Here is a 112,412-nt window from a genome sequence, read left to right as displayed (position 1 = left end):
AGGGATAGGCGTCTGCCAGGCAGCTGGCCAGCGCATAATGGCTCAGCATCCGGCGGGCATGCGCCACGTCGTCCGTGGACGCGGTACAGGCCGTCAAGACCGATGCCGTCACCAGTGAAAGGACCTTCAGCACTCCCGTTCTGAGCGCGGTCAACATGCGTGCGCCCTGCTCAGCCGCCGATATGAATGGTGCCGTCCGGCAGCAGGGTATTCGAGCCGGCGGGGCAACCGCAGGCGACGTAGTCACCGGCGCGGGCGGCGGGTCCGGCGGGCAGCATGACGGTGCGCGGACCAACCGCGACTATGGGCCCGACGCCCTTCTTGCATTTCGGGCAGGTCGCCTTGTGCCCGACCGAGCTGGCTACCAGGCCATCAAACTGGATGCCCGGGTTGCCTTCGATCACTGCGCCGCCGGTGGAGGTCCTGGAACCTATACCTATCTTGATCATTGCCGCTTCAATTCCTGAAACCGGTGAGCTGAAGCGGCCATGATCCCGGTGAATCCGCAGTGGGGCAAAACCTTTGTCCTGCCATTGGGATCTGGTTCACAGGGCACAAAAAAGCCGCCCCGGTTTCCCGGGGCGGCTTTTTGGATCACCTGTCGCTGGCTATCAGTAGCCCAGCGAGAAGTTTTCCTCGTCCATGGCCATCAGGTTGTCGGAACCGGACAGCATGGCTTCAACGTGGGCGCGGGTGCGCGGCAGGATGCGCTGATAGTAGAACTGCGCAGTCTGCAGCTTGGCCTTGTAGAAGCCTTCCTCGCTGGTGCCGGCGGCCAGCTTCTCGGCAGCGACACGGGCCATGTCGGCCCAGAAGTACGCCAGGCAGACGTAGCCGGAATACATCAGGTAGTCCACGGAGGCGGCACCGACCATTTCGCGGTCCTTCATCGCGGCCATGCCGATCTTCATGGTGATGTCAGTCCATTCCTTGTTCAGGTTGGCCAGCGGGCCTACCAGGTGCTTGATGGCTTCGTTACCTTCCTGGGCCTTGCAGAACTTGTGCACGATCTTGGTGAAGTTCTGCAGGGTGGCGCCCTGGGTCATCAGTACCTTGCGGCCCAGCAGGTCCAGTGCCTGGATGCCGGTGGTGCCTTCGTACAGCATGGAGATACGGGCGTCACGCACGTTCTGTTCCATGCCCCACTCGGAGATGAAGCCATGACCGCCGTAGATTTGCACGCCGTGGTTGGCAGCTTCGAAACCGACTTCGGTCATGAACGCCTTGGCGATCGGAGTCAGGAAGGCCAGCAGGGAGTCAGCCAGTTTCTTCTGTTCTTCGTCCTTGCTGCGCTTGATGATGTCGACCTGCTTGGCAGCGAAGTACACCATGGCGCGGTTGCCTTCGGCAAAGGCCTTCATGGTCAGCAGCATGCGGCGCACGTCAGGGTGCACGATGATCGGGTCAGCGGGCTTCTCGGGCGCCTTCGGACCGCTCAGGGCACGCATCTGCAGACGCTCGCGGGCGTAGGTGATACCACCCTGGAAGGCTACCTCGGCATGGGCCAGCCCCTGCAGAGCGGTACCCAGACGGGCAGTGTTCATGAAGGTGAACATGCAGTTCAGGCCTTTATTCGGCGGCCCGATCAGGAAACCGGTGGCGTTGTCGAAGTTCATCACACAGGTAGCGTTACCGTGGATGCCCATCTTGTGCTCCAGGGAGCCGCAGTTCACACCGTTGCGCTCGCCCTTTTCGCCGTTGGCGTCGGGCAGGAACTTGGGCACGATGAACAGGGAAATCCCCTTGGTGCCGGCCGGTGCATCGGGCAGGCGGGCCAGGACGATATGAACGATGTTCTCGGCCATGTCGTGCTCGCCAGAGGAGATGAAGATCTTGGTACCGGAAATGCGGTAGCTGCCGTCTTCAGCCGGCTCAGCCTTGGTGCGCAGCATGCCCAGGTCGGTGCCGCAGTGGGGTTCGGTCAGACACATGGTGCCGGTCCACAGGCCGGAAACCAGCTTGGTCAGATAAACCTGCTTCTGCTCTTCGGTACCGTGGGCTTCGATGGTGTTCATCGCGCCATGGGACAGGCCGGGGTACATGCCCCAGGACCAGTTGGCCTGACCGACCATCTCGCTGATGGCCAGACCCAGGGAGTCGGGCAGCCCCTGACCACCGTATTCGGGATCCAGGGACAGGCTCGGCCAGCCGCCTTCAACGAACTGCTGATAGGCTTCCTTGAAACCGGTGGGGGTCTTCACACCTTCCGGAGTCCATGTGCAGCCTTCGATATCGCCCACGCGGTTCAGCGGCGCGATAACCTGCTCGCAGAACTTGGCACCCTCTTCCAGGATGGCATTGACCATGTCAGGAGTTGCGTCTTCGCAACCCGGCACGCTCTGATAATGTTCTTCATAACCCAGTACTTCGTCGCGTACGAAACGAATGTCGCGCAGGGGAGCCTTGTATTCGGGCATGTGTACTGACCTCAACGATGAATTTTGGAATAGGGACGGCGACGAGCCGGACGGCCCATTCAAACACGTGTTTGAAACTTACGTTTTAGCCTGGATATTGTCAACCCCTTTTACGGGTGATGGATTCATAGCATTCCCGATCACTTCCTTCAAACCGCGCAGGCCGGAGCGCACCGAACCGCGCGGCGACGCGAGCAGTGGAAGGACTCATGGAACGGGATCAACGGCGCACCCGGACAGGTGCGCCGACAGGCGGCAGGTCAGGCGTGAATGTCGATCAGGGTGCCGAGGATCTCGTCGGCGGTATCGATGATGGAGGCACCGGCTTCGACTTCCTGCCGGGCCTGTTCGAGGGCAACGAGGGCGCTGACCATGTCCACCGGGCGGTTGCTTTCCACTGCGGTGCTGGCCACCGGCTGCGCCGTGGCAGCCTGCAGCGGCACGGACCCGGCCGCCGCCGGGTTGACCAGTGCCCCGGCCCGGGCAATCTCCGCCGCCGCTGTGTTGGCGCGGTACTGGCCCTGGCGGACGGCGTCGAAGCCGGAGGAAATCAGATCAAGGGACGCCATGGCATACCCCCTTCAACAATAGTGGCAATGTGCCTATTCAAGCATAATCAGCGCAGGCCGGATAGTCCGCCGGTCGCCCCGAGCAGACTGTCCAGCTCCAGATGATCCGCCACGCCGGCGGCGCTCAGCGGGTCCAGGCGCGGTACCACGCCCAGCAGCGGCGCCTTCATCAATGCCCGCAGGCTGTCCAGATTGGATTGCTGGCGCTCCATGTGCGGATCGACCTGATTGGCCACCCACCCCGCCAGGCGCAGACCATCGGCGGCAATGGCCTCGGCGGTCAGCAGAGCATGGTTGATGCAGCCCAGACGCAATCCCACCACCAGAATCACCGGCAGCTTCAGCTCGATGGCCAGGGCCGCCAGAGTCTGCTCGCCGTTCAGCGGCACCCGCCAGCCACCGGCTCCCTCGACCAGTGTCAGATCGGCGCCACGGGCGAACACCCGCCGACAATCATCCGCCAGCTGGGCTGCGGTCAGCTGCAGTCCGGCTTCCCGGGCTGCTATATGGGGGGCAATCGGCGGCTCCAGCGCCACCGGGTTGAGCAGATCATAGTCCAGGCTCGGCGCGCATTCGGCCTGCAGGGTCAGGGCGTCATCGTTTCGCAGTCCTTCGGCACTGCGCAAGCACCCCGCCGCTATCGGCTTGACTGCGGCGGTGCTCAGCCCGCGCCGCCGGGCGGCATGCAGCAGACCGGCGGCGATGGTGGTCTTGCCGATCTCGGTATCGGTACCGGTAACAAAATAGCGGTGACTCATGCGGATACTCCTGTGCGCCCCGGCTGCTTGAACATCACCACCTGGGCCACCTGCCAGCTCGCCGGCAGCCCATGCTCGGTGCGGAATTGCTCGTAGGCGGCAGTCAACCGGCGCGCGCGTGCCTTGCCGGTCAGACCGGAAGGTCGCCCGGCGTTCAGATTCACCGCTCCCAGCGCCTTCAGCTCCTGGGTCAATTCCCCGAGTCGCGGGTAGAACAGCACGTGGCGCTCCACGTCGCACTGCCAGTCACCGAAACCGGCGTCGTCGAGCAGTATGGTCAGCTCGGTGAGCGACATGAAACTGTTCACGTGCACCAGATTGTCCACGGCCTTCCATGACTGGCGCAGCTCTTCCAGACTGCCCTCCAGCAGGGTATTGAAGGCCAGACAGCCGCCCGGCCGCAGCACCCGCCAGGCTTCGGCCAGCGCCTGATCCAGTCGGGGACACCATTGCATGGCGAGGCTGGAGAAGATCAGGTCACGGGACTCGCTGCGCAGCGGCAGCCGTTCGGCGTCGGCGGTTATCCAGTGATCCAGCCCGGGACTGTGCTCATTGGCGTGACGGAGCATGCCCTCGGCCAGATCCAGACCGATGACAGGCGTGTCGAAACAGGCCGCCAGGGCCCGGGTGAAGTGGCCGGTACCGCAGCCAAGATCAAGGATATCCCCCGGCACGAAGTCCCGCGGCAGACGTCCCAGCAGGTTGCTGCCGACGGTGCGCTGCAGCGCAGCCGCCTTGTCGTAGGTGGGCGCCGCCCGACTGAAGGACTCGGCGATCAGCCGCTTGTCGAGCGTAGCCTCATTCATGGGTACCCTCCAGCCAGTCGACGATCTGCTGGGCCAGCCAGCCGGGCTGCTCCAACGGCAGTACATGGCTGGCCTGGTAATGGGTGACCACCCGTGAGGCCGGATGCAGCTCCCCCATCGCGCTGGCGGTCACGCTCGGCACCAGCGCATCCTGGGCGCCGAAGCAGTGCAGCATCGGCTGGGAGGGATTGCGCAGGGCCACGCGGTTGTCCAGCATGCCCAGCACCGCCAGACCGTGCAGGCGCTGCTCATCATTCAGCTCATCCCACTGCAGATGACGGATCCAGTGCCGGGCCTGGGTACTGCCCTGACTGACCAGCAGGGCAAAGCGCCGCAGGGTTTTCTCCGGGTCCTCGCGGTAACCCTGATAGAAGCTGCGGAAGGTGTCGGTCGTCATCGCGGTGGGCCAGTCACGACGCTCGACGAAGCAGGCATTGCTGGCCAGGGTGGCTACCGCAGGGAAATGTTCGGGGAAGCGCCGGTTCAGCTGCACTGCCAGCATCCCGCCCAGCGACCAGCCAACCAGAACGCCCGGCTCGATACGCTGGGCCAGGGAGCTCAGGTCGGTTTCCAGACTGGACAGCTGGATGGCCGGCAGCGGTTCTATGGCCACCCGCACCTCCGGCAGCAACGCCTGCAGCGCTTCGCGCAGGGGCTCCATGGTATCGGTGGCCATTGCCCAACCGGGCAACAGGGTGATCGGCTTCATGACTGAAACTCCGGTAATTCGGCAAGGGTCTGCTGCAGGGCCTCCAGCAGACGATCCACATCGGTCTCGGCATGGGCCGCGGACAGGGTAACACGCAATCGGGCTGTCCCCTGGGGCACCGTCGGCGGTCGTATGGCGGTGACCAGAATCCCCCGCTGGCGCAGCCCCTCGGACAACCGCAGCGCCCGGGCACTGTCGCCCACCAGGATCGGCTGGATCGGAGTGGGGCTGTCCATCAGTTGCAGGCCAAGCTGCGCGGCACCGGCGCGCAAGCGCTCGATCAGCCGCGCCAGGTGTTCACGGCGCCAGCTCTCCTCGCGCGCCAGGCGCAGGCTCGTCAGCGTCGCCCAGGCCACGGCCGGTGGCTGGCTGGTGGTATAGATGTAGGAGCGGGCAAACTGAATCAGGGTTTCGATCAATTCCTCGCTGCCGGCAATGAAGGCACCGGCCGTGCCGAACGCCTTGCCCAGGGTGCCGACCAGCACCGGTACCTCCTCCAGACTCAGCCCCTGCTGCTGGACTATGCCACCCCCGGTGGCCCCCAGACAGCCGAAGCCGTGGGCATCATCGACCATCACCCAGGCACCGTGACGGCGTGCCTCGGCGCACAGCTCCGGCAGCCGCGCCAGATCGCCGTCCATGCTGAACACCCCGTCGGTCACCACCAGGGTATTGCCCTCGGCCTTCTCCAGCCGCTGGCTCAGGCTTTGGGGATCATTGTGCAGATAGCGGGAGAAACGGGCGCCACTGAGCAGTCCCGCATCCAGCAGGGAAGCATGGTTGAGCCGGTCCTGCAGCACGGTATCGCCCTTGCCGACCAGCGCCGTGATGGCACCCATGTTGGCCATGTAGCCGCTGGACATCAGCAACGCCCGGGGCCGGCCGGTGAGTTCGGCCAGCGCTTCCTCGAGCGCATGGTGGGCACCACTGTGCCCCACCACCAGATGCGAGGCGCCGCCGCCAACGCCCCAGCGACGCACACCCTCGACCATGGCCTCGGCCACCTCGGGGTGGTCGGCCAGTCCAAGATAATCGTTGCTGCAGAAGGCCAGGAACGACTGGCCATCTACCTTGACCCGCACGCTCTGCGGGGACTCCAGCAGCGGACGCTGGCGGTACAGATGGGCGGCACGGCGCTCGGCCAGCCGCCCGGATAGATCGAAGGACATGATGAACCCCGGCAACAGGCCAGACGCATTCGGCCTGCGGTGCAAATGTAAAAAGCGCGGACCGCCCATCGGACGACCCGCGCACTGCAAAGATCTGCGCTGCAGCGGGCCGCTGCCGGTCAGCCTGCCGCGGCGTTGGTGAACAGGGCGCTGTCGCGCTGCTCGATCAGGGCCTGCTCGATGGCCGCCTGATGCACCTCATCGTCATGCTCCTCGCGCTCCTCGGGCTTGATGCCCAGACGCTCGAACAGCCGCATGTCCTTGTCGGCCTGGGGGTTGCCGGTGGTGAGCAGACGGTCACCGTAGAAGATCGAGTTGGCGCCGGCGAAGAACGCCAGCGCCTGGGTCTGATCGTTCATCTGCTCGCGACCGGCGGACAGCCGCACGTGGGACCTGGGCATCATGATCCGGGCGACCGCCAGGGTACGGATGAAGTCGAAGGGATCCACGTCCTCGGCATTCTCCAGCGGCGTACCTGCAACCTTGACCAGCATATTGATCGGCACGCTCTCGGGATGTTCCGGCAGATTGGCCAGCTGGATCAGCAGACCGGCACGATCCTCCAGGGACTCGCCCATGCCGAGGATGCCGCCGGAGCAGATCTTCATGCCCGCATCACGCACATAGGACAGGGTCTGCAGGCGTTCACTGTAGGTGCGGGTGGTGATGATGTTGCCGTAGAACTCCGGGGAGGTATCCAGGTTGTGGTTGTAGTAGTCGAGACCGGCCTCGGCCAGGGCCTGGGTCTGCTCCCGGGTCAGCTTGCCCAGGGTCATGCAGGTTTCGAGACCCAGCTCACGGACACCACGCACCATTTGCAGTACATAGGGCATGTCCTTGTCGGAGGGGTGCTTCCAGGCGGCGCCCATGCAGAAGCGGGTGGCGCCAATGGCCTTGGCGGCGGCGGCCTCGTCCAGCACCTTCTGCACCTGCATCAGCTTTTCCTTGTCCAGGCCGGTGTTGTAGTGGCCGGACTGGGGGCAGTACTTGCAATCCTCGGGGCAGGCTCCGGTCTTGATCGACAGCAGGGTGGATACCTGCACCCGGTTGGCATCGAAATGCTGGCGATGCACCGTCTGGGCCTGGAACAGCAGATCATTGAAGGGTTGGCGCAACAGGGCCAGCACTTCGGCCGGGGTCCAGTCATGGCGGGTAGCGGGCGCAGTCATCGAAATATCCTTGGTAGCAGAGGTCGGAACAATTCCACGCATGATAATCGCCGCCCGGAGACTGTCAACCTGAAATGAGACAACTGGTTTACAAGTGGATAAATATTAATCAGATCAACCGCTGCCTGCTGTGCCTCGGCAGTGCCGCCGGTTCCCCCGACTGCATCTGCCCGCCCTGCCTCGACGATCTGCCCTGGCTGGGACCGGCCTGTCGTCAGTGCGCCCTGCCGCTGAGCGCCGAGGGTCTGCTGTGCGGAAAGTGCCAGCAGCGACCACCGGCGTTCAGTCAGGTGATAGCACCGCTGCGTTACCGCTTTCCGATCGACAGCCTGATACCCGCCTTCAAGCATCAGCACCGCCTGACCTGGGGTCGCCTGCTGGCCCGGCTGCTGCAACAGGCGGTAATCCACCACTACCAGGACCGGCAACTGCAGCTGCCAGATGCGGTGATTCCGCTGCCGCTGCACCGCAGCCGCCAGGCCCGCCGTGGTTTCAACCAGGCCATGGAGCTGGCCCGGCCCATCGCCCGCGCCCTGGATATTCCGCTGGACTATCGCAATCTGCGGCGCCGGCGCGCTACCACTGCCCAGCAGGGTCTGGATGCCCGCGCCCGGCAGCGCAACCTGCGCGACGCTTTCATCTGCCGTCACCCGACGCGTCTCGCCGGTCGTCACCTCGCCCTGGTCGATGACGTGATGACCACCGGCACCACCGTCAACGAGGCCAGCCGCACCCTGCTGCAGGCCGGCGCTGCCAGCGTCACCGTCTGGTGCGTGGCACGGGTGGACGCCCCGGACAACCCGACCGTGACCGAGACAGACGGCCCCGCCGAGCGGCAATTGGGGTAAGCTGGACGCAACGCAACATCACCCGTTGACGCGGCCTGCCCAGGGCGGCCGCTGACAGCCTGGAACAGACTACATGAGCCACCCCTTTGCCCAACTGACTCCCGATACCGTACTGGATGCGGTGGAATCCCTGGGCTTTGCCAGCGATGCACGCACGCTGACCCTCAACAGTTACGAGAACCGGGTTTTCCAGATCGGCATCGAGGACGGCGTACCGCTGATCGCCAAGTTCTATCGCCCCGGTCGCTGGTCCGACGAGGCCATCCTCGAGGAGCACCAGTTCTCCCTGGAGCTGGTCGAACGGGACATCCCGGTCATACCGCCGATGGTGATAGACGGACGCACCCTGTTCGAGTTTGCCGGGTTCCGCTTCAGCCTGTTTCGCCGTTTCGGCGGCCGCGCACCGGAGCTGGACGACCCCGACCACCTGCTGATGCTCGGCCGCCTGGTAGGCCGTCTGCATGCGGTGGGCGCCATGCGGCCCTTCGAGCATCGTCCCGAACTCAGCGTTCAGGCCTTCGGCCATGACAGTCTGGCCTGGCTGCGTGAACACGATTGCGTGCCCGAAAGCCTGCGCCCGGCCTACTTCTCGGTGGCCGATGACCTGCTGGCCCGGGTGGAGGAGATCTGTCAGGCCCATCCCCATACCAGCATCCGCCTGCACGGCGATCTGCATGTGGGCAACCTGCTGTGGCGCGACGACAGCCTGTACATGGTGGACATGGACGACTGCCGCCAGGGCCCGGCGATCCAGGATCTGTGGATGATGCTGTCCGGGGAACGGGACCAGCGTCAGGGCCAGCTGGCAGAACTGGTCGAGGGCTACAACGAGTTCCATGATTTCGACCCGCGCCAGCTGCCGCTGATCGAATCCCTGCGCAGCCTGCGCCTGATCCACTACAGTGCCTGGCTCGCCCGGCGCTGGGACGACCCGGCCTTTCCCATGCACTTCCCCTGGTTCGCCAGCGAGCGCTACTGGGCCGAGCAGATCCTGACCCTGCGCGAACAGCGCGCGGCGCTGGATGAGCCGCCCCTGCGACTGTTCTGATTCCGCTTCATCAATTCCGTCAATGGCTGTTCCAGCCGACCCATGTGCCGCATACACTGCGGCACATCCTTATACCCGCCGCCTACAGCGGCAGTGCCTCAGCATCAGGAATGCCGTCATGACAGATACTCTGCTCGATTCACGCAACCTGGCTTTTGAGCTGTACGAAGTACTCAATGCCGAAGAACTGACCCAGCGCGAACGCTTCGCCGACCACAATCGGGAAACCTTCGATGCCGCCCTGGCCACCGCACGCCAGATCGCCGAGAAGTACTTTGCACCGCACAACCGCAAGAATGACGAGAACGAGCCCGAGTTCGTCGATGGCAGCGCCGTGCTCATCCCCGAGGTCAAGCCGGCGGTGGATGCCTTCATCGAGGCCGGTTTCCAGAACGCCGGACGCAGCTACGAACAGGGCGGTATGCAACTGCCCAACCTGATCTCACGCGCCTGCTTCGCCCACTTCCAGTCGGCCAACATCGCCACTTCCTCGTACCCGATGCTGACCATGGGCGCCAGCAACCTGATCGGCACCTTCGGTACCGAAGACCAGAAAAAGCGCTTCTTCGAGCCCATGCTCGAAGGCCGCTTCTTCGGCACCATGGCCCTGACCGAGCCCCATGCCGGCTCCTCGCTGTCGGACCTGCGCACCCGCGCCGAGCCGGCCGGTGACGGTACCTACCGCATCAAGGGCAACAAGATCTTCATCTCCGGCGGAGATCATCCGCTGTCGGAAAACATCGTGCACATGGTCCTGGCCAAGCTGCCCGACGCCCCGCCCGGCGTGAAGGGCATCTCGCTGTTCATCGTGCCCAAGTTCCTGGTCAACGACGACGGTAGCCTGGGCGCACGCAACGACGTGACCCTGGCCGGCCTGTTCCACAAGATGGGCTGGCGCGGCACCACCTCCACCGCGCTCAACTTCGGTGACAACGACAACTGCGTGGGCTATCTGGTCGGCGAGCCGCACAAGGGCCTGTCGTACATGTTCCAGATGATGAACGAAGCCCGCATTGGTGTCGGCATGGGTGCCATCATGCTCGGCTACGCCGGCTACCTGTACTCGCTGAACTACGCCCGGGAGCGTCCGCAGGGTCGCCACCCCGATGGCAAGGATCCGACCAGCCCGCAGGTGCCGATCGTCGAGCACGCCGACGTGCGCCGCATGCTGCTGACGCAGAAGGCCTATGTGGAAGGTGCCTTCGACCTGGGCCTGTTCTGCGCCCGTCTGGTCGACGATGGCAAGACCGGCTCCACCGACGAACAGCGTGAGCTGGCCCACGAGCTGCTCGACCTGCTGACCCCCATCGTCAAGTCCTGGCCCTCCGAGTTCTGCCTCAAGGCCAACGAGCTGGCCATCCAGATCCTCGGCGGCCATGGCTATACCCGCGAGTACCCGGTAGAACAGTACTACCGTGACAACCGCCTGAACCCGATCCACGAAGGTACCCACGGCATCCAGTCGCTGGACCTGCTGGCTCGCAAGCTGACCCAGAACAAGGGCGCTGGTCTGCGCCAGCTCAATGGTCTGATCCAGGACAGCATCCAGCGCGCCGCCGAGTACCCCGGCCTGCAGGAACTGCGCAGCGCCCTGGAGCAGCTGACCCAGCGTCTGCAGAGCGTCACCGCGGCCCTGCTCGGCGACCTGGGCGCCGGCAAGGTCAACGAGACCCTGGCCAACTCCGCACTGTACATGAAGGTGTTCGGTCATGCAGTGGTCGGCTGGCGCTGGCTGGAGCAGGCGATCCGCGCCGAAGAGGGCCTGGCCCGCGGCAACGCTGCGGATGAAGCCTTCTATCGCGGCAAGCTGCAGGCCGCCCGCTACTTCCTGACCTGGGAAGTGCCCGCCTGCAACCACGAGCTGAACCTGCTCGAAGCCCGCGACCAGACCTGCATGGAAATGCAGGACAGCTGGTTCTGACGCCCCCTTCGCACCGAGGGCGGTGCTCCTACAGCGAAACCACGATCCTGTAGCAGCACCACCCCCGGCGCGAACCTCCCCCACAAATCCGCCCCCGCTGCGAACCCGCATTCCCCCCACCACCCGGCACCTGCCGCTCCACCTGTAGGAGCACCGCCCCGGTGCGAACCCGCACGCCCCGTTCTCCGAACCAACCCGCCCCCCACCCGGTCACGCCCTGCCTGTAGGAGCACCGCCCCCGGTGCGAAGGGCTTCGCCCCTATCCGCAAGCCCCCACCCGCCCCTGTCTTTCCTTCCCCCGCCACGACGTCTAACCTAGCCATCAGCACATTGCGGATTGCTTTCCATGTTTCGCCTCTATTTCACCGTCCTGACCCTGTTCACCTGCCTGTGCCTTGCTCCCCTGAGCCAGGCACAGGAGGCCGACAAGGCCGAACTCAGCCCCATCGAGAAGCTGCAGGCCGATATCGCCGCGCTGCCCGACAGCGGCCGATCCGCCGCCGAGCAGGAGCAGTTTCTCGAAGTCTGGCAGCAGACGCTGGCAGCCCTGCAGCAGACCGAGTCCCTGCGCGAGCAGCAGGAAGCACTGCAGACCACCCTGGACCAGGCGCCGGAAGAACTGCGCCGGCTGCGCCAGCAGCTCGAGGCCCTGCGTCCGGCCGACGAGGAGCAGCTGCACCAGCGTTATGCCAGCCGCACCCTGCAGGATCTGGATGTGACCCTGGGCGAGCAGGTCTCGCGCATGTATGACTGGCAGAACGAACTGACCGCCATCAACAGCGAGCTGATCGCCGCCGAAACCCGCCCGGAGAAAACCCAGAGCCGCATTTCCGCCAATCAGACCCGGGCCAATGAACTCAATGAACAGCTGCGCCAGCTGCAGCGCCAGGCCGGCAGCCAGTTGAATCGGGCGCGGGAGCGGGCGATCCAGGCGGAGCTGGAGCAACTCGAACTGGCCAATGCACTGCTGCGCCAGCAGCTGTCGGCCAACAACACCCTGCTGGAGCTGGCCAACGTCCGGCGCCGCCTGCTGCTGGCGGAGCTGAACCGGATCGAGCAGGAGATCAACGCGCTGCAGGACGTCATCGACGACAAGCGCCGCAGCCTGTCCGAGCAGGTGATCAGCGATACCGCCGCCGAATCCATCGAGATCAGCAATCACCAGCTGCTGCACAAGCAGAGTCTGACCAACCAGCGGCTCAGCGAGGAGCTGCTCGCCACCTCCAACCGCATCAGCGCCCTGTCCCGGCGCAATATCCAGACTACCCAGCAGCTGGATTATCTGACCCAGCAGGAAAGCGCCCTGGATCAGCAGATCAGCGTGCTTGAAGGCAGCCTGCTGCTGTCACGCATCCTGCACCAGGAGAAGCAGGCACTGCCGCTGGTACGCATCGACAGTTCGCTGACCGACTCCATCGCCGACATGCGCCTGCGCCAGTTCGAGCTCAACCAGCAGCGCGAGGAACTGCGCAACCAGGAGGCCTATCTCAACCGGCTGCTGAGCCAGTTGCCGGAGGAACAGCGCGAGCCCCTGCGCGAGGATCTGCAGCAGCTGATCCGCAGTCGGGTGGTGCTGGTCGAACAGCTCAGCACCCATATCAACACCCTGCTCGGCGAGGCCGTGGCGCTGCAGATCAATCAGGACCAGTTGCTGCAGCTGAGCACCAAACTGCGTCAGACCATTGATGACCAGCTGTTCTGGGTGGCCAGCAACCCGCCGATCAACCGCAACTGGCTGCTCAACCTGCCGGCCCAGGCCCTGTCCCAGCTGCAGGTTCTGCAGCCGCTCCGGCAGACCCTGCGCCTGCTGCTGACGCTGAAGGACAATATCGGCTGGCTGGCCCTGATCCTGGCGCTGACCGCCATCCCGGTGCTGCTGCGCAAGCGGCTGGCGGCGCGGCTGCAGCTGCTGCACGATGAGGTCGGTCACTACCTGCGCGACAGCCAGCGCACCACGCCACTGGCCCTGCTGCTGACCGCGATCTGGGTGTTGCCGCTACCCATCTTCCTCGGTGCCACCGGCTTCGGCCTGCGCTATGGCGACACCCCCGCCATGCCGACCCTCGGTCAGGCGCTGCAGCATCTGGCGATGACCTGGTTCGTGCTGCACCTGCTGTACCGGCTGTTCGACCCCCAGGGCATCACCCGCCGGCATTTCCGCTGGTCGGCGGACAAGGTCGCCCGGCTGCGCCGGCTGACCCGTCAGCTGGCGTGGATACTGCTGCCCATGGTGCTGATCATCAGCCTGGGTACCAGCAACCCCGAGCATCTGGACAAGGACGTGATCGGTCGCGCGGTGATGATTGTCACCCTGTGCCTGTTCAGTCTGCTGGTATGGCGCTTCATGCGCCGCAGCGAGCCGTTGAACAACTCGCGGGTGTTCCATTACAGCGCCCTGCTGATCCTGGTACTGACGCCGCTGGTGCTGGCCGGCATGACCTTCTGGGGCTACCACTACACCGCCATCCGCCTGGCCGACCGCATGATCGACACCCTGTACCTGATCACCGCCTGGATGCTGCTGCAGGGCATAGTGGTGCGCAACCTGCGGGTTGCCGGGCGGCACCTGGCCTACCAGCGCGCCCTGAGCAAGCGCCAGGCGGAGGAACACGCCAACGGCAACGGCTCGCACAGCGAGGCGGTGCTGGAAATCCCCGAACTCAAGCTGGAGCAGATCAACCAGCAGTCCCTGCGCCTGGGGCGCCTCGCGCTGCTGGTGCTGTTCAGCGTACTGGTCTATCTGGTCTGGTCCGACCTGATCAGTGCGGCCTCCTATCTGGAATCCATCACCCTGTGGGAGTACAACAGCGGCACCGCCGACAACCCGCTGATGAAGCCATTGAGCGCCGGCGACCTGCTCAGCGCCATCATCATAGTGCTGCTGACCATCGCCCTGGCGCGCAACCTGCCGGGATTGCTGGAGATCCTGGTGCTGTCACGCATGGATCTGCGCCAGGGCAGCAGCTATGCGATCACCACCCTGCTGTCCTACCTGATCGTCAGTGTCGGCATCGTCGGCTTTCTCGCCAGCCTGGGTGTGAGCTGGAACAAGCTGCAATGGCTGATCGCCGCCCTCGGCGTGGGTCTGGGCTTCGGCTTGCAGGAAATCTTCGCCAACTTCGTTTCCGGCCTGATCATCCTGTTCGAGCGCCCGGTACGCATCGGCGACGTGGTCACCATCGGCAACCTGTCAGGTACGGTGAACCGGATCCGCATCCGCGCCACCACCATCACCGACTTCGACCGCAAGGAGATCATCGTGCCGAACAAGACCTTCGTCACCGAGCACCTGATCAACTGGTCGCTGTCCGATACGGTTACCCGGGTGACGGTCAAGGTGGCGGTGGCCAACGGTTCTGATGTGACCCTGGTGCGCGAGCTGCTGCTGAAGATCGCCCGGGACAATCCCCGGGTACTGGATGACCCCGAACCGCTGGTGTTCTTCCTCGAATTCAACGACCACCGCCTGGAACACGAGCTGCGCATGCATGTGCGCAAGCTGGACGACCGCAACCCGGCGATCGACGAAACCAACCGGGAAATCGACCGCCTGTTCGCCGAGCACAATATCGAGATCGCCGCCCGCCAGGTCGACGTCAACCTGGTCAGCAAAGCGGGCCTGGAGAAGCTGATCGACAGCCGTCAGGAGTGATACGGCGGCGCTTGCGCGGCATCGGGGTGCCGCGCAAAATAGCGCCTTTCTTCCCACCACCGAGCCCGTACCATGCCAAAAGCCGCCGAACTGAAGAAAGGTCAGATCGTCCAGATCAACAACCAGCCCTATATCGTCTCCCAGATCGATATCAAGAGCCCCTCTTCCCGCAGCGGAACCACCCTGTACAAGGTCCGTTTCAACCATGTGCAGACCGGGCAGAAGCTGGAGCAGAGCCTCACCGGCGATGACGTCCTCACCCCCATCGACTTCCAGAAGCGCGCCATCCAGTTCCTCTATCAGGATGCCGACGGCTACACCTTCATGGATAACGAGGACTTCACCCAGTTCACCCTCAGCCCCGATGCGCTGGAAGATCAGATCCCCTATCTGTACGACGGCATCCAGGGCCTGTATGGTCTGGTGGTCGAGGGCAATCTGATCGGCGTGGAGCTGCCGGCGGTGGTGGAAATGCCGATTGCCGAAACCCCACCGGCGATCAAGGGTTCCTCGGCCAGCGCCCGTACCAAGACCGCACGCTTTGCCAGCGGTCTGGAAATCCAGATTCCCGAATATCTCGAGACCGGTGAGGTGGTACGCATCAACACCGAAACCGGCAAATACATGTCCCGAGCCTGAGGTAGATTGATGTCCAGCGAAGCCCTGATTATCGAGTCCCCCGCCCCAGCCGACGCCTGCGTGATCTGGCTGCACGGTCTGGGTGCCGACCGTTACGATTTCGTGCCCGTGGTCAGGGCGCTGGAGCTGCCCGCCGATCACCGCGTGCGTTTCATCTTTCCCCAGGCGCCGACCCGGCCGGTGACCATCAACAACGGCTTCCCCATGCCCTGCTGGTTCGACATCCTGGCCATCAGCCCGCAGCGGGTGATGAATACCCAGCAACTGGATGAGTCCGTGGCCATGGTGCGGGAACTGGTAGCACAGCAGATGGCCCAGGGCATTGCCGCCGAGCGCATCGTGCTGGCCGGCTTCTCCCAGGGCGGCGCCATCGTCCTGCGTGCGGCGGTCGACAGCGAGCTGCCGCTGGCCGGTGTCATGGCCCTGTCCACCTATGCCCCGACACTGGCCGAGGCGCTGGAACGGCACAAGGGCCCGGCCCTGGAGGTGTTCGTCGCCCACGGCGAGTATGACGACATTCTCCACGCCAACCTGGGCCGCGAGGTGCATGACCTCATGGCCGCGGCCGGTCACCGCTGCCAGTGGCACGCCTATGCCATGGGTCACGAGGTCTGCCCGCAGGAGATCGGCGACATCCGCCAGTGGCTCAGCGGGCGTCTGGGACTTCGCTAACCGGTTGGGTTGCTTTACACTCGGTGGTTCACATACCACATCGAGAGACCATTGTGCTCAAGGCACTGAAAAAATTATTCAAGCCGGGCAAGACACCGGCTCCTCACCACGAGACGCATATCGAGCCGGTGGCGGCGCCGATTGCGCCGGCAACGCCCGGCCCGGCCACCTCTGCACCGGCCGCGGCGTGCGACGACCGGCCGGCGAAGAAGGAAGGCCGTCAACGCCAGCGCCGGCAGAAGACCCAGGCACCCAAGGCCCCCGCCAAGCCCTGGTCGATCAATGATTTCGTAGTGGAACCGGCCGAAGGCAAGACCCGCTTCCACGACTTCCCCCTGCCGGACAGCCTGATGCGCGGTATTCAGGATCAGGGCTTCAAGTACTGCACCCCGATCCAGGCCCAGGTACTGGGCAGCACCCTGCTCGGTCACGACGCCATCGGCCGCGCCCAGACCGGTACCGGCAAGACCGCCGCCTTCCTCATTTCGACCATCACCCAGCTGCTGGAAACCCCGCCGCCGGACGAGCGCTACATGGGCGAGCCGCGGGCGCTGATCATTGCCCCGACCCGGGAACTGGTCATGCAGATCGCCAGCGATGCCGAAGGCCTGACCAGACACTGCGGGCTGAACGTCATGGCCTTCGTCGGCGGCATGGATTACGACAAGCAGCTCAAGCAACTGGAGCGCAAGTACTGCGACATCCTGGTAGCCACCCCGGGACGCCTGCTGGACTTCTGCAACCGTGGCGAAGTGCATCTGGATCTGGTCGAGGTACTGATCCTCGACGAGGCCGACCGCATGCTCGACATGGGCTTCATTCCCCAGGTGCGGCAGATCATCCGCCAGACCCCGCGCAAGGGCGACCGGCAGACCCTGCTGTTCTCCGCCACCTTCAGCGATGACGTGATGAACCTGGCCCAGCAGTGGACAGTGGATCCGGCCATCGTCGAGATCGAACCCGAGCGCCCCGCCTCGGAGAACATCACCCAGAAGGTCTACGCGGTCAGCAGCAGTGACAAGTACAAGCTGCTGTACAACCTGATCACCCAGCTGGAGCTGGACCGGGTCATGGTGTTCGCCAACCGCAAGGACGAGGTGCGCCGCATCCAGGAGCGCCTGATGCGCGATGGCATCGACGCCGCCCAGCTGTCCGGCGACGTGCCGCAGAACAAGCGGGTACGCACCCTGGAGAACTTCCGCGAAGGCAAGCTGCGGGTACTGGTCGCCACCGATGTCGCCGGCCGTGGTATTCACATCGACGGCATCAGCCACGTGATCAACTACACCCTGCCGGATGATCCGGAGGATTACGTGCACCGTATCGGCCGGACCGGCCGCGCCGGCGCCAAGGGCACCTCGATCAGCTTCGCCGGCGAGGACGACGCCTTCCAGCTGCCGCCGATCGAGGAGCTGCTGGGTGGCAAGCTGGAGTGCGTGCCGCCGGAGGAAGAACTGCTCAAGCCGGTACCCAAGCGCCACCGCAGCGCCGAGGAAAAGGCCGCCAACGATGCCATGGAAGCCGAACAGGCCGACGCCGCAGCCGCCAACCGCAAACGCTCCGGCGACCGCCGGGACGGCCGCCGCGACAACCGCCGCCCGCGCCGCTGACCGCGGCTCGGGCGCAGCGCGGATGGTGTAGCGCAGGTGCGCTACACCCCGGGCTGGCGGCCCGCCCGGGAACGCCACCCCCTGGGAACGTCGTACCCCTGGGAACGTCGAGCCCACGGGCCGCGATCGGACTCGATGAAATAGCCCCCGGCAACTCCGCGGACGAGCCGGTGCTCGTCCCTCCCAGGCAATGCCCCCACACTCCTGCCCACCCGTTCAGAACCGCCCCCCCCCAGGAACGTCGGGCCTCTGGGAACGTCGAGCCCACGGGCCGCGATCGGACTCGATGAAAGAGCCCTCTGGCAACTCCCCGGACGAGCCGGTGCTCGTCCCTCCCAGGCAATGCCCCCCACTCCCGTTCGCCCGGAAACACCGCCCTTCTGGGAACGCCGCCCCCTGGAAACGTCGAGCCCACGGGCCGCGATCGGACTCGATGAAAGAGCCCCCGACAAACTCCGCGGACCAGCCAGTGCTCGTCCCCCCCAGGGAAGCCGCGCCATGAGAAATTCAGGCAGTTTGTCTCAGCGCGCTTGAAGCCGTAACACTCTTTGCGCTATACCTCAATCAACCGACCGATGCCTGTCAGTGATCCATTGATACTGTCAGGCAATGTGAGTCGGCCCCGCAGACTGCCAGGAGCAGGTCAGCGCCTGATGCAGTCGTGCATATGGCCATTGCGAGGTAACAGCCCATGGAAGCGTGCGGAGCGACCCGACACACCTTCTACGTTCTCGACACCAACGTCCTCATCCACGACCCCAATGCCCTGCTCAACTTCGAAGAGCACCACGTCATCATCCCGATGACCGTCCTTGAAGAACTCGACAAGCTCAAATCCGGCAAGACCAGCACCGCCGCCGACTGCCGCCAGGCGATCCGACTGATAGACCATACCCTCGCCGATGCACCGCCCGACCTGGTGGAATCCGGGGTCCCCATCCAGCGCGGCAAGGCCGGCCCCAACGGCACCCTTGCCATCCTCATGGACCGCACCCCTACCCCCGCGCACTGCCTGCCCAACGACCTCAACGACAACAAGATCATCAACCAGCTCTGCCAACTCCAGCACCGCCACCCCGAAGACCGCATCGTACTGGTGTCCAAGGACATCAACATGCGCCTGAAGGCACGCGCCTGCGGTATCGATGCCGAGGATTACCACACCGACCAGCTGCTGGATGACATCAACCTGCTCGCCCGGGGTTACCACCAGATCGAGGGCTCCTTCTGGGACCGTGCCAGCCGGGTGGAAACCCGCCAGCTGACCGGGCAGACCCTGCACGACGTGCAGCTGGTCGACAACCTCCCGGCTCTGCACATCAACGACTTCATCCTCGACGAACAGGGCTTCGTCGGCCAGATCAAGGCGGTGGACGGGGTCAATCTGCAGGTGCTGGACATGCACCGCGAGCCGCTGCTGCACCAGGAGGCCTGGGGCCTGCGCCCGCGTGACATCTTCCAGGCACTTGCCATGCATGCTCTGCTCGACCCGGATATCCATCTGGTCAACCTGACCGGCGCTGCGGGCTCGGGCAAGACCATTCTGGCGCTGGCTGCGGCCATCGAGCAGACCATGGTGACCAAGACCTACCGGCGCATCATCGCCACCCGCAGCACCCAGGGGCTGGACGAGGACATCGGTTTTCTGCCGGGCACCGAGAAGGAGAAGATGGAGCCCTGGCTCGGCGCCATCACCGACAACCTGGAAGCCCTGCACATGGATGACGAATGCACCCACAGTAGCGTCGAGTACATCCTCGACCGGGTGCCGCTGCAGTTCAAATCGCTGAACTACATCCGCGGGCGCAGTTTCCAGCAGAGCTTCATCCTGATCGACGAGAGCCAGAACCTCACCCCGCACCAGATCAAGACCATCATCACCCGCGCCGGCAACGGCTCCAAGGTGGTCTGTCTGGGCAACCTGGCACAGATCGACACCCCCTACCTGAACGCCACCAGCTCGGGGCTGACCTACCTGACCGAGTGCTTCAAGGACTTCCCCCACGGCGTCCACATCCACCTGCAGGGAGTCCCCCGCTCGATCCTCGCCGAGTACGCGGAAACCCACCTGTAACCCGACACCCTCTCTCCCCTTGCGGGAGAGGGGGCAGGTTTCCCCATCCCCCATGAATTCCCTGTATCACCCCCATTGGGAGCCATACCCGGTTCGGTGCGGCATAATAGACGCAACGAATCAAAGGAGCCCCTGTCATGCTGATGGTGATATCCCCTGCCAAGACCCTGGACTATGAAACCGCGCCGGTGACCGCGCGCCATACCCTGCCCCGCTACCTCGACCACAGCCACGAGCTGATCAAGGTGCTGCGGGACAAGTCGCCCCAGGAAATCGGCAAGCTGATGTCCATCTCCGACAAGCTGGCCGCACTGAACGTGGCCCGCTACGGCAGCTGGAGCGAGGAGTTCACCACCGCCAACAGCAAACAGGCACTGCTGGCCTTCAAGGGTGATGTGTATACCGGATTGCACGCCGAGGATTTCAGTGAAGAGGATTTCGATTTCGCCCAGCAGCATCTGCGCATGCTGTCGGGACTGTACGGCATCCTGCGCCCGCTGGACCTGATGCAACCCTACCGGCTGGAGATGGGTACCAAGCTGGCCAACCCCCGGGGCAAGGACCTGTACAGTTTCTGGGGCGAGGAGCTCACCGAGTGGCTGAACGGGGATCTGGCCGAGCAGGGGGATGACATCCTGCTCAACCTCGCCTCCCAGGAATACTTCGGCGCGGTCAAGCCGAAGGCCCTCAAGGGCCGGCTGATCGAGGCGGTATTCAAGGACCAGAAGAACGGTCAGTACAAGATCATCAGCTTCCACGCCAAGAAAGCCCGCGGCCTGATGGCGCGCTACGTGATCAAGGAGCGCCTGCGCGATCCCGAAGGCCTGAAGGACTTCAATCTGGAGGGCTATTACTACGACCCGGCCAGCTCCAGCGAGAACACCCTGGTGTTCCTGCGCGACGAGCAGCGCTGAGTCCGCGACTGCCCGGCGTCAGAGGCGGTCGCGGAAGTCGAGGTAGTGCCTGAGCACCTGCTCCGGCGCCTCGACCTGCGGGTAATGGCCGATACCCTCCAGCAGTACGGTATCGGCATTGGCGATCAGCTGGTGATAGCGCTCGACCATGTGCGCACCGGAGATGGGGTCCGCCGCCCCGTCGATCACCCGCAGCGGCACAGCGGTCTGCTGCATGGCGCTGACCCAGCGATCCCGGTGTACCGGGCGCTCGGCCATGTAACGGATCAACCGGTGCATCACCGCCGGGCCGTTGTGGGTGATGATCAGGGTCCAGAAGGCGTCCAGCTCCTGCTCGCTGGGCTGGGTCTGCGGGCCGAAGATGCGGCTGAAGGTGCCGGCCATCCGCTCCCGGGAGAAGCGCCGGCCGATCAGAAAACCGATCGGGCTCATCAGCAGCTTCTGCAGCAATACCGGGTGGTGGGTCTCCGGAAACAGCCCGCCGTTGAGAAAACACATGCTCAGCAGCCGGGACTCGCCCTCATGATCCCGGGCCAGCAGCTCCTGGGCGACACTGTCGCCGTAGTCATGGGCCAGCACATGGTATTGCTCCACGCCGAGATGGCTGAGCAGCGCCTGCTGGATATCCGCCTGCTCGAGCAGGCTGTAGGCATGGCCCCGCGGCTTGGCGGAGAAGCCAAAGCCGAGCATATCGCAGGCGATCACCCGGTAACGTTGGGTCAGCGGCTCCCACAGATAGTGCCAGTCCCAGGCGCCACTGGGAAAACCATGGATCAGCAGCAAGGGGGCACCACTTCCGGCCTCCCAATAGCGCAGCCGGTGCTCGCCGAACATGAAGTCCCGGCCCGCCGCCGCCCACTGCTCGATCGGAATGCCCGCCATCTTTACCATCATCCACACCCCCAGCCTTGTTAACGGTCCCGCCAACCGGTGCCAGCAGCAGCCGGATACGGCATACTGGCCAATCCAGTTCAGGAGAGTCTAAGGCGTGACTGACGACAGCACTGTCAATCAGCTTACAGTGTCCGCCGGCGTGACCGAGCGGCATGTGGAGTTGCTGCACAGGAATCACTGGTTCCGCGGCCTTCCGGCGGATGCCATCAGCGAGATGGTCGGCATGGCCCGGCTGCGGCGGCTGGAAGACGGCCAGCGTCTGCATGCCCAGGGTGACCTGCCGGATGGCCTGTATGGCGTCAGCACCGGGGCGATGCGGATCAGCAGCACCGGTGCCGACGGCCGCGAGGCGCTGCTGACCATTCTCAGTCCCGGCAACTGGTTCGGCGAGATATCGCTGTTCGATGGCCTGCCCCGCACCCACGATGCCCACGCCATGGGTCCCACCGAGGTGCTGGTGATCCCGCGCCGGGAGTTCCACCAGCTGCTGGAACGCCGCCCCGAACTGTACCCGCACTTCATGCGCCTGCTGTGCCTGCGCCTGCGCCACTCCTTCAGCATGCTCGAGGACAGCGCCCTGCTGCCCCTGCCCGCACGCCTGGCCAAGCGCCTGCTGATGCATGCCCAGCAGTACAGCGAGCCGGGGCCGGGTGGAGATCGCCTGTCTATCCAGCTGTCCCAGGAAACCCTGGGGCTGATGCTCAACAGCTCACGCCAGAGCATCAACCGCCTGCTGAAACAGTTCGAACAGGCCGGCTGGGTGCAGATCCACTACAGCCAGATCAGCATCCTCGACGAAGCCGCCCTGACCCGGGTCGCCACCGGCAGCCTGTAGGAGCACACGCCCGGGTGCGAATCACTGCCTGCCCGCTTCGCACCGGGGGCGGTGCTCCTACAAAAAAACCTCACCCAGCCCCCGCCCCCGTAGGAGCACCCGCCCCGGGTGCGAATGACTGTCTGCCCGGTTCGCACCGGAGCGGTGCTCCTACAAAAAAACTTCACCCAGCCTCCGCCCCCGTAGGAGCACCCGCCCCGGGTGCGAATGACTGCGTGCCCGGTTCGCACCGGGGCGGTGCTCCTACAAAAAACCTCACGCCGCCTCCGCCCCCGTAGGAGCACCCGCCCCGGGTGCGAATGACTGCTCGCCCGGTTCGCACCGGGGCGGTGCTCCTACAAGAACCTCACCCGGCCCCGTCCCCTGTAGGAGCACCCGCCCCGGGTGCGAAGGGGGCCCGCGTGACTTCTACCCCTTCAACGCCGCCACAAACTCATCCAGCCAGGGCTTGGCATCTTCTTCGGGGGTTACCGTCTCGCTGGCGTCCAGGCGCAGCATGGGCAGCAGCTCCCTGGCCTGCACTTCCAGCAGCAGTTCACGCAGCTGCTCGCCGCCCTGGCAGAAGGTATCGCCGTAGCCGGAGTCGCCCAGCGCGATGACCCCGAAGGGCTTTTCGGTCAGTAGGGGAAAGCGCGATTGCAGCTCGTAGTAGAAGTCCTGGATGCTCGCCGGCAGTTCACCCATGCCGGTGGTCGAGCAGCACGCCAGCAGCGCTTCGGCATCGGCGGCGAGCAGCGCGTCTACCGTCACCGGCTTGAGGCGGGTCACCTGCAGGCCCGCCGCGCGGCACCGCTCGGCCGCCATGTCCGCCACTTCGTCGGCGGTACCGAAAACCGATCCACTGAAAATCGCCAGATGCATTGTCACTCCCGTCAGTTCACATGGTGGCCGGCCATTATGCCCGGAAGCGCCGCGGCTGTCCGACCCGGCAGGGCCCCAGCCCGCAGTCGGCATGGTAAGATAGCCGGTCCATGCACCTGACCCTGCCCGGCCAATGACAGAGAAACCGACCATTCTGATTACCGGTGGCGCCCAGCGCATCGGACTGCACTGCGCCCAGCGCCTGGTGGAGGATGGTTACCGGGTGATCATCACCTGCCGGCAGGCTCGCCCGGAGTGGCAGGACAATCCGCTGCAGGGCATCGAGGTGTTGCTGGCTGACTTCTCCAGCGTTGAGGGCATCCGCCGGCTCATCGACACCCTGATCGAACGCCGTGTGCGCCTGCGGGCGCTGATTCACAACGCCTCGATCTGGGACAACGATGACCAGGGCGCCGACGCGCTGCAGCAAATGTTCATGGTGCACATGCAGGCGCCCTACCTGCTGAACCTGGCCAGCGACCAGCTGTTCGACCCCGTGCAGGTCGGCGACATCATCCATATCAGCGATCATGTGGCTCAGCGCGGCAGCGCCCGGCACATTGCCTACAGTGCCAGCAAGGCCGGGCTGGAAGGTCTGAGCCGCTCCTTCGCGGCCAGACTGGCGCCGCGCATCAAGGTCAACACCATCGCCCCGGCGCTGATCATGTTCAACGAAGGCGATACACCCGAATACCGCGAGAAGGCGCTGGCCAAATCCGCGCTGGGCATCGAGCCCGGCCCCGAGGTTGTCTATCAGTCCATCCGCTATCTCATGGACAACCCCTACGTCACAGGCACCTGCCTCGACCTCAACGGTGGCAGGAACCTCAAATGAACCGACACGAGAATGCCAATGAGCCTTGAAAAGCTGACCAGCAATTACCACGACATCCTCACCAACCTGGGTGAGAATCCCGAACGCGAAGGGCTCAAGGGCACCCCCCAGCGTGCCGCCAAGGCCATGCAGTTTCTCTGTCGCGGCTACCAGCAATCGCTGGAGGAAATCGTCAACGGCGCGCTGTTCGAGTCCTCCAGTGACGAGATGGTGATCGTCAAGAACATCGAGCTCTACTCCCTGTGCGAGCACCACATGCTGCCCTTCATCGGCAAGGCCCATGTGGCCTATCTGCCGGCGGGCAAGGTGATCGGCCTGTCCAAGGTCGCCCGCATCGTCGACATGTTCGCCCGCCGTCTGCAGATTCAGGAGAGCCTGACCCGGCAGATCGCCGAGGCCGTGCAGACGGTCACCGATGCCCGGGGCGTGGCCGTGGTGATCGAGGCCCGACACATGTGCATGATGATGCGCGGCGTGGAGAAGCAGAACTCGTCAATGATGACCTCGGTGATGCTCGGCGCCTTCCGCGAATCCTTCAACACCCGCCAGGAATTTCTGCAACTGATCGGACGGGACAACTGAGATGCAGCAGCTGCAACCCGGCATGGCGCGGATCAGGATCAAGGACCTGCGCCTGCGCACCTACATCGGCATCAAGGAAGAAGAGATCAACAACCGGCAGGATGTGGTGATCAACGCCACCATCCTCTATCCGGCGGACAACGCGGTGGAGATCAACCAGATCGAGCACGCGCTCAACTACCGGACCATCACCAAGGCGATCATCAGTCATGTGGAAAGCAACCGCTTTGCCCTGCTGGAGCGCCTGACCCAGGAAGTGCTGGATATCGTCATGGACAACGAACAGGTGCGTTACGCCGAGGTGGAAGTGGACAAGCCCCATGCCCTGCGTTTTTCCGAATCGGTATCCATCACCCTGAGCGCAGCACGCTGAGAGGCCACCCATGACGCTGACTGCCGAGCAATTCAAGTCGCGCCTGGGCACTCCCCAGCATCGCTTCGCCGACACCCTGGCGTTCATCGAGCAGCATTACCACTACCAGCCCAGCGGCTTTCACAACGGGCCGCTGTACAACAGCGCGGAGCAGAACCAGGGCTCCTGCCGCCTGCTGGCGATGGCTCAGGATCTCGGGCTGGATACCCAGCAGGCCCTGCATTGCTTTGCCGAGCATTATCAGGGGGTGCTGGATGATCCGACCGGCAGCGAACACGCCAATATCCGTACCCTGATGCAACACGGCCTGGAAGCGGTGCGCTTCGACCGGCCGCCCTTGACCCGACGTTAACGGAGCAGACATGGCCGTCAAGCAACTCCACCCCCAGGGCGACTTTCCCGCCCCCGGCATTTTCCGCCGGGTCGCCAGCGCCTTCTACGACATGATGCTGTGCCTGGCGATGCTCATGGTGCTGACCCTGGTCTACCAGCAGGTCGTGCTGCGGATGATCTATGGTGCGGAGACGCTGGAGGCCATGTCCAACGCCGGTCAGCTGGACCGCGACCCGCTGCTGACGGTGCTGATGGTCCTGGCCATCTACGGCTTCTTCATGCTGTTCTGGACCCTGCGCGGACAGACCCTGGGCATGCAGGCCTGGCGCTTGCGCGTGCAGCAGCCCGACGGCACCTCCATCACCCGCCGTCAGGCGATCAACCGGGTAAGCGTCTCGCTGGTCAGCTGGCTGTGTGGCGGGCTGGGCATCTGGTGGGCGCTGTGGGACAAGCAGTCCCGCACCTGGGCGGATATCGCCTCCGGCACCCGCACCGTGGTACTGCCCAAGACCTGAGCTTGGGGAGAGATTGCTGGACGAGCTGGTGCTCGTCCCTCCCAGGGTCCCGACACTCCTGCCCGCCCGGAAACGCCACCCCCCCTGGGAACGTCGAGCACTAGCTCGATGATGGAGTTCCCGGCAGAATGTGCTCCTCCCTCCCGGGTCCTTTCAGCTCATCCCGCCCGGCGGATCAGCCACATGCCCATCACTACCAGGATGAGGATAGGTGCCACTACCGCGATCAGTGGGGAGAAGCCGAATACCAGACTCGACGGACCCAGCAGGTCCTGGAGGATGCGGAAACTGAAGCCCACCAGCACCCCGGTGAATACCCGCTGGCCGAGCGTTACCGAGCGCAGCGGGCCGAAAATGAAGGAGATGGCGACAAACACCAGCGCCGCCGTGGTCACCGGTTGCAGCAGCTTCTTCCAGAAGGCCAGCCAGTACTGGCTGTTGTTCAGTCCCTGATTGGCCAGATAGCTCTGGTAATGCCATATGCCTCGCAGCGGCAGCACGTCCGGATCCAGCAGCACCACGCGCAGCAGGCTGGGTGACAGGCCGACATCCCAGCGCTGCTGTTCATGTTGTTCGACGCGGCTGGTGCCGTCGTCCTCGAACAGGGTCGCGGCGACCTCCTGCAGCAGCCAGTGTTCCTCTTCCACACTGGCCCGGGTGGCGAAGCTGGCCTCGATCAGCCGGCGCTCGTCGTCGAAGCGGTAGCGGGTGATGCCATGCAGGGTGCCGTTGGGGTGCACCGCGTTGATGTGGATGAAGTCGTTTCCTTCCCGGTGCCACAGGCCCTTGGACTTGACCGCAGAGCCACTGCCTACCGCCAGCGCCCGGCGGCTGTCGGCCAGATTCTCGGTATAGGGCACCACGTATTCGCCCAGCAGCACCCCGGCGATCATCAGCGCCAGCAGCGGCTTGAGCACGGAGCCCATGATGCGCCCGATGGAAACCCCGGAGGCGCGCATGACCGTCAGTTCGGAATTGCTGGCCAGGGTCCCCAGTCCGATCAGGCAGCCGACCAGCGCCGCCATCGGCAGCAGGTCATACAGCCTGCGCGGCAGGGTCAGGAAAACATAGAGCAGCGCCTGCAGCGCGCCATAGTCCCCTTCCAGGTCCTCCAGCTCACCGATATAGGCGAACAACAGATCCAGCCCGACGATGATCAGCGCCACGGTCAGGACGCTGAGCAGCACAGTAGTGCCGATGTGCCGATCAAGCAGCCGCATGGGCACCCCCTTTCGGACCGGAGGGCGCAGTCAGGGCGCGGAAATTCAGCATCACCCCGATCGCCAGAAACACCAGATGCACCCACCACAGACCGATGGCCGCCGGGGTCTTGCCGGCTTCCATCCAGCCCCGGGCGCTGACCAGCAGCGCCAGGTAGGCCATGTAGAGAATGATCGCCGGAATCAGCTTGAGAAAGCGGCCCTGACGCGGATTGACCCGCGCCAGCGGTACGGCAAAGAAGGCGACGATGGGCACCAGCAGCGGCACCGCCAGGCGCCACTGCAGCTCGGCGCGGTTTTTCAGGTCATCACTGCCCAGCAGCTGGCGGGTCGGCATGGCTTCCCTGTCGGTGATTTCCTGGATCACCTCCGGCTTGGGCAGCAGCACGCCGTAGCGGTCGTACTGGATGGTGCGGAAATCCGCCGAGCCCGGCCGACCGTCATAGCGGTAGCCGTTGTGCAGCACCAGGTAGCGGCTGCCATCGGCAGTCAGTTCCTGACGCCCGCCCTCGGCCACGAGCACGCCGACCGAGGCGTCCTCACCGGACCCGGTGCGCTCTGCGATGAACACGGTTTCCAGCTCGGTGCGGTCCTCGGACAGGCCAGCGGCGTAGGTCACCCGCTGGCCGCTGCCCAGGGTCTGGAAGCGTCCTGCGGCCAGGGTATCGAACTCGGTCATGGCGTCCTGTTCGTTGAACAGCTGCTGGGTCTTGAGCACGCCAGCCGGCGCCACCCAGAGGCTCAACCAGGCCACCAGCAGCGCCACCAGCAGCGCTGGGCCCTGGGTATACCCGAGGATCCTGCGGTCGCTGACGCCGGTCGCCGAGAGCACGGCCATTTCGCTGTCCAGGTACATGCGTCCGTAGGCGAGCAGGATGCCCAGGAACATGGCCAGGGGCACGATCAGTACCAGAAAGCCGGGCACCCGAAAGGCCATGATGGTGAACAGCACGCCCGGGTCCAGCTGCCCTGCTGCAGCCTGTGCCAGATACTTGATGAAGCGGCCGCTCATGATGATGATCAGCAGCACACCGCTGACCGCAGCCAGCGTGGTCAACACCTCGCGGCTGAGGTATCGGAATACGATCACACTTTTTTTCCTTGAGTCCGGGGCTTTATGGGCCAGCGGGAATAGGCCAGAATGCTGCACAGCACTTCTATGTAGAAATGACTGCTCTCCGCCGCCACAAGCCGGTCGTGATGGGCAGCATTATCGGTCAATCCACCTGATTTGTCTTGGGGAGTACCATGGAGTTCAACGTCAAACACGGCGCACTGGCAACCATCAAAACCGGCTGCCTGGTGGTCGGCATCAGCGAAGCCAAAACCCTCACCGGCCCTGCCGCCGAACTGGATGCCACCAGCGGCGGCCAGATCAGCGCCGCCATCAAGCGCGGCGACATCACCGGTAAATCTGGCCAGAGCCTGATGCTGTTTGCCCTGCCGGGCATCAGTGCCCAGCGGGTACTGCTGGTGGGTACCGGCAAGGACGAGCTGAACGACCGCAGCTTCCGCAAGCTGGTTGCCGGCGTCATCGGCGGCCTGAAGAGCGGCGGCGCCACGGACGCCCTGCTGGCCCTCGCCGCCCTGCCGGTCAAGGACCGCGACCTCTACGCCCGTACCCGCCTGCTGGTGCAGACCACCCGCGAGAGCCTGTATCAGTTCGACCAGTTCAAGAGCAAGAAGGCCGACAAGCCGCGGCTGAAGAAATGCACCCTGTGGACGGCGGACAAGGCCGATGCCGAAATCCTGAAGCGGGCCATCGCCCACGGTCAGGCGATCAGCGACGGCGCCAGCCTGACCCGCGATCTCGGCAACCTGCCGGGCAATGTCTGCACCCCCTCCTATCTGGCCACTCAGGCCAGGGAACTGGCCGAGCAGCACGGGCTGGAAGTGGAAGTGCTGGAGGAGAAGGACATGCAGGCCCTGGGCATGGGCTCGCTGCTGTCGGTCAGCGCCGGCAGCGCTGAACCGGCCAAGCTGATCCGCCTCAGCTACCAGGGCGCCGGCAAGGCCCAGCCCCATGTGCTGGTCGGCAAGGGCATCACCTTCGATACCGGTGGCATCAGCCTCAAGCCCGGTGCCGGCATGGACGAGATGAAGTACGACATGTGCGGTGCCGCCACCGTACTGGGCGTGCTCAAGGCCGTGGCCAGCCTGCAGCTGCCAATCAACCTGACCGGCATCATTGCCGCCGCGGAGAACATGCCGAGCGGCACCGCCACCAAGCCCGGTGACATCGTCACCAGCATGTCCGGCCAGACCATCGAGATCCTCAACACCGACGCCGAAGGCCGTCTGGTGCTGTGCGACGCCCTGACCTACGCCGAGCGCTTCAACCCCGCCAGCGTGGTCGATATCGCCACCCTCACCGGTGCCTGCGTGGTCGCCCTGGGTGCGCATACCACCGGCATCATGGGCAATGACGACACGCTGGTGGCGCAACTGCTGGACGCCGGCCGCCAGGCCGATGACCGTGGCTGGCAGCTGCCGCTGTTCGACGAGTACCAGGAGCAGCTGGACAGCCCCTTCGCCGACATCGCCAACATCGGCGGGCCCAAGGCCGGCACCATCACCGCCGCCTGCTTCCTGTCGCGTTTCACCAAGGCCTATCGCTGGGCGCATATGGATATCGCCGGAACCGCCTGGACCAGCGGCGGCAAGGACAAGGGTGCGACCGGCCGTCCGGTCCCCCTGCTGACCCAGTACCTGCTCAACCAGGCTGGCTGAAGCCCCGCACTCTGACTGCGGGCCAGTACAAGGGCCCGGCACCCCGCCGGACCTTGTGCTCCCGGCCCGCAGCCTGTAGCGTGCAGCTCAAATTCCGTATCCCCGACCTGTCATGACCCGAATCGATTTCTACGTTCTCAACAGCTACAGCAGCAACGCCCGACTGCAGTTTGCCTGCCGGCTGGCGTACAAGGCCTGGCAGCATAACCGCCGGGTCTACCTGCACTGCGGCAGCGAGCAGGAAGCCGAAGAGCTGGACGAACTGCTGTGGTCATTCCGCCCCGATACCTTCCTGCCCCACGCCCTGTACGAATGCCATGGGGACGAGCCGGTGGTCTGTGGCTGGGGTCGCGAACCAGACCCCTACAATGACCTGCTGATCAATCTGAGCAACGAGACGCCCGAGTTCTTCAGCCGCTTCAACCGTCTGGCGGAAATCCTCGTCAATCATGAACCGATCATCGTTCCGGCCCGCGAACGCTTTCGCTTTTACCGCGATCGGGGCTATCCTCTGGACACTCATCAGATACGGATAGCAGGATGAAGCATGAAGCAACGCGAGCCAAAGGACCGGAAAGGCTTGCTGCAGGATCTGGAGTCCATCCGCACTCTGCTGGATGAAGAGCAGCCTGCGCAGACCCTGGACATTCCCCTGCTGGAGGACATCATCACCTCCGGCACCGATCGGCCGGAGCCGGAACCGACTCCACCCCCTACCGCCTCAGCCGAGAAGGCGCCCAATCCCTTTCTTCCCTATGAATCCCTGGCCAAGCTGGCGGGCGAGCGCGTGCAGCTCGAACGCCTGCTGCAACAGAGCCTGAGCCCGACCACGCCCAGCCCGCACACCGGCGCCCGGGAGGTGAGGATGGAGGAGCGCCTGCATGCCGATGCGCAGCTGATCATGCAGGACGTGATCGACGAGATACTGCCCCTGATCGAGGCGGAGCTGCGCAAGCGACTGAACGGCCGCTTGCAGCAACTGGTGGAGGAACAACTGGACCGGGAGGGGAGCGCCGGTCTCTGATTCCGGGCACTCCCCTGCCCCGCGGGTCAGTCCTCGTGGGGCGGCTCGCCCAGCAACTCGAGCGCCTCACCCAGTACCGCAACGGACTCCGCATGGCGTCCGGCCTCATGCAGATCAGATGCTCTCCTTCGGCGCGCAGCTCCGGGCCGACCGTCCACGACCCAGTCGGTAACAACTGCGGGCAAGAACCCGCGCCAGAGCCGCGCAGGGCTCGGAGCTCGCGGAAAAATGAGAAGCGGAGCACATCCTTTCACTCTTCCGACGCAGAAGCCCGCCCTTCGCGGATGATCTCGATCAGCGCATTGAGCGCGTCAGTGGCGGTGAAGATGCCCAGCAGGGCGCCCTCCTCATCCTTGACGATGACACTGCCCACCTTGCGTTCGGACATCAGGAAGGCGACCTCGTCCAGGGGTGTCGAAGCGGTCACACTCAGCGGGTTCTCGGCCATGATATCCGAGGCCTGCACCTGGAACTTCTCCGCCGCACTGAGGCCGGCGAACAGCCGCACATCCCTGTCACTGACGATACCTACCACGGCGCCATCCTGAACTATGGGCAGGTGGCGGATACCATGGCGTTCCATCAGCAAGCGCAGATCATCGACCATTGTGCTGGCATCCGCCCTGACGGGATCGGGAGTGGTGAACTCTTCCACCGGAACTTGAATGGGCAGCATGGCAACTCTCCTGTTAACCACCGCGAGATGCGGATACGTCTCACAGCATGGTTCACCATATCTGCCGGAATATCAATTGACCCAGGGCAAGCTCAGCGGGGTTCGGCGATTTCGGTCCGTTTGGGTAGCCCGGGCACGACCGGCCCGGCCGTGACTCATCATCCATGCTCATGGCCCATGAACAAGCTTCCTGATGCAGCGTGCCATCCGCCGTCGCGTTGATATTCTTGAGCGACGGACAGGCGGCGGTATGGGACCGCCGCCATCGCTCAGGAGAACACACCATGGGTTCAGCGTTTTCGGGCAAGGTCGTACTGATCACAGGGGCCGCTGCCGGCATCGGCAAGGCCACCGCCCAGGCCTTTGCCGCTGAAGGGGCGCGGCTGATTCTGGCGGATATCGACACCAGCAATGGCGAGGCGACAGTGGCAGCCATCCGCGAGCAGGGCGGTGATGCGGTCTTCTGCCAGTGCAACGTGGCCGATGCCGCCCAGGTCCAGTCCATGCTGGAGATGATCGAACGCGACTACGGCCGGCTGGACTGCGCCTTCAACAACGCCGGGGTCGAGTTCGAGCAGGACAAGCTGGCCGACGGCGACGAAACCGTGTTCGACCGCATCATGGACGTCAACGTCAAGGGCGTCTGGCAGTGCATGCGCTTCGAGATTCCGCTGATGCTCAAGAGCGGTGGCGGCGCCATCGTCAACACCGCCTCGATCGCCGCCCTGGGCGCAGCACCGAAGATGAGCATCTACGCCGCCAGCAAGCACGCGGTGCTGGGACTGACCCGCTCGGCGGCAGTGGAATATGGCTTCAGGGGAGTACGCATCAATGCCGTGTGCCCGGCGGTGATCGACACCGACATGTACCGCCGCGCGGTGGAAGCCGAGCCGCGCAAGGCCGAATCCGTCGCCAGGCTGCACCCCATAGGTCGTATCGGCCGGGCCGAGGAAGTGGCCGCGGCGGTGCTCTACCTGTGTTCCGATGCCGCCAGTTTCACCACCGGCATCGCCCTGCCGGTCGACGGTGGCAGCACCTGCATCTGAGCTGAAGTCAGCGGAGCCCCTGCCCGTGGGCGCCGGGGCCCCGCAGCCTGGACTCATCCGTCCCTCACATCCTCATTTCTGGTCAAGCGCAGCGGCAGCTTCTACGCTGCAATGGCGTATGTAAAAAGCCGGCGCAATACCGCGATGACTATCCGTCATTACCGGGAAAAGCGTATGACAGGCAAATTCGAGGTGTATCAGGACAAGGCGGGCGAGTACCGCTTCCGGCTCAAGGCGGCCAATGGGCAGAACATTCTTGCAAGTGAAGGATACAAAGCCAAGGCGAGCTGCTTGAGCGGCATCGAATCAGTAAAGAGCAACGCACCGGATGACAGCCGCTACGCCAAAGCAGACCAGGACGATACAAGCCCCTGTGGTACAGTAGCCACAAATCCATCGGACAATTCGCATGCTCATATACCTTCTGATCGCCTGTGACCGCCTTGAGGACAAGCAGGAGAAGAAACTCCGGCAGAATCTGCCCGAACTGCAGGTCGCCTTGCAGGCCTACGTCGAGTCCAACGCCGCGCACGACGTTACCTTGATCAATGAATGCGAGAGCGATGATTGCGAAGACTGGCAGCTGGGCATCAGCCAGCCGGTGAGCAAGAAGATTCACCTCAACCCGCCGGTGGATCTGTTCAACCGCCTGGCCGAGCAACATGGCATTGATTGCGAGGTGGGCTATATCGAGGATGGTGTCCGGGAGCCGGTCAGTTATTTCGGCAAGTATGAGGGCAAGGGTGAAGCCTTCCTGATAGCCGAGTACCTGGCCTTATAGCTCAGCCGCCGATGTGAAGCAATGCAGTGGGTCTCAGCGGCCGGCGCCCAATCCAAGCGGATACAGCTCACCCTCAACAATGAGGATCGCCCCGTCCCCCGCCTGCAGCTCAATTTCCCAGCCGCCGGTCAACACGCCGAAGGACGGCAGCACGGCCACGCCGTCGCGGCACCATAACACCGGTGCCCGTAACCGATCACTCGCCGCCGACAGGCTGTAGACCGGGCGCAAATGCCCGTCCAACACATGCCTGCAGGGTACGCCCTGCGGCTCATGGCATAGGTGAAAAAGGCCAATATCCAGCGCGGCGTACCAGGCAGTGCCGATATCAACGCCTTCCGCATGCCGGTCATGGTTACCGCTCACCGCCTCCACCTGAACACGCCCATGGCGCGGCAGCCTGCGCCACAGCGCGATGACATGCTCCTCCAGATCGCGCAGGCTGAGAATGCTCTGCTCCACCCATTCAGCGAAACTGCCCTGCACCGCCGGACGCTCGCGCAGCCGCCTTGGGCCGACCAAACGCTTCATGCGCCGGCCGGTCAGTACGTACACCGCCCAGGCGCCGTCATGAGGGTCGACGCCGTCAAAGCAGGCCGTCAGTTCATCCAGCTTGGCCTGGGTCCGGGTGGTCGAGTCCAGCGCGGTGTAGAGTTCGGCGAAGGCCTGCATCAGTCGTCCTCGTCAACACGACAGCAGCTGTCTTCATCGCTCGGAATGATGATCGAATCATGCATACGCCACGGCATCCCACTCTGTCGTCGAAGATCGACACCCTTAACGTGGGACAATCGAGGCGTGGGGATGTTGCGAGGACTTCCTCTGTCAACCTGTTCACAGATACCAGGGCAAGATCTTTAACACAGTGGCAGCTGCCGTATGATCGCAGGCATGATCACTACGCGTGGGACACAGCATGCTCGGAATAGGGATAGGCTCGAAAACTTCCACAGGCGGAACGGTTGTCGAAGGCAATGCCGGAATTGTCTTTGACGGTCTGGTTGCCAGCTCTATTGGGCACAAGGCTACCTGTCCCGCTTGTAAGAAAGGCAGCGGCCCTATCGTCGCGGTGGGCAGCCGTGAAATCCATTTGCCTGCCGGTCCGGCAGCACGTGCTGGTGACTACATTGACTGCGGTTGCCCGCCAGGATCCAACGTTCTGCTAGCGCAAGGCACAATCACAGTAGGATCTGAAGCGATGAGCGGACGTGGCTCTGGGATACTCACTTCTGGTTCCAACCCAGCGAACGATTCCATATCCGCAGATCCAGGAGCCCCAGTCCGACCGGCCAGCATCCAGGCTGATCATATGGACCTCCGTTCCGAACTCTTGCGTTCAACACCCACGAACATGCCGTCCCAGCCACAAGCTAAGCCCCGCTATAAGTGGCAAATCGGAACGAACCAATACACCATCAGGCAAGCAGCATATCTGCCTGTAGAAGGCGTCGGAGTAAATGGCACCTATTTCATCAAAGGATCACTGGCGCTGAATGACGGCAGATTATTCATATCCGCCATGGGGTTCACTGCAGCAACGCGTGTAGGTCGCACTCATTTCAATGCAGCGATTACCGTCTCCCTGAACGGACGGGAGATACACAATGCTGCGTTGGAGATTGGCCGCGACCCGGGATTATGGCCGGCAGACGGTTATGCGCCTATTGGCTCGGTATCGATTGATCTCCCCGAACCCGAGTCAACTGATCAGGCATCCATCACGATTCGGGGAGGTTACATCTACAGCGCTCCCGAGGGCCGCGCTGTTCCACTTCCCCCTACCGGCTCCATCACATTGCCACTGGAAACAGTTGAGGAACAATGAAAGCTTTACCCACGCTCCTTCTGATCAGCTTTCTGTGCCTTGGTTGCAACCAGGAATCTCCATCTGGAAGCTCACTACAGGACTCCTCACCGGCGGCATCAATCGTCGACAATGCCACGAGTCACATCCAGAAGCGGGACTATCACGCTGCGCTGTCAGACATGGAAGCCGCTGTGAAACTCGCTCCGCAAAACACCGAGTATCAGTTTCTTTACTGCATGCTCAAGGAGCGCACAGGCGAGCCGAGCAATGAAGCGAAGGCGTGCTATGCGGAGGTGGTAGAAAATCTGGCGAGCGACCCAGGCTTGCCCTGTGAGAACAACATGAACTGCGTCATAGCCGAACTGATGGCAGAAAGCGACCTAGCAGAAACACACATGCAGCAGTTCCTGTCGCTGCCCGCTGCGGAGCCAGAGTCTGAAATGCGTAGATATGTGCTGGAAGGCTTCGATCGCAACGCGTACCTGAGGACCATACTGCCCTAACGGCGGATGATTGTGCCGGGCCGGTCAGAACTCGCCCCCCAGCCGCTCGTCGGAAGCTCGACACCTCCAACTTGGGACAATCGAGGCGTGGGGATGTAACAGCGGTCGCCGCAGTGGCGCAGTAGAGCCTCAGACGGCTCCAAGTACGGCACGGCCGAGCAAAGGTGCCATCCTGCGCAGCCGCCGTTTATGTTTCTTGGACAATATAAACGTTGACATGGCCCGTATATGCTGTAGGGTACATCGGGTTAGGAAGTTTTGATCTTATTGAAAAAGCCTGTTCGATCCCTGCCAGTAGCTAGCAACTCTCCAGCATGTAATCGTCCCGTATTTTGGTAATAGATTCTTTCCGGCAACACCGGTCCGCTTGGGCCATCAATATCTTATTTGCAGGTACGATTATGTCAGTAGTTACTGGTACAGTTAAGTGGTTCAACGAAGCTAAAGGTTTCGGTTTTATTGAACAAGCATCAGGTGCAGATGTGTTTGCTCACTTCAGCGCCATCACCGGTTCAGGCTTCAAAACCCTGACCGAAGGCCAAAGCGTCAGCTTCAACGTGACTCAAGGCCCGAAAGGCCTTCAGGCAGAGAACATTCAAGCTATCTGAGATAGCTTGATTCGGCGCCGCGGCGCTGATGTTCTAGAAAAGGCGACTCCCTGACGGGAGCTGTAATGACCCAGTATTTTGGCAACTATACCAACAATGCCTTTTTCATTGCGTTGCGCATTAGCCCCAAAGAAGTGGTTACGGACGGCGAAAAATGCACCCACAAACAAGCACGCGTGCCCGATCCAGCTGGTAAGCCGAATAATGCGGCCATACCGCGCCTCGACGATGGGATAGAAGCGGCTGCCCTCTTGTGCGGCAAGCTGCCCTTCGAGGTAGCCGCCTAAACCAACATATATCGCTAAGTACCCCATGAGGCCGACTAATAAGGCACCCCACCAGGGGAGACGGGACGCGATGCGAACGATGTCGACCACTACCGATCCGAGGCTATTTCTCCTTCGATATCTGCGACCCATCGTGGTCCTCGATTGAGATTTAACGCAAAGCTTAGCGGCGCCACGACAGTGGCGTCCGGTGGACGGCCCTCGGGCCGGGAACGCACTACAGCGACTTGTTAAAAGATTTGCGGCCACATGTTCACAATTGCTTGGCGAACAGTTGATGTAACAGCCGTTCAGATTCTTTAAGCCCTTTGTCAGTGAACACCACTGATTTTGCTTTACTAACTGGGCTTTGAATGAGCCCTTTCTCGTGAAGTCTATTCAGGGTTTCCCAGTCAAAAGATTTCCAAGCGCGCCCTTCGTCATGCAGGGTCAGGTGCAGCAACGCCAAAACAGCTTCATCGACTTTTTCCTTATCAATCTCCATGACGAAAGCCTCTGGTGATTTACCTTTTAACGCCCGCAGCACGCGCGGCTTTGTAATGGAGGCGCAGCCGCAATGAAAAAGCCGTCGCCGTGCCTGCGATTGTTATGCCTAGAACTGGACATTGTTTTCTTTGTAATAGTTGATCATTCCGTACATGTCTTCGATGTATTTTACAAATTGCCCCATGTTTGCAAGCAGAACCCCTTTGTCCAGATTTGGTGGCAAATGCGGATGACCTGACTCATTCCTGCAAATCCGGCAAAACTGAAATATTTGCTCTATTTTCACCTCGATATCGTTTGTCCACCCGTAACCGTGGGGTTTATTGATTGAGCTTTTCCATGAGGCTTTGAATTCTTCAAAGACTTTTGAAATAAACTTCTTTGATGTTTTCGATATAAACCTATCTCGCATGGCTTGATCAGGGATGGCCTGGGTGTAAGCATCTATCAGTAAGTATATGGCCTTTTCAGAAGCGCCGCCCAATAGGAAGGCGCACCCTAAGTTCGACCCAGCCTTGATGGTGACAATGGCCTCTTCGATGAAACGAACGATAATTGGGTCTACATCAGGGATATTTTCCCTGAGAACCTCTGGAAATCGCTCGATTTCAAATGGAAGCATTTCGCCGATGTTCTCTTCGTTTTCTACAGCCTCCTTGGCCTGCGACAATGCCGCTTTTAACTTTGATTCTGCCCCTTGAATTTGAATGGTGCCTGTAGAATAAACCTTAACTACGCACTTCGCTTTACCATTCTGGACATCCAGGCGCTTGCAGCCTTGTTCATCCTTCTCTTGGAAAGAAAATTTATTTCGCTCAACGTATGACTTCATTTGAGCATAATTTGATTCCATTATTTCAGACACTTAGTCCTCCTTCGATTCTTGGAAAGGCATAACAGTGATTAGACCGCATGCGGCACTAATACATAACAATGACTGCGGTATAACTCCGGTTAAGCCAGAACTCTGCCCACCATAAAATCTATAAAAATCAACAGATTACGAACGCAACGCTAACTGTACCCGTATTCGCTTGACTGCGCCTTTTCCCGATTCCATTACTACTGGATAAAACCAGCTGATCGGGGGCACGCTACCGCCCGGCCTTAAATGGCAGGCGAGCCGGTACGCTCTGAATTTTTAAATGAATGGATTGCGAGCTGTCCTTGCCGCTTGGCGGGAGTGGCTGCAATCCCTTGCCTGGCTGTGAACATAGCGCAGTCGATGGCGCTTGGCCACAGTCTGCACGCGTCGAATGTTTGGTCTTGATTTAGGCGCGCTGGCAGCTGTGCCAGTGTAGCGCTGGACTGCGCGTGAACTAAGGATGCCTCCACCGCCCCACCTCGGTATAATGGCTCCTTTTGCGACCCTGTCTCACGGCGCGCGGAGCCTGCCTGTCTTTCCAGCCCCACCGATCAGCGGGCCGGGCGGGACTCCTGTTCGGCGCCGTGGCACCCTGTTTCCGTCGCCAGCCTATACCGGATAGCCAGAACACCCATGGATAAAACCTACCAGCCCCACGCCATCGAAACTTCCTGGTACCAGACCTGGGAGCAGAACAACTACTTTGCTCCGCAGGGATCTGGCGAGCCCTACACCATTGCCCTGCCGCCGCCGAACGTGACCGGCAGCCTGCACATGGGCCATGGTTTCAACAACTCGGTGATGGATGCACTGATCCGCTTCCGCCGCATGCAGGGTCGCAACACCCTGTGGCAGCCGGGTACCGACCACGCGGGTATCGCCACCCAGATGGTGGTCGAGCGGCAGCTGGCGGCTCAGGGTGTGAGCCGCCACGACCTGGGTCGGGAGAAGTTTCTGGAGAAGGTGTGGGAGTGGAAGGAGCAGTCCGGCGGCACCATCACCAGCCAGATCCGTCGTCTGGGCAGCTCGGTGGATTGGACCCGCGAGCGCTTCACCATGGACGAGGGTCTGTCCGAGGCGGTGAAGGAGGCCTTTGTTCGTCTGTATGAGGACGGGCTGATCTATCGCGGCAAGCGCCTGGTGAACTGGGACCCGAAACTGCACACGGCCATTTCCGATCTGGAAGTGGAGAACCACGACGAGACCGGTTCGCTGTGGCACCTGCGTTATCCGCTGGCCGATGGCGCGACCACCGCTGACGGCAAGAACTATCTGATCGTTGCCACTACCCGCCCCGAGACCATGCTCGGCGATACCGCTGTGGCGGTGAACCCGGAGGATGAGCGTTACAAGGCTCTGATCGGCAAGTTCGTCGAGCTGCCGCTGGTTGGCCGGCGCATTCCGATTGTCGGTGACGACTACTGCGATCCGGAGTTCGGTACCGGCTGCGTGAAGATCACCCCCGCCCATGACTTCAATGACTATGAAGTGGGCAAGCGCCACAACCTGCCGCTGATCAACGTGCTGGACAAGAACGCGGCGGTTCTGGCCACCGCCCAGGTGTTCAATGTCGATGGCAGCGTCAACACCGAGGTGGACGCCACCCTGCCCGCCGCCTATGCCGGGCTGGACCGCTTCGAGGCGCGCAAGCGCATTGTCGAGGACTTCGACGCCGCCGGCCTGCTGGAGAAGATCGAGCCGCACAGCCTGAAGACGCCCAAGGGCGACCGCTCCGGCGTGGTGATCGAGCCCTGGCTGACCGACCAGTGGTACGTGTCCACCAAGCCGCTGGCCGAGCCGGCCATTGCCGCCGTGGAAGACGGCCGCATCCAGTTCGTGCCCAAGCAGTACGAAAACATGTATTTCTCCTGGATGCGTGACATCCAGGACTGGTGTATTTCCCGCCAGCTGTGGTGGGGCCACCGTATTCCGGCGTGGTATGACGAGGCGGGCAACGTCTATGTCGGCCGCGACGAGGCCGAAGTGCGCGCCAAGTACGATCTGGCCGATGCGGTACTGCGCCAGGACGACGACGTGCTGGACACCTGGTTCAGCTCGGGCCTGTGGACCTTCTCCACCCTGGGCTGGCCGGAACAGACCGAGGCGTTGAAGACCTTCCACCCGACCGATGTGCTGGTGACCGGCTTCGACATCATCTTCTTCTGGGTAGCGCGCATGATCATGCTGACCATGCACCTGATGAAGCATGAGGACGGCAGCCCGCAGATTCCGTTCAAGACCGTCTATGTGCATGGTCTGGTGCGCGACGGCCAGGGCCAGAAGATGTCCAAGTCCAAGGGCAACGTGCTGGACCCGCTGGATATCATCGACGGTATCGATCTGGAGACGCTGGTGAAGAAGCGCACCAGCGGCATGATGCAGCCCAAGCTGGCTGCGGCCATCGAGAAGCAGACCCGCGCCGAGTTCCCCGAGGGCATTGCCGCCTACGGTACCGACGCCCTGCGCTTTACCAACCTGTCGCTGGCCTCCACCGGGCGTGACATCAAGTTCGACATGGGCCGGGTCGAGGGTTACCGCAACTTCTGCAACAAGATCTGGAACGCCGCGCGTTATGTGATGATGCAGTGCGAGGACAAGGATACCGGCGTCAACGGGGAGTCCGTGGAGCTGACCCTGGCCGACCGCTGGATCATCTCCCAGCTGCAGCGCACCGAAGCCGAGGTCACCCGTCACCTGGATCAGTTCCGCTTCGACATGGCGGCCAACGCCCTGTACGAGTTCATCTGGAACCAGTACTGCGACTGGTACCTGGAGCTGTCCAAACCGGTGCTGTGGGACGAAAACGCACCGGCCGAGCGTCAGCGCGGCACCCGCCGTACCCTGGTACGCGTGCTGGAAACCGCCCTGCGCCTGGCCCACCCGTTCATGCCCTTCATTACCGAAGAGATCTGGCAGCGCATTGCGCCGCTGGCGGGCAAGACCGGCGCCACCATCATGCTGCAACCCTGGCCGGAGGCGGCTGATGACCGCATCGACGCCGCCGCCGAGGGTGATATCGAATGGCTCAAGGGCCTGATTCTGGGCGTGCGCAACATCCGCGGCGAGATGAACATCGCCCCCGGCAAGGCGCTGGATGTACTGCTGCGCAAGGCCAGTGCCGAGGATCAGCGTCGCCTGGGCGAGAACGAGGCCTTCCTCAAGAAGCTGGCGAAACTGGAGTCCATCCGTGTACTGTCGGATGCCGACGAAGCGCCGCTGGCCGCCACCGCCCTGGTGGGTGAGCTGGAGGTTCTGGTACCCATGGCCGGGCTGATCGACAAGGATGCGGAACTGGCCCGCCTGGACAAGGAGATCACCCGCCTGCAGGGTGAGGTCAAGCGGATCGGCGGCAAACTCGCCAACGAAGGTTTCGTCGCCAAGGCTCCGGCTGTGGTGATCGACAAGGAACGCGCAAAGCTGGAAGAGGCCGAGAAGGCCCTGACCCAGTTGAGCGAACAGCGGGCACATATCGCCAATTTGTAACGAACGGGGAATAATGCACCTGTTGAACCCGTGACACGGAAACAAAAACCAGAACAGGGCCTCCTGCCGGCCCACAAGGAAATAAGATGAAGTCACCTATGAGCAAGTGGTTATCCCTGGGCGCCCTCGCCATGGCCTTGGCGTCCCCGTTCTCCAGTGCTGTAGCCGACACCAAATCCGTGGCGGCCACCGCAATCGTGGAACACCCGGCACTGGACTCGGTGCGTGATGGCGTCCGTGCCGCGCTGGAAGAAGCCGGTTACACCGTTGGCGACAACCTGAAGTGGCAGTACCAGACTGCCCAGGGCAACACCGCCACCGCCGGCCAGATCGCCCGCAAGTTCGTGGGTGACAAGCCCGACGTGATCGTCGCCATCGCCACCCCCTCGGCCCAGGCCGTGGTGGCCAGCACCAAGTCCATTCCGGTGGTCTTTGCTGCGGTAACCGATCCGCTGGCAGCGCAGCTGGTCAGCAGCTGGGAAGCCTCCGGCACCAACGTTACCGGTGTGTCCGACGAGCTGGAACTGGATCGCCAGATGGAGCTGGTCAAGCAGGTAGTGCCCAACGCCACCCGCGTGGGCATGGTCTACAACCCGGGTGAAGCCAACTCTGTGGTGGTGGTCGAGCGTCTGCGCGAGCTGCTGCCGACCATGGGCATGACCCTGGTGGAAGCCGCCGCTCCGCGTACCGTTGACGTGGGCGCCGCTGCCCGCAGCCTGGTCGGCAAGGTGGACGTGATCTACACCAGCACCGACAACAACGTGGTCTCCGCCTACGAGTCGCTGGTCAAGGTCGGCAACGACACCAAGACCCCGCTGGTGGCCTCCGATACCGACTCGGTCAAGCGCGGCGCCATTGCTGCCCTGGGTATCGACTACTACCAGCACGGCGTTCAGGCCGGCAAGGTCGCCGTACGGGTACTGCAGGGTGAAGCCCCCGGCAGCATCGCTCCGCAGAAAAGCGGTGAGCTGAGCCTGTACCTCAACCGCTCCGCCGCTGCGGCTCAGGGTGTCACCCTGTCCCAGCAGCTGATCGACTCGGCCGCCGAGATCATCGACTGATCCGACCTGCGCCGGTGCACCCGCACCGGCGCAGCCTTCACCCAAAGGCTTAACATCCCATGTCATTGTTTTCCCTGTTTGGCGCCCTTGAAGTCGGCCTGATCTTCAGTCTGGTGGCGCTTGGTGTATTCATTTCCTTCCGTCTGCTGCGCTTTCCCGACCTGACCGTGGACGGCAGTTTTCCGCTGGGCGGCGCCGTCTGCGCCGTGCTGATTGCCAATGGCATGGATCCCTTCCTGGCCACGCTGATCGCCACCCTCGCCGGTGCGCTGGCCGGCATGGTCACTGCGGTGCTCAACGTGCACCTGAAGATCATGGATCTGCTGGCCAGCATCCTGATGATGATTGCCCTGTATTCGATCAACCTGCGCATCATGGGCCGTCCCAATATTCCGCTGATCATGGAACCGACCATGTTCAGCATCCTGCAGCCCGAGTGGCTGGCCGACTACATCGCCCGCCCGCTGATCCTGCTGGTGATAGTCCTGCTGGCCAAGTTCCTGCTGGACGCCTACTTCTCCACCCGCCAGGGTCTGGCCATCCGCGCCACCGGCTCCAACCCGCGCATGAGCCGCGCCCAGGGCGTGAACACCGGCGCCATGGTCATCCTCGGCATGGCCATCTCCAACGCCCTGGTCGGCCTGGCCGGTGCGCTCTTCGTGCAGACCCAGGGCGGTGCCGACATCTCCATGGGTATCGGTACCATCGTTATCGGTCTGGCGGCGGTGATCATCGGCGAGAGCATCATTCCCGCCCGCCGCATCGTCTACCTGACCCTGGCCGTGGTGATCGGTGCGGTGATCTACCGCTTCTTCATCGCCCTGGCCCTGAACAGTGACTTCATCGGGCTGCAGGCCCAGGACCTGAACCTGATTACCGCGGTGCTGGTAGTGATTGCGCTGGTCATCCCGCTGCTCAAGCAACGCCTGACCCGCAGGAGACAAATCTGATGCTCAGCGCCCAGAATCTGAAAATCACCTTCAACCCCGGCACGCCGATCGAGACCAAGGCGCTGCAGGGGCTGTCGCTGGAGATTCCCACCGGCCAGTTCGTTACCGTGATCGGCACCAACGGCGCGGGCAAGTCGACCTTCCTCAATGCGGTGTCCGGCGACCTGCCGGTGGACAGCGGCAAGATCCTGATCGATGGCGATGACGTCACCCGCCTGCCGGTATGGAGCCGCGCCAACCGCGTGGCCCGGGTATTCCAGGACCCCATGGCGGGTACCTGCGAGGACCTGACCATCGAGGAAAACCTCGCCCTGGCCCAGCAGCGCGGTCAGCGCCGCGGTCTGCGCCGGGCGGTGCAGCGGGAGATGCGCGACGAGTTCCGTGATCGGCTGTCGACCCTGGGTCTGGGTCTGGAGAACCGCCTGACCGACCGCATCGGTCTGCTCTCCGGCGGTCAGCGCCAGGCGGTCAGCCTGCTGATGGCGGCGCTGCAGCCTTCACGCATCCTGCTGCTCGACGAACACACCGCCGCCCTCGACCCGCGCACCGCTGACTTCGTTCTGCAACTGACGGCCCGTATCGTTGAGGAAAAAAAGCTCACCACCATGATGGTCACCCACAGCATGCGCCAGGCGCTGGATGTGGGCGACCGTACCGTGATGCTGCACCAGGGTCAGGTGGTGCTGGACGTGGCCGGCGACGAGCGCAGGGGTCTGGATGTGCCGGACCTACTGCAGATGTTCGAGAAGGTCCGTGGTGAGAAGCTGGCGGACGACGCGCTGCTGCTGAGCTGAACATCTCCAGGTGCAGCACACCAGCGCCGCGGCCCTGAACTGGGTAGACTTCCCAGATGAGGAGGCATGAATCCATGGATCACCATGAACTTGTGGCCCTGCGCCAGCATCATCCGGCCTGGCGCTTGCTGCGGGCTGACAATGCGCCGCTGATCATCAGCTTTCTACAGCACGTCTTCGTTATTCCCAACCAGCGCAGTCTGAATCAGGCCAGCCTGGCGTCAAAGCTGGACGACATGCTTTATTCCCTGCAGCAGAGTCTGGGAGAACACCACTACCCGCGCTCGTCCGGAGCCTATCTGGATGACTGGGCCGACAACAGCAACGGCTGGCTGCGCAAGTTCTACCCCCCCGGCAGTGACGAGCCCCATTATGAACTGACGGCCGCAACCGAGAAAGCCATCGAGTGGCTGACCAGTCTCGGCAAGCGTCAGTTTGTTGGTACCGAGTCTCGACTGCTGGCGATCTTCGACCTGCTGCGTCAGGTGGTGGAGGGCAGCGAGAGCGACCCCGACACGCGGATTGCCGAACTGGAAAAGCGCAAGGCTGCGCTGGATGCCGAAATCAGCCGGATCAGAGCCGGCCAGGTCGAACTGATGGACGAAACCCGCGTCCGCGAGCGGTTTCTTGAAGTCAGTGCCAGCGCCCGCAGCCTGCTGGCTGATTTCCGTGAAGTGGAGCAGAACTTCCGTGATCTGGACCGGGAGGTGCGTGAACGCATTGCCACCTGGGAAGGCGGCAAGGGCGAGCTGCTGGGTGAAATCTTCGGCGAGCGCGATGCCATTGCAGACTCCGACCAAGGTCGCAGTTTCCGTGCCTTCTGGGAGTTTCTCATGTCGCCATCACGACAGGAGGAGCTGTCCGAGCTGCTGCACAAGGTCTTTTCCCTGCCTCCAGTAAAGAGTCTGGAGCCGGATCGGCGGCTGCTGCGCATGCACTACGACTGGCTGGAAGCCGGTGAGGCGGCACAACGTACCGTCGCCCGACTGTCTGAACAGTTGCGCCGCTATCTCGACGATCAGGCCTGGCTGGAGAACAAGCGCATCATGCACCTGCTACGCAGTATCGAGAGCCGCGCGCTGACCCTGCGCGAACAGCCGCCAGACAACGACATCACCACCCTGGACGAGGCCCGGGTCGAGCTTCACCTGCCGCTGGATCGACCTCTGTACAGTCCGCCGTTGAAGCCGCGCATAGCGGAACAGGCATTGCTTGAAGGCACCGCCGATACCGATGCCGATGCCCTGTTCAACCAGATACATGTCGACAAGACCCGCCTGCTGGCGAACCTGCGACTGGCACTGCGCCACCAACCACGGATCAGCTTGGGTGAACTGCTCCAGACCTACCCGCTGGAACAGGGGTTGGCCGAACTGGTCACCTGGCTGGAGCTGGCCACCGCCGACCGCCACAGTGCCATCGATGAAAACCAGACCCAACTGGTCAGCTGGCATGATGAGCGGGGCCACCCGCGCCGCGCCAGCGTGCCACTGATCATATTCAGCCAATGAGCTCACCGATGTCCGATACCCTCGCCAATGACCTGTCTCCCCTGCTGATCAGCCTGCTCAAGGGTGTGCTCTATCGCGAAGATGACCCGCCGCTATGGCAGTCGCTGACCGACCAGCAGGTCGCGGTACGCGACTATATCCAGGTGCTGGGGCTGGAGCTGATCCTTGACGAGGCCGAAGGCTACGCCTACCTGCGCCAGCGCCAGGAGGACGGAGACAACGACAGGGGCAGTCTTCCCCGGCTGATCCCGCGGCGCCAATTGAGCTACCCGGTGAGTCTGCTGCTGGCTCTGCTGCGCAAGCGACTCGCCGAGTTCGACGCCAGCAGCGGTGACGCACGTCTTATTCTGTCCCGCGATCAACTAGTGGAACTGCTGCGTCTGTTCCTGCCCGAAGGCACTAATGAGGCCAGGCTGATCGACCGCATAGACAGCCATATCAGCCGAGTGGTGGAGCTGGGATTTCTGCGCAGACTGCGCGGCCAGCAGGAGCCCCTCTACGAGGTGAGGCGCATCCTCAAGGCCTTTATCGACGCCCAATGGCTGAATGAGTTCGATCAGCGACTGGCAGAATATGCCAGCCAGCTCGGAGATGGAGGAGAAGCCCGATGAATGCTTCCGGCATGACGAACATGCTCGATTTTGCCAGCAGCGACGAACGCGCCGGGTTCCGCTTGCACGATATCGAAGTCTACAACTGGGGCACCTTCCACCAACGGGTCTGGCGCTTCCCCACCGGTGGCGACAACACCCTGTTGACCGGTGATATCGGCTCCGGCAAATCGACCCTGGTGGATGCCATTACCACCTTGCTGGTGCCCGCGCAGAAGATCGCCTACAACAAAGCCGCCGGGGCCGAGGCCAGGGAACGCACCCTGCGCTCCTATGTACTGGGTTACTACAAGTCCGAGCGCAGCGAATCGGGCGCCAGTGCCAGACCGGTGGCTCTGCGTGATCACAACAGCTATTCGGTGATCCTCGGCCACTTCTACAACGAGGGCTACGACCAGCATGTGACTCTGGCACAGGTGTTCTATATCACCGACAGCCGTGGCCAGCCGGAGCGTTTCTATGTGGTCGCCGATCGCCCACTGAACATCACCGAACACTTCGCTCATTTCGGCAGCGACCTGAGCAACCTGCGCAAGCGCCTGCGCGAGCTTCCCGGGGTCACTCTGGAAACCAGTTTCGCCGCCTACAGCGCCGCGTTCCGTCGACGCTTCGGCATCGACAACGATCAGGCGCTGGAGTTGTTCAGCCAGACCGTGTCGATGAAGTCAGTAGGCAATCTCACCGACTTCGTGCGTGACCACATGCTTGAAGAGTTCCCGGTGGAGGAGCGCATTCAGGCACTGGTCCAGCATTTTGACGACCTGAGCCGAGCCCACGAAGCCGTGCTCAAGGCCAAGCAACAGATCGCCCGGTTGCAGCCACTGGTGCAGGACTGTGAACGCTACGGCCACGAGTCGGCTGAGCGGGCCACTCTGGTTGCCAACCGCGACGCTCTGACGCCCTGGTTCGCCGGGCTCAAGGCGGAACTGCTGAACAAACGCCTGGCCAACCTGGCCCAGGATCTGGCACGCCAGCAGGAACAGCACCGCAGCCTGCAGGAGCGCCAGCAACAGGGACTGTCCCGGCGGGATGAGCTCAACCGGGCCATTGCCCAGAATGGTGGAGACCGGCTGGCAGCGATCCGGCAGGAAATCTCACGGCTGGAGGCCGACCGCCGGCGCCGCCAGCATGCCGCCGAACGCTATGACAGCCTGGCCGGAAAACTGGAGCTGCCCCTGGCCAGCAGCGTCGACGTCTTTCTGGCCAACCGACAGAGCCTGGCGGAGCTCAACGACAGTTACCGCGAACAGCGCGACGCCGCACAGAACAACCAGACCGAAACTGCAGTTGAGCTACGCAACCTGCGCCAGCAGCACGACCTGATCGACACGGAGCTTGCCTCTCTGCGCCAGCGCCGTTCCAATCTGCCGGCGCGGGTGCTGGATATTCGCACCCGCCTCTGCGCGGAACTGGGCCTGGTTGACAACCAGCTGCCCTTTGTCGGAGAGCTGCTCCAGGTGCGCGAGGAGGAGAAGGACTGGGAGGGCGTCGCCGAGCGTCTGCTGCATAACTTCGGCCTGTCGCTGCTGGTCCCCGATGAGCTCTATGCCCCGGTCGCCCAGTGGGTCGAACAGACCCATCTGGGGGGGCGTCTGGTGTATTTCAGGGTGCGCCCGCGGCGCAGCCAGACCATCCCGGACATCCATCCTGATTCGCTGGTGCGCAAACTGCAGATCAAACCCGACACCTCCTTCTATGACTGGCTGGAAGAGGAGTTGGTGCGGCGTTTCGACTACGCCTGCTGCGTCTCGCTGGAACAGTTCCGCCGGGAAGATAAGGCAGTGACCCGTGGCGGGCAGGTAAAATCCGGACAGGAACGTCACGAGAAGGATGACCGCCGTCGGCTGAACGACCGCACTCACTACATTCTCGGCTGGAGCAACGAGCAGAAGATCGCTGCACTGGAAAAGCAGACCGCTGACCTGCAGGTACGTATCCAGCAGTACGCCCTGCAGCTGGCCGAGCTGCAGCAACGCCAGCGGGACTTCGACGAACGCCTGGGGCTGCTCGCACAACTGTCGGTGTTCGACAGCTTCCAGGACCTGGACTGGAAGCCCCTGCAGGTGCAGATCCATGGTCTGGAGCAGGAACACCAGCAACTGGAAGCCGAGTCCGACACCCTGCGTGCCCTGCAGGAGCAACTGCGACAACTGGAAAGCGATCTGGCCAGCCTGCACCACGCTCTGGACGAGAAGAACCGGGAACTGGCCAGAACCGAACAGAAACAGGAAGATGCCCAGCGGGCCGCCGACGAAGCCCGCGCCCTGTATCAGGCGGCTACAGCCGATCAACAGGCTCAGTTCCCCCGGCTCGAGGCGCTGCGCGAAGAGGCGCTGGGGGAGCACACACTGACCGTGGAATCCTGCTCCAACCGCGAGCAGGAGCTGCGCAACTGGCTGCAGGCGGCCATCAATGCCGCCGACAAACGCCTGGATCGCTTGCGCGAGAAGGTCGTCAATACCATGAGCGATTACCGCAACGCCTACCCGATGGACACCCGCGACGTGGATGCCAGCGTCGAGGCAGCCGCTGACTATCGCGCCATGCTCGCCAGCCTGGAGCAGGATGGCCTGCCTCAGTTCGAACAACGCTTCAAGTCCATGCTCAACGAGAACATCATCAACGAGATCGCCAACTTCCAGAGCCACCTGCGCCGGGAAGAGCTGGATATCCGCGAACGCATCGAGGAAATCAATCGCTCGCTGCACGAGATCGACTACAACCCCGGCCGCCTTATCCAGCTGGAGGCCCAGTCCAGCGGCGATGGCGAGATCAATGCATTCCGCAGCGACCTCAAGGCTTGCACCGAGGGCAGCCTGTCCGGCAGCCAGAATGACCAGTACGCCGAGAGCAAGTTTCTACAGGTGCGCCAGATCATCGAACGCTTCCGCGGGCGCGATGGCAGCAGCGAGGCCGACCGGCGCTGGACCCGCAAGGTCTGCGACGTACGCAACTGGTTTGTCTTCTCGGCCTCCGAGCGCTGGCGCGAGGACAACAGCGAGCACGAGCATTACAGCGACTCGGGCGGCAAGTCCGGTGGGCAGAAAGAAAAGCTCGCCTACACGGTACTGGCCGCCAGCCTGGCCTATCGGTTCGGACTGGAATGGGGTGCTACCCGTTCCCGCTCATTCCGCTTCGTGGTGATTGACGAGGCCTTCGGCCGCGGCTCCGACGAGTCGGCCCGCTACGGTCTGGAGCTGTTCCGCAAGCTCAACCTGCAACTGCTGATCGTCACCCCGTTGCAGAAAATCCATATCATCGAGCCCTATGTTGCCAGTGTCGGCTTCGTGCACAATGAGCAAGGTCGCGAATCCATGCTGCGCTGCCTGAGCATCGAGGAGTACCGAGAACAGAAAGTCGTACGGGAAGGAACACAGTGAGCCAGCTGGACTGGACCACCCCTGCCGATCTGCGAGCCCAGCTGCAGCGCCTGTGGGAGCAGGGTGCTCTGTTGCGCGCCCGCCTGCCCCGGGCCGCTCCTCTGTACCCCTTGCAACTTCGACTGAAAAAGCCCGGCAACCAGGAGCTGGGCCGCCGTTTCGAAGAAGTACGCCAATGGATCAGCCTGCTGCAGCAGGCCGACGACCGCTACCGACTCGAGTGGAAAGAGATCAATCACCGCCAGCTGGGCCGTAACCTGATCCCCGACAGTGTCTGGATCGACCAGCCGGATCACGCTCTGCAGCTGATCGGCCAACAACGTGCCGCGCAACGCTTCGACCAACTGCTGTCCCGCAGCCTGGCGGACTTCCCACAGCTGCTGCCATGGCTGGAAAAGCACCCCATGCGCGCCCTGGAGCAGGCAGCCGACTGGCATAAGGTACTAGCCGTGCTGCGCTGGTTCCAAACCCACCCGCACAGCAATCTGTACCTGCGCCAACTGGATATTGCCGGTGTGGATACCAAGTTCATCGAGCAACGCCGGGGACTGCTCGGTGACTTGCTCGACCTGACCCTGCCCGCCGCCCATATCAACCCCGAGTACCGTGGCATCCGCGGCTTCAGCCAACGCTACGGCTTGCGCGACAAGCCCCTGCGGGTACGCCTGCGGATACTCGACAACCACCTGGCGATTGCCGGTCTCACCGATCTTGAGATGCCGATCGAGCAACTCGCCGCCCTCGAACTGCCGGTGGAGCGGGTCTTCGTGACCGAGAACGAGGTCAACGCGCTGACCTTCCCCAACCATCCCCGCTCGGCCCTATTGTTCGGTCAGGGCTATGCCCTCGACCTGCTGGGCCAGATTCCCTGGCTGGTCCGGCAACCACTGTATTACTGGGGCGATATCGACACCCACGGTTTCGCCATCCTCCACCGCCTGCGAGCTCATTTGCCCCATGCCAGCTCGCTGCTGATGGATGTCGCCACCCTGCTGCATCACCAGGAGCTATGGGGGCAGGAGCCGGCGGACACGCGCTGCACTCACGATCTGACCAATCTGACCGATAGCGAGCAAGCCCTGTATCAGGCGTTGCGAGACAATCAATTCTGTCGTCCGGACGGCAAACCGGTGGAACATCTGCGCTTTGAACAGGAACATGTACGCTTCAGCTGGCTGCAGCGCCATCTGCAGCAGCTCTGAACCTGACCACTACCCAAAGCCCACATGGGCAAAGTGTCTGTTCTCTTCCAGCGCTGTCATACCCAGCGCCCCCTCCATTACCACCCATTGCGGCCCCGCGCCAAGATCCATCAGCAGGCATTCCTCACGCTGCTCGTTGTATCCCGTATCCAGCGGTATACCTTCGACCCGCCGGCCGTCCGGCCAGTTCAGGGCAATGGGGATGCGATACAGGCAGGCGATTTCCAGATAGTCGGACTGGTCGCAGGTAATCATGGGGACCTCCCGCTGATGAAAGATGACCACGCCGGGCGCGCAGTCTTCCTATAGAGTAGCGATATTCCGGGAGTGGTGAGTTTCATTGAAGGAGATGGGTAGGGATGCTGTTCAAGGAAAAACTCCTGCTGTCCAATTGCGACTCGGTGCGGGCGCTGGATGGCAATGAGCTGCGCAAGCGTTTTCTCACCGGGCTGGCCTTTGCCGACGGTGTGGTGCTGTCACCCAATGCGCTGATCGACAACGCCGGCATTGCCGCGGTGATCAGCCAGTCCAACGTGACCAAGTACCTGAACGAGGAAGGCCAGGGCAAGCTGGTGATCCGCGGCTTCGGCATGGATGGCTATACCGATGTGCGGGACTACTACCACGCGCTGCCGGACAGTTTCATCCTCTCCAGCCTGCCGGGTGCACCCTGCAAGGGTCAGCTGGATCGTTATTCGCAGCGCCAGGTGCTGGACCGGCTGGCCGAACTGCAGGCGGCGCTGAGCGCCGTCCGGCCCACCCTGCAGGGTCTGTCGCTGGAACAGGACAGCCTGCGCAGGGAGGTGCTGGCCCGGCTCACGGCGGCCGGATCGGCACAACAGTACTTCGAGAACGACGGCGACCATCAGCTGTTTCTGCTGGGCACCAGTCAACTCGTTTCCCGCTCCCAGTGGTACACCTATGCGCAGAACTTCTTCGGCGCACGGGGGCTCGGCACCTTCCCGCAGATGCGTGCGGAAATCATTGATCCTGCCTACAATTCGCTGTTCGCGGTGACCAACGAGGGCTTTCTGCAGGATGACATCCGCTACCTGACCGGCATTCCGGAGGTGATACTGGACGCCGGCGTCGCCATCAAGTCGCTGCGCCGCGAAATCGAGCTGATCCAGTACCCGCTCAAGGTGTTCGAAATCATCTCCAGCCTGGGTGCCGGGGAGCTGGTGCGTTACCTGACCGATGAAGCCATAGGCTATATCGAGGACAAGATGGTCGACAGCGGCAAGAGCTGGATGACCCGCAAGAACTGGTTCGGCATGTACCCTCGCATGCGCCGCTTCATGGGCCTGGAGATCAAATGAAGACCCTTTATGAAAACCCCTGGTTTCGTGTGGTGCAGGACGGTCGCTACCACTGGATAGTCGAGGACAATGCGGTCAACGGTGCCGCTGTGCTGGCACAGATCGGTGACGACTTTCTGCTGCTGCGGGTCAAGCGCCGACCGCATTCCGGCGTGCAGCTGGAGATACCCAGGGGCTACGGCAATCCCGGGGAAAGCAGTCGCGCCTGCGCCCGGCGGGAACTGGAGGAGGAAACCGGCTACCGGATCAGCGAGGAGCAGCTCAGCCTGCTCGGCCGGCTCAAGCCCAACTCGGCGATCCTGGCCTCGGCGGTGGACATCTATCTGGCGCGCATCGACCCCGACACCCAGCCCGGCCCCCGGGATAACGAGGCCCAGGAAGTGGAGCGCATCAGCCTGCCGCGCCTGCGCCAGCTGCTGGCCGACGGCGCCATCGAGGACAGCTTCACCCTGGCCGCCCTGGCCTTTCTGTTCAACCGTGGGGAGCAGACGACAAGCGCACCATGAACACCCAGCTCGCCATCACCCTTGCCCTGCTGTTGACCAGCATGGTGCTCTTTATCCGCAACAAGCCGCGCATGGATGTGGTGGCGCTGCTGGTGATCGTTGCGCTGCCGTTGAGTGGCGTGCTGACGGTTCAGGAGGCGGTGGCGGGGTTCAGTGATCCCAGTGTGCTGCTGATTGCTGCGCTGTTTGTGATCGGCGATGGGCTGGTGCGCACCGGCATTGCCTACAAACTGGGCGACTGGATGGCGCACAAGGCCGGCAGCAGCGAGACCCGGCTGATCGTGCTGCTGATGCTGACGGTGGCCGCGCTGGGTTCGGTGATGAGCTCCACCGGGGTGGTGGCGATCTTCATCCCCGTGGTGATGAGCGTGGCGATGCGGATGAATATTCCCGCTTCCCGGCTGATGATGCCGCTGAGCTTTGCCGGGCTGATCAGTGGCATGCTGACGCTGGTGGCGACACCGCCCAACCTGGTGGTGCACAGCGAGCTGGTGCGCAACGGTCTGGAGGGCTTCTCCTTCTTCAGTTTCACACCGATAGGCCTGGTGATACTGCTGCTGGGTATCGGCTACATGCTGGTAGCACGCCGCTGGCTGGGCCGCGGTGCAAGCGACCGCAAGGAGCCAGAGCGACAGAGCATGCAGGATCTGGCCGCGCTGTATCGGCTGCCCGAGCGGGAACGGCGCCTGCGGCTGAACGACAACTCGCCGCTGATCGGCCGGCCGTTGAATGAACTGGAGCTGCGCAGTGAATACGGCATCAACGTGATTGCCGTGGAGCGCCAGCGCCGCTTCCGCAACCTGCTGCAGGTGGCTACCGGCAATACCGTGCCCCAGCCGGACGATATCCTGCTGGTGGATCTGGCCAGCCCGGCCATTGCCCTGCTCGGCGCCTATCAGGAAATCGGTGTTACCCAGGTGCCACTGGAGGACTCCTACTACAGCGTGCATTCCCATCAGCTGGGGCTGGCCGAGGTGGCGTTGCCGCCGGAGTCGCGATTGGCCGGCAAGAGCATTCAGGAAGTAGCCTTCCGCAGCCGTCACCGACTCAACGTGGTGGGGCTGCGGCGCAACGGTCAGGCCCTGCCCGGCGTGCTGGTCGACGAGAAGCTGCGGGCCGGGGATACCCTGCTGGTGGCCGGCAGCTGGAAGGACATCGACCGCCTGCACCTGCTGACCCGGGATTTTGTGCTGCTGAGTCTGCCCAGCGAGATCAGGGAAGTGGTCCCGGCCGCCCGCAAGGCGCCCTATGCCCTGTTGAGCCTGGCGGTGATGATCGGCCTGATGGTCAGTGGCGTGGTGTCCAACCTGATGGCGGCGCTGATTGGCTGCCTGCTGATGGGCTCCTTCAAGTGCATCACCATGGACTCCGCCTACAGGTCTATCCACTGGCCGAGTCTGATCCTGATCGTGGGCATGCTGCCCTTTGCCCTGGCGCTACAGAAGACCGGCGGCATAGACCTGGCCGTGGGCGGCCTGCTGGAGCTGTTTGGCGATGCCGGGCCAAGGGTGCTGCTGGCGACCCTGTTCATCGCCACGGCGGTGACCGGTCTGTTCATCTCCAATACCGCTACGGCGGTACTCATGGCGCCGGTGGCGCTGGCCACCGCCCAGGCCATGGGCGTGTCGCCCTATCCCTTCGTCATGGCAGTGGCCCTGGCTGCCTCGGCGGCCTTCATGACCCCGGTGTCGTCCCCGGTCAATACCCTGGTGCTGGATCCGGGCGGCTATCGGTTTGCCGATTTTCTCAAGGTGGGCGTGCCCTTCACCCTGCTGGTGCTGCTGGTCACAGTAGTGCTGGTACCTTTGGTGTTTCCCTTCTAGCCCGCTTTCGCACCGGGGCGGTGCTCCTACAGGGAAGGGGTGCACTGCGCTGGCTGATGCTTCATTCCTGTAGGAGCAGCGCCCCCGCTGCGAAGCGGGCCACGGCTTACTCCGACTGCCACTGCGCACAGTGGTCCTGCTCCGGTGCGGCGGGGGTGAGCCAGAGGTAGTCGGCCTGCTCGGGGCCGGGCATGGGTTTGCCGGCCTCGTGCAGCATGATCACCACCGGGGCCTCGCCTTCGACGTGCACGGGCACACCCAAATCCCGGCGCACATGGAAGTTGCCCGCCAGCAGCAGACTGGGGGCCGGGGCGGCGGCCAGCGCTTCGGCCATGCGCATATCCCGCTGCTGCTGGATGCCGAGCATGCCGCCGAGCTGGGGCTCGTCGATCCGGCCACAGTGGGACCGGGCTATGGTCTCCCTCAGCTCCGCTACCGCCACCTCGCTGTAGCGCGGCGACAGCGGCGGCGGATGGCGGTACAGCTCGCTGATCTCGCTGCGGTCCAGGTTGGCGGCATACAGCGGCACCTGCTTGTCCAAGGCCCAGCGCACCACGGGGCCATACAGCTCCCAGGGCCAGCCGGGGTTCCATTGCAGCTGCTCCTTCAATGCCGCAGAGGAGGAGCCGGTGGCGTAGGCCTGATCCACCAGCGGTTGCTGGGCCGGAGTGAGCATTTCCAGCAGCAGACCGGCCTGGGGCCGTTCGCTGTGCAACCGCTGCAACAGCCACAACTGCAGGCGATGGTGATCGTCGTTGTCATGCTGCTCGCCGAGCAGTACCCGGTCGGCATTGCGGATGCGCTCGACCAGCTCGTCTGGCTCCAGCCATTCGCCGCTGCGGGTATCCAGCGCCTGGCCCAGGTGCATTTGCGCCGGCGGTACGCTGTTGACCCACTCGGGCAGCGGCGTCGCGGCCGCCAATCCGGTCCACAGCGCCATCAGGCCTGTCAGTAGCATGCGTTTCATATCGCCCCCGGTTGTCCTGTGACGGGCTCAGTATCCCCGGTTTGCGACGCGGCGTGAACTGGAGTAACGTTCTGCCATCTCTCGGCCCGGCCGACTTTCCCCTTTTCGTTTTACCGTTGCGGATTACCGATGCCCATCGACAACAGCATTGTTCATCAGATTCACAAGAAGCCGGACGGCCAGCCCGCCAGCCTGACCCTGCGCGAGCAGGAGCTGGCCAACAGCGAGGCGCTGGAACAGCTGCTTGCCGGCCTGATCGAAACCTACAACAGCAAGCCGAACAAGGCCTGGGGCTACTTCCACGAGGAAAGCGGCGCCTACCCCTTCAGCGGCTGGCTGCAGCAGCTGATCGACGAGGAACTGGACTTCGTCGGCTTCTCCAAGCAGGCCACCGAACACCTGAAGACCCTGATGGAGGGCTCCAACCTGGCCCTCGGCGGGCATGTGCTGTTCATCCGCTACCGCCAGGGCATGACCGCCTTCCTGATCATCGCTCTGCTGCATCACACCGAGGGCGTGACCGTGACCGAGGAGCTGGAAGTGGCCGCCGCGCGGCATCTGGATCTGTCGGCACTGAACATGGCGGCGCGCATCAACCTGACCGAGTGGAAACAGAACGCCACCTCCAAACAGTACATCTCCTTCATCCGCGGCCGCAGCGGCAAGCGTGTGTCCGATTACTTCCGCGACTTCATAGGCTGCCAGGAAGGGGCCGACCCGGAGGCGGAGACCACGACCCTGCTGCAGGCCTTCCAGGACTACGTGGGCGAAGCGGACCTGCCGGCGGAAGAGCTCAAGGGCAAGGCCAAGGCCATGACCAGCTACGTCAACAGCCAGTCCCGCCAGGGCGAGCAGGTGGCGCTGGAAGAGCTGTCCGGGGTGCTGGATGAGGAGAATCCCCGGGCGTTCTACGACTACATCCGCCACAAGGACTACGGCCTGGCGCCGGAGATTCCGGCGGACAAGCGCACCCTCAACAACTTCTTCAAGTTCTATGGCAAGGCCGACGGGCTGTCGATCAGCTTCGAGGCTCACCTGCTCGGCGAGCGGGTGGAGTACGACGAGGGCGAGGATGCCCTGGTCATCCGCCATCCCCCCAAGGGGCTGGTCCAGCAGCTGCGCAATCGCAAGCGCTAGGTCCCGACCGACACATTTTGTTGGACTCCACGGCTGCGTTTTGCTGAACGCGGCCGCCGCTGGCGTGGTCATCTGATTATTCCGACCAGCCTGTGGAGATCCTCCATGTCCGAGCTTGCCAACAAGATAGTCGTCGTCACCGGCGCCTCGGCCGGGGTGGGCCGCGCCACCGCCGTCGAGTTCGCCCGCCAGGGTGCCACTGTCGCCCTGCTTGCCCGGGGCAAAGCCGGCCTTGAAGGGGCGCGGGCCGAGGTGGAGGCCGCCGGGGGCAAGGCCTGGGTGCAGACCTTGGACGTGGCCGACGCCGACGCGGTGGACGCCGCCGCCGAGCGCATTGAAGCCGAACTGGGTCCCATCGATATCTGGGTCAACAACGCCATGGTGACCGTGCTGTCACCCATCAGCCAGATGACTGCCGGAGCGCTGGCGTGAGATCCGGGGCCAGATCCATGCGCAGATCTGCGAACGGGGACTGGATCCGGCCAGAGGCGCCTTCAAGCGCAGTTACGAGGATGCCGAGCCGGACGCCAGCGTGCTGATGATTCCCCTGCTGGGCTTTCTGCCGACGGAGGACCCCAGAGTCAGGGCGACCCTGCGCTGGATCGAGCAGGACCTGCTGCGCGACGGACTGGTCTACCGCTTCCCGCCGCACCTGGGTGCCGCCGGCTGGGAGGGCGCCTTCCTCGCCTGCTCGTTCTGGATGGTGGATAACCTGATCATGTCCGGCCAGCAGCAGAAGGCCGAAACCCTGTTCCACCGCCTGCTGGCCCTGCGTAACGATGTCGGCCTTCTGGCCGAGGAATACCATCCGGACCATGGCCTGCTGGGCAACTTCCCCCAGGCCCTGTCACACCTGGCCCTGGTCAAGACCGCCTACCTGCTGCAGGCCTGCGAACAGGCCCATCATGGCGGTCAACCCGAGCGGCATTCCTACCGCCCGGTGGACTGATCACAGTCCGCTGGGCCAGGTGGCGCCCAGCTCGCCGCTGGCCGGGGTGCGCTCGATCAGCGGCTCGATGCCATGGGTACGCTGGAAGTGCAGCAGGAAATCGAATTGCTGCGGCAGGCGGCTGGAAAGGTAATGGCTCTCGCGCTCGCTCTCCGGGCGATACACCACGCCGACGGAGCGCTGGACGCGGGGCTCGCCAAGTTGCTCCGCCAGCGTCCCGTTGCGCAGATCCAGCAGGAAGGCCTCCTGCGGCACCTGCTGGAACAGGGCTTCATGGCTGCCCGGCAGTGGCGGATTGAGCGCCATGGTCTCGGCCGGGCCATCCCAGTGCGCCGCCGCCGTGACCTCACCGGTGGTGGTACTGAAGCCGACCAGCAGTGCCTTGTCCCCGTAGACCTGCCGGGCCATCTGGCCGAGACTGGCCTCGCGGCGCTCGACCATGCCGGTCGCCTCCGCGTTGCCGACATGGGAATTGTGCGCCCATACCACCAGAGCCGCGGGCTCGCCGAGCTGATGGGACAGATGATCACGCAGGGCCTGCAGAGTCTCGAACATGTGGTTCTCCCGCAGGTTCCAGGAGCCGGGGCGACCGCGAACCATGGCCCGGTAGTATTCTCCGGCGTTGCGTACCAGACGGGCGTTCTGCTCCACATGAAAGCGGTGTTCGTCGGCCAGCAGACCGAGCCCTTCCAGCCGCTGCAGGGCGCGGGTCTGCATGTCCTGCAGCTGTTCGGCCAGGGCCTGTTCGCAGGACCGGCTGAACCCCGCGTCCGCCTTCTGCCCATACAGCTGCGGATCCTGCAGGAAGTGATCCATGCACGAGTAGCGCTCCCGCGCGCGCACCGCTGCCGGCGGGTCGACCCGCTCCAGATAGGTGATCACTGCGCGGATGGAGCTGCGCAGGCTGTACAGATCCAGCCCGTAGAAGCCGACCGGTCGCAGACCCGCATCAGCCCGAGCCGGGGTGCGGTTGAACCGCGCCAGCCAGCGGACGAACTCCAGCACCTCGCGGTTGGCCCACAGCCAGGCGGGAAAGCGTTCGAAGGCGGCCAGCACCTGCTGTTCCGGCTGGTCGGGTTGCAGATTCCAGACATGACGATTGATCGCAAAGGCGTCCGGCCAATCGGCCTCCACCGCCACACCGGCAAATCCCAGTTCACTGATCAGGCGGCGGGTCAGACGCTCCCGCGCCCGGTAGAACTCGCTGGTGCCGTGGGTGGATTCGCCAATCAGCACCAGTGACTTGCCCCGGGCCGCTTCGATGATGACATCGAAGTCCCGGTCGGTGCCGTTCAGAGGGAGAGCCTGCTCGGTAATGGTCGCTACCAGTGCACTGTCGTCGCTGTTCATGGATTCCCCGTGGTATTCACTCTGTTGTAAAGAGTGACCCACGGAGAAAGCGGCTGTTCAATCCTTTTCGGCGGCGCCGACGACGTCCACGCGGTAGCCAACCCGCGGAAAATGCACATGAACCAGCCCGGCGCGCTCGTCCTCCCGGGCGATGACGATTTCATCCAGCTCCTCGTGGACCAGGCGTCCGGCCACCGGGTCGCTGCCGTAGTCCACCGCGCGCACTGTGACCTCCTGCCCCAGATTCAGGCCCCGGGTGCTGACAAAGCCGTCCTCGGGCAGCGGCTCGGGTTCGCTGTCCCGGGCAATGCGGATAGCCTCCTCCGCCTCCATGCGCACCGATGCGCCGGAACCGAAGTCATGGATACGTGCCATCCAGGCCCGCACGGCGGGGTAATCTTCCAGCATCACCGAGACCGCCGAGTTGGCCGCCATGAACCACAGCGGGTGGTACCAGGCCAGGTCGGCAATGCTCGGCTCCTCGCCCAGCAGGTACTCGCCGTTGCGCTCCAGCTGGGTTTCCAGACGGCTCATCAGTACCGGCCACTGGGCCAGCGCCACGTCGGTCTCCAGACGGCTGGCGGTGCCACTGGAGAACATGGCCTGACGGTCCTTGAGAAAGCCCTTGATCACCTCCGGCGGCATGCCGGCAAAGCGCGCCTCCAGGGCGTGGGGCTGGAAATTGATGGCAATGGAATGCTGGAACAGGGTCTGATCACCGAACTGGGCCAGGGCGGCGGCTACGGCCTCCTGCCCTTCGGGAAACAGCGCGGGGATGGCCTTTTCCCGCTCCAGACGTTGCGCGATCAGCGCCGTGTCACAGTAGATATCCGCACCTATCTGCAACACCGGGGTACGCCGATAGCCCCCGGTCAGCGCGGTCAGATCGGGCTTGGGCATCACCGGCGGAATCATCACCGAATGCCAGGACAATCCCTTGAGCCCGAGCATCAGCCGGGCCTTCTCGGCGAAGGGTGATTGCGGATAATGATGCAGAATCAGCTGGTTCATGGTCACCTCGGTTCTATGCTCTGAGGACACATCTTAGTCGCTGACCGTGGCTTCTGCCGTGGGGCCGGTACCGCCGCCAGCTCAGTCTTGCAGACTCCGCGCCCCACTGATCAGGGCTTCCTTGGCCGGTTTCGCCAGTTTCTTCACCGCGATCTCGCGGCGCAGGGCATCGGAGCGATCGACACAGCGATGCTGCCAGACCAGAGCCTGGGCCGGACTGCGATTGAAGAACCGGGCTCCGCCCTTGCCGCTGGCATGCTGGCGGAAGCGCCGCTCGGGATCGGTGCTGACCCCGGTGTACAGGTGCCCGTTCTGCGCCCGGACCATGTATACCCACCAGGTCTGTACCGCCGGTGCATTCCCGGGGCTGTGTTCATCGCTTTCTGGCGGCATACTGGTGACAGTCATTCAGGAGGCAGTCATGTTCATACAGATCTTCAGTACCGGCGGCACCATCGACAAGGTGTACTTCGACGCGCTGAGCGAATTCCAGATCGGCGAGCCCATCATCGGCGAGCTGCTGAAGGACGCGCGGGTCGGGTTCGATTATGCCATCGAATCCCTGACAAGGAAGGACAGTCTGGAGCTGGACGACAATGACCGCGAGCTGATCCGCTCCAGAGTCGCGGCCTGCCCCGCCGACCACATCCTGATCACCCATGGTACCGACACCATGACAGTGACCGCAGCAGCGCTGGCGGATATCGAGAACAAGGTGATAGTGTTGACCGGCGCCATGCAGCCGGCCCGCTTCCGCGACTCGGACGCCCCCTTCAACGTAGGCCTGGCCATAGGCGCGCTGAACAGCTGCCAGCCCGGCGTCTATATCGCCATGAGCGGTCGGGTGTTTGCCGCCGATGGCGTCAGAAAGAACCGCCTGGCAGGGAAGTTTGAAGGGGTTTGAAGGTATTGGTGCGGGAGTATCTGGTGGTCTGTGCGGGCCTCTGCGCCGATACGCCCCCGCTACGACACGCCGTGAACCCATCCCTGGGGGCTCGTTGATGTCATCCATGACATCAAACGGTCGTATCGGGGGCATACCGGCGCAACGGCGGAAACTTCCGGGTTGCTGATGGTTTTCTGAAAGCAGCTCGGAATAATCAGCGGGCTGGGGTGCAGGGTTGTGCCGACCGTCGGTTTTCAGGGATGAAAACCGCGAGCCTACAGGGAAGTATTCACGGCGTGTCGGCACGGCCCTGCACCCCAGCGCAGCCCTGCATGAATAGCAGCTCGTACACGAGTCATCAGGCCCCGGTCCCACCCACGGTAATCTGATCGATCTTCAGGGTGGGCTGGCCCACACCTACGGGCACCGACTGCCCATCCTTGCCACAGGTACCGACACCGCTGTCCAGCTGCAGGTCGTGGCCGACCATGGATACACGGTTCATCACCTCGGGGCCGTTGCCGATCAGGGTCGCGCCCTTGACCGGGGCGGTGATGCGTCCATCCTCGATCAGGTAGGCCTCGCTGGTGGAAAACACGAACTTGCCGCTGGTGATGTCCACCTGGCCGCCGCCGAGGTTGGCGCAGTAGATACCCTTCTTCACCGAGCGGACGATCTCCTCCGGATCGCTCTGCCCGGCCAGCATGTAGGTGTTGGTCATGCGCGGCATCGGCAGGTGCGCGTAGGACTCGCGGCGACCGTTACCGGTGGGCGCCACGCCCATCAGGCGGGCGTTGAGCTTGTCCTGGATATAGCCCTTGAGGATGCCGTTCTCGATCAGCACAGTGCAGTTGGTGCTGCTGCCCTCGTCGTCCACGCTGAGCGAGCCCCGACGCCCCTGCAGGGTGCCGTCGTCGACTATGGTGCACAGCTCGGAGGCGACCTTCTGCCCGACCCGTCCGCTGTAGGCGGAGCTGCCCTTGCGGTTGAAGTCGCCCTCCAGACCGTGGCCGACCGCCTCGTGCAGCAGTACCCCGGACCAGCCCGGGCCCATGACCACCGGCATGCTGCCGGCGGGAGCAGCGATCGCATCCAGGTTCACCACCGCCTGGCGCACCGCCTCCCGCGCGTAGGCCATGGCCCGCTCTTCAGCCTCGAAGAAGCGGTAGTCGGTGCGTCCGCCACCGCCGAAGCTGCCGCGCTCGCGGCGGCCGTTGTGTTCGATGATGACGCTGATGTTGAGTCGTACCAGCGGGCGCACATCGCCGGCCCAGGTGCCATCACTGGCGGCCACCAGCACGGTGTCATGTACCCCGCCGAGGCTGATGGAGACCTGGGTCACGCGCGGGTCGAGGCTGCGGGTGTAGGCATCCAGCCGCTGCAGGAAGGCCACCTTGTCGGTCTGGGCCATGCTGTCCAGCGGGTTGTCTGCGGGATACAGGGGCACGGCGCTGTTGCGCTGCCAGGCCTGCACGCTGCCCTGCTGACCGCTGCGGGCGATGGAGCGTGCCGCGCCGGCGGCCTGGGTCAGGGCCTGCAGGTGCAGGTCGTTGCTGTAGGCGAAACCGGTCTTCTCTCCAGCCTGGGCCCGTACACCGACGCCCTGGTCAACATTGAAGCTGCCGTCCTTGACGATGCCATCCTCCAGCACCCAGGACTCGCTCACCTGGTGCTGGAAATACAGATCGGCCGCATCCACGCCCGGTGCGGAGACCAGCTGGCCGAGGACGCTGGCAATGCCGTCCGGGGTCAGTTCGGCGGGCTGCAGCAGACGGCTTTCCGCCTGGGCTAACAGGTTACTCATAGGTTCATTGCTCCTTGGCCGGGAGAATCTGCTCGACCGGCATGAAACGGCGATGCTCCTGAACCGGCATGCGCGCGCGTGTGTTCTTCAGCAACTGCGAATCCATTTCCCCGCAGACCACGCCCTCACCCTGGGGCAGGCAGGCCTTGATCTCGCCCCAGGGATCTATCAGACAGCTGTGGCCCCAGGTTTCCCGCCCGTTGGCGTGGGTCCCACCCTGGTTGGCGGCGAGAATGTAACACTGGCTTTCGATGGCCCGGGCCCGCAACAGCACCTCCCAGTGGGCGGCGCCGGTGACGGCGGTGAATGCCGAGGGTACCACTATAAGCTCGGCACCCTGGTTGCGCAGCGCCAGGTAGAGCTCGGCAAAGCGCACATCGTAACAGATGGTCAGGCCCAGCCGCCCGACCGGTGTATCCACGCAGACCACCCGGTCGCCGTAGCCGTAGTCGCGGGACTCGCGGTAGCTGCGCTGGTTGTCCGCCACCTCCACATCGAACAGGTGCAGCTTGTCGTAGCGCGCCACTTCGCGGCCCTGGTCATCCACCACCAGGCAGCAGGCCATGGCCTTGCCGCCAGCCGTTGCCGGGAGAGGGATACTGCCACCCACCAGCCAGAGGCCGTGCTGCCGGGCCTGGGCGGCGAGGAAGGGGCGGATCGGGCCGCTGCCCGCCCATTCCGCTGCGGCTATTTCCTGCAGGCTGCGATTGCCGAAGGCGGCGAAGCACTCCGGCAGCAGCACCAGCTCGGCGCCCTGGTGCGCGGCCTCGGCAATCAGAACGGCGGCGGCATCCAGGTTGGCCTGGACATCGGCACCACTGATCATCTGTATGGCGGCAACGCGTGACATTTCAATCCTCCAGGGCCGCCTTGTCGTCGAAGGCCCGGTCAAATTCCACGGTGGGCTGCATCCAGCTGCCGCTGATGCGGTAGCGCACGGAAGCGAAGCGGGCGACCTTGTCGCCCAGGATGCGATCGACCAGAAACAGTACCCCGCCGATCTGCGGTGCCCCGGCAATGATCGCCGCCAGTGGCAGGTTGTTGGTGACCGGCAGGGTGACCAGCAGCCCCATGTCCACCCGGTCGGAGGCCAGATCCAGGGTGCCGTCCAGCTGCAGCTTGGCGCTCGGCCCGTCCATGGCCAGCGGCGACATGGTCTGCAGCAGGCCATCGGTCAGGGCCGCCTCTCCGCTGAAGGTATCATAGGCCACACCCTTGCCGAACAGGTCGGAGAAGTCCAGACGCAGGCGCCGGGTCAGGGCATTGAAGTTGAGCAGACCGAATACCCGCAGGGCGTCGGCGGAGCTTTCACCGCTCTGCAGGGCGCCATCCTCGGCCTTGACCGCCAGCGAGCCGGAGCTGCGCGACAGGGCGAACCAGGCGGGCGAGCCGGGCCAGTCCAGGCCCACCTGGGCATTGAAGCGGGAACTGCTGAGCGTCGGTGCGTAATTCCAGGCACTGAGCACGCGTGCGATATCCCCGGCGGAGAGGGTGCCGTCGAAGCGACTGCGCGACTCGTCCCAGCGCATGTTGCCCTGCAGACGGAGACCGCCGCGCAGGTCCATGTCGATGTCGCTGATGCGCAGGGCGCCGGCTTCGGGCGTCATGTTGAAGGCCACCGCCCCCACCGGGTCCGGGCCCCAGACCAGTTGATCGATGCTGACCTGCATGGCCGGCACCTGACCCGGTCGCACCCCACGCAGGGGGTCTTCGGGCACCAGTGGCTTGATCAGGCCCTGGGTATCGGCGATCTGCTGTTCCCGGCGCGGCAGGGTCAGGCGCTGCAGGTCGAGGATGATAGGTTCACCCTCGGCCGAGGGCAGGCGCACCAGGCCGCTGAGCTGCGGGTGATCGGTGCTCATAACCCAGTCGCCTGACTGGGGCATCGCCAGCACTTCGATATCCTGCAGATCCAGCCCGAAGCCGCTCAGGTGGTCGGTCTGGACATGCACGCTGTTGATCAGTCCGGTGCGCGGCGCCGACTTGCCTTCGGCCGCGCCCCCCGTTGCAGCGGTACCGCCGAGGCCGGAGTGCTCCCACCATTCCCGCCACTGCTCCAGCTCGATGCGATCGAAGCGGGCGTGAACCATGATGCCCTCGACCGCCGGCCGCTCGGGAAGGCCACGACGGTAGCGGATATCCCCGGCGAGCATGTCCTCGCGGCTGTTCAACACCCCGCGCAGCGTATCGCCGAGCTGGAACTGCCAGTTCAGCGTCGGGCCGATGTCCAGCTGCAGGCGGCTTGGCATCAGACTCTCTGCGGGCTTTTCCAGTTCTCCCGGCAACTTCAGGGCCAGCCCCTGCAGGTCGCTCTCCACTGTCAGACGCGGGGTGCGTCCACCGATGCTCAGTTCCGCATTCCAGGCCGCGCGTCCGGTGGCCAGCCCCTTGGGCACAGGCGCCAGCAGTGCCCAGCCGTACAGATTGTCCATGCTGTGGATACCGTTCATGCGCAGTCGGTGTCGACCATCCAGGGCCTCCAGGCTGCCCTTGACCGTCTGGCCGAGAAACTGCGCGGAGATGGCCTCGCTGCTCAGACCCTGACCATGCTGGTAGCGGAATCGGCCGCTGGCATTGCGCAGCGGGGCCTTCAGCTGGGGAATGTTCAGCTCCTCGGCCTCGGTCTGCAGGTCCAGCTGCACATCCAGTCTGCGCGGCTGGCCTTCGGGCAGGCCGATGGGAATACCCAGCTCCAGGCCACCCTGCAGGCGCCCGCGCCCGCTCCAGTCGGCCAGCGGGTCGCCGGTGTACTCGGCCAGGGGCGTCTGCTGCATGATATGCAACCCGTCTTCCAGCGGCCCATCGAGCTGCCCGGCGATGGACAGGCGATAGCCTGCATCCTTGTCCTCCCCGGCGCGATCCAGCTCGACCCGAACATCGTCCAGCCGGGTCTGGCGCAATTGTCCCGTGGCACCCGAGATCTGCATGTCGTGGTTACGCTGCCACAGGCGGGCATCGACCTGTTCCAGTGCCGGCCAGCCGGGCTGGAAATTGAACCGGCCCTGCTCCAGCTGTGCATAGAGCTCGATGGTGCGCTCCTGCTCGGTCGCCTCGCGGCGCAGGGAGCCGTCCCAGGCAAAGATCGCCAGCGGCACCTGGCCGGAGAAGTCCGCCGCCTCCAGCCACTGCTCCAGTTCGTCGCCCAGTGCGGCGGTACGACTGGGCAGGTAGCGGCGGTAGATATCCGCCAGCCCGTCGCGCAGGGCTACCCGCAGGGTCATGCTCGGGGTCCGGCCTTGCAGCGGCAGGTGCAAGTGCATCAGGGCATTGACCCGGCCATCCTCGCCCCGGGCCTCGGCGCCGGGAATGTCGATCCGCACCCCCTGCTCGTCATCCCAGCGCCAGCGCACCGCACCCTGCAGGCTCTGGTAATGCCAGGGCTCGGGGAACAGATTGGGCAGGTGCATGCTCCAGTCGGCGCTGTTGACCCAGAGCTCGCCCATGGCCGGAGAGCCGGCCACCACACCACTGATGCCGCTCATGGCCGGGGTCACGGTGCGCGCTGCGACCCGGCCTTCGTGCAACGCCGCCTGCAGCGTCCAGTCGCGGAAACGGTCCAGTCCCGCGCCGCTGACCAGCACATTGCGCAGCTCGCCGCCGGGCTCCAGACTGCGGATGATCTCTGCGGTACGCTCGTGGGTGATGACGGAGGGCAACCACTGCCCCAGCAGATCCAGCTGGAGGCGATCGATCCGTGCCTGCCAAGTGTGCCAGCGCGGGTGTCGGGTCAGTTGCAGGCGGGTTTCCGGCCAGCGCTGTTCGCCCAGACGCAGACCGAGGTTCTGGATATCCAGTCGCTGTTCATCGTCGCCGAGGGTCATCTCGAACTGCAGCTGCACATCCTCGAGCGGCGGCACCTCACCGGGCAGGTCCAGGGCCACCACAGGCGCCTGCAGCTGCCCGCTGAAGCTGCCCAGACGGCGCTGGTGGAAGCGGCCCCAGAACTGGCCACCGGCCTCCACCCGGGCGACATGCAGCTGCCTGAGCTGTTCTTCCGGAATCCAGCGCTGCCAGTCGCTGGGCGGCAGGTCGACGAAGAAGCGCAGGTCCGCCCGGCGCCAGTCGCGCCCCGGCAGTTTGCCTTCCAGCTGCAGGCTGACAACCTGCTGGTCCGGCAGGCTCAGGCGGGCATCCAGCCGGTGCCGGCTGCCGCGGTTGATCAGGGTCAGGTCGCCGTTGGTGAACTCCCAGTCGGGCTGCTCCCAGGGGCTGATGCGGATGCTGCTGTCGAGCAGGGTGATGCGGCGCTGATCGAACAGGCGCTCCAGTGCCTTGTCCAGCCCGTCGCCGCCGGACTGGGTCTGGCCCAGACCACTGAGCTGCCAGCGGCCCTCGGCATCCTCGATGAATTCCAGCTCCAGCCCCTCCAGCTGGAGAGCGTCCATGACCGGCTTGCGCTGCCAGAGACTGGCGAACACGTCGATTCGCGCGGTCACGTGCTGCAGGTCGAGCAGCACAGGGCTGTCCCGGTCGGCTTTCTCGTAGACCCGCAGTCCGCGCAGCTGGAGTACCGGCTGCGAACCCTGCATCTCGGCGCTGAGGCTGTCCAGATCGATGGCCCGACCGGTTTCCTGCTCGATCCGCTGCACCAGCTCGTCCTGGTAATCGCCCAGCGCCGGGACGAACTGACGCCCCAGGCTGACATAGGCGGCAGCCAGCAGCAGCCAGCTGACCAGCAACAGGATCAGGCCATCAAGAAAACGCCGAAGCCAGCGCGACCAGCTCATGGACAGAAAGTATTCCCCATTGCAGGAGCAGTGCTACATCAGCACCACGTCATATTGTTCCTGGGTGTACATGGTTTCCACCTGGAAGCGGATCGGCCGCTCGATGAACATCTCCAGGTCCGCCACGTTGCCCGATTCCTCATCGAGCAGCCGGTCTATCACTGCCTGAGAGGCCAGCACCATGTAGCCTCCGGCCTGATAGGCGCGTGCTTCGCGCAGGATTTCCCGGAAGATTTCATAGCACACGCTCTCGGCCGTCTTCTGGATACCACGCCCGGCACAGCTTGGACAGGGTTCGCACAGCACCTGTTCCAGACTTTCGCGGGTACGCTTGCGGGTCATCTGCACCAACCCCAGTTCGGTGATGCCGATTATGTTGGTCTTGGCGTGATCACGCTCGAGCTGACGTTCCAGGGTACGCAGGACCTGGCGGCGGTGCTCCTCGTCCTCCATGTCGATGAAGTCGATGATGATGATGCCGCCCAGATTGCGCAGCCGCAGCTGGCGGGCAATGGAGGTGGCCGCCTCCAGGTTGGTCTTGAAGATGGTCTCTTCCAGGTTGCGATGGCCGACGAAGGCACCGGTGTTGACGTCGATGGTGGTCATCGCCTCGGTCTGGTCGATGACCAGATAGCCCCCCGACTTGAGCATCACCTTGCGCTCCAGGGCCTTGTGGATCTCGTCCTCGACGCCGTAGAGGTCGAACACCGGGCGTTCACCCGGATAGTGCTCCAGCACACCTTCCACCCCCGGCATCAGTTCCTGGACAAACTGCTCGACCTTCTGGAAGGTCTCCCGGGAATCGATGCGGATCTTCTCGATGCGCGGATTGACCAGATCGCGCAGGGTGCGCAGCGCCAGCGGCAGATCTTCATAGAGAACGGAGGGCGCCGGCGCGCTGTTGATCTGCTGGGAGATCTGCTGCCAGAGGCGGCGCAGGTAGCGGATATCGACCAGGATGTCCTCCTCCCGGGCGCCCTCCGCTGCGGTGCGCAGAATGAAGCCGCCCTGCTCCTCGATGCCTTCCTGTTCGATGCAGCGCGCCACTATGTCACGCAGGCGATCGCGCTCGGCCTCGTCCTCGATCTTCAGGGATATACCCACATGGGGCGTGCGTGGCATGTACACCAGATAGCGTGACGGCACCGACAGATGAGTAGTCAGGCGGGCGCCCTTGGTGCCTATGGGGTCCTTGGTGACCTGCACCACCAGCGCCTTGCCCTCGTGCACCAGGGCGCTGATCGGTTCGACGGCCGCGCCTTCGCGCTGGGAGATTTCCGAGGCATGGATGAAGGCGGCCCGCTCCAGGCCGATGTCGACGAAGGCCGCCTGCATGCCCGGCAGCACCCGTACCACCTTGCCCTTGTAGATATTGCCGACAATGCCGCGGCGCAGGGTGCGTTCGATGTGCACTTCCTGCAGCACACCGTTTTCCACCAGTGCTACCCGGGCTTCCATTGGCGTAATGTTGATCAGTATTTCTTCGCTCATGGAGCCCTCTCGCACCTGTTGTCAGCCCATCAGGATACCTGCAGCTTCCTGCCCTGTCAGCGCGACTGCCAGCAGGGAACGCCAAAACCGGCCAGCAGACGGGCAGTTTCCATCAATGGCAGGCCCACCACCGCACTGTAACTGCCGGCCAGGTGCTCGACAAACACCGCGCCCAGCCCCTGGATCCCATAGCCTCCGGCCTTGTCCGCGGGCTCGCCGGTGTCCCAGTAGGCCTTGATCTCGGCTTCCTGCAGCGGGCGAAAGCGCACCCGGGTGCTGACCAGCTCCAGTCGGATATCCTCCCCCTGCGCTACCGCCACGGCGGTCATGACCTGGTGCTCCCGGCCGGACAGTGCCCGCAGCATGGCCAGCCCCTGCTGCCGATCTCCGGGCTTGCCGAGAATCCGATCGCCCAATACCACCGCGGTATCCGCGGCCAGCACCACGGCGCCCGCCGGCGCAGCCGCCACGCCGGCCACCACCTTGTCCCGGGTCACCCGCTGCACGTAATCGGCCGGGGCTTCCCCGGGCAACGCCTGCTCATCGACGGCACAACGAACCAGGGTCACCGGCACGCCGATCTGCTCCAGCAGTTCACGCCGCCGGGGCGAAGCCGAGGCCAGATGGACCAGGCGCTCAGAGCACATGGAAACGCCGCCTCAGCAAGCGCAGCACGGTGAATACCCAGGGCCAGAGCACGGTACTGACCAGCGCCGGCAGCAGATACAGCAGGGTCGGCGGTCGGTTGCCGACCAGGCTGCTCAGCCACAGGGAGACCATCTGGGCTATGCCCAGCACCGGCAGCATGACCAGACTCTGCTGCCACAGGGGAAAACGGCGGATGCGCTGATACAGCAGCAGCACCAGCCAGGCGACCATGACCAGCACCAGGGCGTTCTGCCCGAACAGCTCGCCGAACAGCACGTCAGTGGCCAGTCCGGCGACCCAGGCGGTCAGCAGCCCCACCCGGTGTGGCAGGGCCATTACCCAGTAGGCCACGACCATGGCCAGCCACATGGGACGGCCGGCGTCGAAGGGCGCCGGCATGGGCATCACACTGAGAATCAGTGCCGCAACAAAGGACAAGCCGATGACCAGACTACTGCGCATCCGTTGGTTCCTCCGTCCGGGTGTCAGCCGGCTGCTGCGCCTCGGCGGCAGGCTGCTCCGGCGCCTCCTCCGTCGGCTCGTCGTCCCCCTCCAGACTCAGGGAGGGGAAGACATCGCCATAGGCACTTTCGGGACTGAACACCAGCAGCAGGTAGCGACTGCGATTGAGCTGGGCAGTGGGTTCGACGCGAACCTCGGCGAAGGGCTGCGAGGAGTCGCGGTTGACATAGGTGACGCGCCCGACCGGATAACCGGCGGGGAAGCGCTGGCCGAGCCCGGAGCTGACGATGATGTCGTCGACACGGATATCGGCGGTATCGCTGACATGCCGCAGTTCCAGCCAGTCGCTGTTGCCGGTGCCGCTGGCAATGGCGCGCAGGCCGTTGCGGTTGACCTGCACCGGCAGGCTGTGGGAGACGTCGGTGATCAGCAGCACCCGGGAGGTGAAGGGCATCACCTCGACCACCTGGCCCATCAGGCCGGTGGCATCCAGCACCGGCTGGCCGAGGAAGACTCCGTCGCGCTCGCCCTTGTCGATGAGAATGCGCTGGGAAAAGGCGTTGGGGTCGATGCCGATCAGTTCGGCGACCAGCACCTTCTCGTCCAACAGTTCGGAGGAATTGAGCAACTCGCGCAGGCGCACGTTCTGTTCGGTCAGCGCGGCGAGCTTCTGCAGCTTGCGCTTGGCCAGCAGGGCCTCGGCGCGCAGGCGTTCGTTCTCGGCGATCAGATCGGCACGGCTGGTCAGCTGCAAATAGAGCGTATCCCAGGCCCGCACCGGCAGGTCGGCCACGTAGTACAGGGGGGTCAGCAGCATGCCCAGATGCGAGCGCAGCGGCTTGAGTGCCTCGAAGCGGGCGTCCACCACCATCAGCGCGATCGAAAGCACCGTCAATGCAATGAAGCGAACCCCGAGGGACGGGCCTTTGATGAAAAGCGGTTTGATGACGGGCTCCTTGCGACTGCAGGGTGGGCTTCAGCGGTCAGTCCCGGCACCTGCGGTGCCGGGATGCGCCTGCCGGCCTATCATTCGGTGGACAGCAGATCCATGGCATGCTGGTCCATCATCTCCAGGGCACGACCGCCGCCACGGGCCACGCAGGTCAGCGGCTCCTCGGCAACGATGACCGGCAGACCGGTTTCCTGAGCCAGCAGCTTGTCCAGATCACGCAGCAGTGCGCCACCGCCAGTGAGGATCAGGCCGCGCTCGGCGATGTCCGATGCCAGTTCCGGCGGGGACTGTTCGAGTGCACTCTTGACCGCTTGGACTATGGTCTGCAGAGATTCCTGCAGGGCCTCGAGCACCTCGTTGGAGTTCAGGGTGAAAGCCCGCGGCACACCCTCGGCCAGGTTGCGGCCGCGCACGTCCACTTCCAGTACTTCACCACCGGGGAAGGCCACGCCGATTTCCTGCTTGATGCGCTCGGCGGTGGACTCACCGATCAGACTGCCGTAGTTGCGGCGCACGTAGGTGATGATGGCTTCGTCAAAGCGGTCGCCGCCGACCCGCACCGACTCGGCGTAGACCACGCCGTTGAGGGAGATCAGGGCAATCTCGGTGGTACCGCCACCGATGTCCACAACCATGGAACCGTGGGCTTCCTCGACCGGCAGGCCGGCACCGATGGCAGCGGCCATGGGCTCCTCGATCAGGTAGACTTCGCGGGCACCGGCGCCCAGGGCCGACTCGCGAATGGCCCGCCGCTCCACCTGGGTGGATTTGCACGGCACGCAGATCAGCACCCGCGGGCTGGGCTGGATGAAACTGTTCTCGTGGACCTTGTTGATGAAGTACTGCAGCATCTTCTCGCAGACGCTGAAGTCGGCGATGACACCGTCCTTCATCGGCCGGATGGCCTGGATGTTGCCCGGAGTACGCCCCAGCATACGCTTGGCGTCGGTACCCACTGCGACAACACTTTTCTGGTTACCATGGGTGCGGATGGCGACAACCGAGGGCTCATCCAGCACTATGCCACGATCGCGGACGTAGATCAGTGTGTTGGCGGTTCCCAGGTCGATGGACAGATCGCTGGAAAACATGCCGCGAATTTTCTTGAACATGCTGTTTATATACCCCGAGGGCATCTAGGTTTGAATGAGGGGAGCACGAAACAGGTATTTACCTGGCAAATGGCCACCAACCTGCGATAAACAGCGGCAACATGACTCGAACACAGGCATTTGAATCGACACATCCCGAAGTGTCGCAACTCTAACAATGGCGGGGTTTTTGGGCAAGGCGCGGATGTGGTAAATTCCTCTCCTTTTCCCGGACATTGCTTACGCAACCCGCCCTATTCGATTTCGAGGAGAACTATATGGCCCTGGATCGCTCCGACGTGGAACACCTGGCCCATCTGGCGCGCATTGGTCTCAAGGAGGCCGAGATTCCCGCCTATGCGGACAAGCTGTCCAGCATCATGGGGCTGATCGATCGGATGCAGGCGGTGGATACCAGCGGCGTGCAGCCGCTGGCCCATCCCCTGGAAACCACTCAGCGCCTGCGCGCCGACGTGGTCACCGAAGATAACCAGCGCGACGCCCTTCAAGCCATAGCACCGGCCACCGAACAGGGGCTGTATCTGGTGCCGCGGGTCATCGAATAACCGAGACGAGATTCCATTTCCATGCATGAGAAAACCCTGGCCGAACTGTCTGCGGCCCTGCACAGCAAGGCGATCTCCAGCGTCGAGCTGACTGAGCACTACCTTGCCCGTATCCAGCAACTCGATGGCACCCTCAACAGTTTCATCACCGTTACCCAGGAGCTGGCCCTGGAGCAGGCCCGCGCCGCCGACGCCCGCCTGGCTGACGGCAGTGCCGGCCCGCTGACCGGCATTCCGCTGGCCCACAAGGACCTGTTCTGCACCCGCGGCGTGCGCACCAGCTGCGGTTCGAAGATGCTGGACAACTTCGTTGCCCCCTACGAGTCCACGGTGACCCAGCGCTTCATCGATGCCGGCGCGGTGACCCTGGGCAAGACCAACATGGACGAGTTCGCCATGGGCTCCTCCAACGAGTCGAGTTTCTATGGCCCGGTTCGCAACCCCTGGAATCAGGAGCTGATTCCAGGCGGTTCCTCCGGCGGTTCGGCGGCCGCCGTGGCAGCGCGTCTGTGTGCGGCCGCCACAGGTACCGATACCGGCGGCTCGATCCGCCAGCCCTCGGGCTTTACCGGCCTGACCGGCCTCAAGCCCACCTACGGCCGGGTATCGCGCTGGGGCATGATCGCCTACGCCTCCAGTCTGGATCAGGCCGGCCCCATGGCGCGCACCGCCGAAGACTGTGCGCTGCTGCTGCAGGCCATGGCCGGTTTCGACGAGAGGGACTCCACCTCGGTCGAGCATCCGGTGCCGGACTACAGCGCCGAGCTGAACCAGCCGCTGCAGGGGCTGCGCGTGGGCCTGCCGAAGGAGTACTTCGGTGAGGGTCTGGACGCCGGCATCGCCAATACCATTGATCAGGCGGTCAAGCAGCTGCAGGCGCTGGGCGCCGAGATAAGGGAGGTCAGTCTGCCCAACGCCGAGCTGGCCATTCCCGCCTACTACGTGATCGCCTCGGCAGAAGCCTCGTCCAACCTGTCCCGGTTCGACGGAGTGCGCTATGGCTACCGCTGCGAGAACCCGACCGATCTGATGGACCTGTACCTGCGCTCCCGCGAGGAAGGCTTCGGCGCCGAGGTCAAGCGCCGCATCATGGTCGGCACCTACGCCCTGTCGGCTGGCTACTACGATGCCTACTACCTGCAGGCACAGAAGATCCGCCGCCTGATCAAGAACGATTTCCTCGCCGCCTTCGAGCAGGTGGATGTCATTCTCAGCCCGACTTCGCCGATTCCTGCGTTCCGCATCGGCGAGAAGATCGATGATCCGGTCAGCCTGTATCTGACCGATATCTACACCATTACCGCCAACCTCGCCGGGGTACCGGGGGTCGCCCTGCCGGCGGGCTTTGCCGATGATCTGCCGGTAGGCATGCAGCTGCTCGGCCCCTATTTCAGCGAACCGCGCCTGCTGAACGTGGCCCATCAGTACCAGCAGGCCACCGACTGGCATACCCGGGCGCCACTGTAAGACGCGGCAACGCCGCGCCTCCCGTGACCCTTTCCCCCTGCGGGAAAGGGTGGCCCACAGGCCGGGAGAGGGGCAGCAGGCTCGCAGGCAGCGGCCAATACCGAATTTGAGGAAACACTGAACATGCAATGGGAAATCGTCATCGGGCTGGAGATTCACGCCCAGCTCACCACAGCGTCGAAGATCTTCTCCGGCAGCGCCACCACCTTCGGTGCCGAGCCCAACACCCAGGCCAGCCTGGTCGATCTGGCGATGCCGGGTACCCTGCCGGTACTCAACGCCCAGGCGGTGAAGAACGCGGTCAAGTTCGGCCTGGCGATCGACGCCGAGATCGGCATGACCAACGTGTTCGCACGCAAGAACTACTTCTACCCCGACCTGCCCAAGGGTTACCAGATCAGCCAGATGGACCTGCCGATCGTGGGCAAGGGCCATGTGGACATCACCCTGGATGACGGCACCGTCAAGCGCGTCGGCGTGACCCGCGCACACCTGGAAGAGGACGCCGGCAAGAGCCTGCACGAGGACTTCCAGGGCATGAGCGGCATCGACCTGAACCGGGCCGGCACGCCGCTGCTGGAGATCGTCTCCGAGCCGGACATGCGCAGCGCCAAGGAAGCGGTCGCCTATGCCCGCACCATCCACTCGCTGGTGCGCTACCTGGGCATCTGCGACGGCAACATGGCCGAGGGCTCCTTCCGCTGCGACTGCAACGTGTCGGTACGGCCCAAGGGCCAGACCGAGTTCGGCACCCGCTGCGAGCTGAAGAACATCAACTCCTTCCGCTTCATCGAGCGGGCGATCAATACCGAGGTGCAGCGTCAGATCGAGCTGATCGAGGATGGCGGCACGGTGGTGCAGGAAACCCGCCTGTACGATCCGAACAAGGACGAAACCCGCTCCATGCGCAGCAAGGAGGAGGCCAACGACTACCGCTACTTCCCCGATCCGGACCTGCTGCCGGTGGTCATCGAGCCGTCCTTCGTCGAACAGGTACGCAGCGAGCTGCCGGAACTGCCACAGCAAAAGCGCGAACGCTTCCAGAGCGAGTTCGGCCTGTCCGCCTACGACGCCAGCGTGCTTTCGGCCAGCCGCGAGATGGCCGACTACTTCGAACAGGTCCAGCGCACCTGCGGCGACGCCAAGCTGGCGGCCAACTGGGTGATGGGCGAGTTGTCCAGCCTGCTGAACAAGTCGGATATCGAGATCGACCAGTCGCCGGTCAGCGCCGAGCAGCTGGGCGGCATGATTCTGCGCATCAAGGACAACACCATCTCCGGCAAGATCGCCAAGATGGTGTTCGAGGCCATGGCCAATGGCGAAGGTGACGCCGACCAGATCATCGAGGCGCGCGGACTCAAGCAGGTGACCGACACCGGCGCCATCGAGGCCATGCTCGACGAGGTACTGGCAGCCAACGCCGCCCAGGTCGAACAGTACCGTGCCAGTGACGAGGCCAAGCGCGGCAAGATGTTCGGCTTCTTCGTCGGCCAGGCGATGAAGGCATCCAGGGGCAAGGCCAACCCGCAGCAGGTCAATCAGCTGCTCAAGCAGAAGCTGGACGGCTGATCTTGGCATTGCCCCGGCAAGGTCAATGCCGCCCGGACATGCTGCGGCTGGCGATGCGGGCAGTGCTTGCTGCCCTGCTCCTGCTGGCCGGTCCCGCCGCCATAGGTACCGACCTGCCGGACAGCGAAGGCGGGTTGACCTATACCGCCGAGGGCCGTGCGTCCTACTATTCCTCCCGTCTGCACGGGCGGCGCACCGCCAGCGGCGAGCCCTACGACGAGTCGGACATGACCGCCGCCCATCCCAGCCTGCCCTTCGGTGCCCGGCTGTGTGTCACCAACCTGTTCAATGGCCGCAGCACCACGGTGCGGGTCAATGACCGTGGCCCCTTTGTCGGCGGGCGCATCATCGACGTATCCCTTGCCGCGGCAAGGGAGCTGGGCATGCTTCGCGCCGGCACCGCCCGGGTGCGGGTGAAGACCTGCGATGAGGATAACTGAAACGCAGGGGCACTAACGCGGCGGTACTAGACTCCAAAGGTGGCTTACAAGAAACCAAGGAGCTAGTCGCCCATGACGGAAACGACACGGAAACGACTCTGGAACACCACCATTCTGCTGCCGGTGTTCATACCGGCGTTCTTCTTCATCCTGCTGCTGGTCATAGGTACCGCCAGTCAACCTGACCTGGCCGGGGAGCTGTTTTCCTCGCTGCTGGCCTATATCACCAGCAGCTTCGGCTGGTTCTACATGCTGGCCGTGGCGATATTCCTGGTCTTTGTGGTGATAGTCGCCCTGAGCCGCTGGGGCAACATCAAGCTCGGGCCTGACCACTCCGAACCCCAGTACAGCTTCCCGGCCTGGTTCGCCATGCTGTTCTCCGCCGGCTACGGTATCGCCCTGCTGTTCTTCGGCGTCGCCGAACCCGTGTTGCATTATGCCGACCCGCCGGTCGGTGCGGGACTGACAGTGGATGCGGCCAAGCAGGCCATGCAGATCGCCTTCTTCCACTGGGGCTTTCACATCTGGGCCATCTACGGGCTGACCGGTCTGGTGCTGGCGTACTTCTCTTTCCGCCACGGCCTGCCGCTGTCCATCCGCTCGGCGCTCTACCCACTGATCGGTGACCGCATCTACGGCCCCATTGGTCACGCGGTGGATATCTTCGCCATTCTCGGCACCATGTTCGGTATCGCTACCACGCTGGGGCTGTCGGTGGCTCAGATGAATGCCGGGTTCAACTACCTGTGGCCGTCGATACCGGTCAATACCTGGGTGCAGATCGCGTGTGTTGCCGGCATCACGGTGCTGACCATGGGCTCGGTGGTGGCGGGCATGGACAAGGGCATCAAGCGCCTGGCGATGCTGAACATGATCATCGCCACCGCGCTGATGCTGTTCATCTTCCTGGTCGGCCCGACCATCTTCATTCTCGAGACCTTCCTGCAGAACACCGGCAGCTACCTGAACAACATCGTCGAGCGGACCTTCAACCTGCAGGCCTACTCGCGCAGTGACTGGATCGGCAACTGGACCCTGTTCATCTTCGGCTGGACCATCGCCTGGGCACCCTTCGTCGGCCTGTTCATCGCCAAGATCAGCCGCGGTCGTACCATACGCCAGTTCGTCTTCGGGGTGATGCTGGTACCCACCTTCTTCACCTTTTTCTGGTTCTCGGTATTCGGTGACACCGCACTGCACCTGATCATCAACCAGGGCTACAGCGAACTGATTGATCAGGTGAAGGCGGACAACGCCATCGCCCTGTTCAAGCTGCTGGAGCAGTTCCCCTTCACTTCGGTGGCGTCCTTCCTCACAGTACTGCTGATCGCCCTGTTCTTCGTCACCTCGGCGGATTCCGGGGCACTGGTGGTCGACTCCCTGGCCTCCGGCGGGGCACTGGATACACCGGCCTGGCAGCGTGGCAGCTGGGCCATCCTCAGCGGTGTGCTGGCCTCGGTACTGCTGCTGGCCGGCGGCCTCAAGGCGCTGCAGAGCATGGCGATTGCCAGCGCCCTGCCCTTCGCCATCATCATGCTGCTGTCGGCCGTGGGCATGTGGCGCGCCCTGGTGATCGAGAGCCATCACCAGAAGGTCAGCCAGAGCAACCGCAGCGGCGGCCCAGGCCTGTGGCGCAAGCGTCTGGCCGGCATAGTCACCTATCCGGAGAAGGACGAAGTGGAACAGTTCATCAAGGGCACCGCCCTGACCGCCATGATCCGCGTCGCCAAGGGACTTCAGGCACAGTCCTGGCCCGCCGAGGTCCACTACGACGAGGAACATACCCGCGCCTATCTGGAGGTGGTATCCGACCAGCTCGACTTCCTCTACGAGATCCGCCTGCGCGAGTACCTGCGTCCGGCCTTCGCCAACCCGGATACCAGCGAGACCGCCGACGAGGACAGCTACTACTACCGTGCCGAGGTATTCCTGCGCCGGGGTGGTCTGGCCTACGACGTCTATGGTTACGAGGACAAGGAGCTGATCAGCGACATCCTGGATCACTTCGAGAAGTATCTGGATTTCCTGCAGCTGTCACCGGGCGTGCTGCCATGGAACATGGCCGAGCATGACGAGCTGCTGAATACGCCGAAGGAAGGTTGAGGTGAGATATTGAGGATACCGGCAGGCCGTCAGGGCCTGCCGGTCGTTCCGATCACTGCTGCAGCAGGCGGATGATTTCCGGATCACGGAAGATGCGCGACAGGGCATCGCTCATCACTTCGCTGACCAGACGGGTGTTGGTGGCCTGGTTGGGCGCATAGCCGAAGCGATGCTGGGCGGAGGCGCTGTAGCGACCGTTGTAGCGTTCATTGAGCGAGCGCACTTCGGCGCTGAAGGTCGCCCCGATGTCTGCCTGGGTCACGTAGACCCCATCCTTGGGCGAGATGTAGCTGAGCTCTGACAGGCTGACCACCAGGCTGTTGGCGTTGGGGGTACCTTCGGGCACCACGCTGAAGCCCAGCTGACGCAGCGCCCCTTCCACCTGCTGACGGATATGGTTGAGGGCCTGCGGGTTGATGGTCAGGTTGCTGGTCTCCGGGTAGAGACCGCCGCGGGTGCCGAGTACCGGCGAGCTGCGGGTGTCGCGCACGGTCACCACCACAGGCTGCTGTCGGGCGACCGGACTCAGGGTAGTGGTGACACTCGGGGTGACATTGAGTTGCTGCGGACTGTGGGCGCAACCGACCAGCACCAGTGCCAGCGCCGCCAGTCCCAGCCAGCGTGAAAATCTCGTCATGACTGCATCTCCTTCAGCGGAATGAACTTGCGTTGGGTTCGGATCAGGCGTCCAGCGGCCGGGCACCGGCTTCGAGCAGGGCGGCGACGTATTCCTCGGCCTGGTCATGCTCGGAGATGACCTGCAGGAAGGTGCGCCCCCGGGCGTCCTCGCCATTCACGTCATGGCCGGCAGCCTTGAACATCTCCAGGAAGCGGGCGAAGTCATGGGCCCGCAGGCTGCGATAGGCACGCGCCAGCATGTAGTGGTCCACCGGCTCGTCACCATGGGGGCGGAAGCCGAGAAACACCGCGACCTGTTCATCGGTCATCGGCTCGCCAACCACCTTCTTCTTGTCTTTACGCACGGACAACCCTCTTCAGTGAATTCGAAAGGAACGGATTGTAGCACTCCCCGGGTCGGGCATCAGCCGGGCGCTGCGACTACACAGGGGGCGGTTGCAGGGAGTATGCTGATAGAGCCTTGCGGCCGGTTCTCCCCGGGGCGCGCCTGGAAACGGACATCAAGATCTGTTGTGGCAGTCAGCCCCTGCGTTGTCAATACAGGAATCAGCATGTCCAACCTGTCTTTGCCCCTGTTCGCCGCCCTGCGCGACAGTTTTCGCCAGGGCTACTCGCTGAGCAGCCTGCGCAGTGATGTGCTTGCCGGCATCACCGTGGGCATCATCGCCATCCCGCTGGCCATGGCCCTGGCCATCGCGGTCGGGGTGGCGCCCCAGCATGGTCTCTATACCGGTATCGTCGGCGGGCTGATCATCGCCCTGTTCGGAGGTTCGCGGTTCAATATCTCCGGTCCCACCGCCGCCTTCGTGGTGATACTGCTGCCCATTACCCAGGCCTACGGGCTGGGCGGCCTGCTGCTGGTTACCCTGATGGCCGGGGCCATACTGGTGGTGCTGGGAGTGGCGCGCATGGGCAACCTGATCCAGTTCGTGCCCTACCCGGTGGTGATGGGCTTCACCGCGGGGATCGGCATTGTCATCGCCACCCTGCAGATCAAGGACTTTTTCGGCCTGCAGAACGTCGGCCCGCACACCCACTATCTGGATCAGCTGCAGGCCCTGGGCCAGGCTTTGCCCAGCATCAGTCCGGGTGACACCCTGGTGGGTGCGGTGACCCTGACGGTACTCATCCTCTGGCCGCGCCTGACCCGACGCATCCCCGGGCACCTTGTCGCCCTGCTGCTCGGCAGCCTGCTGGGGCTGCTGCTGATGAGTCTGGATGTGTCGGTCGCCACTCTGGGCAGCCGCTTCAGTTATGAACTCGACGGAGTAACCCATGCCGGCATTCCGCCGCTGGCGCCGCAGTGGGTCCTGCCTTGGAAATTGCCCGGTGCCGATGGCCAGCCGCTGCTGATCAACTTCGAGTTGCTGCGCCAGCTGCTGCCCTCTGCCCTGGCGGTAGCCATGCTCGGCGCCATCGAGTCGCTGCTCTGCGCGCTGGTGGCCGACGGCATGGCCGGCACCCGCCACGACCCCAACGCCGAGCTGATCGGTCAGGGCCTGGGCAATATGGTGGTGCCCTTCTTCGGCGGCATCACCGCCACCGCCGCCATCGCCCGTACCGCCACCAGTGTGCGCAGCGGCGCCCGCTCGCCCATCGCCGCTGTGGTGCATGCCCTGGTAATACTGCTGGCGGTGGTGCTGCTGGCACGGCTGTTCGCCTGGCTGCCGATGGCGTCTCTGGCCGCCATGCTGCTGATGGTGGCCTGGAACATGAGCGAGGCCAAGCGCGTGATCCACCTGCTGCGGGTGGGGCCACGTCAGGATGTGCTGGTACTGCTGATCTGCCTGCTGCTGACCGTGCTGTTCGACATGGTACTGGCGGTGGGTGTGGGGCTGCTGCTGGCCTCGGCGCTGTTCATCAAGCGCATGGCCGATCTCAGTGAAGGGGCGCGGGCGCGGCCGGACCGGGAACTGCAGGTCGAGCTGCCGGACGCCGTGGTGCTGTACCGTATCCAGGGCCCGCTGTTCTTCGCTGCCGCCGACAAGGCGCTGCGCGCGCTCAGCCAGTTCGAGGAGCAGATCCGCTATCTGATCATCGACATGCGCGCGGTGCCGAGCATGGACATGAGCGCCCTGGTCCTGTTCGAGCAGGCATTGGGAGACATCCGCCGGCGCGGTGTGCAGGTCTATCTGAGCGGGGTCAAGCCCCGCATCCGGCTCAAGCTGAAGCGGGCCGGTATCCACGCCCGTCGCGGGGAGATCGGTTTTACCGCCTCGCCGGAGCTGGCAGCCAGACTGATCCGGGCGCAGCAGGAGGACGCTGCGCCGGTGCAGGCCTGAGGATCAGAAATCCTTGAGCGCGTAGATACCGGCGGCGTTGCGCCAGTAGCCCTTGTAGTCCAGGCCATAGCCGAACACGTAGCGATCAACCACATCCAGCCCGGTGAAGTCGGCACGCATGCCCGGGAAGGCCTTGCGGTCGTGGGTCTTGTCCAGCAGAACGGCGGTCAGTACCTGTGCTGCGCCGGCGTCGCGGCAGTACTCCATGATCGCGGCCAGGGTATGCCCCTCATCGAGAATGTCATCAATGATCAGCACGGTGCGCCCGACCAGGGAATGCTCGGCGCGGGCCTTCCAGAACAGTTCGCTGCCCGACAGCTTGTTGCGGTAGCGGGTGGCATGCAGATAGCCCACTTCCATGGGGAAGTTCAAACGGGTCAGCAGTTGCCCGGCGATGATCAGACCGCCGTTCATGACGCTGTAGACGATCGGGTTGCTGTCCTTCAGCTTCTCCGTGATGGCCGCGGCCATCTGGTCCATCGCGGCTTCCACCTGCTGCTGGGTATAAAGGCAATCCGCCTCGTCCATCACCTGTCTGACGTGATCGAGATCAAGGGACATGCAAGCCTCCGGGGCAAGGGTAAAAGCGACGCAAAATACTGCACCTGCCGCGGTCACGCAAGGTAATGTGGCGATTTACCGCCCAATTGCGGATGACCGGCATCGAGCATTAGTTTAGGCTATCCGCGTATCTTTCCCGCCAGGAACCCTGCCCCATGAATATCCAGGAAATCCGCCATCCGCTGATCCGTCACAAGCTCGGCCTGATGCGCCGCAACGATATCAGCACCAAGAACTTCCGTGAACTGGCACAGGAAATCGCTGCCCTGCTGACTTACGAGGCGACCAAGGACATGCCGGTCGAAAGTCACGCCATCGATGGCTGGTGCGGCAAGGTGGAAGTCGAGAAGCTGGCCGGCAAGAAGATCACCGTGGTACCCATCCTGCGCGCCGGTCTGGGCATGCTCGACGGCGTACTCAGCCTGATCCCCAGTGCCAAGGTGAGCATGATCGGCCTGGTGCGCAACGAGGAAACCCTCGAGGCCGACACCTACCTGCAGAAGCTGGTCAACGAACTGCACCAGCGCCGGGCGCTGATCATCGACCCCATGCTGGCCACGGGCGGCTCCATGATCGCCACCATCGACATGCTCAAACGGGCCGGCGCCCACGAGATCCGAGCGCTGGTGCTGGTGGCCGCGCCGGAGGGGGTCAAGCGGGTCAACGAGGCCCACCCCGACGTAGAGATCTTTACTGCCTCGGTGGACCAGCGTCTGAACGAGCACGGCTACATCATTCCCGGTCTGGGCGATGCGGGTGACAAGATCTTCGGCACACGGCAGAAGGACGTGCATTGATGCGGCAGGATATGAGCACCACCGGCTGGCACAGTGTGCTGGCCGGTTCACAGATGTTGTTTGTCGCCTTCGGTGCGCTGGTGCTGATGCCGCTGATTACCGGGATGAACCCGAGCGTGGCACTGTTTACCGCCGGACTGGGCACGCTGATCTTCCAGTTCATCACCCGACGCCAGGTACCCGTCTTCCTTGCCTCCAGTTTTGCCTTCATAGCACCCATTCTGTACAGCAACCAGACCTGGGGCCTGGCAGCGACTTTGGGTGGCCTGGTGGCGGCCGGCATGGTCTACCTGGTGTTGAGCCTGCTGGTCTACCTGCGCGGACCGGAGTTCATTCAACGCCTGCTGCCACCGGTGGTGGTGGGACCGGTGATCATGGTCATCGGCCTGGGGCTGGCGGGCACGGCCGTAAACATGGCCCTGGGCAAGTCCGGGGACGGCAGCCTGCAGCTGGTCGACGAATCCTCCGCGATGATCATTTCCCTGGCAGCGCTGATCACTACCCTGCTGGTGGCGGTCTATGCCAGAGGCATCTTCCGCCTGCTGCCGATCATGGCGGGGGTGGTGGTGGGCTACGGCCTGTCCTGGGTACTGGGCGCCGTGGATTTCACCAACGTCGGCGCCGCCAGCTGGGTAGCCGTGCCTGCCTTCGTGACCCCGGAATTCCATCTCGCCGCCATCCTGTTCATGATCCCGGTCGCGCTGGCACCGGTAATCGAGCATATCGGTGATGTCATGGCGATCAGCTCGGTCACCGGCAAGAATTTCCTGCGCAAGCCAGGCCTGCACCGCACCCTGCTGGGCGACGGTCTGGCCACCTCTGCGGCAGCGCTGTGTGGCGGACCGCCGAACACCACCTACTCCGAAGTTACCGGCGCAGTGATGCTGACCCGCAACTTCAATCCGATGGTGATGATCTGGGCGGCCTTCTTCGCCATCGGGCTGGCCTTTGTCGAGAAATTCGGTGCCATTCTGCTGGGCATTCCGGTGCCGGTAATGGGCGGTATTCTGTGTCTGCTGTTCGGCTCCATTGCGGTGGTGGGGATCAATACCCTGATCCGCAACCAGGTGGACCTGTCCGAGGCGCGCAACCTGTGCATCGTCTCGGTTACCCTGGTGTTCGGCATCGGCGGCATGGCCATCGGGAGTCACGAACTGACCCTGCAGGGTGTCAGCCTGTGCAGCGTGGTGGCGATACTGCTCAACCTGATACTGCCGGCGGCCCCCGCCTCGGCCACTGGAGCAGCGGCAGAATCCAACCCTTCCTGATCCCTATTCAGCGCCGCCAGCAACGGCTGTCCGCCGGCGTGCGCTGATTGATCTGATCCAGGCTGTAGCTGGCGCAGGGATCGCCAGCCATCAGCCCGCCCGGTACCGCAGTGGCGGTCAGGGTGAAACTCTCCGCCCCCAGCGCCGCATGCAGGATATACAGTGGCGTGCCGCTGGCCGGACTCTGCAGCGTCAGCTGCGGCACCGTACCCGCATCGTAGCCCCCATGGCGCACATAGTGCCGCTCCAGCCGCTGGGCATTCTCCAGCAGGATACCCGCCACCTCGGCGCGCCGGGCCTGGCGCACGTGCTCCTGATAGGCCGGCAGGGCAATACCCGCCAATATCGCGATGATGACCACCACCAGCATGATCTCGATCAGGCTGAAGCCCTGCCCCCGTCGCTGATTCACTGCAGCTGCCTCCAGGCAACCCGCCGGAACGCCTGCGGCCCCACACCCGACGCCGTCATCGCAGCGGCACCCTGCTGCTGTGCATAGCCGGCCTCGAGCAGCGTGCTGACCTGGCCCTGCCGCGCCAGTACGGTGACCCGGTACAGCGTCCCGTCGCTGCCAGGCGCGATACCGGGCAGCAGACTGCTGTCCCCCTGGCGCACCAGGCGGAACCAGACTTCCACCTCGTTACCGCTCACCGGCAGCTGACTCCAGTCCGCCCCCGGCGCGCTGCCCGCAGCGCCGTTCAACACCGTAACCGGTACCTCACAGAGCGGCTGACAGGGATCCGTTGGCAAGGTCAGCAACCCGGCTTCGAGCTGCTGCTCGAGATGACGCAGGGCACTTTCGGCAGCCTGGAAGCTCTTGTTCAGCTGGCGGGAGTTATGTGCCATGCGCTGTTGCAGCGTGGAATCGGAGACCCCGGCCAGGGCAATCACTGTCAGCAGCAACAGCATGACCAGACTGACCAGCAGGGCGGCCCCCCGCTGACAAGGTCGAATGGGTCGATACCTGGGCAGGGACATAGGGCTCACTCCAGCCGGTTGCGCAGGGCGCTGACCAGAGTGTACTGCCGCTGACGCAGCTGCCCATGGCCGGCGGGGTTGTCGGACAGCGCCAGCAGGATACGAACACTGCGGACCCGGGGCCCTTCATCCGGTTGCAACGTCGTCACATAGGCCCCTGCCACACCGTCCTCGTCAGCACTGGCCGCCAGGCCGAACTGCACGCCGAAGCTGGCCACGCCCTCGATCAGCGTCTCGAAGTTGCCCGCCCCGTTGGTGCGCACCTGCAGGTTATGGCCGGCCAGCCGGTATTCCACCTTGCGTACGGGAATCAGGATATCCCCCGGGGCCACGGCCAGCGTCTCGCCGGCCTCCGCCACGCGCACCTCGTCCAGGCAGTTGGTAGCCAGCAGCCAGCGTGCGTCATAGCCGGCCGCATCGCGCTGATCCGCTGTATGCACCGGATCATGCACGGTCACGGCGCTGACAAGCCTGAGCACACCCGCCGAATGCGAGATGGGCGTGGCCAGGGGCGCTGGCAGCTGGGCGGCCATCGGCGCGGGCAGCCGCTGCAGATCCAGACAGCCGAAGGCACCAGCCTGACGGATATCGCGACCGAGGCGGGCTAGCACGAAGCGGGTATTTTCCTGCACTGCAGCCAGTTGCTGCTGAAGCACGAAGCTGCTGCGGTTGGCCAACAGCTGTTGAATCGCACCGGCCACCAGCAGCAGCCCCACGGTCATTGCCACCATGAGCTCTACCAGGCCCACTCCAGCCTGGCCGATACTCCCTCGCCCCTTCACGGCAGGCCCCTGATGCGCGTGGACAGCAGCAGACTGGCCTGGGCGCCCGGCCCATCCAGGCGCTCCTGGGACCAGCCGATGTGAATGCTGACCTGGGGACCCTGCACCTGCACACGGGCATGCCCGGCGGGCAGTTCGCAGGTGACGGCATGCATGAAATCGTTGCGGTCGGTCTGTACTACCGACGCTCCCGGTGTCGCGGGATGACAACCCTGATCCAGCTGCATGGCGTACTGCGCCAGAGCGTCGGGATTGGCACGCATGCGATCCAGCAGGTCATAGGCGATGAAGGAGGCATGCGTGAGGTCGGCCGCCGCTGCACTGACCCGCAACGCCTGGGCCTGCAGCAGCATCGCACCCTGCCCGCCGACAGCAAGAATCAGCAGGGCAACCAGAACCTCGATGAGACTGGCGCCCTGCTGCGCTGTGGTGCGGTGGAACCGGGCTGTATGGATGGCGTAAGCGTCCGGCATGGCGCCCCCCCCTGCAGCAGTTGAGTTGCCCCAGGGATTGCCGGCTCCTGGCATGGACCGGCGACTCTAGCGGCGAGCTGACCCGCTCACATCACCCCAAGGGGTGATGATGGGTAATCTGTGACCGGGGTCGCGGGCGGATTGCCGACCGCTACCGGTCAGGCGACCCGTCGGGAGGGCTCGGCACCCGAGCCAGTGGCATGCAGCAGGTTCTCCGCCAGCTGGCCGACGATACGCTGGCGCGCCTCGCGGCTGCCCCAGGCACTGTGGGGGGTCACCACCAGATTGGGCAGATCGTCCGCCAGCAACGGGTTGCCCGCCGCCGGCGGTTCGGTGGTGAGCACATCGAAGCCGGCACCACCCAGGTGACCGCTGCGCAGGCTGTCGACCAGCGCCTGCTCGTCCACCAGACCACCGCGACCGGTATTGATCAGCAGACTGCCGGGCTTCATCAGCGCCAGCTCGTTGCGACCTATCATGTTGCGGGTGCTGTCCGTCAGCGGGCAGTGCAGGCTGAGAATATCTACCCGGGGCAGCAGGGCCTCCAGCGAGGGCCGTTCGGGGTGCGGCCGCCCGGGAACCGCACCGACCACCACCTGCATGCCGAAGGCCCGGGCCAGGCGACCCACCTCCTGCCCCAGTTCGCCATAGCCGAGGATGCCGAGGGTGCGGCCGGCGAGCTCGCCTATGGGGTAATCCAGCAGGCAGAACTGGGTACTGCGCTGCCAGGCGCCGTCACGCACCGCCCGGCGGTAGCTCTCGAAGCGGGTGATCAGCACCAGCATCAGCATCAGACTGTGCTGGGCCACCGACGGGGTGCCGTACCCCTGACAGTTGTAGACCGCGATACCCCGCTGGCGGGCCGCCTGCAGGTCCACATTGTTGGTCCCCGTGGCGGCGATCAGGATCAGCTGAAGCCCGGGACAGGCCTGCATCACCTGCTCATCGATGACCACCTTGTTGGTGATCACCACCTGATGTCCGGCGATGCGCTCTATCACCTGGTCGGGCGTGGTGGCCGGGTACAGGGAGAGCTGACCGGCAGCCTCGTGCAGCACCTGCAGATTCAGGTCGCCCTGATCCAGTGAGGCATGATCGAGAAATACCGCCGAGAGCTTTTTCATTGTGTGACCCGTGTGCAAAGTACAGTGGAGCGTTAAAATGGCCGCTTTTGGGCCGGAGCAACTGCATTGTATCTGAATGAATTTCTGCTGGTGGCACTGGTGCACCTGCTGGCGGTGATGAGTCCCGGACCGGATTTCGCCGTGGTTATCCGCAACAGCGTGAGCGCCGGGCGCCAGGCGGGCCTGATGACGGCCCTGGGAATCGGCAGCGGTATCTTTTTGCACGTGGCCTATTCCCTGCTGGGGATCGGCCTCATAGTGTCCCAGTCGATCTGGCTGTTCAACCTGCTGAAACTGCTGGCTGCCGCCTACCTGCTGTACATCGGCATAAAAGCGCTGGGCGCACGGCCACAGGCCAATGCCGGAGACCTGTCTGCCTCGCAGGTCAGCATGAACCCCGGCAAGGCCTTCAGTGTCGGTTTCATCACCAATGGCCTGAACCCCAAGGTCACCCTGTTCTTCCTGTCGGTGTTTACCCTGGTGATCAGTCCGCAGACGCCGACCCTGGTCCAGGCCGGTTACGGTGTCTATCTGGCGCTGGCCACCACCCTGTGGTTCTGTCTGGTGGCCCTGCTGTTCAGCCAGCCGGCGGTGCGCCGCGGTTTTGCCCGCATGGGGCACTGGTTCGACCGGCTGATGGGCGCGGTGCTGGTGGGGCTGGGCCTGCATCTGGCCCTGTCCGAGTGGCTCAGACGCGCCTGAGCCACGGCATCCGGGGACTCAGGCGCTGACCGGCTCCCGGCGCGCCCAGTCCGCCAGCACATCCATCCACTGCGGATGGTCATTCAGGCAGGGAATCAGCACCAGCTCCTCGCCCCCGGCGTTGATGAACTGCTCCCGCCCACGATCACCGATCTCCTCCAGCGTCTCGATGCAGTCGGCGGTAAAGGCCGGACACATGACCAGAAGTCGCTTGACGCCCCGGGCGGCCAGTCTCTCCAGCTCCACCTCGGTGTAGGGGTCGATCCACTTGGCCCGGCCCAGCCGGGACTGGAAGGCCACACTCCACTGATCATCCTTGAGGTTGAAGCGCCGGGCGATTTCCCGACTGACCGACTTGCACTGGGCACGATAGCAGCGGGCATGCGCGGGGGACGGCCGCTCGCAGCAGTCCGGTGAACTCAGGCAGTGGCCACCGGTGGGATCAGCCTTGCGCAGGTGACGCTCGGGCAATCCGTGATAGCTGAACAGCAGATGGTCGAAGCCTCCCTCCAGATGGGGACGGGCGCTCTCGGCCAGGGCCTCCAGATAGTCGGGCCGGTCATGGAAGGCCGGCAGCTCGGTCAGGCGGACCTTGAGGCCGTGCTGATCGATGACCCGCCGGGCCTCACGCACGACGGTGGTGATGGTGCTGTCAGCAAACTGCGGATACTGGTGCATCAGCAGTATCTCGCTGACGCCCTGCTGCACCAGAGCGAGAATGCCCTGTTCGATGGACGGCTCGCCGTAGCGCATCGCCAGTTCCACCGGCATGTCCAGACGGCTGCGCAACTGGTCCCGCACCCGCTGGCTGATTACCACCAGGGGCGAGCCTTCCTCCCACCAGATCGAGGCATAGGCCTCGGCGGAGGCCTTGGGGCGGCGCAGCAGGATCAGGCTGACCAGCAGGCGACGCGGCAACCAGGGCAGATCCACCACGCAGGGATCCATCAGGAACTGGTTGAGATAGCGGCGTACGTCCGCCACCTCGGTACTGGCTGGCGACCCCAGATTGACCAGGAGCACTCCCCGTTCAGACATCAGTTTTCTCCCGCGTGGCGATGGTGACTGGAAACCGGATTGTACCCTGCCGGCTGGGCTTTTACTGCAATGGCCGCCATAGGACGCGCCTATCACCGAGAGAGAAGGTGTCCACGCGGTTCGCACCGGGGCGGTGCTCCTACAAAAGTACAGCCCTCCTCCCGACCGTAGGAGCACCCGCCGCGGGTGCGAATATGTGCAGAGGCGGTGATGCCGGAGGTATTGCGGCTGGGCGGCGATTCGGTGATGCTGTGCAGCACCGTGACCAGCCACGAAATCAGGGGCCCGAGCCATGCGCATCACTCAACAGGGAATCGCCGTCATCGGCGCCGGACTGGCGGGGCTGAGCGCGGCCCGGGTTCTGACCGACGCCGGGTTGCCGGTCACCCTGTTCGACAGCCAGCCTCGGCCGGGCGGGCGGCTCGGACACGAAGGTCCAGCGGACATGGCGGCACAGTATTTCACGGCCAGGCATCCCGCCTTCCGCCAGGCCACCCGCGAGTGGCAGAACCGGGGGTGGATAGCCGACTGGACGCCACACCTCTTTCTGCATGACCACGAATACGGCCTGCGCCCCTCCTCCGACGATATCCAGCGCATGGTCGCGGTCCCCCACATGGCTGCGCTGGCACAACAGCTGCGCCAGGCCATCCCGTTCGAGCACTGCGCTGTCGAGCGCCTGCGGCGGACTACCGAGGGCGATTGGCTGGTACATGCCGGCAACGGCACCACCCACGGCCCCTTCGACGCCCTGGTGCTGGCGGTCCCCGCCGATGTAGCCGCCCCCCTGCTGGAGGTCGCTCCCCAGCTGCAGCAGGATGTGGCGCGGGTCCACCTGCGCCCCTGCTGGAGTGTGGCCCTGACCTTCGCGCAGCCCCTGCAGACCCAGGTCGAGGCCTGCTTCGTGCGTGATGGGCCGCTGGACTGGCTGGCCCGCAACAGCAGCAAGCCGGCGCGTGGCGAAGGGGAAGTCTGGGTAGTGCAATCCACATCCAGCTGGGCCGAGCGGCATGCCGACAGCGGCGCGCAGGAGGTGATTGTCGAGCTGTCTCAGGCCATGGCAGAGGTTCTGGGTCAGCCGCTGCCGGAGCCGGGCGCCAGTCAGGCACAGTTCTGGCCGCAGGCCAGGCCTGCCGAGCAACTGAAATGGGGGGCATTGGCCGCACCCAGACTGAATCTGTACGTCTGCGGCGACTGGTGTCTGGGGGGACGAATCGAGAATGCCTGGCTCAGCGGTCGTCAGGCGGCACGGGCGCTGCTCGACAGCTGAGCCCGAGCGAGCCGGGCATCTCTGCCCGGCTGCGACGGATCAGAAGGCGAGGCGGTAATACAGTGCGCCCATATCGATGCCGTCGTTGGGTTGCTTGATGCCGGCGTTGGAGTAGTGGTAATAGCGCACGCCGACCTCCGAACCCGAGGCAAAGCGCAGGCCGGCGCCCAGCCGGTCCTCGAACTGGAACTTGCTGCCCAGGTCCTGACTATCGAGATTGGTTTCGGTGAAGTAGGCCGCACCTATGCCGGCCTCGAGAAAGGGCGTGACGCCGCCCTCGGACGCGCCGAAGTTCAGCCGGAACATGGGGGTCAGGGTCACACTGGTGGCATCCAGCCCGCTCCAGCGGGTTACCCCGGCATCCCAGTAGCCATTCAGCAGCACACCGCCGGAATCACTCTGCCACAGGGTGCGGCCGAACTCGAACTGGGCGCCGATGCGGTAGGTAGTGGTGCTTTCGGAGGATTCCCCGATCTGAACAGTGATCCCGTCCAGTGCGTGGGCGGCGGGCATGGTCAGCAGGGATGACATTACGCAGGATAGTGCCAGGGCAGCTCTTTTCATCGTGTCGTTTCCTTACCAGAGTTGTACTGCTTTGATACAGACTTCAATAACTGGTTCCGCTGCGCTTGTTCAGCGCTCCAGGGCCTGCACTGCCGGTGCCGACTCCCCCCAGAGTATGGGCAATACCTGCTGCAACTGCTGGATATCGCCACTGCTCCAGAACTGCTCGGGCCGGGCCGGCCCCTGCGCCAGCAGGTCGAACCGCTGCAACTGGTTGCGCAGCTGTCGGGCTACCGCAGCGCCGGTGTCGATCAGGCGGATATGCCCGGGCAGCAGGCGCTGCAGAACGGGCTTGAGAAACGGGTAGTGGGTGCAGCCGAGGATCAGCGTATCGCAGCCGGCCTCCAGAAGTGGCTGAGTATAGCCAAGCAGCAACTGGGTGAGGTAGTCACTGTCGAGCTCACCGCGCTCGATGCATTCCACCAGACCCGGGCAGGGCTGGGTGACCACCTTCACCGAGCCGGCGAAGCGGTCCAGCAGTGCAGCAAAACGCGCGCTGCGCAGGGTTCCGGTGGTCGCCAGCACCCCCACCACGCCAGTCTGGGTGGCCAGGGTGGCGGGCTTGACCGCCGGTTCCATACCGACAATGGGCACCCCATAGCGGGCGCGCAGCTCACCCACCGCCGCTGCCGTGGCGGTATTGCAGGCCAGCACCAGTGCCTTGGCTCCCCGGGACAGCAGGAAGTCGGCGATCCAGCAGCTGCGTTCGATGATCAGTTCCGGCGGTTTCTCGCCATAGGGGACAAAGCCGCTGTCGGCGACATACAGCAGGGATTCGGCGGGCAGCAAGTGGCGGATTTCGCGCAGTACCGAGAGCCCGCCGACTCCCGAGTCGAACACGCCGACGGGTTGCTCAGACATCGCCCTGCCCTGCCCCACAGCAGCCGCAGCCCGGGTCGCGGCGGATGCGCAGTTCACGGAAGCGGCTGCTGAGGGCATCGATCAGCAGCAATCGACCCACCAGAGGCTCGCCGAAACCGGCCAGCAGCTTGAGCGCCTCCAGTGCCTGCAGGCTGCCGACCACGCCCACCAGCGGACCCATGACCCCGGCCTCGCTGCAGCTCAGCGCCACATCATCGCCGTCGCCGTACAGGCACTGGTAGCAGGGACTGGCCGGATCCCGCGGATCGAACACGCTGACCTGCCCCTGCAGCCGGATGGCGGCGCCGGAGACCAGCGGCTTGCGCAGGGCAACGCAGGTGGAATTCAGCGCCTGGCGGGTGGTGAAGTTGTCGGTGCAGTCGAGAACCAGATCCACCCGGGCCACGGCCTCGCGCAGTTGCTCACCGAGCAGGCGCTGGTCCAGCTGATGGATACGCACCTCGGGGTTGAGCGCGGCCAGCCGCGCGGCCGCGGAGTCGGTCTTGGGTCGGTCCAGATCAGCGGTAGCATGGATGATCTGCCGCTGCAGGTTGGTCAGATCCACCCGGTCGTCATCCGCCAGCCACAGCTCGCCGACCCCGGCACCGGCCAGATAGAGCGCAGCCGGACTGCCCAGTCCGCCCATGCCGACGATCAGCACGCGGCTGTCGAGCAGGCGCTGCTGACCCTCCACGTCGATCTGCTCCAGCAGAATCTGCCGGCTGTAGCGCAACAGTTGTTCGTCAAGCATGCCACTGCCCTCCGCTGACCCGCAGCTGACCACCCAGATCGCGCCAGCTCTGCACCTGGTCCATCCCGCGCTCGCGCAGCAACTGACATACCGCCGGTGCCTGCTGCCAGCCATGCTCGAGCAACAGCCAGCCGCCCGGCGCGAGATGATCCGGGGCCTCGGCGATGATGCGGCGGATATCGTCCAGACCATCCTCACCGCTGACCAGCGCACTGGCCGGCTCGAAGCGCACATCGCCAAGCGCCAGATGCGGATCGTCTGCGGCGATGTAGGGGGGATTGGAGACGATCATGTCAAAACACTGCCCGTCGAGGGCGCTGAACCAGTCACTCTGCAGAAAATGTGCATGGGTCAGCCCGAGTCGCTCACCATTGCGCCGGGCCAGGGCCACCGCAGCCGGCATGCGATCGACCCCGATCAGCTGCCACCGGGGGCGTTCCGCCGCCAGCGCCAGGGCAATGGCGCCTGTGCCGGTGCCCAGATCCAGTACCCGGGCCGGGCCGGCGGGGCCCAGCTCCAGGGCCACTTCCACCAGGCGCTCGGTGTCCGGGCGGGGTATCAGCGTATCCGGAGCGACCTTCAGATCCAGCGACCAGAAACCCTGCTGGCCCAAGAGGTAGGCCACCGGTTCACCCTGACGGCGCCGCGCCAGCAGCGCATCGAACTGCGCCAGCTGGGTCTCGTCCAGCTCGCGCTCGGGCCAGGTCAGCAGGTAGCTGCGCGGCTTGCCCAGCACATGGGCCAGCAGCAGCTCGGCGTCGAGCACCGGCGTATCCGACGCCGGCAGGCTGGCTGCGGCCAGAACGGCAGCGATGCTCCGGCCCATCAGGAATCCAGCGCGGCCAGCTGATCGGCCTGATACTCGCGGCGCAGCGGTTCGATCACCGCATCCAGCTCGCCCTCGATGACACTGTCCAGGCTGTACAGCGTGAGGTTGATACGGTGGTCGGTGACCCGGCCCTGGGGGAAATTGTAGGTGCGGATGCGCTCGGAGCGGTCACCGGAGCCGACCAGCGAGCGGCGGGTATCGGAAATCGCCTTCTCCTGGGCCTCGCGCTGCTGGTTGGCCAGCCGCGCCTGCAGCAGGGCCATGGCCTTGGCGCGGTTCTTGTGCTGCGAACGCTCCTCCTGACACTCCACCACGATGCCGCTGGGCAGGTGGGTAATGCGGATCGCCGAGTCGGTCTTGTTGACGTGCTGCCCACCGGCGCCGGAGGAGCGGAAGGTATCCACCCGCAGGTCGGCGGGATTGATCTCGATGGCGGCCTGTTCATCCGGTTCGGGCATGACCGCCACGGTGCAGGCGGAGGTGTGGATGCGGCCCTGGGACTCGGTCTCCGGCACCCGCTGCACGCGGTGGGCGCCGGATTCGAATTTCAGGTGGGCATAGACGCCCTGCCCATCCACGCGGGCAATGACTTCACGGTAGCCTCCATGCTCGCCGGGGTTCTCCGACAGCACCTCGATACGCCAGCCACGCCGCTCGGCGTAGCGTGAATACATGCGGAACAGGTCACCGGCGAAGATTGCCGCCTCGTCACCACCGGTGCCGGCGCGGATTTCCAGAAACACGTTGCGCTCGTCATCGGGGTCGCGTGGCAGCAGCAACAGGTTCAGCTCGGCTTCCAGCTCGGCCAGCGCGGCGCTGCAGCTCTGCGCGTCGTCCTCGGCCATGGCGCGGATATCCGGATCGCTGTCCTTGAGCAGGCTGCGGGCCTCCTCGAGATCAGCGCTGACCTTGAGCCACTGGCTGTAGCACTGCACCGTGGGTTCCAGCTCCGCATATTCACGGGAATAGGCGCGGAACCGGGTCTGGTCACTGATGACCTCGGCGTCGCTGAGCAGTGCCGAGAGTTCCTCGAAGCGCTCGCGCAGGGTGTCCAGACGTTGCAGCAGTGATGCTTTCATTGTTTGCCCTGTGCACTGGTTTCATTGTCCAGCCCGAACAGCTCCATCGCCAGCGACAGGGACTCGGTGCGCCCCTCCGCGCTCATGCGCTTGAGCTGCACGCTGGGTTCATGCAGTAGTTTGTTGGTAAGGGCACGGGCCATTTCCGCCATCACCTGTGCCGGGTCGCCGCCACGTTCCAGACGGACCAGCGCCTTGCCCAGTTCCTGGTCACGCTGCAGTTCGGCCTGTTGCCGGTAGCGCTTGAGCACATTCACCGCGGCGCGGGCACGCATGCGCTGCATGAACTCGTCGGTACCCAGCTCGATCAGCCGCTCCGCCGCCCGGGCCGCATCCTGGCGCGAGCGCATGTTCTCCTCGATGACCTCACGCAGGTCATCGACACTGTACAGATAGACATCGGCGAGCTTGCCGACCTCGGGTTCGATATCCCTGGGCACGGCGATATCGACCATGAACATGGGGTTGTGCCGGCGCTGCTTCAGGGCCCGCTCCACCGCGCCCTTGCCCAGGATCGGCAGCGGACTGGCAGTGGAAGCGATGACGATATCGCATTCGTGCAGCACATCGGGTATCTGGTTCAGGGTGATGGCCCGGCCACCGAGGGGCGCGCTGACCTCCTCGGCCCGTTCCAGGGTGCGGTTGGCGATGATCAGCCTGCTGACGCCCTGCTCGTTCAGGTGGCGGGCGACCAGGGCGATGGTCTCTCCGGCGCCGATCAGCAGCGCGGTACTGCGTCCCAGATCGGCGAAGATCTGCCGCGCCAGACTAACGGCGGCGAAGGCCACCGACACCGGATTGGCACCGATGGCGGTATCGGTACGTACCTGCTTGGCGGTATTGAAGGTGCTCTGGAACAGACGATCAAGGCGGGGGCCGAGGGTGCCTGCGGTGCGGGCATACTGCCAGGCGTCCTTCATCTGGCCGAGGATCTGCGGCTCGCCCAGCACCATGGAGTCCAGACCGGCGGCCACCCGCATCATGTGGCTGACCGCACCGGCCTCCTGATGTACGTAACTGCAGCGGGCCACATCCTCCGGGTTCAGGCCGTGATAGCGCGCCACCCACTCGATCAGCTGCTCGGGCCGGGCCTGGTCCTGCGTGCAGTAGATTTCCGTGCGGTTGCAGGTGGACAGGATCGCCACCTCCCGGGCCGCCGTTTCATCACGCAGCTGCTGCAGCGCATCCGCCAGCTGGTCCGGCGCGAAGGCGACACGCTCGCGCACGTCGACCGAAGCCGTCTTGTGATTGATCCCGACTGCGAGAAAGCCCATGACACCTCAATGATAAAAGCCCGACATTACCGGGTTAAAAACGGCCAATTGTCCTATGTATGGGGGCGTCAATCAATTCCCCGGCCACCGGCGGAACGAAATCGACACCCGAGCCATCCCGGGGATACTGCACTTGCACACTGTGGGTTTGCCACTCATCCTGTATCATCATCTGCAGGCAATACCCGCAGACAGCGGCTCAAAGAGATTATCCATGACGGCACCCCGACTCCCCACCCTGGCCCTGGCAATAGGCATGCTGCTCGGCGGTTGTGCGGCCACCGGCCCCACGTCCGAATCAGCACCGACGCCCTCTGCACCCGAAGCGCCCCCCGCCGCTGAGGAGCAGATCCAGTATGGCCAATTCTCTGCCGACACGCTCTTCGCCCTGCTTACGGCGGAGATCGCCGGTCAGCGCAACCGCTTCGATATTGCCCTGAACAATTATCTGGAGCAGGCGGTGGTAACGCGGGATGCCGGCATCATCGAACGCGCCATGGAGATTTCCGAGTTCCTCGGCGCCCGTCAGCAGGCCCTGGAGATGGCCCAGCTGTGGATGGAGGTGAGCCCGGACGATCCCGACGCGCTGCGTGCAGCCGCCCTGCAGCTGGCCCGGGCCGGCCAGCACGAGGACGCCCTGCAGGTAATGCAGCGTGTGCTGGAGCTGGATGACGACACCCATTTCGACCTGTTGGCCCTGGCTTCCCTGCAGGCGGACAGCGAAACCCGCGCCGGGCTGCTGAACAACCTGATGGCGCTGCTGCAACGCCACCCGGACAATCCGCAGCTGAGCTTCGCCGCCGCCCTGCTGCTGCAGGAAGAGCAGCGTACCGAGGAAGCCCTGCAACTGCTGCGCAAGCACAGCGGAGACAATCCCTCGGCCGCATCGATCATGCTTCAGAGCCGGCTGCTGGCCGGCAGTGGCGACATGAAACAGGCCATATCGGTACTGCAGGGCGGCGTCAGCCGCTTCCCCGAGGACCATCGACTGCGCCTGCTGCTGGCGCGCATGCTGGTCACCACCGAGGATTACCCGGAAGCGGTTCGCCATTTCCGCGAGCTGTCCCGGCAGAACCCCGAGGATCCGGAGATTCAACTGGCCCTGGCGTTGATCGAGATGGAAAGCGGCGACCACCAGGCTGCCATTGCCGAGCTGGAGTCACTGCTGGAGCTGGATCCCGACAACAGCAGCGCTCGCTACCACCTGGGTCAGGCACTGGCCCTGTCAGGGCAGACCGATGCGGCCATCGAGTCCTGGCGCGCCATCCGTGCCGGAGAGGAGTTCCTGCCCTCGCGCAGGCGCATGACCCAGCTGCTGGTCGAGCAGAACAGGGTGGGTGAATTGGCGCAGCTGATGCAGGACGAGCGTGCCCGTTATCCGCAGCAGGGCCTGGAACTCTATCTGCTGGAGATCGAGGCACTGGCCCCCGGCGCCCCCGAACGCGCCATGCAGCTGAGCAATGAAGCCCTGAGCCAGTTCGAGGACAGCAGCAGCCTGCTGTACACCCGCGCCCTGCTCGCCGAGCGCCTGGGCAAGCCCGCCGGCCTGGAAGCCGACCTGCAGCGCATACTCGACCTGGAACCGGACAATGCCATGGCCCTGAACGCGCTGGGCTACACCCTGGCTGACCGCAACCAGCGCCTGGATGAGGCCCTGGAGATGATCGAGAAGGCCCACCGCCTGCGTCCGGAAGACCCGGCGATTCTCGACAGCCTCGGCTGGGTACATTACCGGCTGGGCAACCTGGAGCTGGCCGAGGAGCTGCTGCGCCGGGCCTATGCCGCATTCCCCGATGCCGAAGTGGGTGCCCACCTGGGCGAGGTGCTCTGGCAGCTGGGCAAGCATCGCGAAGCCCGGGACGTGTGGGATGAAGCCGCCGCCGATGCCGAAGACAGCTCTCTGATCGATGCCACCCGCGAACGTCTGAAGGCCAACTGAACATGATCATCGTCCGCCCTCTCCTGCTGCTGGCCCTGTTGCTGGCCCTGACTGCCTGCAGCAACCTGCACCAGCGCGAAACCCTCGAATTCGGTGGCGATGCAGCCGCCTGGAATGCCCACCGCAAGGCGGTCGATCCGCTGGACAGCTGGACTCTGCAGGGCAAGCTGGGGGTCAAGGCGCCAAGCGAATCGGGCAGCGGCACCGTACTCTGGCTGCAGCAACGGGACTATTACGACATCCGCCTGTCCGGCCCCTTGGGTCGGGGGGCAACCCGCATCCAGGGCGATGACCGCGGCGTGACCCTGGATATCGCCGGTCAACCGAACCTGACGGCGGAATCGGCCGAGGACCTGCTGGAGCAGCAGATAGGCTGGCGTCTGCCGGTGGAGAACCTGCTCTGGTGGGTGCGCGGCCTGCCGGCGCCGGACAGCCCCAGCCGCCTGCAGCTCAATCCCGACAGCCGCCTGGCGCGGCTGGCACAGGCCGGCTGGACGGTGGAATACAGCCGCTATCAGGAAGTCGGGGGCGTGCAATTGCCCCAGCGCCTGCAACTGTCCGGCCACGACATGCTGCTGACCCTGGTGATCACCCGCTGGGAGCCGCGCCGCCGACCATGAATAGGGCAACCCTGAGCCTGCCGGCACCAGCCAAGCTGAACCTGTTCCTGCACATCACCGGACGCCGGGCGGACGGCTATCACCTGCTGCAGACCCTGTTCCAGTTTCTCGATCATGGCGACACCCTGCATTTCACCCCCCGGGAAGACGGGCAGATCCGCCTGTTGACCGAACTGCCCGGCGTTGCCGCCGAGGACAACCTGATCCTTCGCGCCGCGCGGCGCCTGCAGCAGGTCAGTGGCACCCGGCTCGGCGCGGATATCGTGCTGGACAAACGCCTGCCGATGGGCGGCGGTATCGGCGGAGGCAGCTCCGATGCCGCCACCACCCTGGTCGGCCTCGACCACCTGTGGCAGACCGATCTGGGCGAGGACCGGCTGGCCGCCCTGGGCCTGGAGCTGGGCGCGGACGTGCCGGTATTCGTGCGCGGGCGGGCGGCCTGGGCCGAAGGGGTGGGCGAGCAGCTGACCCCGGTGGAGGTGGACGAGCCCTGGTACCTGGTGGTGGTTCCGCCCTGCCATGTGAGCACCGCGGAAATATTTTCCGATGAAAGGTTGACTCGCGACACAACGCCGATTACATTAGCGGCCTTTCGAGAGCACGGCGGTCGGAATGATTGCCTGCCGGTTGTCACAGCGCGTTACCCTGAAATTCGTAACACGTTGATCTTGCTAAACAAATTTTGTGAAGCTAAGATGACCGGAACTGGCAGTTGCTTATTTGGGGCCTTCCCAAATGAACGCGAAGCTGATAAAGTTCGCGCCCGGTTGCCAGCCACTCTGCAAGCCTTTGTTGCCAAGGGATGTAACACTTCACCGTTACATGCTTTACTCAACAAAGCGACGTAAGAAGGATGCAACCCGAAGCATCCGGACAGTATACAGGGGCGTAGCCAAGCGGTAAGGCAGCAGGTTTTGATCCTGCCATGCGTTGGTTCGAATCCAGCCGCCCCTGCCATTTTCTTCCGGCAGCAATAATTCATGACATCTTGAGTCCGGCTCGACCGGCCAGGCGTCTTTTTATTTCGCCCGGCTCTCTCACTGACTCATCGCATTAGACCCACTACCCAGAAGGTAATGTAGCGTGTCCAAGATGATGGTCTTCACCGGGAATGCAAACCCCGACCTGGCACGGCGCGTTGTACGCCAATTGCATATCCCCCTTGGTGACGCCCTGGTTAGTCGCTTCAGCGACGGCGAAGTGAGCGTTGAACTGAATGAGAATGTTCGCGGCAAGGATGTCTTCGTCATCCAGCCGACCTGCGCACCGACCAACGACAACCTGATGGAACTGGTTGTCATGACCGATGCCCTGCGTCGCTCCTCTGCCTCCCGAATCACCGCTGTCGTTCCCTACTTCGGCTATGCCCGTCAGGACCGCCGCCCGCGTTCGGCCCGTGTGCCGATCAGCGCCAAGGTCGTGGCCGACATGCTCGACGTGGTCGGTGTCGACCGCGTACTGACCGTCGACCTGCACGCCGACCAGATCCAGGGTTTCTTCGACATCCCGGTGGACAACATCTACGGCTCCCCGGTGCTGATCGACGATATCCAGGCCCAGCGCCTGGACGACCTGCTGATCGTGTCCCCGGACATCGGCGGTGTGGTTCGCGCCCGCGCCGTGGCCAAGAGCCTGGGTGTGGATCTGGCGATCATCGACAAGCGTCGCCCCAAGGCCAACCAGTCCGAGGTGATGCACATCATCGGTGACGTGGAAGGCCGCAACTGCATTCTGGTCGACGATATGGTCGATACCGCCGGCACCCTGTGTGCCGCCGCCAAGGCCCTCAAGGACTTCGGCGCCATGCGCGTATCCGCCTATTGCACCCACCCCATCCTGTCCGGCAAGGCGATCGACAACATCAACGCCTCGCAACTGGATGAGCTGGTAGTGACCAACACCATTCCGCTGACGCCCGCCGCCGATAGCTGCGACCGCATCCGTCAGCTGGATATGGCTCCTATCATTGCCGAGGCCATGCGCCGTATCAGCAATGAAGAATCCATCAGCGCCATGTTCCGTTAAGGAGCAGGCGCTGGTTCAAACAGCCCGGCAATAACGCCGGGTTTTATCAATCGTCCGACGTGCTGGTCGCAAGCACCCGGACGCACAGCAAGGAGACTATGATGGTCGACTTCACTTTGAATGCGAATGCGCGTGACGATCTGGGGAAAGGTGCGAGCCGCCGCCTGCGTCGTAACGCCGACCTGGTTCCCGCTATCGTTTACGGTGGCAACAAGGAACCCCAGAGCATTTCCATCGCCGCGCGCGAGCTGAACAAGGCTCTGGAAAACGAAGCTTTCTACTCCTCCATCATCGGCCTGTCCATTGATGGCAAGAAGGAAGAAGTTCTGCTCAAGGCCCTGCAGCGCCACCCGGCCAAGCCGCGTGTCATGCATGCCGACTTCCAGCGCATCGTTGCTGGCCAGAAGGTAACCGTTCAGGTTCCCCTGCACTTCCTCAACGAAGAAACCTGCGTAGGCGTGAAGCAGGAAGGCGGCATGGTATTCCGCAACCTGCCGGAAGTGGAAGTTACCTGCCTGCCGAAGGATCTGCCCGATTCCATCGAGGTTGATCTGGCCGAGCTGAAAGTAGGTCAGGCCCTGCACCTGGCTGACCTGAAGCTGCCCGAAGGCGTGACCATCCCCAGCCTGGCTCTGGGCGATGATCACAACCTGCCGGTAGTAACCATCATGGCTCAGCGTACTGCCGCTGGCGCTGCTGATGAGGAAGCTGGTGAAGGTGAGGAGTCCGCGGAGTAATATCCCGCTGACACCCTGGAGGGGCGCCCGTAGTGACGCAGGGAATCAAGTTGATCGTCGGTCTCGGCAATCCGGGACCGGAATATGACATGACCCGGCACAACGCGGGCGCCCTTTTTGTTGAGCGGCTGGCTGCCGCCCATGGCGTGTCATTACGCCAGGAAAAACAGTTCTTCGGCCTCACCGGCCGCCTGACCCTCAATGGTCAGGATGTCCGTCTGCTTATCCCCACCACCTACATGAACCGCAGCGGTCAGGCGATTGCCGCGCTGGCCGGCTTCTATCGCATCGCCCCCGAGGAGATCCTGGTCGCCCATGACGAGCTCGACCTGCCCCCCGGCGTGGTTCGCTGCAAGAAAGGCGGTGGTCACGGTGGGCACAACGGACTTCGCGACACCATTGCCCAACTGGGCAACAACAACGGATTTCATCGCCTGCGCCTGGGCATCGGCCATCCCGGCCACAGCTCGCAGGTGACGGGCTACGTCCTGGGGCGTGCTCCCAGGGACGAGCAGCAGGCGCTGGACGCCTGTATCGATGAGGCGCTCCGCGAGGTCCCCGGCATGCTGGCCGGCGACTGGACCCGCGTCATGCAGCGCCTGCACAGCTTCAAGGCCTGATTCATTTTCGCCGCAGCCGCGGCAGAGGACACCAGTATGGGATTCAATTGCGGTATTGTCGGACTGCCCAACGTGGGCAAATCCACCCTGTTCAATGCGCTGACCAAGGCCGGTATCGGTGCCGAGAACTTCCCGTTCTGCACCATCGAGCCCAACAGCGGCGTCGTGCCCATGCCCGACCCGCGTCTGGATGCCCTCGCCGCCATCGTCAAGCCCGAACGGGTGCTGCCGACCACCATGGAGTTCGTCGACATCGCCGGCCTGGTGGAAGGCGCCTCCAAGGGTGAAGGTCTGGGCAACAAGTTCCTCGCCAACATCCGCGAGACCGACGCCATCGCCCATGTGGTGCGCTGCTTCGATGACGACAACGTGATCCACGTGTCCAACAGCGTCGATCCCAAGCGCGATATCGAGATCATCGATCTGGAGCTGATCTTCGCCGACCTGGAAAGCTGCGAAAAGCAGCTGCAGCGGGTTACCCGCACCGCCAAGGGCGGTGACAAGGAAGCCGTGGCACAGAAGGCGCTGCTGGAAAAGCTCATCCCCCACTTTACCGAAGGCAAGCCGGCACGCACCCTGATGAAGGAGCTGGGCGACGATGAACGCAAGCTGATCAAAAGCTTCCATCTTCTGACCAGCAAGCCGGTGATGTACATCGCCAACGTCTCCGAGGACGGCTTCGAGAACAACCCCTACCTGGATGTAGTACGCGAGATCGCCGCCGCCGAAGGTGCCGTGGTGGTACCGGTGTGCAACAAGATCGAGGCGGAGATTGCCGAGCTGGATGACGAAGAGGAAAAGCTCATGTTCCTCGAGTCCATGGGCATGGAAGAGCCCGGTCTGAACCGGGTGATCCGCGCCGGTTACGAACTGCTCAACCTGCAGACCTACTTCACTGCCGGGGTCAAGGAAGTACGTGCCTGGACAGTCAAGGTCGGTGCTACCGCCCCCCAGGCGGCGGGCGTGATCCATACAGACTTCGAGAAGGGCTTCATCCGCGCCGAGGTCATCAGCTACGACGACTTCATCCAGTACAACGGCGAAGCCGGTGCCAAGGAAGCGGGCAAGTGGCGTCTGGAAGGCAAGGACTACATCGTCAAGGACGGTGACGTCATGCACTTCCGCTTCAACGTCTGACTAAGGCCTTAGCCCTCAGCCAGGGGCGGTATCCACTACCGCCCCGTACCACTTCCCCATCCTTTTTTGCCTTCCACCGTGCGATACTGCCCATAGCTTCAAGCGAGACGGGTAGAGTCCATGCGCATCAAACCAAGAACCCTGCTGATCAGCCTGGCCGCAGCTGTCACCCTGTATGCCCTGCTGGGTTTCCTGCTGCTGCCCGCACTGGGCGTCTACCTGATAAACAGGCAATTCGAAGAGCGGGCGACTGTGCCGGCCCATCTGGAAGCCATCCGCTTCAATCCCTTCACCCTTGAACTGACCCTGCGCAATCTGCACATGGGCGAGCCGGACGCGCCGCAGGTCGCCTTCGACCGCCTCTATGCCAACCTGCAGGTAGACAGCCTGTGGAGCGGCGCCCTGCACCTGCGCGACGTGGAGCTGGAGCAGGCCCGGGTGCAGGTGCTGTTTGCCGAGGACGGCAGCCTCAATCTGACCCGCCTGCTGGTGCTGCCCGAGCCGGAGGAGAAGCCCAAGCAAACCGAGGACAGCGGCCCCTTCCCCCTGCGCATTGACCGCCTGGCGCTGCTCGGAAACAGTCTGCAGTTCCAGGATCTGCGCCCGGCCGAGCCGGTGGAGTTCGGCTACGACGCGGTGGATATCGAACTGACCCGGCTCAGCACACTGCCCGAGGACAATGCGCAGATGCAGATCAGCGCCCGCGGGCCCTACGGGGCGCTGATCACCTGGGAGGGCGAAATGCGCCTGTTCCCACTGAAATCCAGCGGTCGCCTGCAGATAGATCAGATTCACCTGAGCACCTTCTGGCCCTATGTTCGTGACCACCTGCCACTGAATCTGGGCAGCGGCGACATCAGCCTGGATACCCGCTATGAACTGGATCTGGCCGAGACCACCGAGTTGCGGCTGAGCGATACCTACCTGCAGCTGAGCCAGCTGGCGTTGACCAGTGCCGACCAGCCGTCGCTGCAACTGGAGAGTCTGGAGATCAGCGACAGCACCCTGGATCTGGCCCGGCGCGAGGCGCGTCTGGGCCGGGTAACCAGCCAGGGCCTGCAGCTGCAGGCCAGCCGCCTGGCGGATGGACAGATCGATTGGCTGAAGCTGCTCGAACGCAGCGATGGGGCACAGCAGCCCGACGCAGCCGAGACGCCTCAGGCTGCCCCGGAAGAGGACAGCGAGCCGGCGCCGCCATGGCGGCTGCTGGTGGATCAGGCGCAGCTGCAGGGCTACCGACTGCAGCTGACCGACCATCAACCGAGCACTCCGGTGACCATTGAAGTGGGACCGCTGAACCTCAGCCTCAACGACTTCGACAGCCAGTCCGAAGGCGTATTCGAGCTGAGCCTGGACACCCTGCTGAACCAGGAGGCCCGGCTAGCCATCCAGGGGACCGCTGGCATCAACCCCGTGCGGGCGGCGCTGCAGGTGGAGACCGGCGACATCGACCTGACCCTGGCCCAGGCCTACCTTGCCCCGCTGGTGAATCTTGAGCTGCGCTCAGGGCGCCTGAACAGCCAGCTGCAGGTCAAGCTCGACCAGCTGCAACCGCTGCAGCTGGACGTTGGCGGTCAGGCAAGCATTCGCCAGCTGCATGTGGTCGACGGCCCGGCCAAACGGGATCTGCTGAAATGGTCGAGCATGGATCTGAACGAGCTGCACTACCGGGGCAATCGCCTGGATATCGGCCGGGTTGCCCTGCAGCAGCCCTATGTACGCTTCATCATCAACCGCGACATGAGCACCAACTTCAGCGACCTGGTGAGAGCCCAACCCGAACGCGAGGCCCCGGCAGCCGAGGGCGAACCCTTCGGTATCCGCATCGGCGGCATCAGCATCGCCGACGGCTCGGCCAACTTCGCTGACTTCAGCCTGACGCCCAACTTCGCCACCGGCATCGAACAGCTCAATGGCAGCATCGGTACCCTGGACAACCAGCGTGCCCAAGCGGCCCGGGTGGATCTCCAGGGCAAGGTGGATCGCTACGCCCCGGTCACCATCCGCGGCGAGCTCACCCCCTTCGACCCGCTGAACAGCCTGGACATCGCCACCAGCTTCAAGAACGTCGAGCTGACCACCCTGACGCCCTACTCCGGCAAGTTCGCCGGCTACCGCATCCGCAAGGGACGGCTGAATCTGGATCTGCACTACCGCATCAATCAGGGCCAGCTGCAGGCCGACAACAGGGTCCTGCTTGAGGACCTGCAGCTCGGCGAACGGGTCGACAGCCCGGACGCGGTGGACCTGCCGGTACGCCTGGCCCTGGCCCTGCTCAAGGACACCCGGGGCAACATCGATATCGAGCTGCCGGTGGCCGGCGACCTGAACAATCCCGAGTTCAGCGTCATGCCCATCATCTGGCAGACCCTGCGCAATCTGGTACTGCGTGCCACCCAGGCACCGTTCAAGTTCATCGCCGGGCTGGCCGGCGGCGGTGACGCCGACCTCAGTCAGCTCGGCTTCAGCGCCGGCAGCAGCGAGCTCGATGCCAACGCCACCCAGGTGCTGGCTACCCTGGCCCAGGCCCTGTCCGAGCGCCCGCAGCTGGCCCTCGAAGTGGAAGGGGTCGGCGCTGCCGAACTCGACGGGCCGCAGCTGGCCGCAGCCCGCCTGGAGCGGGAACTGCGTCAGCTCGCCGCCAGCGAAATGCGCCGCCCGCCGGAAGACCCGTCCACCCTGGAGCTGGATGAGCGCGACCGGCGCAAACTGATCCGCACCCTGCATGAACAGCTGCAGCTGGCCGAGCCGGAGGAATGGCAGGCGCTGTCACGGGATGAACGCACCGAGGCCCGCAGCCAGGCCCTGATCGCGCACTGGAGCGACAACCCGGTGGCGCTGCGCCGCCTGGCCCAGCAGCGCGCAGCCGCGATCAAGGACTGGCTGGTGGATGAAGGCAGGCTGGAGCCTGAACGCATCCATCTTCTCGACGTGGACGAGACCGGTAAGGCAGATCAGGGGCAGATCGCCACGCGACTGCAGCTGGGGATCCGCTAGGCTCGCCCTACCGGGTAAGCGATTGAAAATTTTACCAATTGCGCGAAATCCCTCTTGACAAGGTTCTCCCGTATGGGAATAATGCGCGCCTCAGATGGCTACATAGCTCAGTTGGTTAGAGCACAGCATTCATAATGCTGGTGTCCCTGGTTCAAGTCCAGGTGTAGCCACCACCAAATTCAAAGGCTTAGCTTCGGCTAGGCCTTTTTTTTGGTTCTTCACCGAAGTCCGGGGTAACCCGGACTTTTCGTTTTCAGAAATGAGGTGAGGCGGTGACATCTCGGTCATGATGGTTGTGCGACCAACACCATAATCCGAGAGCACCGCCTCATGTCAGATCATACCGATTGGCTGCCGTTCTGGCAGGATTTCCGCCTTCTAGACCTTCAAATTTTTGATGACCGCGTTTGTGTCGTTCTCGCGCCGGACAGGGCGCGGCTCGCCTGTGGTATCTGCGCCAAGCCCTGCCGCCAAGTTCATGAGCGAGTCAGGCGCTCAGTCAGGGATCTTCCCATGCTGGGCATGCCGGTGTTTCTCGACCTGACACTCTATCGTCTGGACTGTGCTGGATGCGGACGCCACCTGCAGCGTGTGCCCTGGCTTGATCGGCATGCCAGACTGACTCGGCGACTGGCTCAGGCGGTGGCAGAGTGCTGCGCCCGCATGCCGGTAGCCCACGTCGCAGATATGTTCGGCTTGCATTGGGGGACGGTCAGACGGCTGGATCATCAGCGGCTCCAGGCGCTGGTAGAGTTATTGCCAACGCCTCGACCGCGTCGCCTGATCATGGACGAGTTCGCCCTGTTCAAAGGACATCGCTATGCCACTGTGATCCTTGATGCCGATACACGCCGTGTTCTCTACGTGACCCAAGGCCGCTCTCGCCGGGCCATTCGCCCCTTCTTCGAACAGCTTGGTCCAGAGGGCCGTGCCCGGATCGAGGCCGTGGCTATGGACATGAACACTGCTTTTGATCTTGAAGTGCGAGCGCAGTGCCAGAGCGCGCGCATCGTCTATGACCTGTTCCATGTGATCGCCAAGTACGGCCGCGAGGTCATCAGCCGAGTGCGCGTAGACGCTGCAAATCAGCTACGCCATGACCGCCCTGCACGTCGGGTGGTGAAGCAAGCGCACTGGTTGCTGCTGCGTAATCCCGCCTCACTCAACGAGCGTGAGCAGGTTCGGCTCGACGAAGTACTGCAGGCGAACAAACCAATCATGACAGTACACATAATGAAGGAAGGGTTGCGATCGCTATGGACCGCACCTGATGCCTGGGAGTGGCGAAGACGGTGGCGTCAATGGCATGCCCATGCTGCCGAAAGCGGCATCCCAGCATTGATGCACTTCGCCTCAGTACTGAAGCCTTACTGGCGAGGCATCTTGGCCAGAGTGCGCTGGCCAATGCATACCGGCCAGCTTGAAGGGATCAATAACAAGATCAAAGTGATCAAACGCATGGCTTACGGATACCGCGACATTGATTACTTCTTTCTGAAGATCAAGGCCGCCTTCCCCGGAAATGCGCGATGAACCTTTTTTTTGCCCTTCGGATTTTCTGCCCCGCCAGGGCTCTCTCTGCCCACTGAAATCCATGCCCGCTCCCGCTCATCCATAATCCGGGCGAAAAGCCCAATGTTGGATGGACCTTGCTATGCTCTCAGGATCAGGGAGGATAGGAAGCATGAAAGCAGATTGGGACGATGCACCGCTCAGGATGCGGTCTGGCCAGAAGTACCGTTCAATGAAGTACGCCTTGTTGCTGATGGTCGGCACCATCGGTTTAGGAAGTGTGGCGACCATAATAATGCCCGCTGCAGTGACAAGCCGCGAAACCGCCAGGCCTGAACAACCCACCAATCTCATCTCTACGCCCGCCCCACCGGCCTCAGTGACACAACAGCGTCCCGGAAGCTCAGCGAACGACCCGTATCTCGACCAGGTCAACAGAATGCTGGGCATAACCGGAAACCATGCTTCAGAGCCTATAGCACACATCGAGTGGAGCGATTCGCAACAAAGCAATACAACACCGCGGCAACGGGTTTTCAGCGATTCGAATTACACCCCGGTCACGAGTATCAATACCATACGCATGCCCAGCCCCCAGCCAACTCAAGCGCCGACGCCGCGTCGCCCACAACCTTATGTGACGGTAGTGAAGGAAACCAAGTTGAGCTGCTGGCCACACAAGGAAGGGTCCGCCGCATGCCGGCGGTATAAAGCACGAATGCATCAGATCCACAGAAGGAACTGCGACCTCAGGGGCAACAGCCAGTCCATATCCTGCCAGTTGGCCAACCGTTATGATCTGCGGTAACCATAGCTTCGCAAGGAAGCCACGATCGAGCCCTTCAGTTGGACTGAATGACTTGCCGACGCCGGCGGGGCAAGCCGCCACCAGCCTTCGAAACTAGCGCTTCCAGCGGGTCGCCACCAGCAGCCCCATGAAGGTCAGCGCACCGCCGGCCAGATGGAACCACCGCAGCTGCTCCTGTAGCAGCAGCACCCCGAGCAGTGCGGTGAATACCGGCACCAGATAGCTGAACAGTGAAGCAGTGGAGGGTCCCAGCACCTTCACTCCGTGATTCCAGGCCACGTAGGCCAGCAACGAGGCGAACAGGGCGGTGTAGCTCACCGCGCCTGCCGTGTGCCAGGTGAGCGGCATGGGGCCGAGCCGCGCCTGCTCCCAGAGGAAGAAGGGAGTCAGCAGGGGCACACCGCACAGCAGCATGGCGGCCATCAGCACCAGACCCGGCGCCTGGATCGGCCAGCGCTGCAGCAGCACCGAATACAGCCCCCAGGACAGCACCGCCACTACCATGATCAGGTCGCCTCGGTTGAACTCCAGCTGCAGCAGACGTCCAAGCTGACCAGCGGACAACACCAGCAGCAGGCCGGCCAGGCCCAACAGGGTACCGCTGATGGCCGCGCGGTTCGGCCACTGGCGCAGCAGCAGGACGGACCAGAAGAATGCCGCCACCGGCAGCCCGGTGCCGACCAGAGTAAGATTGATCGCCGAGGTGCTCTGCGCAGCCTGGTACAGCAGGGTGTTGTAGGAAGAGATGCTCAGCGCCGCCAGTACCGCCAGCTGTTTCCAGCTGGCCAGCAGCGCGCGCCGGTGCTGCCACAACCCTCTGGCCGTAAACGGCAACAAGAGGATCAGAGCCAGACTCCAGCGCCAGAAGGACAGGCCGATCGGTGGCAGAATGCCAATCGCAGCCCGTGCAATCAGTGCGTTGCCGGCCCAGGCCAGTGCGGTCAGCACCAACCAGAACACGGCCCGTTGCCGCACGCTCATATATACCCCGCGTGTATCTGCTGGTCTTGCTTCAATCGAGCAGAGTGTAAGCCATCACCAGCGCGTCCTCACGGCCACCCACTGCGGGGTAGTAGCCACGTCGACGACCGATCTCATTGAACCCGGTCCGCTCGTATAAGCGGATAGCAGGCTGGTTTGATTCGCGCACCTCGAGAAACGCGGTCTCAGCTCCCCGCCCGCGCCCCTGCAACAGCAGATGATCGAGCAGCTTGCCACCCAGACCGTTGGACTGGCTTTCCGGCTTGACCGTCAGGTTGAGCAGATGACATTCATCTCCGGCGGCCGACAGCACGCCGTGCCCCACCTGCTGATCGCCGAGGAACATCAGCCAGCACTCGTAGCCGGATTTGATGCAATCAAGGAAGATGCCCCGGGTCCAGGGATGACTGAAGGCGCTGAACTCGATTTTCAGCACCGCCTCCACATCCGCCTCCGTCATCGGGCGAAACGTCGGTTCTACCATTACTCACCCTGCCAGCGATGCATGATGCGTTGCAGCTGGCTCCACAGCCGCGCCTTGTAGCGGGGCTCGCCCAGCAGTTGCTCCAGGGTCGGAGCAAACCAGGCCGGCGGTAGCGCCTCCAGCATCTGCTCACCCTCGGGCTGCTGGCCCTCGCCGAGCAGGTCCGGCCCGAGCAGCAGCTGGGGGAAGCGACCAAAGCAGCCGACGGAGTCCGCCTGACGCCCTTCCAGACGCCCCTGCATGAAGACTTGCAACGCCCGGCTGGCCGCAGGCGCGCTGCGATCCAGCTGCGGGTTGCGGCTCAGCGGCCAGCGAAAATCGGCCACAAAGGCCGGCGGGGGCAACTGCACCGCCCTGACAATATCCCTGAGCAGATTCAGCTCCGGGGAGGCGCTTTCCAGTCCCGGCTCGTGCACCTCGAGCAACAGGGCGCAGGAACCGGCTTGCCACAGCTGCAGGTAGAAAGACTCCAGTGGCTCGGCCTTTACAGGCTCCTCCCGGGACGGCGCCGGCGCTCCGGCAGCAGGGGCTGGCTGAGCTTGCTGGCGGGGGGTATCGGCACCGGCGATACGCGCACGGATCTGCTCCACGGCCGAGCCGGCGTTATTGCCGGTCGACTGCGGGCCGGGCCGGATCACGATACGCTGTTCAGGCAGCGAGGACTCAGGCGCCTGCGTGTGGGCGTCAGGCTCGTCCTCCCACTCCGGCATCAGGGGCGGCAGACGCCAGGCCGCATTGGCCAGTGGTTGACGCGGCACCCAGCCAACCACGCCCATGGCTTCCAGATACGCCAGGCGTGTGGACTCCAGCATCAGATACCTTCAACCTGCGGATGGGCCTTGAGCACACCGGACTGGATCAGGTTCAAGGCATTGATATAGGCCTTGGCCGAGGCAATCACGATGTCGGTATCAGCGCCATTGCCGTTGACGATGCGGCCATCCTTCTCCAGTCGTACGGTTACCTCGCCCTGCGAGTCGGTTCCCTCGGTAATGGCATTGACCGAGTAGAGTTGCAGATTGGCACCTGAGTGTGCGATTTCCTCCAGTGCACGGAAGGCCGCGTCAACCGGACCGGAGCCCGAAGCCGAGGCCTGGCGTTCAACGCCATCGACTTCCACGCTGATCTTCGCCACCGGTGTTTCACCGGTGCGGCTGGTGACATCCAGATAACTGAGGCGCATGCGCTCCGGCACATCGGTAATGCTGTCGGAAACCAGCGCCTGCAGGTCCTCATCGAAGATCTCGTGTTTCTTGTCCGCAAGCTCTTTGAAGCGGGCAAAGGCTGCATTCAGCTCGTCCTGATCGGCCAGCTCGATACCCAGCTCCTGCAGACGGGTACGGAAGGCGTTGCGCCCCGACAGCTTGCCCAGGGACAGCTTGTTGGCATGCCAACCAACCGACTGGGCACTCATGATCTCGTAGGTTTCGCGGTGCTTGAGCACCCCGTCCTGGTGAATGCCCGATTCGTGGGCAAAGGCGTTGGCGCCGACAATGGCCTTGTTCGGCTGCACCGGGAAACCGGTGATGCTCGACACCAGGCGCGATGTACTGAGGATGTGTTCGGTAACAATACCGGTATCCACCTGGAATACGTCCTGGCGGGTACGCAAAGCCATGACGATCTCTTCCAGCGCGGCGTTACCAGCCCGCTCGCCCAGACCGTTGATGGTGCATTCCACCTGGCGCGCACCGGCAGTGACCGCGGCCAGCGAGTTGGCTACTGCCAGTCCCAGATCGTTATGGCAATGCACGGAGAAGATCGCCTTGTCCGCGTTGGGCACCCGCTCGATGATCTGGCGAATGGTCTCGGCGAACTGGTGGGGAATCGCATAACCGACGGTATCGGGAATATTGATGGTCCGCGCGCCGGCGTCGATCGCCTGCTCGATGATCCGACACAGGAAGTCGATCTCGGAACGACCGCCGTCCTCGCAGGAGAACTCGACATCCTCACACAGATTGCGCGCGCGCTTGATCGCCCGCACGGCCTGTTCGATCACCTGGTCGGGCTGCAGGCGCAGCTTGTATTCCATGTGGATCGGACTGGTAGCAATGAAGGTGTGGATACGACCGGCATTGGCATTGGCCAGCGCCTCGGCGGCACGGTCGATATCCGCGTCCACCGCCCGGGCCAGACTGCAGATCCGGCTGTCCTTGATGGTGTCGGCAATGCTTTTCACCGCCTCGAAATCGCCCGGACTGGCAATCGCAAAACCGGCTTCGATCACATCCACCCGCAGTTTTTCCAGGGCACGGGCAATGCGCAGCTTCTCTTCCCGGGTCATGGACGCACCGGGGCTCTGCTCGCCATCACGCAAGGTGGTATCGAAAATGATGACGCGATCCTGACTCATCTGCCTGTCTCCTCGGTGATACTGCGGTAATGCCGGAAAGTATACCTCAACGCCAGGAGCGAGAGAGGATGCGCAACGGCAAAGAAAAAACCCCGACCTGTTTCCAGATCGGGGTTTTCTATTTGGTGCTTGACGATGACCTACTCTCACATGGGGAAGCCCCACACTACCATCGGCGATGCATCGTTTCACTTCTGAGTTCGGAATGGGATCAGGTGGTTCCAATGCTCTATGGTCGTCAAGCAATTCGGTTGCTGCGTGGGTGTTGATTCCTCACAGCGAAAAGGGGGAAAAGTGATAATGCGGTAACCGTAATCTCGTGCAGTTCCAGACTGTCGTCTGTATATCATCATGGCAGACCAGGACCCGGATTGCTTGGGTGTTATATGGTCAAGCCACACGGGCAATTAGTACTGGTTAGCTCAACG

At 63.7% G+C, this 112,412-nt stretch carries 108 protein-coding genes, 2 tRNA genes, 1 rRNA gene and 2 pseudogenes (1 of these 113 running past the window's edge); 63 read left to right on the top strand and 50 right to left on the bottom strand.

Translation table 11 applies throughout. The features are described from left to right. The 9 genes from BM046_RS00560 to bioB all read right to left on the bottom strand — a co-directional run. Positions 1-157 carry the start of a T6SS amidase immunity protein Tai4 family protein gene (locus BM046_RS00560; protein WP_143084119.1) on the bottom strand. 281 nt of this gene lie to the left of the window's left edge, so the window shows 157 of its 438 coding nt (coding positions 1-157); the start codon lies at positions 155-157; its stop codon lies beyond the left edge, outside the window. Positions 158-170: 13 nt separating this feature from the next. Next, the gene (locus tag BM046_RS00555; RefSeq protein ID WP_090535951.1) at positions 171-449 is read right to left on the bottom strand and encodes a PAAR domain-containing protein; all 279 of its coding nucleotides are present in this window, start codon (positions 447-449) and stop codon (positions 171-173) included. 162 nt (positions 450-611) lie between these two features. Then, positions 612-2,417 carry a phenylacyl-CoA dehydrogenase gene (locus BM046_RS00550; protein ID WP_090535948.1) on the bottom strand — a complete coding sequence of 602 codons (1,806 nt, stop codon included), beginning with the start codon at positions 2,415-2,417 and terminating at the stop codon, positions 612-614. Positions 2,418-2,677: 260 nt separating this feature from the next. Beyond that, the gene (locus BM046_RS00545) at positions 2,678-2,986 is read right to left on the bottom strand and encodes a hypothetical protein (protein WP_090535946.1); all 309 of its coding nucleotides are present in this window, start codon (positions 2,984-2,986) and stop codon (positions 2,678-2,680) included. Between the two features lie 47 nt (positions 2,987-3,033). Further along, complete coding sequence (bioD, locus tag BM046_RS00540) at positions 3,034-3,744, bottom strand: dethiobiotin synthase (RefSeq protein ID WP_090535943.1); 711 nt, start codon at positions 3,742-3,744, stop codon at positions 3,034-3,036. Further along, positions 3,741-4,550 (bottom strand): malonyl-ACP O-methyltransferase BioC, encoded by an 810-nt coding sequence (bioC, locus tag BM046_RS00535; protein ID WP_090535940.1) that lies wholly within the window; start codon positions 4,548-4,550, stop codon positions 3,741-3,743. The genes bioD and bioC overlap by 4 nt, the downstream gene beginning before the upstream one ends. Beyond that, positions 4,543-5,259, bottom strand: a complete 717-nt coding sequence (locus tag BM046_RS00530) for an alpha/beta fold hydrolase (RefSeq protein WP_090535937.1) — start codon at positions 5,257-5,259, stop codon at positions 4,543-4,545. The genes bioC and BM046_RS00530 overlap by 8 nt, the downstream gene beginning before the upstream one ends. Further along, on the bottom strand, positions 5,256-6,428 hold the full coding sequence (gene bioF, locus BM046_RS00525; protein ID WP_090536837.1) for an 8-amino-7-oxononanoate synthase: 1,173 nt from the start codon (positions 6,426-6,428) through the stop codon (positions 5,256-5,258). The genes BM046_RS00530 and bioF overlap by 4 nt, the downstream gene beginning before the upstream one ends. A 119-nt stretch (positions 6,429-6,547) precedes the next feature. Beyond that, positions 6,548-7,603 (bottom strand): biotin synthase BioB, encoded by a 1,056-nt coding sequence (bioB, locus tag BM046_RS00520; protein ID WP_090536835.1) that lies wholly within the window; start codon positions 7,601-7,603, stop codon positions 6,548-6,550. A gap of 68 nt (positions 7,604-7,671) precedes the next feature. Here bioB and BM046_RS00515 point away from each other — a divergent pair, with 68 nt between their 5' ends. The 9 genes and pseudogenes from BM046_RS00515 to yaaA all read left to right on the top strand — a co-directional run bounded on the left by BM046_RS00515 (position 7,672) and on the right by yaaA (position 20,975). Then, positions 7,672-8,445: a ComF family protein gene (locus BM046_RS00515; protein WP_090535935.1), complete on the top strand. Its 774-nt coding sequence runs from the start codon at positions 7,672-7,674 to the stop codon at positions 8,443-8,445. Between the two features lie 73 nt (positions 8,446-8,518). After that, positions 8,519-9,493: a serine/threonine protein kinase gene (locus tag BM046_RS00510; protein WP_090535933.1), complete on the top strand. Its 975-nt coding sequence runs from the start codon at positions 8,519-8,521 to the stop codon at positions 9,491-9,493. A 118-nt stretch (positions 9,494-9,611) separates the two neighbouring features. Then, positions 9,612-11,414, top strand: a complete 1,803-nt coding sequence (locus BM046_RS00505) for an acyl-CoA dehydrogenase (RefSeq protein WP_090535931.1) — start codon at positions 9,612-9,614, stop codon at positions 11,412-11,414. 346 nt (positions 11,415-11,760) lie between these two features. After that, positions 11,761-15,066: a mechanosensitive channel MscK gene (mscK, locus tag BM046_RS00500; protein WP_090535928.1), complete on the top strand. Its 3,306-nt coding sequence runs from the start codon at positions 11,761-11,763 to the stop codon at positions 15,064-15,066. 72 nt (positions 15,067-15,138) lie between these two features. Beyond that, positions 15,139-15,705, top strand: coding sequence for an elongation factor P-like protein EfpL (gene efpL, locus BM046_RS00495; RefSeq protein ID WP_090535925.1), 567 nt, complete (start codon positions 15,139-15,141; stop codon positions 15,703-15,705). A 9-nt stretch (positions 15,706-15,714) separates the two neighbouring features. Further along, on the top strand, positions 15,715-16,377 hold the full coding sequence (locus BM046_RS00490; RefSeq protein ID WP_090535923.1) for an alpha/beta hydrolase: 663 nt from the start codon (positions 15,715-15,717) through the stop codon (positions 16,375-16,377). A 53-nt stretch (positions 16,378-16,430) separates the two neighbouring features. Continuing rightward, positions 16,431-17,858 (top strand): annotated as a pseudogene (gene rhlB, locus BM046_RS00485) (ATP-dependent RNA helicase RhlB); the annotation flags it as partial. A gap of 820 nt (positions 17,859-18,678) precedes the next feature. Then, positions 18,679-20,061, top strand: a complete 1,383-nt coding sequence (locus BM046_RS00480; RefSeq protein ID WP_090535917.1) for a PhoH family protein — start codon at positions 18,679-18,681, stop codon at positions 20,059-20,061. A 137-nt stretch (positions 20,062-20,198) separates the two neighbouring features. After that, positions 20,199-20,975, top strand: coding sequence for a peroxide stress protein YaaA (gene yaaA / locus BM046_RS00475; RefSeq protein ID WP_090535915.1), 777 nt, complete (start codon positions 20,199-20,201; stop codon positions 20,973-20,975). Between the two features lie 18 nt (positions 20,976-20,993). Here yaaA and BM046_RS00470 read toward each other — a convergent pair whose 3' ends face one another. Continuing rightward, on the bottom strand, positions 20,994-21,869 hold the full coding sequence (locus tag BM046_RS00470; protein ID WP_090535913.1) for an alpha/beta fold hydrolase: 876 nt from the start codon (positions 21,867-21,869) through the stop codon (positions 20,994-20,996). Between the two features lie 94 nt (positions 21,870-21,963). On the opposite strand from BM046_RS00470, the gene BM046_RS00465 reads away from it, so the two are divergent. Then, the gene (locus tag BM046_RS00465) at positions 21,964-22,704 is read left to right on the top strand and encodes a Crp/Fnr family transcriptional regulator (protein WP_090535911.1); all 741 of its coding nucleotides are present in this window, start codon (positions 21,964-21,966) and stop codon (positions 22,702-22,704) included. Between the two features lie 408 nt (positions 22,705-23,112). Here the strand turns inward: BM046_RS00465 and BM046_RS00460 are convergent, their stop codons facing one another. After that, a complete protein-coding gene (locus BM046_RS00460) occupies positions 23,113-23,565 on the bottom strand; it encodes a flavodoxin domain-containing protein (RefSeq protein WP_090535909.1) in 453 nt (150 codons plus the stop codon). A 133-nt stretch (positions 23,566-23,698) separates the two neighbouring features. On the opposite strand from BM046_RS00460, the gene folM reads away from it, so the two are divergent. Genes folM through BM046_RS00435 form a run of 5 tightly spaced genes read left to right on the top strand, consistent with a single transcriptional unit; the run spans position 23,699 to position 26,203 of the window. Then, positions 23,699-24,400: a dihydromonapterin reductase gene (gene folM / locus BM046_RS00455; RefSeq protein ID WP_090535907.1), complete on the top strand. Its 702-nt coding sequence runs from the start codon at positions 23,699-23,701 to the stop codon at positions 24,398-24,400. A gap of 12 nt (positions 24,401-24,412) precedes the next feature. Next, positions 24,413-24,982, top strand: coding sequence for a GTP cyclohydrolase I FolE (gene folE / locus BM046_RS00450; RefSeq protein WP_407046234.1), 570 nt, complete (start codon positions 24,413-24,415; stop codon positions 24,980-24,982). Position 24,983: 1 nt separating this feature from the next. Next, on the top strand, positions 24,984-25,355 hold the full coding sequence (gene folX / locus BM046_RS00445; protein WP_090535905.1) for a dihydroneopterin triphosphate 2'-epimerase: 372 nt from the start codon (positions 24,984-24,986) through the stop codon (positions 25,353-25,355). Positions 25,356-25,365: 10 nt separating this feature from the next. After that, complete coding sequence (locus BM046_RS00440) at positions 25,366-25,707, top strand: HopJ type III effector protein (protein WP_090535904.1); 342 nt, start codon at positions 25,366-25,368, stop codon at positions 25,705-25,707. A 10-nt stretch (positions 25,708-25,717) separates the two neighbouring features. Continuing rightward, the gene (locus BM046_RS00435; RefSeq protein ID WP_090535903.1) at positions 25,718-26,203 is read left to right on the top strand and encodes an RDD family protein; all 486 of its coding nucleotides are present in this window, start codon (positions 25,718-25,720) and stop codon (positions 26,201-26,203) included. 158 nt (positions 26,204-26,361) lie between these two features. On the opposite strand, the gene lptG is transcribed toward BM046_RS00435, so the two are convergent. Beyond that, complete coding sequence (gene lptG / locus BM046_RS00430; RefSeq protein WP_090535902.1) at positions 26,362-27,423, bottom strand: LPS export ABC transporter permease LptG; 1,062 nt, start codon at positions 27,421-27,423, stop codon at positions 26,362-26,364. Then, positions 27,410-28,513, bottom strand: a complete 1,104-nt coding sequence (lptF, locus tag BM046_RS00425) for an LPS export ABC transporter permease LptF (protein ID WP_090535901.1) — start codon at positions 28,511-28,513, stop codon at positions 27,410-27,412. Before lptF ends, lptG begins: the two co-directional genes overlap by 14 nt. Before the next feature lie 158 nt (positions 28,514-28,671). Here lptF and BM046_RS00420 point away from each other — a divergent pair, with 158 nt between their 5' ends. The 3 genes from BM046_RS00420 to BM046_RS00410 all read left to right on the top strand — a co-directional run bounded on the left by BM046_RS00420 (position 28,672) and on the right by BM046_RS00410 (position 31,177). Beyond that, a complete protein-coding gene (locus tag BM046_RS00420; RefSeq protein WP_090535900.1) occupies positions 28,672-30,153 on the top strand; it encodes a leucyl aminopeptidase in 1,482 nt (493 codons plus the stop codon). Positions 30,154-30,265: 112 nt separating this feature from the next. After that, on the top strand, positions 30,266-30,697 hold the full coding sequence (locus tag BM046_RS00415; RefSeq protein WP_090535899.1) for a DNA polymerase III subunit chi: 432 nt from the start codon (positions 30,266-30,268) through the stop codon (positions 30,695-30,697). Positions 30,698-30,700: 3 nt separating this feature from the next. Beyond that, entirely contained in the window at positions 30,701-31,177 is a 477-nt protein-coding gene (locus BM046_RS00410) for a hypothetical protein (RefSeq protein WP_090535898.1), read from the top strand. Between the two features lie 250 nt (positions 31,178-31,427). Here BM046_RS00410 and BM046_RS00405 read toward each other — a convergent pair whose 3' ends face one another. Then, on the bottom strand, positions 31,428-31,853 hold the full coding sequence (locus tag BM046_RS00405) for a CBS domain-containing protein (RefSeq protein WP_090535897.1): 426 nt from the start codon (positions 31,851-31,853) through the stop codon (positions 31,428-31,430). 284 nt (positions 31,854-32,137) lie between these two features. Here BM046_RS00405 and BM046_RS00400 point away from each other — a divergent pair, with 284 nt between their 5' ends. From BM046_RS00400 to BM046_RS00390, 3 genes are all read left to right on the top strand, one after another. After that, positions 32,138-32,899 (top strand): SDR family oxidoreductase, encoded by a 762-nt coding sequence (locus tag BM046_RS00400; protein ID WP_090535896.1) that lies wholly within the window; start codon positions 32,138-32,140, stop codon positions 32,897-32,899. Positions 32,900-33,073: 174 nt separating this feature from the next. Beyond that, positions 33,074-33,337 carry a YegP family protein gene (locus BM046_RS00395; protein ID WP_090535894.1) on the top strand — a complete coding sequence of 88 codons (264 nt, stop codon included), beginning with the start codon at positions 33,074-33,076 and terminating at the stop codon, positions 33,335-33,337. Further along, complete coding sequence (locus BM046_RS00390; protein ID WP_090535892.1) at positions 33,309-33,680, top strand: hypothetical protein; 372 nt, start codon at positions 33,309-33,311, stop codon at positions 33,678-33,680. Before BM046_RS00395 ends, BM046_RS00390 begins: the two co-directional genes overlap by 29 nt. Before the next feature lie 33 nt (positions 33,681-33,713). On the opposite strand, the gene BM046_RS00385 is transcribed toward BM046_RS00390, so the two are convergent. Next, entirely contained in the window at positions 33,714-34,352 is a 639-nt protein-coding gene (locus tag BM046_RS00385; RefSeq protein WP_090535889.1) for a metallophosphoesterase family protein, read from the bottom strand. Positions 34,353-34,596: 244 nt separating this feature from the next. Here BM046_RS00385 and BM046_RS16365 point away from each other — a divergent pair. The 5 genes and pseudogenes from BM046_RS16365 to BM046_RS00365 all read left to right on the top strand — a co-directional run. Further along, positions 34,597-34,764 (top strand): annotated as a pseudogene (locus BM046_RS16365) (PAAR domain-containing protein); the annotation flags it as partial. 225 nt (positions 34,765-34,989) lie between these two features. Beyond that, complete coding sequence (locus BM046_RS16360) at positions 34,990-35,505, top strand: hypothetical protein (protein WP_235818556.1); 516 nt, start codon at positions 34,990-34,992, stop codon at positions 35,503-35,505. Then, positions 35,502-35,990, top strand: a complete 489-nt coding sequence (locus tag BM046_RS00375; protein ID WP_090535885.1) for a hypothetical protein — start codon at positions 35,502-35,504, stop codon at positions 35,988-35,990. The genes BM046_RS16360 and BM046_RS00375 overlap by 4 nt, the downstream gene beginning before the upstream one ends. Before the next feature lie 401 nt (positions 35,991-36,391). Beyond that, complete coding sequence (locus BM046_RS00370) at positions 36,392-36,598, top strand: cold-shock protein (RefSeq protein WP_090535883.1); 207 nt, start codon at positions 36,392-36,394, stop codon at positions 36,596-36,598. Between the two features lie 65 nt (positions 36,599-36,663). Then, the gene (locus BM046_RS00365) at positions 36,664-36,885 is read left to right on the top strand and encodes a hypothetical protein (RefSeq protein ID WP_090535882.1); all 222 of its coding nucleotides are present in this window, start codon (positions 36,664-36,666) and stop codon (positions 36,883-36,885) included. Between the two features lie 253 nt (positions 36,886-37,138). Here the strand turns inward: BM046_RS00365 and BM046_RS00360 are convergent, their stop codons facing one another. Beyond that, on the bottom strand, positions 37,139-37,369 hold the full coding sequence (locus BM046_RS00360; RefSeq protein WP_090535881.1) for a DUF6429 family protein: 231 nt from the start codon (positions 37,367-37,369) through the stop codon (positions 37,139-37,141). Positions 37,370-37,477: 108 nt separating this feature from the next. Further along, on the bottom strand, positions 37,478-38,236 hold the full coding sequence (locus BM046_RS00355) for a hypothetical protein (RefSeq protein ID WP_070469336.1): 759 nt from the start codon (positions 38,234-38,236) through the stop codon (positions 37,478-37,480). Between the two features lie 633 nt (positions 38,237-38,869). On the opposite strand from BM046_RS00355, the gene BM046_RS00350 reads away from it, so the two are divergent. The 8 genes from BM046_RS00350 (at position 38,870) to BM046_RS00315 (ending at position 51,228) form a co-directional block, all read left to right on the top strand. Beyond that, positions 38,870-41,719 carry a valine--tRNA ligase gene (locus tag BM046_RS00350; protein WP_090535877.1) on the top strand — a complete coding sequence of 950 codons (2,850 nt, stop codon included), beginning with the start codon at positions 38,870-38,872 and terminating at the stop codon, positions 41,717-41,719. An 86-nt stretch (positions 41,720-41,805) separates the two neighbouring features. Next, a complete protein-coding gene (locus BM046_RS00345) occupies positions 41,806-42,780 on the top strand; it encodes an ABC transporter substrate-binding protein (RefSeq protein WP_090535875.1) in 975 nt (324 codons plus the stop codon). Between the two features lie 59 nt (positions 42,781-42,839). Then, positions 42,840-43,730, top strand: a complete 891-nt coding sequence (locus BM046_RS00340; RefSeq protein ID WP_090535873.1) for an ABC transporter permease — start codon at positions 42,840-42,842, stop codon at positions 43,728-43,730. Further along, positions 43,730-44,524: an ABC transporter ATP-binding protein gene (locus tag BM046_RS00335; protein ID WP_090535872.1), complete on the top strand. Its 795-nt coding sequence runs from the start codon at positions 43,730-43,732 to the stop codon at positions 44,522-44,524. The genes BM046_RS00340 and BM046_RS00335 overlap by 1 nt, the downstream gene beginning before the upstream one ends. A gap of 74 nt (positions 44,525-44,598) precedes the next feature. Then, positions 44,599-46,035: a DUF3375 domain-containing protein gene (locus BM046_RS00330; RefSeq protein WP_090535870.1), complete on the top strand. Its 1,437-nt coding sequence runs from the start codon at positions 44,599-44,601 to the stop codon at positions 46,033-46,035. Between the two features lie 8 nt (positions 46,036-46,043). Then, entirely contained in the window at positions 46,044-46,646 is a 603-nt protein-coding gene (locus BM046_RS00325; RefSeq protein WP_090535868.1) for a DUF4194 domain-containing protein, read from the top strand. Then, complete coding sequence (locus BM046_RS00320; RefSeq protein ID WP_090535866.1) at positions 46,643-50,026, top strand: ATP-binding protein; 3,384 nt, start codon at positions 46,643-46,645, stop codon at positions 50,024-50,026. Before BM046_RS00325 ends, BM046_RS00320 begins: the two co-directional genes overlap by 4 nt. Continuing rightward, positions 50,023-51,228, top strand: coding sequence for a DUF3322 domain-containing protein (locus BM046_RS00315; RefSeq protein ID WP_235818529.1), 1,206 nt, complete (start codon positions 50,023-50,025; stop codon positions 51,226-51,228). The genes BM046_RS00320 and BM046_RS00315 overlap by 4 nt, the downstream gene beginning before the upstream one ends. A 9-nt stretch (positions 51,229-51,237) precedes the next feature. On the opposite strand, the gene BM046_RS00310 is transcribed toward BM046_RS00315, so the two are convergent. After that, positions 51,238-51,483 carry a Rho-binding antiterminator gene (locus BM046_RS00310; protein ID WP_090535864.1) on the bottom strand — a complete coding sequence of 82 codons (246 nt, stop codon included), beginning with the start codon at positions 51,481-51,483 and terminating at the stop codon, positions 51,238-51,240. 104 nt (positions 51,484-51,587) lie between these two features. On the opposite strand from BM046_RS00310, the gene BM046_RS00305 reads away from it, so the two are divergent. Genes BM046_RS00305 through BM046_RS00295 form a run of 3 tightly spaced genes read left to right on the top strand, consistent with a single transcriptional unit; the run spans position 51,588 to position 54,876 of the window. Further along, positions 51,588-52,547, top strand: a complete 960-nt coding sequence (locus tag BM046_RS00305) for a hypothetical protein (RefSeq protein ID WP_090535862.1) — start codon at positions 51,588-51,590, stop codon at positions 52,545-52,547. Beyond that, positions 52,544-53,053, top strand: a complete 510-nt coding sequence (locus BM046_RS00300) for an NUDIX hydrolase (protein ID WP_090535860.1) — start codon at positions 52,544-52,546, stop codon at positions 53,051-53,053. Before BM046_RS00305 ends, BM046_RS00300 begins: the two co-directional genes overlap by 4 nt. Continuing rightward, positions 53,050-54,876, top strand: a complete 1,827-nt coding sequence (locus tag BM046_RS00295) for an SLC13 family permease (RefSeq protein WP_090535859.1) — start codon at positions 53,050-53,052, stop codon at positions 54,874-54,876. Before BM046_RS00300 ends, BM046_RS00295 begins: the two co-directional genes overlap by 4 nt. 106 nt (positions 54,877-54,982) lie before the next feature. On the opposite strand, the gene BM046_RS00290 is transcribed toward BM046_RS00295, so the two are convergent. Then, complete coding sequence (locus BM046_RS00290) at positions 54,983-55,843, bottom strand: ChaN family lipoprotein (RefSeq protein WP_090535857.1); 861 nt, start codon at positions 55,841-55,843, stop codon at positions 54,983-54,985. 129 nt (positions 55,844-55,972) lie between these two features. Between BM046_RS00290 and yejK the strand changes: the two genes are divergently transcribed. The 3 genes from yejK to BM046_RS00275 all read left to right on the top strand — a co-directional run bounded on the left by yejK (position 55,973) and on the right by BM046_RS00275 (position 57,929). After that, on the top strand, positions 55,973-56,980 hold the full coding sequence (gene yejK / locus BM046_RS00285) for a nucleoid-associated protein YejK (RefSeq protein WP_090535855.1): 1,008 nt from the start codon (positions 55,973-55,975) through the stop codon (positions 56,978-56,980). Between the two features lie 105 nt (positions 56,981-57,085). Continuing rightward, entirely contained in the window at positions 57,086-57,412 is a 327-nt protein-coding gene (locus BM046_RS00280) for an SDR family NAD(P)-dependent oxidoreductase (protein ID WP_090535853.1), read from the top strand. Continuing rightward, positions 57,393-57,929 (top strand): glycoside hydrolase family 15 protein, encoded by a 537-nt coding sequence (locus tag BM046_RS00275; protein ID WP_143084118.1) that lies wholly within the window; start codon positions 57,393-57,395, stop codon positions 57,927-57,929. The genes BM046_RS00280 and BM046_RS00275 overlap by 20 nt, the downstream gene beginning before the upstream one ends. On the opposite strand, the gene BM046_RS00270 is transcribed toward BM046_RS00275, so the two are convergent. The 3 genes from BM046_RS00270 to BM046_RS00260 all read right to left on the bottom strand — a co-directional run bounded on the left by BM046_RS00270 (position 57,930) and on the right by BM046_RS00260 (position 60,683). Continuing rightward, positions 57,930-59,279, bottom strand: a complete 1,350-nt coding sequence (locus BM046_RS00270) for an erythromycin esterase family protein (protein ID WP_090535849.1) — start codon at positions 59,277-59,279, stop codon at positions 57,930-57,932. Between the two features lie 57 nt (positions 59,280-59,336). After that, positions 59,337-60,290, bottom strand: a complete 954-nt coding sequence (locus BM046_RS00265) for a glutathione S-transferase family protein (RefSeq protein WP_090536832.1) — start codon at positions 60,288-60,290, stop codon at positions 59,337-59,339. A gap of 81 nt (positions 60,291-60,371) precedes the next feature. Next, complete coding sequence (locus BM046_RS00260; protein WP_090536830.1) at positions 60,372-60,683, bottom strand: GIY-YIG nuclease family protein; 312 nt, start codon at positions 60,681-60,683, stop codon at positions 60,372-60,374. 28 nt (positions 60,684-60,711) lie between these two features. Here BM046_RS00260 and BM046_RS00255 point away from each other — a divergent pair, with 28 nt between their 5' ends. Further along, positions 60,712-61,194, top strand: a complete 483-nt coding sequence (locus tag BM046_RS00255) for an asparaginase domain-containing protein (protein WP_090535847.1) — start codon at positions 60,712-60,714, stop codon at positions 61,192-61,194. A 340-nt stretch (positions 61,195-61,534) separates the two neighbouring features. Here BM046_RS00255 and tldD read toward each other — a convergent pair whose 3' ends face one another. The 8 genes from tldD to mreB all read right to left on the bottom strand — a co-directional run bounded on the left by tldD (position 61,535) and on the right by mreB (position 72,372). Then, entirely contained in the window at positions 61,535-62,980 is a 1,446-nt protein-coding gene (gene tldD / locus BM046_RS00250; RefSeq protein ID WP_090535845.1) for a metalloprotease TldD, read from the bottom strand. Between the two features lie 4 nt (positions 62,981-62,984). Next, positions 62,985-63,830: a carbon-nitrogen hydrolase family protein gene (locus BM046_RS00245; protein WP_090535843.1), complete on the bottom strand. Its 846-nt coding sequence runs from the start codon at positions 63,828-63,830 to the stop codon at positions 62,985-62,987. A gap of 1 nt (position 63,831) precedes the next feature. After that, entirely contained in the window at positions 63,832-67,707 is a 3,876-nt protein-coding gene (locus BM046_RS00240) for a YhdP family protein (RefSeq protein WP_090535842.1), read from the bottom strand. A gap of 33 nt (positions 67,708-67,740) precedes the next feature. Then, positions 67,741-69,198 (bottom strand): ribonuclease G, encoded by a 1,458-nt coding sequence (gene rng / locus BM046_RS00235; RefSeq protein ID WP_090535840.1) that lies wholly within the window; start codon positions 69,196-69,198, stop codon positions 67,741-67,743. Positions 69,199-69,254: 56 nt separating this feature from the next. Further along, positions 69,255-69,845 (bottom strand): Maf family protein, encoded by a 591-nt coding sequence (locus BM046_RS00230; RefSeq protein WP_090535838.1) that lies wholly within the window; start codon positions 69,843-69,845, stop codon positions 69,255-69,257. Next, positions 69,835-70,308, bottom strand: a complete 474-nt coding sequence (gene mreD / locus BM046_RS00225) for a rod shape-determining protein MreD (protein WP_090535836.1) — start codon at positions 70,306-70,308, stop codon at positions 69,835-69,837. Before mreD ends, BM046_RS00230 begins: the two co-directional genes overlap by 11 nt. Continuing rightward, the gene (mreC, locus tag BM046_RS00220) at positions 70,298-71,239 is read right to left on the bottom strand and encodes a rod shape-determining protein MreC (RefSeq protein WP_090535834.1); all 942 of its coding nucleotides are present in this window, start codon (positions 71,237-71,239) and stop codon (positions 70,298-70,300) included. Before mreC ends, mreD begins: the two co-directional genes overlap by 11 nt. 95 nt (positions 71,240-71,334) lie before the next feature. Next, the gene (gene mreB, locus BM046_RS00215) at positions 71,335-72,372 is read right to left on the bottom strand and encodes a rod shape-determining protein MreB (protein WP_090535832.1); all 1,038 of its coding nucleotides are present in this window, start codon (positions 72,370-72,372) and stop codon (positions 71,335-71,337) included. A 257-nt stretch (positions 72,373-72,629) separates the two neighbouring features. Between mreB and gatC the strand changes: the two genes are divergently transcribed. The 5 genes from gatC to BM046_RS00190 all read left to right on the top strand — a co-directional run bounded on the left by gatC (position 72,630) and on the right by BM046_RS00190 (position 78,496). After that, positions 72,630-72,917, top strand: coding sequence for an Asp-tRNA(Asn)/Glu-tRNA(Gln) amidotransferase subunit GatC (gene gatC / locus BM046_RS00210; RefSeq protein WP_090535830.1), 288 nt, complete (start codon positions 72,630-72,632; stop codon positions 72,915-72,917). Between the two features lie 21 nt (positions 72,918-72,938). Continuing rightward, entirely contained in the window at positions 72,939-74,384 is a 1,446-nt protein-coding gene (gene gatA, locus BM046_RS00205) for an Asp-tRNA(Asn)/Glu-tRNA(Gln) amidotransferase subunit GatA (protein WP_090535828.1), read from the top strand. A 123-nt stretch (positions 74,385-74,507) separates the two neighbouring features. Further along, entirely contained in the window at positions 74,508-75,953 is a 1,446-nt protein-coding gene (gene gatB, locus BM046_RS00200) for an Asp-tRNA(Asn)/Glu-tRNA(Gln) amidotransferase subunit GatB (protein WP_090535826.1), read from the top strand. A 2-nt stretch (positions 75,954-75,955) separates the two neighbouring features. Next, positions 75,956-76,393: a septal ring lytic transglycosylase RlpA family protein gene (locus BM046_RS00195; RefSeq protein ID WP_407920424.1), complete on the top strand. Its 438-nt coding sequence runs from the start codon at positions 75,956-75,958 to the stop codon at positions 76,391-76,393. Between the two features lie 72 nt (positions 76,394-76,465). Beyond that, positions 76,466-78,496 (top strand): BCCT family transporter, encoded by a 2,031-nt coding sequence (locus BM046_RS00190; protein WP_090535822.1) that lies wholly within the window; start codon positions 76,466-76,468, stop codon positions 78,494-78,496. A gap of 52 nt (positions 78,497-78,548) precedes the next feature. On the opposite strand, the gene BM046_RS00185 is transcribed toward BM046_RS00190, so the two are convergent. Next, positions 78,549-79,133: a YajG family lipoprotein gene (locus BM046_RS00185; protein WP_090535819.1), complete on the bottom strand. Its 585-nt coding sequence runs from the start codon at positions 79,131-79,133 to the stop codon at positions 78,549-78,551. 43 nt (positions 79,134-79,176) lie between these two features. Next, positions 79,177-79,479 carry a PA4642 family protein gene (locus tag BM046_RS00180; RefSeq protein WP_218149981.1) on the bottom strand — a complete coding sequence of 101 codons (303 nt, stop codon included), beginning with the start codon at positions 79,477-79,479 and terminating at the stop codon, positions 79,177-79,179. A 207-nt stretch (positions 79,480-79,686) separates the two neighbouring features. Here BM046_RS00180 and dauA point away from each other — a divergent pair, with 207 nt between their 5' ends. Then, the gene (gene dauA / locus BM046_RS00175) at positions 79,687-81,417 is read left to right on the top strand and encodes a C4-dicarboxylic acid transporter DauA (RefSeq protein WP_090535816.1); all 1,731 of its coding nucleotides are present in this window, start codon (positions 79,687-79,689) and stop codon (positions 81,415-81,417) included. A gap of 3 nt (positions 81,418-81,420) precedes the next feature. Here the strand turns inward: dauA and BM046_RS00170 are convergent, their stop codons facing one another. Beyond that, positions 81,421-81,978, bottom strand: coding sequence for a hypoxanthine-guanine phosphoribosyltransferase (locus tag BM046_RS00170; RefSeq protein WP_090535814.1), 558 nt, complete (start codon positions 81,976-81,978; stop codon positions 81,421-81,423). Positions 81,979-82,133: 155 nt separating this feature from the next. On the opposite strand from BM046_RS00170, the gene upp reads away from it, so the two are divergent. After that, entirely contained in the window at positions 82,134-82,775 is a 642-nt protein-coding gene (gene upp, locus BM046_RS00165; RefSeq protein ID WP_090535812.1) for a uracil phosphoribosyltransferase, read from the top strand. Next, positions 82,775-84,043 carry a uracil-xanthine permease family protein gene (locus tag BM046_RS00160; RefSeq protein WP_235818528.1) on the top strand — a complete coding sequence of 423 codons (1,269 nt, stop codon included), beginning with the start codon at positions 82,775-82,777 and terminating at the stop codon, positions 84,041-84,043. Before upp ends, BM046_RS00160 begins: the two co-directional genes overlap by 1 nt. Positions 84,044-84,050: 7 nt before the next feature. Here BM046_RS00160 and BM046_RS00155 read toward each other — a convergent pair whose 3' ends face one another. The 5 genes from BM046_RS00155 to BM046_RS00135 all read right to left on the bottom strand — a co-directional run bounded on the left by BM046_RS00155 (position 84,051) and on the right by BM046_RS00135 (position 87,400). Beyond that, a complete protein-coding gene (locus BM046_RS00155) occupies positions 84,051-84,455 on the bottom strand; it encodes a type IV pilin protein (RefSeq protein WP_235818527.1) in 405 nt (134 codons plus the stop codon). After that, positions 84,452-85,021, bottom strand: coding sequence for a pilus assembly PilX family protein (locus BM046_RS00150; RefSeq protein ID WP_090535810.1), 570 nt, complete (start codon positions 85,019-85,021; stop codon positions 84,452-84,454). Before BM046_RS00150 ends, BM046_RS00155 begins: the two co-directional genes overlap by 4 nt. Before the next feature lie 5 nt (positions 85,022-85,026). Next, positions 85,027-85,803, bottom strand: coding sequence for a PilW family protein (locus tag BM046_RS00145; protein WP_143084117.1), 777 nt, complete (start codon positions 85,801-85,803; stop codon positions 85,027-85,029). After that, on the bottom strand, positions 85,800-86,276 hold the full coding sequence (gene pilV, locus BM046_RS00140; protein ID WP_177197752.1) for a type IV pilus modification protein PilV: 477 nt from the start codon (positions 86,274-86,276) through the stop codon (positions 85,800-85,802). Before pilV ends, BM046_RS00145 begins: the two co-directional genes overlap by 4 nt. Before the next feature lie 158 nt (positions 86,277-86,434). Further along, positions 86,435-87,400, bottom strand: coding sequence for a 2-hydroxyacid dehydrogenase (locus tag BM046_RS00135; RefSeq protein ID WP_090535804.1), 966 nt, complete (start codon positions 87,398-87,400; stop codon positions 86,435-86,437). A 66-nt stretch (positions 87,401-87,466) separates the two neighbouring features. Here BM046_RS00135 and BM046_RS00130 point away from each other — a divergent pair, with 66 nt between their 5' ends. Beyond that, positions 87,467-88,102: a LysE family transporter gene (locus BM046_RS00130; protein ID WP_090535801.1), complete on the top strand. Its 636-nt coding sequence runs from the start codon at positions 87,467-87,469 to the stop codon at positions 88,100-88,102. An 18-nt stretch (positions 88,103-88,120) separates the two neighbouring features. On the opposite strand, the gene hemH is transcribed toward BM046_RS00130, so the two are convergent. Further along, positions 88,121-89,140 carry a ferrochelatase gene (gene hemH / locus BM046_RS00125; RefSeq protein WP_090535799.1) on the bottom strand — a complete coding sequence of 340 codons (1,020 nt, stop codon included), beginning with the start codon at positions 89,138-89,140 and terminating at the stop codon, positions 88,121-88,123. Positions 89,141-89,432: 292 nt separating this feature from the next. Between hemH and BM046_RS00120 the strand changes: the two genes are divergently transcribed. Further along, positions 89,433-90,410, top strand: a complete 978-nt coding sequence (locus BM046_RS00120) for an NAD(P)/FAD-dependent oxidoreductase (RefSeq protein WP_090535796.1) — start codon at positions 89,433-89,435, stop codon at positions 90,408-90,410. Between the two features lie 39 nt (positions 90,411-90,449). Here the strand turns inward: BM046_RS00120 and BM046_RS00115 are convergent, their stop codons facing one another. From BM046_RS00115 to hemA, 6 genes are all read right to left on the bottom strand, one after another. Further along, entirely contained in the window at positions 90,450-90,974 is a 525-nt protein-coding gene (locus tag BM046_RS00115; protein ID WP_090535794.1) for an acyloxyacyl hydrolase, read from the bottom strand. Positions 90,975-91,043: 69 nt separating this feature from the next. Beyond that, positions 91,044-91,835 (bottom strand): glutamate racemase, encoded by a 792-nt coding sequence (murI, locus tag BM046_RS00110; protein ID WP_090535792.1) that lies wholly within the window; start codon positions 91,833-91,835, stop codon positions 91,044-91,046. Next, positions 91,828-92,586: a molybdopterin-synthase adenylyltransferase MoeB gene (locus BM046_RS00105; protein ID WP_090535789.1), complete on the bottom strand. Its 759-nt coding sequence runs from the start codon at positions 92,584-92,586 to the stop codon at positions 91,828-91,830. Before BM046_RS00105 ends, murI begins: the two co-directional genes overlap by 8 nt. Further along, a complete protein-coding gene (gene prmC, locus BM046_RS00100) occupies positions 92,579-93,412 on the bottom strand; it encodes a peptide chain release factor N(5)-glutamine methyltransferase (protein ID WP_090535787.1) in 834 nt (277 codons plus the stop codon). Before prmC ends, BM046_RS00105 begins: the two co-directional genes overlap by 8 nt. Next, positions 93,412-94,494 carry a peptide chain release factor 1 gene (gene prfA / locus BM046_RS00095; RefSeq protein ID WP_090535786.1) on the bottom strand — a complete coding sequence of 361 codons (1,083 nt, stop codon included), beginning with the start codon at positions 94,492-94,494 and terminating at the stop codon, positions 93,412-93,414. The genes prmC and prfA overlap by 1 nt, the downstream gene beginning before the upstream one ends. Continuing rightward, a complete protein-coding gene (hemA, locus tag BM046_RS00090) occupies positions 94,491-95,768 on the bottom strand; it encodes a glutamyl-tRNA reductase (protein ID WP_090535784.1) in 1,278 nt (425 codons plus the stop codon). Before hemA ends, prfA begins: the two co-directional genes overlap by 4 nt. A gap of 214 nt (positions 95,769-95,982) precedes the next feature. Between hemA and BM046_RS00085 the strand changes: the two genes are divergently transcribed. The 12 genes from BM046_RS00085 to BM046_RS16065 all read left to right on the top strand — a co-directional run bounded on the left by BM046_RS00085 (position 95,983) and on the right by BM046_RS16065 (position 108,163). Continuing rightward, positions 95,983-97,707 carry a tetratricopeptide repeat protein gene (locus BM046_RS00085; RefSeq protein ID WP_177197751.1) on the top strand — a complete coding sequence of 575 codons (1,725 nt, stop codon included), beginning with the start codon at positions 95,983-95,985 and terminating at the stop codon, positions 97,705-97,707. Positions 97,708-97,709: 2 nt separating this feature from the next. Continuing rightward, entirely contained in the window at positions 97,710-98,327 is a 618-nt protein-coding gene (gene lolB, locus BM046_RS00080) for a lipoprotein insertase outer membrane protein LolB (protein ID WP_090535782.1), read from the top strand. Next, positions 98,324-99,175 carry a 4-(cytidine 5'-diphospho)-2-C-methyl-D-erythritol kinase gene (gene ispE, locus BM046_RS00075; protein WP_090535780.1) on the top strand — a complete coding sequence of 284 codons (852 nt, stop codon included), beginning with the start codon at positions 98,324-98,326 and terminating at the stop codon, positions 99,173-99,175. The genes lolB and ispE overlap by 4 nt, the downstream gene beginning before the upstream one ends. A 34-nt stretch (positions 99,176-99,209) precedes the next feature. Then, positions 99,210-99,284 (top strand) — tRNA-Gln (locus tag BM046_RS00070). A gap of 126 nt (positions 99,285-99,410) precedes the next feature. Further along, positions 99,411-100,352 carry a ribose-phosphate pyrophosphokinase gene (locus BM046_RS00065; protein WP_090535778.1) on the top strand — a complete coding sequence of 314 codons (942 nt, stop codon included), beginning with the start codon at positions 99,411-99,413 and terminating at the stop codon, positions 100,350-100,352. Between the two features lie 101 nt (positions 100,353-100,453). Further along, positions 100,454-101,089: a 50S ribosomal protein L25/general stress protein Ctc gene (locus BM046_RS00060; protein ID WP_090535776.1), complete on the top strand. Its 636-nt coding sequence runs from the start codon at positions 100,454-100,456 to the stop codon at positions 101,087-101,089. 44 nt (positions 101,090-101,133) lie between these two features. Next, entirely contained in the window at positions 101,134-101,709 is a 576-nt protein-coding gene (gene pth / locus BM046_RS00055; protein WP_090536824.1) for an aminoacyl-tRNA hydrolase, read from the top strand. A 36-nt stretch (positions 101,710-101,745) separates the two neighbouring features. Next, positions 101,746-102,846, top strand: a complete 1,101-nt coding sequence (gene ychF / locus BM046_RS00050; RefSeq protein ID WP_090535774.1) for a redox-regulated ATPase YchF — start codon at positions 101,746-101,748, stop codon at positions 102,844-102,846. Between the two features lie 120 nt (positions 102,847-102,966). After that, positions 102,967-105,843, top strand: coding sequence for a DUF748 domain-containing protein (locus BM046_RS00045; RefSeq protein WP_090535772.1), 2,877 nt, complete (start codon positions 102,967-102,969; stop codon positions 105,841-105,843). A 96-nt stretch (positions 105,844-105,939) separates the two neighbouring features. Next, positions 105,940-106,016, top strand: a tRNA-Met gene (locus BM046_RS00040). Between the two features lie 157 nt (positions 106,017-106,173). Next, positions 106,174-107,376 carry an ISL3 family transposase gene (locus tag BM046_RS00035; protein ID WP_090535769.1) on the top strand — a complete coding sequence of 401 codons (1,203 nt, stop codon included), beginning with the start codon at positions 106,174-106,176 and terminating at the stop codon, positions 107,374-107,376. Positions 107,377-107,527: 151 nt separating this feature from the next. Further along, on the top strand, positions 107,528-108,163 hold the full coding sequence (locus BM046_RS16065) for a hypothetical protein (protein ID WP_143084116.1): 636 nt from the start codon (positions 107,528-107,530) through the stop codon (positions 108,161-108,163). 93 nt (positions 108,164-108,256) lie between these two features. Here the strand turns inward: BM046_RS16065 and BM046_RS00030 are convergent, their stop codons facing one another. The 5 genes from BM046_RS00030 to rrf form a co-directional block, all read right to left on the bottom strand. Then, entirely contained in the window at positions 108,257-109,144 is an 888-nt protein-coding gene (locus tag BM046_RS00030; RefSeq protein ID WP_090535766.1) for a DMT family transporter, read from the bottom strand. 31 nt (positions 109,145-109,175) lie between these two features. Then, positions 109,176-109,628 carry a ribosomal protein S18-alanine N-acetyltransferase gene (gene rimI / locus BM046_RS00025; RefSeq protein ID WP_090535764.1) on the bottom strand — a complete coding sequence of 151 codons (453 nt, stop codon included), beginning with the start codon at positions 109,626-109,628 and terminating at the stop codon, positions 109,176-109,178. After that, positions 109,628-110,440 (bottom strand): hypothetical protein, encoded by an 813-nt coding sequence (locus BM046_RS00020; RefSeq protein WP_090535762.1) that lies wholly within the window; start codon positions 110,438-110,440, stop codon positions 109,628-109,630. The genes rimI and BM046_RS00020 overlap by 1 nt, the downstream gene beginning before the upstream one ends. Then, complete coding sequence (locus tag BM046_RS00015; RefSeq protein WP_090535760.1) at positions 110,440-111,984, bottom strand: 2-isopropylmalate synthase; 1,545 nt, start codon at positions 111,982-111,984, stop codon at positions 110,440-110,442. Before BM046_RS00015 ends, BM046_RS00020 begins: the two co-directional genes overlap by 1 nt. A 127-nt stretch (positions 111,985-112,111) precedes the next feature. Next, positions 112,112-112,227 (bottom strand): 5S ribosomal RNA (gene rrf, locus BM046_RS00010). Between the last annotated feature and the right edge of the window lie 185 nt (positions 112,228-112,412).

Source organism: Halopseudomonas formosensis (genome assembly GCF_900115905.1).
In the GTDB taxonomy this organism is placed as follows: domain Bacteria; phylum Pseudomonadota; class Gammaproteobacteria; order Pseudomonadales; family Pseudomonadaceae; genus Halopseudomonas; species Halopseudomonas formosensis.
Note: the sequence above shows the minus strand (reverse complement) of the source record. Positions and strands in the feature narration are given on the sequence as shown.

What these genes read in the sequence shown, in the direction of transcription:
- BM046_RS00555 (WP_090535951.1), bottom strand. Translation starts at nt 449, where the DNA reads ATGATCAAGATAGGTATAGGTTCCAGGACCTCCACCGGCGGCGCAGTG.
- BM046_RS00550 (WP_090535948.1), bottom strand. Translation starts at nt 2,417, where the DNA reads ATGCCCGAATACAAGGCTCCCCTGCGCGACATTCGTTTCGTACGCGAC.
- BM046_RS00545 (WP_090535946.1), bottom strand. Translation starts at nt 2,986, where the DNA reads ATGGCGTCCCTTGATCTGATTTCCTCCGGCTTCGACGCCGTCCGCCAG.
- bioD (WP_090535943.1), bottom strand. Translation starts at nt 3,744, where the DNA reads ATGAGTCACCGCTATTTTGTTACCGGTACCGATACCGAGATCGGCAAG.
- bioC (WP_090535940.1), bottom strand. Translation starts at nt 4,550, where the DNA reads ATGAATGAGGCTACGCTCGACAAGCGGCTGATCGCCGAGTCCTTCAGT.
- BM046_RS00530 (WP_090535937.1), bottom strand. Translation starts at nt 5,259, where the DNA reads ATGAAGCCGATCACCCTGTTGCCCGGTTGGGCAATGGCCACCGATACC.
- bioF (WP_090536837.1), bottom strand. Translation starts at nt 6,428, where the DNA reads ATGTCCTTCGATCTATCCGGGCGGCTGGCCGAGCGCCGTGCCGCCCAT.
- BM046_RS00515 (WP_090535935.1), top strand. Translation starts at nt 7,672, where the DNA reads ATGAGACAACTGGTTTACAAGTGGATAAATATTAATCAGATCAACCGC.
- BM046_RS00510 (WP_090535933.1), top strand. Translation starts at nt 8,519, where the DNA reads ATGAGCCACCCCTTTGCCCAACTGACTCCCGATACCGTACTGGATGCG.
- BM046_RS00505 (WP_090535931.1), top strand. Translation starts at nt 9,612, where the DNA reads ATGACAGATACTCTGCTCGATTCACGCAACCTGGCTTTTGAGCTGTAC.
- mscK (WP_090535928.1), top strand. Translation starts at nt 11,761, where the DNA reads ATGTTTCGCCTCTATTTCACCGTCCTGACCCTGTTCACCTGCCTGTGC.
- efpL (WP_090535925.1), top strand. Translation starts at nt 15,139, where the DNA reads ATGCCAAAAGCCGCCGAACTGAAGAAAGGTCAGATCGTCCAGATCAAC.
- BM046_RS00490 (WP_090535923.1), top strand. Translation starts at nt 15,715, where the DNA reads ATGTCCAGCGAAGCCCTGATTATCGAGTCCCCCGCCCCAGCCGACGCC.
- BM046_RS00480 (WP_090535917.1), top strand. Translation starts at nt 18,679, where the DNA reads ATGGAAGCGTGCGGAGCGACCCGACACACCTTCTACGTTCTCGACACC.
- yaaA (WP_090535915.1), top strand. Translation starts at nt 20,199, where the DNA reads ATGCTGATGGTGATATCCCCTGCCAAGACCCTGGACTATGAAACCGCG.
- BM046_RS00470 (WP_090535913.1), bottom strand. Translation starts at nt 21,869, where the DNA reads ATGATGGTAAAGATGGCGGGCATTCCGATCGAGCAGTGGGCGGCGGCG.
- BM046_RS00460 (WP_090535909.1), bottom strand. Translation starts at nt 23,565, where the DNA reads ATGCATCTGGCGATTTTCAGTGGATCGGTTTTCGGTACCGCCGACGAA.
- folM (WP_090535907.1), top strand. Translation starts at nt 23,699, where the DNA reads ATGACAGAGAAACCGACCATTCTGATTACCGGTGGCGCCCAGCGCATC.
- folE (WP_407046234.1), top strand. Translation starts at nt 24,413, where the DNA reads ATGCCAATGAGCCTTGAAAAGCTGACCAGCAATTACCACGACATCCTC.
- folX (WP_090535905.1), top strand. Translation starts at nt 24,984, where the DNA reads ATGCAGCAGCTGCAACCCGGCATGGCGCGGATCAGGATCAAGGACCTG.
- BM046_RS00440 (WP_090535904.1), top strand. Translation starts at nt 25,366, where the DNA reads ATGACGCTGACTGCCGAGCAATTCAAGTCGCGCCTGGGCACTCCCCAG.
- BM046_RS00435 (WP_090535903.1), top strand. Translation starts at nt 25,718, where the DNA reads ATGGCCGTCAAGCAACTCCACCCCCAGGGCGACTTTCCCGCCCCCGGC.
- lptG (WP_090535902.1), bottom strand. Translation starts at nt 27,423, where the DNA reads ATGCGGCTGCTTGATCGGCACATCGGCACTACTGTGCTGCTCAGCGTC.
- BM046_RS00420 (WP_090535900.1), top strand. Translation starts at nt 28,672, where the DNA reads ATGGAGTTCAACGTCAAACACGGCGCACTGGCAACCATCAAAACCGGC.
- BM046_RS00415 (WP_090535899.1), top strand. Translation starts at nt 30,266, where the DNA reads ATGACCCGAATCGATTTCTACGTTCTCAACAGCTACAGCAGCAACGCC.
- BM046_RS00410 (WP_090535898.1), top strand. Translation starts at nt 30,701, where the DNA reads ATGAAGCAACGCGAGCCAAAGGACCGGAAAGGCTTGCTGCAGGATCTG.
- BM046_RS00405 (WP_090535897.1), bottom strand. Translation starts at nt 31,853, where the DNA reads ATGCTGCCCATTCAAGTTCCGGTGGAAGAGTTCACCACTCCCGATCCC.
- BM046_RS00400 (WP_090535896.1), top strand. Translation starts at nt 32,138, where the DNA reads ATGGGTTCAGCGTTTTCGGGCAAGGTCGTACTGATCACAGGGGCCGCT.
- BM046_RS00395 (WP_090535894.1), top strand. Translation starts at nt 33,074, where the DNA reads ATGACAGGCAAATTCGAGGTGTATCAGGACAAGGCGGGCGAGTACCGC.
- BM046_RS00390 (WP_090535892.1), top strand. Translation starts at nt 33,309, where the DNA reads ATGCTCATATACCTTCTGATCGCCTGTGACCGCCTTGAGGACAAGCAG.
- BM046_RS00385 (WP_090535889.1), bottom strand. Translation starts at nt 34,352, where the DNA reads ATGCAGGCCTTCGCCGAACTCTACACCGCGCTGGACTCGACCACCCGG.
- BM046_RS16360 (WP_235818556.1), top strand. Translation starts at nt 34,990, where the DNA reads ATGGACCTCCGTTCCGAACTCTTGCGTTCAACACCCACGAACATGCCG.
- BM046_RS00375 (WP_090535885.1), top strand. Translation starts at nt 35,502, where the DNA reads ATGAAAGCTTTACCCACGCTCCTTCTGATCAGCTTTCTGTGCCTTGGT.
- BM046_RS00370 (WP_090535883.1), top strand. Translation starts at nt 36,392, where the DNA reads ATGTCAGTAGTTACTGGTACAGTTAAGTGGTTCAACGAAGCTAAAGGT.
- BM046_RS00365 (WP_090535882.1), top strand. Translation starts at nt 36,664, where the DNA reads ATGACCCAGTATTTTGGCAACTATACCAACAATGCCTTTTTCATTGCG.
- BM046_RS00360 (WP_090535881.1), bottom strand. Translation starts at nt 37,369, where the DNA reads ATGGAGATTGATAAGGAAAAAGTCGATGAAGCTGTTTTGGCGTTGCTG.
- BM046_RS00350 (WP_090535877.1), top strand. Translation starts at nt 38,870, where the DNA reads ATGGATAAAACCTACCAGCCCCACGCCATCGAAACTTCCTGGTACCAG.
- BM046_RS00345 (WP_090535875.1), top strand. Translation starts at nt 41,806, where the DNA reads ATGAAGTCACCTATGAGCAAGTGGTTATCCCTGGGCGCCCTCGCCATG.
- BM046_RS00340 (WP_090535873.1), top strand. Translation starts at nt 42,840, where the DNA reads ATGTCATTGTTTTCCCTGTTTGGCGCCCTTGAAGTCGGCCTGATCTTC.
- BM046_RS00335 (WP_090535872.1), top strand. Translation starts at nt 43,730, where the DNA reads ATGCTCAGCGCCCAGAATCTGAAAATCACCTTCAACCCCGGCACGCCG.
- BM046_RS00330 (WP_090535870.1), top strand. Translation starts at nt 44,599, where the DNA reads ATGGATCACCATGAACTTGTGGCCCTGCGCCAGCATCATCCGGCCTGG.
- BM046_RS00325 (WP_090535868.1), top strand. Translation starts at nt 46,044, where the DNA reads ATGTCCGATACCCTCGCCAATGACCTGTCTCCCCTGCTGATCAGCCTG.
- BM046_RS00320 (WP_090535866.1), top strand. Translation starts at nt 46,643, where the DNA reads ATGAATGCTTCCGGCATGACGAACATGCTCGATTTTGCCAGCAGCGAC.
- BM046_RS00310 (WP_090535864.1), bottom strand. Translation starts at nt 51,483, where the DNA reads ATGATTACCTGCGACCAGTCCGACTATCTGGAAATCGCCTGCCTGTAT.
- BM046_RS00305 (WP_090535862.1), top strand. Translation starts at nt 51,588, where the DNA reads ATGCTGTTCAAGGAAAAACTCCTGCTGTCCAATTGCGACTCGGTGCGG.
- BM046_RS00300 (WP_090535860.1), top strand. Translation starts at nt 52,544, where the DNA reads ATGAAGACCCTTTATGAAAACCCCTGGTTTCGTGTGGTGCAGGACGGT.
- BM046_RS00295 (WP_090535859.1), top strand. Translation starts at nt 53,050, where the DNA reads ATGAACACCCAGCTCGCCATCACCCTTGCCCTGCTGTTGACCAGCATG.
- BM046_RS00290 (WP_090535857.1), bottom strand. Translation starts at nt 55,843, where the DNA reads ATGAAACGCATGCTACTGACAGGCCTGATGGCGCTGTGGACCGGATTG.
- yejK (WP_090535855.1), top strand. Translation starts at nt 55,973, where the DNA reads ATGCCCATCGACAACAGCATTGTTCATCAGATTCACAAGAAGCCGGAC.
- BM046_RS00280 (WP_090535853.1), top strand. Translation starts at nt 57,086, where the DNA reads ATGTCCGAGCTTGCCAACAAGATAGTCGTCGTCACCGGCGCCTCGGCC.
- BM046_RS00270 (WP_090535849.1), bottom strand. Translation starts at nt 59,279, where the DNA reads ATGAACAGCGACGACAGTGCACTGGTAGCGACCATTACCGAGCAGGCT.
- BM046_RS00265 (WP_090536832.1), bottom strand. Translation starts at nt 60,290, where the DNA reads ATGAACCAGCTGATTCTGCATCATTATCCGCAATCACCCTTCGCCGAG.
- BM046_RS00260 (WP_090536830.1), bottom strand. Translation starts at nt 60,683, where the DNA reads ATGCCGCCAGAAAGCGATGAACACAGCCCCGGGAATGCACCGGCGGTA.
- BM046_RS00255 (WP_090535847.1), top strand. Translation starts at nt 60,712, where the DNA reads ATGTTCATACAGATCTTCAGTACCGGCGGCACCATCGACAAGGTGTAC.
- tldD (WP_090535845.1), bottom strand. Translation starts at nt 62,980, where the DNA reads ATGAGTAACCTGTTAGCCCAGGCGGAAAGCCGTCTGCTGCAGCCCGCC.
- BM046_RS00245 (WP_090535843.1), bottom strand. Translation starts at nt 63,830, where the DNA reads ATGTCACGCGTTGCCGCCATACAGATGATCAGTGGTGCCGATGTCCAG.
- BM046_RS00240 (WP_090535842.1), bottom strand. Translation starts at nt 67,707, where the DNA reads ATGAGCTGGTCGCGCTGGCTTCGGCGTTTTCTTGATGGCCTGATCCTG.
- rng (WP_090535840.1), bottom strand. Translation starts at nt 69,198, where the DNA reads ATGAGCGAAGAAATACTGATCAACATTACGCCAATGGAAGCCCGGGTA.
- BM046_RS00230 (WP_090535838.1), bottom strand. Translation starts at nt 69,845, where the DNA reads ATGTGCTCTGAGCGCCTGGTCCATCTGGCCTCGGCTTCGCCCCGGCGG.
- mreD (WP_090535836.1), bottom strand. Translation starts at nt 70,308, where the DNA reads ATGCGCAGTAGTCTGGTCATCGGCTTGTCCTTTGTTGCGGCACTGATT.
- mreB (WP_090535832.1), bottom strand. Translation starts at nt 72,372, where the DNA reads ATGTTCAAGAAAATTCGCGGCATGTTTTCCAGCGATCTGTCCATCGAC.
- gatC (WP_090535830.1), top strand. Translation starts at nt 72,630, where the DNA reads ATGGCCCTGGATCGCTCCGACGTGGAACACCTGGCCCATCTGGCGCGC.
- gatA (WP_090535828.1), top strand. Translation starts at nt 72,939, where the DNA reads ATGCATGAGAAAACCCTGGCCGAACTGTCTGCGGCCCTGCACAGCAAG.
- gatB (WP_090535826.1), top strand. Translation starts at nt 74,508, where the DNA reads ATGCAATGGGAAATCGTCATCGGGCTGGAGATTCACGCCCAGCTCACC.
- BM046_RS00190 (WP_090535822.1), top strand. Translation starts at nt 76,466, where the DNA reads ATGACGGAAACGACACGGAAACGACTCTGGAACACCACCATTCTGCTG.
- BM046_RS00185 (WP_090535819.1), bottom strand. Translation starts at nt 79,133, where the DNA reads ATGACGAGATTTTCACGCTGGCTGGGACTGGCGGCGCTGGCACTGGTG.
- dauA (WP_090535816.1), top strand. Translation starts at nt 79,687, where the DNA reads ATGTCCAACCTGTCTTTGCCCCTGTTCGCCGCCCTGCGCGACAGTTTT.
- BM046_RS00170 (WP_090535814.1), bottom strand. Translation starts at nt 81,978, where the DNA reads ATGTCCCTTGATCTCGATCACGTCAGACAGGTGATGGACGAGGCGGAT.
- upp (WP_090535812.1), top strand. Translation starts at nt 82,134, where the DNA reads ATGAATATCCAGGAAATCCGCCATCCGCTGATCCGTCACAAGCTCGGC.
- BM046_RS00160 (WP_235818528.1), top strand. Translation starts at nt 82,775, where the DNA reads ATGCGGCAGGATATGAGCACCACCGGCTGGCACAGTGTGCTGGCCGGT.
- BM046_RS00150 (WP_090535810.1), bottom strand. Translation starts at nt 85,021, where the DNA reads ATGTCCCTGCCCAGGTATCGACCCATTCGACCTTGTCAGCGGGGGGCC.
- pilV (WP_177197752.1), bottom strand. Translation starts at nt 86,276, where the DNA reads ATGCCGGACGCTTACGCCATCCATACAGCCCGGTTCCACCGCACCACA.
- BM046_RS00135 (WP_090535804.1), bottom strand. Translation starts at nt 87,400, where the DNA reads ATGAAAAAGCTCTCGGCGGTATTTCTCGATCATGCCTCACTGGATCAG.
- hemH (WP_090535799.1), bottom strand. Translation starts at nt 89,140, where the DNA reads ATGTCTGAACGGGGAGTGCTCCTGGTCAATCTGGGGTCGCCAGCCAGT.
- BM046_RS00120 (WP_090535796.1), top strand. Translation starts at nt 89,433, where the DNA reads ATGCGCATCACTCAACAGGGAATCGCCGTCATCGGCGCCGGACTGGCG.
- BM046_RS00115 (WP_090535794.1), bottom strand. Translation starts at nt 90,974, where the DNA reads ATGAAAAGAGCTGCCCTGGCACTATCCTGCGTAATGTCATCCCTGCTG.
- murI (WP_090535792.1), bottom strand. Translation starts at nt 91,835, where the DNA reads ATGTCTGAGCAACCCGTCGGCGTGTTCGACTCGGGAGTCGGCGGGCTC.
- BM046_RS00105 (WP_090535789.1), bottom strand. Translation starts at nt 92,586, where the DNA reads ATGCTTGACGAACAACTGTTGCGCTACAGCCGGCAGATTCTGCTGGAG.
- prmC (WP_090535787.1), bottom strand. Translation starts at nt 93,412, where the DNA reads ATGGGCCGGAGCATCGCTGCCGTTCTGGCCGCAGCCAGCCTGCCGGCG.
- prfA (WP_090535786.1), bottom strand. Translation starts at nt 94,494, where the DNA reads ATGAAAGCATCACTGCTGCAACGTCTGGACACCCTGCGCGAGCGCTTC.
- hemA (WP_090535784.1), bottom strand. Translation starts at nt 95,768, where the DNA reads ATGGGCTTTCTCGCAGTCGGGATCAATCACAAGACGGCTTCGGTCGAC.
- BM046_RS00085 (WP_177197751.1), top strand. Translation starts at nt 95,983, where the DNA reads ATGACGGCACCCCGACTCCCCACCCTGGCCCTGGCAATAGGCATGCTG.
- lolB (WP_090535782.1), top strand. Translation starts at nt 97,710, where the DNA reads ATGATCATCGTCCGCCCTCTCCTGCTGCTGGCCCTGTTGCTGGCCCTG.
- ispE (WP_090535780.1), top strand. Translation starts at nt 98,324, where the DNA reads ATGAATAGGGCAACCCTGAGCCTGCCGGCACCAGCCAAGCTGAACCTG.
- BM046_RS00060 (WP_090535776.1), top strand. Translation starts at nt 100,454, where the DNA reads ATGGTCGACTTCACTTTGAATGCGAATGCGCGTGACGATCTGGGGAAA.
- ychF (WP_090535774.1), top strand. Translation starts at nt 101,746, where the DNA reads ATGGGATTCAATTGCGGTATTGTCGGACTGCCCAACGTGGGCAAATCC.
- BM046_RS00045 (WP_090535772.1), top strand. Translation starts at nt 102,967, where the DNA reads ATGCGCATCAAACCAAGAACCCTGCTGATCAGCCTGGCCGCAGCTGTC.
- BM046_RS00035 (WP_090535769.1), top strand. Translation starts at nt 106,174, where the DNA reads ATGTCAGATCATACCGATTGGCTGCCGTTCTGGCAGGATTTCCGCCTT.
- BM046_RS16065 (WP_143084116.1), top strand. Translation starts at nt 107,528, where the DNA reads ATGAAAGCAGATTGGGACGATGCACCGCTCAGGATGCGGTCTGGCCAG.
- BM046_RS00030 (WP_090535766.1), bottom strand. Translation starts at nt 109,144, where the DNA reads ATGAGCGTGCGGCAACGGGCCGTGTTCTGGTTGGTGCTGACCGCACTG.
- rimI (WP_090535764.1), bottom strand. Translation starts at nt 109,628, where the DNA reads ATGGTAGAACCGACGTTTCGCCCGATGACGGAGGCGGATGTGGAGGCG.
- BM046_RS00020 (WP_090535762.1), bottom strand. Translation starts at nt 110,440, where the DNA reads ATGCTGGAGTCCACACGCCTGGCGTATCTGGAAGCCATGGGCGTGGTT.
- BM046_RS00015 (WP_090535760.1), bottom strand. Translation starts at nt 111,984, where the DNA reads ATGAGTCAGGATCGCGTCATCATTTTCGATACCACCTTGCGTGATGGC.